At 61.4% G+C, this 115,343-nt stretch carries 97 protein-coding genes and 4 pseudogenes (2 of these 101 cut by a window edge); 46 read left to right on the forward strand and 55 right to left on the reverse strand.

The features are described from left to right. Positions 1-608 carry the 3' portion of a class 1 fructose-bisphosphatase gene (locus tag ACZ9BE_RS26230; protein WP_016772098.1) on the forward strand. It extends 403 nt beyond the left edge of the window, so 608 of the gene's 1,011 nt are visible here — the last part of the coding sequence; its start codon lies beyond the left edge, outside the window; its stop codon occupies positions 606-608. Positions 609-611: 3 nt separating this feature from the next. Then, positions 612-1,214: a DUF924 family protein gene (locus tag ACZ9BE_RS26235; RefSeq protein WP_476250101.1), complete on the forward strand. Its 603-nt coding sequence runs from the start codon at positions 612-614 to the stop codon at positions 1,212-1,214. A gap of 107 nt (positions 1,215-1,321) precedes the next feature. Here the strand turns inward: ACZ9BE_RS26235 and ACZ9BE_RS26240 are convergent, their stop codons facing one another. Next, on the reverse strand, positions 1,322-3,214 hold the full coding sequence (locus ACZ9BE_RS26240) for a methyl-accepting chemotaxis protein (protein ID WP_206663048.1): 1,893 nt from the start codon (positions 3,212-3,214) through the stop codon (positions 1,322-1,324). A gap of 283 nt (positions 3,215-3,497) precedes the next feature. Between ACZ9BE_RS26240 and ACZ9BE_RS26245 the strand changes: the two genes are divergently transcribed. Further along, positions 3,498-3,752 (forward strand): hypothetical protein, encoded by a 255-nt coding sequence (locus ACZ9BE_RS26245; RefSeq protein WP_016772095.1) that lies wholly within the window; start codon positions 3,498-3,500, stop codon positions 3,750-3,752. Between the two features lie 29 nt (positions 3,753-3,781). Then, the gene (locus ACZ9BE_RS26250; RefSeq protein ID WP_016772094.1) at positions 3,782-4,351 is read left to right on the forward strand and encodes a lipocalin family protein; all 570 of its coding nucleotides are present in this window, start codon (positions 3,782-3,784) and stop codon (positions 4,349-4,351) included. A 121-nt stretch (positions 4,352-4,472) separates the two neighbouring features. On the opposite strand, the gene ACZ9BE_RS26255 is transcribed toward ACZ9BE_RS26250, so the two are convergent. Beyond that, positions 4,473-5,837 carry a formimidoylglutamate deiminase gene (locus tag ACZ9BE_RS26255; protein ID WP_476250102.1) on the reverse strand — a complete coding sequence of 455 codons (1,365 nt, stop codon included), beginning with the start codon at positions 5,835-5,837 and terminating at the stop codon, positions 4,473-4,475. A 146-nt stretch (positions 5,838-5,983) separates the two neighbouring features. On the opposite strand from ACZ9BE_RS26255, the gene hutC reads away from it, so the two are divergent. The 15 genes from hutC to mdoH all read left to right on the forward strand — a co-directional run bounded on the left by hutC (position 5,984) and on the right by mdoH (position 25,759). Then, complete coding sequence (gene hutC / locus ACZ9BE_RS26260; RefSeq protein WP_162803449.1) at positions 5,984-6,694, forward strand: histidine utilization repressor; 711 nt, start codon at positions 5,984-5,986, stop codon at positions 6,692-6,694. After that, complete coding sequence (locus ACZ9BE_RS26265; protein WP_476250103.1) at positions 6,691-7,260, forward strand: HutD/Ves family protein; 570 nt, start codon at positions 6,691-6,693, stop codon at positions 7,258-7,260. The genes hutC and ACZ9BE_RS26265 overlap by 4 nt, the downstream gene beginning before the upstream one ends. Positions 7,261-7,736: 476 nt before the next feature. After that, the gene (gene hutU, locus ACZ9BE_RS26270; protein WP_016772090.1) at positions 7,737-9,425 is read left to right on the forward strand and encodes a urocanate hydratase; all 1,689 of its coding nucleotides are present in this window, start codon (positions 7,737-7,739) and stop codon (positions 9,423-9,425) included. 149 nt (positions 9,426-9,574) lie between these two features. Continuing rightward, entirely contained in the window at positions 9,575-11,047 is a 1,473-nt protein-coding gene (locus tag ACZ9BE_RS26275) for a purine-cytosine permease family protein (protein ID WP_476250104.1), read from the forward strand. A gap of 71 nt (positions 11,048-11,118) precedes the next feature. Then, positions 11,119-12,087 carry an ABC transporter substrate-binding protein gene (locus ACZ9BE_RS26280; protein WP_071174126.1) on the forward strand — a complete coding sequence of 323 codons (969 nt, stop codon included), beginning with the start codon at positions 11,119-11,121 and terminating at the stop codon, positions 12,085-12,087. A gap of 70 nt (positions 12,088-12,157) precedes the next feature. Then, the gene (locus ACZ9BE_RS26285; RefSeq protein WP_016772087.1) at positions 12,158-13,009 is read left to right on the forward strand and encodes an ABC transporter permease; all 852 of its coding nucleotides are present in this window, start codon (positions 12,158-12,160) and stop codon (positions 13,007-13,009) included. Continuing rightward, positions 13,006-13,836, forward strand: coding sequence for a quaternary amine ABC transporter ATP-binding protein (locus ACZ9BE_RS26290; protein WP_252885168.1), 831 nt, complete (start codon positions 13,006-13,008; stop codon positions 13,834-13,836). Before ACZ9BE_RS26285 ends, ACZ9BE_RS26290 begins: the two co-directional genes overlap by 4 nt. Before the next feature lie 184 nt (positions 13,837-14,020). Then, positions 14,021-15,544, forward strand: a complete 1,524-nt coding sequence (gene hutH, locus ACZ9BE_RS26295) for a histidine ammonia-lyase (RefSeq protein WP_476250105.1) — start codon at positions 14,021-14,023, stop codon at positions 15,542-15,544. 116 nt (positions 15,545-15,660) lie between these two features. Then, positions 15,661-17,193, forward strand: coding sequence for a histidine ammonia-lyase (gene hutH / locus ACZ9BE_RS26300; protein ID WP_056787278.1), 1,533 nt, complete (start codon positions 15,661-15,663; stop codon positions 17,191-17,193). 244 nt (positions 17,194-17,437) lie between these two features. Further along, positions 17,438-18,643, forward strand: a complete 1,206-nt coding sequence (gene hutI / locus ACZ9BE_RS26305; protein ID WP_375123004.1) for an imidazolonepropionase — start codon at positions 17,438-17,440, stop codon at positions 18,641-18,643. Between the two features lie 10 nt (positions 18,644-18,653). Continuing rightward, the gene (hutG, locus tag ACZ9BE_RS26310; RefSeq protein WP_476250106.1) at positions 18,654-19,457 is read left to right on the forward strand and encodes an N-formylglutamate deformylase; all 804 of its coding nucleotides are present in this window, start codon (positions 18,654-18,656) and stop codon (positions 19,455-19,457) included. Positions 19,458-19,702: 245 nt separating this feature from the next. Next, on the forward strand, positions 19,703-20,674 hold the full coding sequence (gene pip / locus ACZ9BE_RS26315) for a prolyl aminopeptidase (RefSeq protein ID WP_056787286.1): 972 nt from the start codon (positions 19,703-19,705) through the stop codon (positions 20,672-20,674). Then, a complete protein-coding gene (gene dtd, locus ACZ9BE_RS26320; RefSeq protein ID WP_236168190.1) occupies positions 20,671-21,108 on the forward strand; it encodes a D-aminoacyl-tRNA deacylase in 438 nt (145 codons plus the stop codon). The genes pip and dtd overlap by 4 nt, the downstream gene beginning before the upstream one ends. Before the next feature lie 306 nt (positions 21,109-21,414). Beyond that, on the forward strand, positions 21,415-23,196 hold the full coding sequence (locus ACZ9BE_RS26325) for a glucan biosynthesis protein G (RefSeq protein WP_256808455.1): 1,782 nt from the start codon (positions 21,415-21,417) through the stop codon (positions 23,194-23,196). Further along, positions 23,189-25,759 carry a glucans biosynthesis glucosyltransferase MdoH gene (mdoH, locus tag ACZ9BE_RS26330; RefSeq protein WP_056787293.1) on the forward strand — a complete coding sequence of 857 codons (2,571 nt, stop codon included), beginning with the start codon at positions 23,189-23,191 and terminating at the stop codon, positions 25,757-25,759. The genes ACZ9BE_RS26325 and mdoH overlap by 8 nt, the downstream gene beginning before the upstream one ends. Positions 25,760-26,012: 253 nt before the next feature. On the opposite strand, the gene ACZ9BE_RS26335 is transcribed toward mdoH, so the two are convergent. The 11 genes and pseudogenes from ACZ9BE_RS26335 to ubiE form a co-directional block, all read right to left on the reverse strand. Next, on the reverse strand, positions 26,013-26,885 hold the full coding sequence (locus tag ACZ9BE_RS26335; RefSeq protein WP_370695128.1) for a methyl-accepting chemotaxis protein: 873 nt from the start codon (positions 26,883-26,885) through the stop codon (positions 26,013-26,015). After that, positions 26,868-27,929 (reverse strand): annotated as a pseudogene (locus ACZ9BE_RS26340) (methyl-accepting chemotaxis protein); the annotation flags it as partial. The gene ACZ9BE_RS26335 and the pseudogene ACZ9BE_RS26340, both read right to left, overlap by 18 nt. A 206-nt stretch (positions 27,930-28,135) precedes the next feature. Then, complete coding sequence (locus ACZ9BE_RS26345) at positions 28,136-28,843, reverse strand: 16S rRNA (uracil(1498)-N(3))-methyltransferase (RefSeq protein ID WP_041477553.1); 708 nt, start codon at positions 28,841-28,843, stop codon at positions 28,136-28,138. Next, positions 28,840-29,631, reverse strand: a complete 792-nt coding sequence (gene tatC / locus ACZ9BE_RS26350; protein WP_016772075.1) for a twin-arginine translocase subunit TatC — start codon at positions 29,629-29,631, stop codon at positions 28,840-28,842. The genes ACZ9BE_RS26345 and tatC overlap by 4 nt, the downstream gene beginning before the upstream one ends. Then, positions 29,628-30,071, reverse strand: coding sequence for a Sec-independent protein translocase protein TatB (gene tatB / locus ACZ9BE_RS26355; RefSeq protein ID WP_095181038.1), 444 nt, complete (start codon positions 30,069-30,071; stop codon positions 29,628-29,630). The genes tatC and tatB overlap by 4 nt, the downstream gene beginning before the upstream one ends. A gap of 10 nt (positions 30,072-30,081) precedes the next feature. Then, positions 30,082-30,363: a twin-arginine translocase TatA/TatE family subunit gene (locus tag ACZ9BE_RS26360; protein WP_016772073.1), complete on the reverse strand. Its 282-nt coding sequence runs from the start codon at positions 30,361-30,363 to the stop codon at positions 30,082-30,084. 25 nt (positions 30,364-30,388) lie between these two features. After that, positions 30,389-30,721, reverse strand: coding sequence for a phosphoribosyl-ATP diphosphatase (locus ACZ9BE_RS26365; protein WP_003220849.1), 333 nt, complete (start codon positions 30,719-30,721; stop codon positions 30,389-30,391). Further along, positions 30,714-31,115, reverse strand: coding sequence for a phosphoribosyl-AMP cyclohydrolase (gene hisI / locus ACZ9BE_RS26370; protein ID WP_007899278.1), 402 nt, complete (start codon positions 31,113-31,115; stop codon positions 30,714-30,716). The genes ACZ9BE_RS26365 and hisI overlap by 8 nt, the downstream gene beginning before the upstream one ends. Before the next feature lie 120 nt (positions 31,116-31,235). Further along, positions 31,236-32,840: a ubiquinone biosynthesis regulatory protein kinase UbiB gene (gene ubiB / locus ACZ9BE_RS26375; protein WP_056787303.1), complete on the reverse strand. Its 1,605-nt coding sequence runs from the start codon at positions 32,838-32,840 to the stop codon at positions 31,236-31,238. Further along, positions 32,837-33,460 carry a ubiquinone biosynthesis accessory factor UbiJ gene (locus ACZ9BE_RS26380; RefSeq protein WP_095181037.1) on the reverse strand — a complete coding sequence of 208 codons (624 nt, stop codon included), beginning with the start codon at positions 33,458-33,460 and terminating at the stop codon, positions 32,837-32,839. The genes ubiB and ACZ9BE_RS26380 overlap by 4 nt, the downstream gene beginning before the upstream one ends. Then, positions 33,460-34,230: a bifunctional demethylmenaquinone methyltransferase/2-methoxy-6-polyprenyl-1,4-benzoquinol methylase UbiE gene (ubiE, locus tag ACZ9BE_RS26385; RefSeq protein WP_016772069.1), complete on the reverse strand. Its 771-nt coding sequence runs from the start codon at positions 34,228-34,230 to the stop codon at positions 33,460-33,462. The genes ACZ9BE_RS26380 and ubiE overlap by 1 nt, the downstream gene beginning before the upstream one ends. Before the next feature lie 154 nt (positions 34,231-34,384). Between ubiE and ACZ9BE_RS26390 the strand changes: the two genes are divergently transcribed. From ACZ9BE_RS26390 to ACZ9BE_RS26400, 3 genes are all read left to right on the forward strand, one after another. Next, on the forward strand, positions 34,385-34,660 hold the full coding sequence (locus ACZ9BE_RS26390) for a polyhydroxyalkanoic acid system family protein (protein WP_076565213.1): 276 nt from the start codon (positions 34,385-34,387) through the stop codon (positions 34,658-34,660). Positions 34,661-34,891: 231 nt separating this feature from the next. Then, positions 34,892-35,314 carry a phasin family protein gene (locus ACZ9BE_RS26395; RefSeq protein ID WP_076565216.1) on the forward strand — a complete coding sequence of 141 codons (423 nt, stop codon included), beginning with the start codon at positions 34,892-34,894 and terminating at the stop codon, positions 35,312-35,314. Between the two features lie 10 nt (positions 35,315-35,324). Continuing rightward, positions 35,325-36,230 carry a phasin family protein gene (locus ACZ9BE_RS26400; RefSeq protein ID WP_476250107.1) on the forward strand — a complete coding sequence of 302 codons (906 nt, stop codon included), beginning with the start codon at positions 35,325-35,327 and terminating at the stop codon, positions 36,228-36,230. Positions 36,231-36,484: 254 nt separating this feature from the next. On the opposite strand, the gene ACZ9BE_RS26405 is transcribed toward ACZ9BE_RS26400, so the two are convergent. The 9 genes from ACZ9BE_RS26405 to argS all read right to left on the reverse strand — a co-directional run bounded on the left by ACZ9BE_RS26405 (position 36,485) and on the right by argS (position 47,159). Further along, complete coding sequence (locus ACZ9BE_RS26405) at positions 36,485-37,105, reverse strand: TetR/AcrR family transcriptional regulator (protein WP_024011259.1); 621 nt, start codon at positions 37,103-37,105, stop codon at positions 36,485-36,487. 30 nt (positions 37,106-37,135) lie between these two features. Next, complete coding sequence (gene phaC, locus ACZ9BE_RS26410; RefSeq protein ID WP_056787316.1) at positions 37,136-38,818, reverse strand: class II poly(R)-hydroxyalkanoic acid synthase; 1,683 nt, start codon at positions 38,816-38,818, stop codon at positions 37,136-37,138. Positions 38,819-38,958: 140 nt separating this feature from the next. After that, a complete protein-coding gene (gene phaZ, locus ACZ9BE_RS26415) occupies positions 38,959-39,813 on the reverse strand; it encodes a poly(3-hydroxyalkanoate) depolymerase (RefSeq protein WP_423663839.1) in 855 nt (284 codons plus the stop codon). 215 nt (positions 39,814-40,028) lie between these two features. Continuing rightward, the gene (phaC, locus tag ACZ9BE_RS26420) at positions 40,029-41,708 is read right to left on the reverse strand and encodes a class II poly(R)-hydroxyalkanoic acid synthase (RefSeq protein ID WP_041477559.1); all 1,680 of its coding nucleotides are present in this window, start codon (positions 41,706-41,708) and stop codon (positions 40,029-40,031) included. 257 nt (positions 41,709-41,965) lie between these two features. Beyond that, entirely contained in the window at positions 41,966-42,343 is a 378-nt protein-coding gene (locus tag ACZ9BE_RS26425; RefSeq protein ID WP_476250108.1) for a gamma-butyrobetaine hydroxylase family protein, read from the reverse strand. A 153-nt stretch (positions 42,344-42,496) separates the two neighbouring features. After that, positions 42,497-43,834 carry an ATP-dependent protease ATPase subunit HslU gene (gene hslU, locus ACZ9BE_RS26430; RefSeq protein WP_041477561.1) on the reverse strand — a complete coding sequence of 446 codons (1,338 nt, stop codon included), beginning with the start codon at positions 43,832-43,834 and terminating at the stop codon, positions 42,497-42,499. Positions 43,835-43,889: 55 nt separating this feature from the next. Then, complete coding sequence (gene hslV / locus ACZ9BE_RS26435; RefSeq protein WP_007968352.1) at positions 43,890-44,420, reverse strand: ATP-dependent protease subunit HslV; 531 nt, start codon at positions 44,418-44,420, stop codon at positions 43,890-43,892. Between the two features lie 290 nt (positions 44,421-44,710). Further along, entirely contained in the window at positions 44,711-45,421 is a 711-nt protein-coding gene (locus tag ACZ9BE_RS26440; RefSeq protein ID WP_076565226.1) for an SPOR domain-containing protein, read from the reverse strand. A gap of 1 nt (position 45,422) precedes the next feature. Beyond that, the gene (gene argS / locus ACZ9BE_RS26445) at positions 45,423-47,159 is read right to left on the reverse strand and encodes an arginine--tRNA ligase (protein WP_041477563.1); all 1,737 of its coding nucleotides are present in this window, start codon (positions 47,157-47,159) and stop codon (positions 45,423-45,425) included. On the opposite strand from argS, the gene ACZ9BE_RS26450 reads away from it, so the two are divergent. After that, a complete protein-coding gene (locus ACZ9BE_RS26450) occupies positions 47,158-47,280 on the forward strand; it encodes a hypothetical protein (protein WP_256579857.1) in 123 nt (40 codons plus the stop codon). The two genes, argS and ACZ9BE_RS26450, sit on opposite strands and share 2 nt — an antisense overlap. Positions 47,281-47,398: 118 nt before the next feature. Here the strand turns inward: ACZ9BE_RS26450 and ACZ9BE_RS26455 are convergent, their stop codons facing one another. Next, on the reverse strand, positions 47,399-49,618 hold the full coding sequence (locus tag ACZ9BE_RS26455; protein WP_056787322.1) for a primosomal protein N': 2,220 nt from the start codon (positions 49,616-49,618) through the stop codon (positions 47,399-47,401). Between the two features lie 284 nt (positions 49,619-49,902). Here ACZ9BE_RS26455 and rpmE point away from each other — a divergent pair, with 284 nt between their 5' ends. From rpmE to ACZ9BE_RS26470, 3 genes are all read left to right on the forward strand, one after another. Continuing rightward, positions 49,903-50,124, forward strand: a complete 222-nt coding sequence (gene rpmE, locus ACZ9BE_RS26460; RefSeq protein WP_041477565.1) for a 50S ribosomal protein L31 — start codon at positions 49,903-49,905, stop codon at positions 50,122-50,124. 41 nt (positions 50,125-50,165) lie between these two features. Next, positions 50,166-50,948, forward strand: coding sequence for a thermonuclease family protein (locus ACZ9BE_RS26465; RefSeq protein WP_476250109.1), 783 nt, complete (start codon positions 50,166-50,168; stop codon positions 50,946-50,948). Positions 50,949-51,132: 184 nt separating this feature from the next. Further along, complete coding sequence (locus ACZ9BE_RS26470) at positions 51,133-52,401, forward strand: malic enzyme-like NAD(P)-binding protein (RefSeq protein WP_016772053.1); 1,269 nt, start codon at positions 51,133-51,135, stop codon at positions 52,399-52,401. Positions 52,402-52,720: 319 nt separating this feature from the next. Here the strand turns inward: ACZ9BE_RS26470 and ACZ9BE_RS26475 are convergent, their stop codons facing one another. Further along, entirely contained in the window at positions 52,721-55,165 is a 2,445-nt protein-coding gene (locus ACZ9BE_RS26475) for a penicillin-binding protein 1A (RefSeq protein ID WP_476250156.1), read from the reverse strand. 219 nt (positions 55,166-55,384) lie between these two features. Here ACZ9BE_RS26475 and ACZ9BE_RS26480 point away from each other — a divergent pair, with 219 nt between their 5' ends. The 11 genes from ACZ9BE_RS26480 (at position 55,385) to hemE (ending at position 71,452) form a co-directional block, all read left to right on the forward strand. Continuing rightward, complete coding sequence (locus ACZ9BE_RS26480) at positions 55,385-56,449, forward strand: pilus assembly protein PilM (RefSeq protein WP_056787331.1); 1,065 nt, start codon at positions 55,385-55,387, stop codon at positions 56,447-56,449. Then, a complete protein-coding gene (locus ACZ9BE_RS26485) occupies positions 56,449-57,015 on the forward strand; it encodes a PilN domain-containing protein (RefSeq protein WP_056787334.1) in 567 nt (188 codons plus the stop codon). The genes ACZ9BE_RS26480 and ACZ9BE_RS26485 overlap by 1 nt, the downstream gene beginning before the upstream one ends. Then, positions 57,012-57,635, forward strand: coding sequence for a type 4a pilus biogenesis protein PilO (pilO, locus tag ACZ9BE_RS26490; RefSeq protein WP_041477570.1), 624 nt, complete (start codon positions 57,012-57,014; stop codon positions 57,633-57,635). Before ACZ9BE_RS26485 ends, pilO begins: the two co-directional genes overlap by 4 nt. Beyond that, a complete protein-coding gene (locus tag ACZ9BE_RS26495; RefSeq protein ID WP_056787340.1) occupies positions 57,632-58,156 on the forward strand; it encodes a pilus assembly protein PilP in 525 nt (174 codons plus the stop codon). The genes pilO and ACZ9BE_RS26495 overlap by 4 nt, the downstream gene beginning before the upstream one ends. 13 nt (positions 58,157-58,169) lie before the next feature. Beyond that, positions 58,170-60,248: a type IV pilus secretin PilQ gene (locus ACZ9BE_RS26500; RefSeq protein WP_476250110.1), complete on the forward strand. Its 2,079-nt coding sequence runs from the start codon at positions 58,170-58,172 to the stop codon at positions 60,246-60,248. Positions 60,249-60,252: 4 nt separating this feature from the next. Beyond that, complete coding sequence (gene aroK / locus ACZ9BE_RS26505; protein WP_024011270.1) at positions 60,253-60,771, forward strand: shikimate kinase AroK; 519 nt, start codon at positions 60,253-60,255, stop codon at positions 60,769-60,771. Positions 60,772-60,923: 152 nt separating this feature from the next. Next, a complete protein-coding gene (gene aroB / locus ACZ9BE_RS26510) occupies positions 60,924-62,024 on the forward strand; it encodes a 3-dehydroquinate synthase (RefSeq protein ID WP_041477573.1) in 1,101 nt (366 codons plus the stop codon). A 10-nt stretch (positions 62,025-62,034) separates the two neighbouring features. Continuing rightward, entirely contained in the window at positions 62,035-63,621 is a 1,587-nt protein-coding gene (locus tag ACZ9BE_RS26515; RefSeq protein WP_041477574.1) for an AAA family ATPase, read from the forward strand. Between the two features lie 614 nt (positions 63,622-64,235). Further along, entirely contained in the window at positions 64,236-68,681 is a 4,446-nt protein-coding gene (gene gltB / locus ACZ9BE_RS26520) for a glutamate synthase large subunit (protein ID WP_056787352.1), read from the forward strand. A gap of 33 nt (positions 68,682-68,714) precedes the next feature. After that, positions 68,715-70,133, forward strand: coding sequence for an FAD-dependent oxidoreductase (locus tag ACZ9BE_RS26525; protein ID WP_095181026.1), 1,419 nt, complete (start codon positions 68,715-68,717; stop codon positions 70,131-70,133). A 251-nt stretch (positions 70,134-70,384) separates the two neighbouring features. Further along, the gene (hemE, locus tag ACZ9BE_RS26530; protein ID WP_056787355.1) at positions 70,385-71,452 is read left to right on the forward strand and encodes a uroporphyrinogen decarboxylase; all 1,068 of its coding nucleotides are present in this window, start codon (positions 70,385-70,387) and stop codon (positions 71,450-71,452) included. A gap of 176 nt (positions 71,453-71,628) precedes the next feature. Here hemE and ACZ9BE_RS26535 read toward each other — a convergent pair whose 3' ends face one another. After that, on the reverse strand, positions 71,629-72,903 hold the full coding sequence (locus ACZ9BE_RS26535; RefSeq protein ID WP_476250111.1) for an MFS transporter: 1,275 nt from the start codon (positions 72,901-72,903) through the stop codon (positions 71,629-71,631). A gap of 118 nt (positions 72,904-73,021) precedes the next feature. On the opposite strand from ACZ9BE_RS26535, the gene ACZ9BE_RS26540 reads away from it, so the two are divergent. After that, a complete protein-coding gene (locus ACZ9BE_RS26540) occupies positions 73,022-73,924 on the forward strand; it encodes a LysR family transcriptional regulator (protein WP_056787362.1) in 903 nt (300 codons plus the stop codon). Between the two features lie 103 nt (positions 73,925-74,027). Here ACZ9BE_RS26540 and ACZ9BE_RS26545 read toward each other — a convergent pair whose 3' ends face one another. The 22 genes and pseudogenes from ACZ9BE_RS26545 to ACZ9BE_RS26650 form a co-directional block, all read right to left on the reverse strand. Then, positions 74,028-74,465 (reverse strand): hypothetical protein, encoded by a 438-nt coding sequence (locus ACZ9BE_RS26545; RefSeq protein ID WP_041477579.1) that lies wholly within the window; start codon positions 74,463-74,465, stop codon positions 74,028-74,030. A 135-nt stretch (positions 74,466-74,600) separates the two neighbouring features. Continuing rightward, positions 74,601-75,045 (reverse strand): annotated as a pseudogene (locus ACZ9BE_RS26550) (excinuclease). A gap of 29 nt (positions 75,046-75,074) precedes the next feature. Next, entirely contained in the window at positions 75,075-76,301 is a 1,227-nt protein-coding gene (locus tag ACZ9BE_RS26555) for a beta-ketoacyl-ACP synthase (RefSeq protein ID WP_476250112.1), read from the reverse strand. After that, complete coding sequence (gene fabG / locus ACZ9BE_RS26560) at positions 76,301-77,029, reverse strand: 3-oxoacyl-ACP reductase FabG (RefSeq protein ID WP_041477582.1); 729 nt, start codon at positions 77,027-77,029, stop codon at positions 76,301-76,303. Before fabG ends, ACZ9BE_RS26555 begins: the two co-directional genes overlap by 1 nt. Continuing rightward, complete coding sequence (locus tag ACZ9BE_RS26565; protein ID WP_056787367.1) at positions 77,022-77,486, reverse strand: hotdog family protein; 465 nt, start codon at positions 77,484-77,486, stop codon at positions 77,022-77,024. Before ACZ9BE_RS26565 ends, fabG begins: the two co-directional genes overlap by 8 nt. Continuing rightward, a complete protein-coding gene (locus tag ACZ9BE_RS26570) occupies positions 77,483-78,679 on the reverse strand; it encodes a beta-ketoacyl-[acyl-carrier-protein] synthase family protein (RefSeq protein ID WP_353188807.1) in 1,197 nt (398 codons plus the stop codon). The genes ACZ9BE_RS26565 and ACZ9BE_RS26570 overlap by 4 nt, the downstream gene beginning before the upstream one ends. After that, positions 78,676-79,287: a hypothetical protein gene (locus ACZ9BE_RS26575; protein WP_460142617.1), complete on the reverse strand. Its 612-nt coding sequence runs from the start codon at positions 79,285-79,287 to the stop codon at positions 78,676-78,678. The genes ACZ9BE_RS26570 and ACZ9BE_RS26575 overlap by 4 nt, the downstream gene beginning before the upstream one ends. Beyond that, the gene (locus ACZ9BE_RS26580) at positions 79,287-80,012 is read right to left on the reverse strand and encodes a class I SAM-dependent methyltransferase (RefSeq protein WP_353188806.1); all 726 of its coding nucleotides are present in this window, start codon (positions 80,010-80,012) and stop codon (positions 79,287-79,289) included. The genes ACZ9BE_RS26575 and ACZ9BE_RS26580 overlap by 1 nt, the downstream gene beginning before the upstream one ends. Beyond that, entirely contained in the window at positions 80,009-81,256 is a 1,248-nt protein-coding gene (locus ACZ9BE_RS26585) for an NAD(P)/FAD-dependent oxidoreductase (RefSeq protein WP_353188805.1), read from the reverse strand. The genes ACZ9BE_RS26580 and ACZ9BE_RS26585 overlap by 4 nt, the downstream gene beginning before the upstream one ends. Further along, positions 81,243-82,406 (reverse strand): cation:proton antiporter, encoded by a 1,164-nt coding sequence (locus ACZ9BE_RS26590; RefSeq protein WP_252877291.1) that lies wholly within the window; start codon positions 82,404-82,406, stop codon positions 81,243-81,245. The genes ACZ9BE_RS26585 and ACZ9BE_RS26590 overlap by 14 nt, the downstream gene beginning before the upstream one ends. Then, complete coding sequence (locus ACZ9BE_RS26595) at positions 82,403-84,733, reverse strand: MMPL family transporter (RefSeq protein ID WP_460142620.1); 2,331 nt, start codon at positions 84,731-84,733, stop codon at positions 82,403-82,405. Before ACZ9BE_RS26595 ends, ACZ9BE_RS26590 begins: the two co-directional genes overlap by 4 nt. Then, positions 84,717-85,319: an outer membrane lipoprotein carrier protein LolA gene (locus ACZ9BE_RS26600; protein WP_150741710.1), complete on the reverse strand. Its 603-nt coding sequence runs from the start codon at positions 85,317-85,319 to the stop codon at positions 84,717-84,719. The genes ACZ9BE_RS26595 and ACZ9BE_RS26600 overlap by 17 nt, the downstream gene beginning before the upstream one ends. Then, positions 85,316-85,741 (reverse strand): acyl-CoA thioesterase, encoded by a 426-nt coding sequence (locus tag ACZ9BE_RS26605; RefSeq protein ID WP_056787385.1) that lies wholly within the window; start codon positions 85,739-85,741, stop codon positions 85,316-85,318. The genes ACZ9BE_RS26600 and ACZ9BE_RS26605 overlap by 4 nt, the downstream gene beginning before the upstream one ends. Next, on the reverse strand, positions 85,734-87,278 hold the full coding sequence (locus tag ACZ9BE_RS26610) for an HAL/PAL/TAL family ammonia-lyase (RefSeq protein ID WP_095181015.1): 1,545 nt from the start codon (positions 87,276-87,278) through the stop codon (positions 85,734-85,736). Before ACZ9BE_RS26610 ends, ACZ9BE_RS26605 begins: the two co-directional genes overlap by 8 nt. After that, a complete protein-coding gene (locus ACZ9BE_RS26615) occupies positions 87,259-88,206 on the reverse strand; it encodes an LpxL/LpxP family acyltransferase (protein WP_252887199.1) in 948 nt (315 codons plus the stop codon). The genes ACZ9BE_RS26610 and ACZ9BE_RS26615 overlap by 20 nt, the downstream gene beginning before the upstream one ends. Continuing rightward, positions 88,203-88,937, reverse strand: coding sequence for a glycosyltransferase family 2 protein (locus tag ACZ9BE_RS26620; RefSeq protein WP_056787395.1), 735 nt, complete (start codon positions 88,935-88,937; stop codon positions 88,203-88,205). Before ACZ9BE_RS26620 ends, ACZ9BE_RS26615 begins: the two co-directional genes overlap by 4 nt. Next, positions 88,930-90,609 (reverse strand): ApeI family dehydratase, encoded by a 1,680-nt coding sequence (locus ACZ9BE_RS26625; RefSeq protein WP_476250113.1) that lies wholly within the window; start codon positions 90,607-90,609, stop codon positions 88,930-88,932. The genes ACZ9BE_RS26620 and ACZ9BE_RS26625 overlap by 8 nt, the downstream gene beginning before the upstream one ends. Then, positions 90,606-91,151 carry a COG4648 family protein gene (locus ACZ9BE_RS26630; protein ID WP_252883047.1) on the reverse strand — a complete coding sequence of 182 codons (546 nt, stop codon included), beginning with the start codon at positions 91,149-91,151 and terminating at the stop codon, positions 90,606-90,608. The genes ACZ9BE_RS26625 and ACZ9BE_RS26630 overlap by 4 nt, the downstream gene beginning before the upstream one ends. After that, positions 91,148-91,402: an acyl carrier protein gene (locus tag ACZ9BE_RS26635; protein ID WP_056787400.1), complete on the reverse strand. Its 255-nt coding sequence runs from the start codon at positions 91,400-91,402 to the stop codon at positions 91,148-91,150. The genes ACZ9BE_RS26630 and ACZ9BE_RS26635 overlap by 4 nt, the downstream gene beginning before the upstream one ends. A gap of 9 nt (positions 91,403-91,411) precedes the next feature. Beyond that, positions 91,412-91,687 carry a phosphopantetheine-binding protein gene (locus ACZ9BE_RS26640; protein WP_095181011.1) on the reverse strand — a complete coding sequence of 92 codons (276 nt, stop codon included), beginning with the start codon at positions 91,685-91,687 and terminating at the stop codon, positions 91,412-91,414. Next, on the reverse strand, positions 91,665-92,477 hold the full coding sequence (locus ACZ9BE_RS26645) for a lysophospholipid acyltransferase family protein (RefSeq protein ID WP_041477597.1): 813 nt from the start codon (positions 92,475-92,477) through the stop codon (positions 91,665-91,667). Before ACZ9BE_RS26645 ends, ACZ9BE_RS26640 begins: the two co-directional genes overlap by 23 nt. Then, positions 92,453-93,178 carry a beta-ketoacyl synthase chain length factor gene (locus ACZ9BE_RS26650; protein WP_041477598.1) on the reverse strand — a complete coding sequence of 242 codons (726 nt, stop codon included), beginning with the start codon at positions 93,176-93,178 and terminating at the stop codon, positions 92,453-92,455. Before ACZ9BE_RS26650 ends, ACZ9BE_RS26645 begins: the two co-directional genes overlap by 25 nt. A 356-nt stretch (positions 93,179-93,534) precedes the next feature. On the opposite strand from ACZ9BE_RS26650, the gene ACZ9BE_RS26655 reads away from it, so the two are divergent. Next, complete coding sequence (locus ACZ9BE_RS26655) at positions 93,535-94,305, forward strand: ParA family protein (RefSeq protein ID WP_056787407.1); 771 nt, start codon at positions 93,535-93,537, stop codon at positions 94,303-94,305. A gap of 130 nt (positions 94,306-94,435) precedes the next feature. Here ACZ9BE_RS26655 and trxC read toward each other — a convergent pair whose 3' ends face one another. Beyond that, positions 94,436-94,870 carry a thioredoxin TrxC gene (trxC, locus tag ACZ9BE_RS26660; protein ID WP_095181008.1) on the reverse strand — a complete coding sequence of 145 codons (435 nt, stop codon included), beginning with the start codon at positions 94,868-94,870 and terminating at the stop codon, positions 94,436-94,438. 236 nt (positions 94,871-95,106) lie between these two features. On the opposite strand from trxC, the gene mazE reads away from it, so the two are divergent. Beyond that, entirely contained in the window at positions 95,107-95,376 is a 270-nt protein-coding gene (mazE, locus tag ACZ9BE_RS26665; RefSeq protein WP_008077592.1) for a type II toxin-antitoxin system antitoxin MazE, read from the forward strand. After that, a complete protein-coding gene (gene mazF / locus ACZ9BE_RS26670; protein ID WP_056787412.1) occupies positions 95,376-95,738 on the forward strand; it encodes a type II toxin-antitoxin system toxin MazF in 363 nt (120 codons plus the stop codon). The genes mazE and mazF overlap by 1 nt, the downstream gene beginning before the upstream one ends. Positions 95,739-95,743: 5 nt before the next feature. Here mazF and selO read toward each other — a convergent pair whose 3' ends face one another. The 5 genes and pseudogenes from selO to ACZ9BE_RS26695 all read right to left on the reverse strand — a co-directional run. Next, complete coding sequence (selO, locus tag ACZ9BE_RS26675; protein ID WP_252868669.1) at positions 95,744-97,207, reverse strand: protein adenylyltransferase SelO; 1,464 nt, start codon at positions 97,205-97,207, stop codon at positions 95,744-95,746. A gap of 48 nt (positions 97,208-97,255) precedes the next feature. Continuing rightward, positions 97,256-100,609, reverse strand: a complete 3,354-nt coding sequence (gene mscK, locus ACZ9BE_RS26680; RefSeq protein ID WP_095181005.1) for a mechanosensitive channel MscK — start codon at positions 100,607-100,609, stop codon at positions 97,256-97,258. Between the two features lie 34 nt (positions 100,610-100,643). Then, the gene (locus tag ACZ9BE_RS26685) at positions 100,644-102,386 is read right to left on the reverse strand and encodes a potassium/proton antiporter (RefSeq protein WP_353188553.1); all 1,743 of its coding nucleotides are present in this window, start codon (positions 102,384-102,386) and stop codon (positions 100,644-100,646) included. A 315-nt stretch (positions 102,387-102,701) separates the two neighbouring features. Continuing rightward, complete coding sequence (locus ACZ9BE_RS26690; protein WP_370695130.1) at positions 102,702-103,574, reverse strand: methyl-accepting chemotaxis protein; 873 nt, start codon at positions 103,572-103,574, stop codon at positions 102,702-102,704. A 30-nt stretch (positions 103,575-103,604) separates the two neighbouring features. Next, positions 103,605-104,327: pseudogene (locus ACZ9BE_RS26695) on the reverse strand (MCP four helix bundle domain-containing protein); the annotation flags it as partial. A gap of 277 nt (positions 104,328-104,604) precedes the next feature. Between ACZ9BE_RS26695 and ACZ9BE_RS26700 the strand changes: the two are divergent. The 4 genes and pseudogenes from ACZ9BE_RS26700 (at position 104,605) to ACZ9BE_RS26715 (ending at position 107,171) form a co-directional block, all read left to right on the forward strand. Next, positions 104,605-104,835, forward strand: a complete 231-nt coding sequence (locus ACZ9BE_RS26700) for a hypothetical protein (RefSeq protein WP_016772015.1) — start codon at positions 104,605-104,607, stop codon at positions 104,833-104,835. Beyond that, a complete protein-coding gene (locus ACZ9BE_RS26705) occupies positions 104,832-105,134 on the forward strand; it encodes a cell division protein ZapA (protein ID WP_460142625.1) in 303 nt (100 codons plus the stop codon). The genes ACZ9BE_RS26700 and ACZ9BE_RS26705 overlap by 4 nt, the downstream gene beginning before the upstream one ends. A 144-nt stretch (positions 105,135-105,278) precedes the next feature. Next, positions 105,279-106,304: pseudogene (locus ACZ9BE_RS26710) on the forward strand (cache domain-containing protein); the annotation flags it as partial. Positions 106,305-106,439: 135 nt separating this feature from the next. Then, the gene (locus ACZ9BE_RS26715) at positions 106,440-107,171 is read left to right on the forward strand and encodes a methyl-accepting chemotaxis protein (RefSeq protein ID WP_375123750.1); all 732 of its coding nucleotides are present in this window, start codon (positions 106,440-106,442) and stop codon (positions 107,169-107,171) included. 201 nt (positions 107,172-107,372) lie between these two features. On the opposite strand, the gene ACZ9BE_RS26720 is transcribed toward ACZ9BE_RS26715, so the two are convergent. Next, positions 107,373-109,175, reverse strand: a complete 1,803-nt coding sequence (locus ACZ9BE_RS26720; protein WP_476250114.1) for an acyl-CoA dehydrogenase — start codon at positions 109,173-109,175, stop codon at positions 107,373-107,375. Positions 109,176-109,487: 312 nt separating this feature from the next. Then, on the reverse strand, positions 109,488-113,441 hold the full coding sequence (gene putA, locus ACZ9BE_RS26725; protein WP_056787440.1) for a trifunctional transcriptional regulator/proline dehydrogenase/L-glutamate gamma-semialdehyde dehydrogenase: 3,954 nt from the start codon (positions 113,439-113,441) through the stop codon (positions 109,488-109,490). Between the two features lie 458 nt (positions 113,442-113,899). Between putA and putP the strand changes: the two genes are divergently transcribed. After that, positions 113,900-115,343, forward strand: partial view of a sodium/proline symporter PutP gene (gene putP / locus ACZ9BE_RS26730; protein ID WP_150638076.1) — the 5' portion only. Its footprint extends 41 nt past the window's final position; the window shows 1,444 of its 1,485 coding nt (coding positions 1-1,444); its start codon is at positions 113,900-113,902; its stop codon lies off the right edge, out of view.

A 115,343-nucleotide genomic window follows, 5' to 3' on the forward strand; every position in this document is an offset into this window, starting at 1 on the left:
GCCCGAACGAATACCTGAGCCAGAACGAGCCGCTGAACGAAAAAGCCTTCCTGCAGCCAGGCACCCAGCAAGTGGCCGCCGGTTACGCCATCTACGGCCCGCAGACCATGCTGGTGCTGACCCTGGGCGACGGCGTCAAAGGCTTCACCCTGGACCGCGAAATGGGCAGCTTCGTACTGACTCACGAAGACATCACCATCCCGGAAACCACCCAGGAATTCGCCATCAACATGTCCAACCAGCGCCACTGGGAAGCCCCGGTACAGCGCTATGTCGGCGAGCTGCTGGCCGGTGAAGAAGGTCCGTTGAAGAAGAATTACAACATGCGCTGGGTCGCGGCAATGGTCGCTGACGTCCACCGCATCCTGACCCGCGGCGGTCTGTTCATGTACCCGCGCGACAGCCGCGAGCCGTCGAAACCGGGCAAGCTGCGCCTGATGTATGAAGCCAACCCGATGTCGTTCCTTGTCGAACAAGCCGGCGGCGCGTCCACCGACGGTCACCAGCGCATTCTCGACATCCAGCCGGAAGGCCTGCACCAGCGCGTTGCAGTGTTCCTCGGTTCGAAAGAAGAAGTCGCCCGCGCCACGGCCTACCACAAGGAATAAACCATGCACGCGCCCTGGCAGCCGTTGCTCGACTGGTGGTTCGGACACGCCGAATCAGCCAGCGAAGTAGCGGCCGAAAAGGGCAAGTTGTGGTTCGGCAAGCGAAACAGCCAGGACCTCGAAGCGCAGACGCGTTTCGGGGTCTTTGTCGATCAGGTCCTGGCCGGCGAATTGACTGAGTGGACGCAATGTCCCGAAGGCTGGCTGGCGGTGGTGCTGTTGCTTGATCAACTGCCACGCATGATCTATCGCGACACCCCCAAAGCATTTTCCGGTGATCTGCGCGCACAGAAGCTTGTCGCCCAAGGCATTGCAGCGGATTTTGATCGGCAGTTGAAACCGATTCAGCGTGTGTTCATTTATCTGGTGTTCGAACACTGCGAAAACCTCGCGGTGCAGAATGAAGCCGTTTCCAGATTTATTGAATTGGTGGCTGAACAGCCAGAGTCGGAGCGGGCGGTGTTTGCCGATAACCTGGACTATGCCGAGCGGCATCAGAAGGTGATTGCCCGGTTTGGCCGGTTTCCGCATCGCAATGCGGTGTTGGGGCGGGAGTCTACGGCTGAGGAATTGGAGTTTCTGTCCAGGCCCGGCTCAAGATTCTGAATCTTCAGTGCGGCTTATGCCGCTTTCGCGAGCAGGCTCGCTCCCACAATTGAAATGCATTCCACTGTGGGAGCGAGCCTGCTCGCGAAGAGGCCTGAGGCTGCAGCTTAGATCCTGAAGCTGCCGACCAGATGCTTCAACCGCGCCGCCTGCTGCTCAAGGTCCGAACACGCGCGCAACGTCGCCTGCAAGTTTTCCACGCCTTCCTGATTCAGCGTGTTGATCTCGTTGATATCAACGTTGATCGACTCGACCACAGCAGTCTGCTCTTCAGTCGCGGTGGCCACCGACTGGTTCATGCCGTCGATTTCGCCGATGCGCTGGGTCACGCTGCCCAGACGCTCGCCGGCCTGGTTGGCGATGCCGACGCTGCTTTCGCTCTCGCGCTGGCTCTCGGTCATGATGGTTACCGCCTGGCGTGCGCCGACCTGCAGCTCTTCGATCATCTTCTGCACTTGCTGCGCCGAATCCTGGGTGCGGTGCGCGAGGTTGCGCACCTCGTCGGCGACCACGGCGAAACCGCGTCCGGCCTCACCGGCACGCGCGGCTTCAATGGCGGCGTTGAGTGCGAGCAGGTTGGTCTGCTGGGAAATGCTGGTGATCACTTCGAGAATCTGGCCGATGTTCACCGTGTTGCTGTTCAGCGTTTCGATATTGCCGCAGGAATCGCTGATCTTCGCCGACAGTTGTTGCATGGCGTGGATGGTTTTATCCACCACCTGCTGGCCGTCGACCGCGAGGCTGCGCGCATCGCTGGAATGCTGCGAGGCGAGGGCGGCGTTCTGGGCGATTTCCTGAGCGGCGGCGCCGAGCTGATTGATCGCGGCGGCGACGCTGTTGGTGCGGCTGGCCTGCTGGTCGGAGTTGTACATCGACGAGTTCGAGGCAGCGACCACACGCAGGGCGACTTCGTTGACCTGGCCGGTGGCCGAGGACACTTCGCGGATCGACGTATGAATGCGTTCGACGAAGCGGTTGAACGACGTACCCAATGCGCCGAATTCATCGTTGCCGTGAATCACCAGACGCTTGGTCAGATCGCCTTCGCCTTCAGCGATGTCATGCATCGCACGGCCCATGGTCAGCAGCGGTTGCATCAGCACGCGAATCAGCATGCCGAGCAGGCCGATGATGATCAGCACGGCGATGACCATGGCGATCAGTGCCGAGGTGCGGAATTCGCTGAGCATCGAGAACGCGGTGTCTTTGTCGAGCACCAGCGCCACGTACCAGTCAGCCGACGGCACGCCGTTGACGTGGGTGAAGGAAATCAACTGGGTCTTGCCGTCGAACTCGACTTCTTTCAGGCCCGGGCTGACTTTGGGCGCACCGTTCGGATAAGCCTCGGCCAGTGTTTTGAGCACCAGCTTGCTGTCCGGGTGAATCAGGATTTTCCCTTCGGCGCTGACAATGAATGCATGACCGTGGCCGCCGAAGTTCAGCGAGTTGATGATCGCGCTGACGCTGGTCAGATCGATGTCGGCACCGGCCACGCCGAGCATTTGGCCCTGACGCTGCACCGGGGTGGCGACGGTGATCACCAGTTTGCCCGACGAAGCGGCTATGTACGGTTCGGTGACGATGGTCTGCTGCGCGCTGTTGGCCGCTTTGTACCAGCCGCGCGCGCGTGGATCGTAGTCCGGCGCACGGTTGCCGGCCGGCACCGAGAACATCACGCCGTCGGCACCGCCAAAATAGCTGAGCTGGAAATTGCCGGTGTAGGCGGGCAGGTCGATGATGCGCTTGAGGCTGGCGGGCGCGTTGCCGTCGACGGCGACTTGCTGCGACAGCGATTGCAGCAGTTGAATGCGACTTTCCAGCCAGGTCTGGATGTTGCTGGTGGTCAGGCTACCCAGTTCCTGCATGGTCGCTTCGGTGCTGCTGCTCAAGGCCTGACGTTGGCGATAGTCGTTGAAGAAGATGAAACAGGCGAACGCAACGGCCACCACAAGGGCAGCAGCCAGCAAAATCTTGTGGCTGAATTTCATGTTTCTGGTCATCGAATGAACTACCGCGAAGGGGCTGGTCAGGAAAGGGCGGCAATTTGCCATATTCGGCAGCGTTGCGCTGCTCTTATTTTCGACCGCGCCGCGCCAAAGATTAGGCGCTTGTGGGGAAAGTCGACGAAATGCTCGACGGCTTCACAAAGTTTTTGATTTACCGACAAAAGCCGGACGGGCGGGCTGATAAATAGGCGTTCGGTCACGGAACCAGATGACACTTTTCTCTTCTAAGCTTCTGGTTGGCACCATGCCATCCCCCCCTCGTTCCAGGAGTTTCACCATGTCGCTGCGATCTATCGCCCTGCTGTCGTTTTGCGTGCTGTTGGCCGCATGCAGCAAGGTCAATCAGGAAAACTACTCCAAGCTCTCGGCCGGCATGGCCAAGTCCGAAGTGGAAACCCTCCTCGGCAAGCCCACCGATTGCTCGGGCGCGCTCGGTATGTCCAGCTGCACCTGGGGCGACAAGAACAGCTTTATCAGCGTGCAATACGCCGGTGACAAAGTGCTGATGTTTTCCGGCCAAGGCCTGAAGTAAACCGGGGCTTCGCGCCCACGGAGAAAAAAATGAAGCGGTTATTGCTGATCCTTTTTGCTGGCCTGGTACTGGCTGGCTGCGCCACTTCCGGCGTCGACCCGTTGGCGCCCAAGACCGTCAACAGCGTCAATCTCAAGCGTTATCAGGGCACCTGGTATGAACTGGCACGCTTGCCGATGTACTTCCAGCGCCACTGCGCGCAATCCGAAGCCCATTACACCCTCAAGCCTGACGGTAATGTCGGCGTGCTCAACCGTTGCCTGACCCCGGAGTGGCAGTGGGAAGAAGCCAAGGGCACGGCTTATCCACAAGTGCCGGGCAAGACCGACAAGCTCTGGGTCGAATTCGATAACTGGTTCTCGCGTCTGGTGCCGGGTGTGGCGAAGGGCGAGTACTGGGTGTTGTATGTCAGCGACGATTACAAGACCGCCATCGTCGGCGATCCGAGTCGCAAGTACTTGTGGCTGCTGTCACGCACACCGACCGTCAACGGTGTAGTGCGTGAAGAATTGCTGAGCAAGGCGCGTCAACAGGGTTACGACACCACACGCCTGATCTGGCGCGCGTCGGATCGGCAGATGGCCAAGACGTCTAATTAAGCCGCTATACAAATCAAATGTGGGAGCGAGCCTGCTCGCGGAGAGGGTGTATCAGTCGACATGAATATTGACTGATACACCGCGTTCGCGAGCAGGCTCGCTCCCACAGTTTGGTTTTGGGTCAGCCCAAGAGATCGCGCAGGACCTGGGTGAAGGCTCGGGCGCTTTCCTCTTCGCCAGCATGCCGGCCATCACGCACCACCCATTGACCATTGACCAGCACATCGCGCACTTGGCGATCGCCGCCGGCGAACAACCAGCGATTGAGAATGCCGTCGCCATTGGCAGTCGCCAGATACGGATCGTTGCCATCGAGCACAATCCAGTCCGCGCGCTTGCCCACTTCCAGCGCGCCGATCGGCTGCCCCAGTGCCTGTGCACCGCCGTCCAGCGCCGCGTCATACAGGGTGCGACCGACCATCGGCTGCTGCGCGCCATACAAACGATTGCGCCGCTGATCGCGCAGACGCTGACCATATTCCAGCCAGCGCAACTCTTCCACCACGCTTAGCGATACATGGCTGTCGGAGCCAATGCCCATGCGCCCGCCCTGGGCAAGAAAGTCCACCGCCGGGAAAATCCCGTCACCCAGATTGGCTTCAGTGGTCAGACACAGCCCGGCGATCGCGCGACTGTTGGCCATCAGCGTGACTTCTTCCGGGTTGGCGTGGGTGGCGTGGACCAGACACCAGCGCTGATCGACTTCAGTATTTTCATACAGCCATTGCAACGGACGGCGACCGCTCCAGCTCAGGCAATCGTCGACTTCTTTCTGCTGCTCGGCGATGTGGATGTGCACCGGGCATTGTTTGTCACTGGCCGCCAACACTTCGCTGATCTGCTGCGGCGTCACCGCACGCAACGAGTGGAAACACAGGCCCAGCGATTGCGCCTTTTGCTGCGCCAGTAACGGCTGCAACCGCGCTTGCAGATTCAGATAGTTTTCAGTGCTGTTGATAAAGCGACGCTGGCCATCGTTGGGCGTCTGGCCACCGAAACCGGAATGACTGTAGAGCACTGGCAGCAGGGTCAGACCGATTCCGCTTTCGCTGGCGGCCTGACTGATGCGCAAGGCCAGCTCGGCCGGATCGGCGTACGGTTGGCCGTTGCTGTCGTGGTGCACGTAGTGAAATTCGGCGACCGAGGTGTAACCGGCCTTGAGCATTTCGATGTACAGCTGACGGGCGATGATGCCGAGCTGATCGGGGCTGATTTTTCCGACGAGGCGGTACATCAGATCGCGCCAGGTCCAGAAACTATCGTTGGGGTTGCCGGCCACTTCGGCCAATCCAGCCATGGCGCGCTGGAAGGCGTGGGAGTGCAGATTTGGCATCCCCGGCAGTAACGGCCCGCGCAGCCGCTCGGCTTCGTCTGCGCTGGAATCGGCCTGGATTCGGGTCAACAGGCCATCGGCGCTGACCTCGAGACGTACATTGTTGGCCCATCCGTTAGGCAGCAGTGCGCGTTCGGCAAAGAAGGCGGACATCGTTCGGCACCCCATCGTGTGTTATTTGTATATACATATACAGACGTTTGCCTGCCCGGTAAACTCCGGCAAGCTAGTCACTTTCATCCAATGAACAGGGATCAACCGTGCCGACTCCGCCTCCAGTTTCTCCGTTGGCCGCGAACATGGGCGACAGTCCGGCGCCCTTGTACGCCCGCGTCAAACAGATGATCACCCAGCAGATCGACAGCGGTAATTGGCCGCCGCACTACCGCGTGCCGTCCGAAAGCGAGCTGGTCAGCCAGCTCGGCTTCAGCCGCATGACCATCAACCGCGCCCTGCGCGAGATGACCGCCGACGGCCTGCTGGTGCGCATGCAAGGCGTGGGCACGTTTGTCGCCGAACCGAAGAGCCAGTCCGCGCTGTTCGAAGTGCACAACATTGCCGACGAAATCGCCTCGCGCGGGCATCGCCACACCTGTCAGGTCATCACCCTCGAAGAAGAGGCCGCCGGTTCCGAACGCGCGCTGGCGCTGGACATGCGCGAAGGCCAGAAAGTCTTCCACTCACTGATCGTGCATTACGAAAATGACATCCCGGTGCAAATCGAAGACCGTTTCGTCAACGCCCTGGTCGCGCCGGAATACCTCAAGCAGGATTTCACCCTGCAAACGCCCTATGCCTATCTCAATCAGGTCGCGCCGCTGACCGAGGGCGAGCACGTGGTCGAAGCGATTCTTGCCGAGCCGTCGGAGTGCAAGTTGCTGCAGATCGAAAAGGGCGAGCCGTGTCTGCTGATCCGTCGGCGGACTTGGTCGGGGCGTCAACCGGTGACGGCGGCACGTTTGATTCACCCGGGTTCCCGCCATCGTCTGGAAGGGCGCTTCCACAAATGAATGAAATAAAGGTTCTACGCGCTGAAGGCTACCCGCGCATGCCGTGGAAAAACGGCGGCGGCAGCACCGAGGAAATCACTCGTGATGCCGGCGCTGGCCTGGACGGTTTCGGCTGGCGTCTGTCGATTGCCGACATCTCCGAATCGGGCGGTTTCTCGACATTCGCCGGTTACCAGCGAGTCATCACCGTGTTGCAGGGCGACGGCATGACCCTGTGCGTCGACGGTGACGCTACCCGTCCACTGTTACCGCTGGACCCGTTTGCTTTCAGCGGCGAAAGTCAGGTGTCCTGCACCTTGCTCGGCGGTGCGATTCGCGACTTCAATCTGATCTACGCGCCGCAACGTTACAGCGCGCGATTGCAGTGGCTGGACGGTGAGCAGCGGTTTTTCAGCTCGGCATCGACGCTGCTGGTGTTCAGTGTCAGTGAGCTGATGGACGTGCGTGTTGGCGACGGCGTTTCACAGCTCGGTCGGCATGATTGCCTGCAGCTGGACGGCAACAGCGGGCTGGTCGAAGTCTCCACCAACGCCGCATGCTGCGTGATCGAACTCCTCCAGAACTGAACACACCCCTGTGGCGAGGGGATTTATCCCCGCTGGGTCGCGAAGCGGCCCCATTCCTGATTTAAAAAAGCGGTCTGCTGCGCAGCCCAGCGGGGATAAATCCCCTCGCCACAAAAACCATCCCACTCTTGTTTCCCTTCCGCGCACCAACTTGTTACCGAACGCCCCAGCGTGGCGCAAAACCACGCTGTCGTAGCCAATCCCAACCTCCCCAAAATAACTGCGAAGAAAATTTCATTCACGCCAGAACCCTTGATTCAGGCGCTCTCCAGCCCTACCCCTGATTTTTCCTGAACACTCCTCCAGCAAGTTGGCCGCTTGATTGCATATGCTTGTATGTACAAGTAAAGACGTATGCGTATGAGTCGGTCGAGACTCTCCGCAGCGTCCACTGATTCGCTTGTCGCGCAGCACAGCGCGCAGGCTGCTGCCCACTGCCAGGGTTGGTTTGAATTGATCGCTGAGGAGTCTTTTTCGTGACTGACAATACCCAGAACAGCAACAAGTTTCGTGACGTGCAGATCCGCGCCGCACGCGGTAACACGCTGACCGCCAAGAGCTGGCTGACGGAAGCGCCGCTGCGCATGTTGATGAACAATCTCGACCCGGAAGTCGCCGAGAACCCGAAAGAATTGGTGGTCTACGGCGGTATCGGTCGCGCCGCACGCAATTGGGAGTGCTACGACAAGATCGTCGAGAGCCTGACCAACCTGAATGACGACGAAACCCTGCTGGTGCAATCGGGCAAGCCGGTCGGCGTATTCAAGACTCATAGCAACGCGCCGCGCGTGCTGATCGCCAACTCCAACCTGGTGCCGCACTGGGCGAGCTGGGAACACTTCAACGAACTCGACGCCAAAGGCCTGGCCATGTACGGCCAGATGACCGCCGGCAGCTGGATCTACATCGGCAGCCAGGGCATCGTTCAGGGCACCTATGAAACCTTCGTCGAAGCCGGGCGCCAGCATTACAACGCTGACCTCAAGGGCCGCTGGGTGCTCACCGCCGGCCTCGGTGGCATGGGCGGCGCGCAACCGCTGGCCGCCACCCTGGCCGGCGCCTGCTCGCTGAACATCGAATGCCAGCAGGTCAGCATCGATTTCCGCCTGAAGAGCCGTTACGTCGATGAGCAAGCCAAAGACCTCGACGACGCTTTAGCGCGTATCGACAAATACACCAAAGAAGGCAAAGCGATTTCCATCGCTCTGCTCGGTAACGCTGCCGAAATTCTCCCGGAACTGGTCAAGCGTGGCGTGCGCCCGGACATGGTCACCGACCAGACCAGCGCCCACGATCCGCTCAACGGTTACCTGCCGGCCGGCTGGAGCTGGGACGAATACCGCGCCCGCGCCAAGACCGAACCGGCCGCTGTGATCAAAGCCGCCAAGCAGTCGATGGCGGTGCACGTCAAAGCCATGCTGGAGTTCCAGAAGCAAGGCATTCCGACCTTCGACTATGGCAACAACATCCGCCAGATGGCCCAAGAAGAAGGCGTCGAAAACGCTTTCGATTTCCCGGGCTTCGTGCCGGCCTACATCCGTCCGCTGTTCTGCCGTGGCATCGGCCCGTTCCGTTGGGCGGCGCTGTCGGGTGATCCACAGGACATCTACAAAACCGACGCCAAGGTCAAAGAGCTGATCCCGGACGACGCGCATTTGCACAACTGGCTGGACATGGCCCGCGAGCGCATCAGCTTCCAGGGTCTGCCGGCACGTATCTGCTGGGTCGGTCTGGGCCAGCGCGCCAAGCTCGGTCTGGCCTTCAACGAAATGGTCCGTAGCGGTGAGCTGTCGGCACCGGTGGTGATCGGTCGCGACCACCTCGACTCCGGCTCGGTGGCCAGCCCCAACCGCGAAACCGAATCGATGCAGGACGGTTCCGACGCCGTCTCCGATTGGCCGTTGCTCAACGCACTGCTGAACACCGCCAGCGGCGCGACCTGGGTCTCCTTGCACCACGGCGGCGGTGTCGGCATGGGCTTCTCGCAGCATTCGGGGATGGTGATCGTCTGCGACGGTACCGATGAGGCTGCCGAGCGCATTGCTCGTGTGCTGCATAACGACCCGGCGACTGGCGTCATGCGCCATGCGGATGCCGGTTACCAGATCGCCATCGACTGCGCGAAAGAGCAGGGGCTGAATCTGCCGATGATCACTGGCGGGTAACACGCTCTGGTTTTATGTGGGAGCGAGCCTGCTCGCGAAGGCGTCGTGTCAGTCGCTACTGCTGTGCCTGATACACCCGATTCGCGAGCAGGCTCGCTCCCACAGAGGAATTTCAGTGAACCCGAATAGCAATCCACAGAGGTTGAATCATGGCGGTTAACAACGAACGTGCAGGCAGTACCCCGTTGATCGAAAGGCGTTCGATCGACTACATCCCGGAAGCGGAAAGACACGGTCGTCTGTTCAGTCAGTTCACCCTGTGGATGGGCGCCAACCTGCAGATCACTGCGATCGTCACCGGGGCCTTGGCCGTGGTGCTCGGCGGTGATGTGTTCTGGTCGCTGATCGGTCTGTTGATCGGTCAGTTGCTCGGCGGTGGTGTGATGGCGCTGCATGCCGCGCAAGGACCGAAACTGGGCCTGCCGCAGATGATCTCCAGTCGTGTGCAATTCGGCGTTTACGGCGCTGCGATTCCGATCGTGCTGGTGTGCCTGATGTACCTCGGCTTCACCGCCACCGGAACGGTGCTGTCCGGGCAAGCGCTGGGCCAGTTGTTCGGTGTCAGCGACAGTGTAGGCATCCTGATTTTCGCCAGCGTCATCGTGCTGGTCACGGTGCTTGGCTACCGGGTAATCCACTGGATCGGCCGCGTCGCCAGTGTGATTGGCGTGATCGCTTTCGTGTTCCTGTTCTGGCGGCTGATGAGCCAGACCGACGTTGGTGCGCTCCTGCAGATTCGTCATTTCAGCTGGAGCAGCTTTCTGCTGGCGGTGTCGCTGGCTGCGTCCTGGCAGATCGCTTTCGGCCCGTATGTGGCGGACTACTCGCGTTACCTGCCGAGCGCCACTTCATCGGTGAAAACCTTTTTCGCCGCTGGCGCAGGTTCGGTGATCGGCGCGCAGGTGGCGATGATCCTCGGCGTGTTTGCCGCCGCGTCGGCCAACGGTCAATTCGCTGGCCATGAAGTCGCCTACATCGTCGGACTCGGCGGTACCGGCGCCACTGCCGCACTGCTGTATTTCAGCATCGCGTTCGGCAAGGTGACCATCTCCACTTTGAACTCCTACGGCAGCTTCATGTGCATCGCCACCATCATCAGTGGCTTCAAAGGGCACCTGACGGTTACCCGCATGCAACGGCTGGTGTTCGTGCTGTTCATCGTCGGTGCGGCAACCCTGATTGCCTTGCTCGGACAGCACTCGTTCCTCGGTGCGTTCAAGTCGTTCATCCTGTTTCTGCTCGCCTTCTTCACCCCGTGGAGCGCGATCAATCTGGTCGACTACTACTGCATCACCCGCGAGCGCTATGACGTGCCGGCGCTGGCCGATCCGAACGGTCGCTACGGCCGCTGGAACCTGCTCGGTATCAGCGTCTATGTGTTCGGCGTGCTGGTGCAGTTGCCATTCATCTCGACCAAGTTCTACACCGGCCCACTGGTGGCCGCCCTCGGTGATGTCGACATTTCCTGGATCATCGGTCTGGTTCTCCCGGCCGCCGTCTATTACTTCTGCGCAAAGAAATGGCACAGCACCGTGCCCGATCACCTGATTCTGCCGGTCGAGCAGAACAGCACCCAACAAGCAAAAACGAGCGGGGCCGGTCGCGCTGCGGCGCAGGCCTGATCTGGACGTGGACCAGGCTGGATGCCTCTTGAACTGCCGTAAGCCCATTCATGATTAGGAGCGTCACGACAATGAAATCGAACAAGACCCTGCTGACCACATTGCTGTCCATGGGCCTGCTGGCCAGTGCCGGTGCGACGCAAGCCGCCGGCTGGTGCGAATCGGGCAAACCGGTGAAATTCGCCGGGCTGAACTGGGAAAGCGGCATGCTTCTGACCGACGTGCTGCAAGTGGTGCTGGAGAAAGGTTACGGCTGCAAGACCGACAGCCTGCCGGGCAATTCCATCACCATGGAAAACGCCCTGAGCAGCAACGATATTCAAGTGTTTGCCGAAGAGTGGGTCGGCCGCAGCGAGGTCTGGAACAAGGCCGAGAAGGCCGGCAAGGTCGTCGGCGTCGGTGCACCGGTGGTGGGCGCGGTCGAAGGCTGGTACGTGCCGCGTTACGTGATCGAAGGCGACGCCAAGCGCAAGCTCGAGGCGAAAGCCCCGGACCTGAAAAACATCGCTGATCTGGGCAAGTATTCCGCCGTGTTCAAGGACGCTGAAGAGCCGTCCAAGGGCCGCTTCTATAACTGCCCGGCCGGCTGGACCTGCGAGCTCGACAACAGCGAAATGCTCAAGAGCTACGGCCTGGAAAACAGCTACACCAACTTCCGTCCGGGCACCGGACCTGCGCTGGATGCAGCGGTGCTGTCGAGCTACAAGCGTGGCGAGCCGATCCTCTTCTACTACTGGTCGCCAACGCCGCTGATGGGCCAGATCGATGCAGTCAAACTGGAAGAGAAACCCGGCGTCGACAAGACCGTCAGCATCAAGGTCGGCCTGTCGAAAACCTTCCACGACGAAGCCCCGGAACTGGTCGCCGTGCTGGAAAAGGTCAACCTGCCGATCGACCTGCTCAATCAGAACCTCGGCCGCATGGCCAAGGAACGCATCGAGTCGGCAAAACTGGCGAAAATCTTCCTCAAGGAACATCCTGAAGTCTGGCACGCATGGGTGAGCGACGACGCAGCCAAGAAAATCGACGCGGCCTTGTAGGTCAGGTTTCCCCGGCTGCCAGCCACGGCAGCCGGACGCTTGATCGCAACCCCTTGATTGAGAGTCCCTTATGTTTCCCGAAAGCTTTACCTTTTCCATCGCCGACTGGGTCAACGGTTGGGTCGATTCGCTGGTGACCAACTACGGCGACGTGTTCCGGCATATCTCCGACACGCTGTTGTGGGCCATCGTCAGTCTCGAAGGTTTGCTGCGTGCGGCGCCGTGGTGGTTGATGCTGGCAATCGTCGGTGTCATCGCCTGGCACGCCACGCGCAAGGTCGTGACCACCGCCGTGATTGTCGGCTTGCTGTTTCTGGTGGGCGCGGTCGGCCTCTGGGACAAACTCATGCAGACCCTGGCGCTGATGATGGTCGCGACGATCATTTCGGTGCTGATCGGCATCCCGCTGGGGATTCTCTCGGCGCGTAGCAATCGCCTGCGTTCGGTGCTGATGCCGCTGCTCGACATCATGCAGACCATGCCGAGTTTCGTTTACCTGATTCCGGTGCTGATGCTGTTCGGCCTGGGCAAGGTGCCGGCGATTTTCGCCACGGTGATCTACGCCGCGCCCCCGCTGATTCGCCTGACCGACCTTGGTATTCGCCAGGTCGACGGCGAAGTCATGGAAGCGATCAATGCCTTCGGCGCCAACCGCTGGCAGCAACTGTTCGGCGTGCAACTGCCGCTGGCCCTGCCGAGCATCATGGCCGGGATCAACCAGACCACGATGATGGCCCTGTCGATGGTGGTGATCGCCTCGATGATCGGCGCCCGCGGCCTCGGTGAAGACGTGCTGGTGGGGATTCAGACCCTCAACGTCGGCCGTGGTCTCGAAGCCGGGCTGGCGATCGTGATTCTCGCGGTGGTCATCGACCGCATTACTCAAGCGTACGGTCGGCCACGCCACGAGGTGAGCAAATGAGCAACGCAAGCGTGAGCAAGATCGAAGTGCGCAACGTCTTCAAGATTTTCGGCAACCGCGCCAAGGATGCGCTGGCCATGGTCGGCCAGGGCAAGAGCAAGGATCAGGTGCTCAACGAAACCGGTTGCGTGGTCGGCGTGAACGACTTGTCGCTGAGCATCGGCACTGGCGAAATCTTTGTGATCATGGGCCTGTCCGGCTCGGGCAAATCCACCCTGGTGCGCCACTTCAATCGCCTGATCGACCCTACCAGCGGGGCGATTCTGGTCGATGGCGAGGACATCCTGCAGTACGACATGGACGCCCTGCGCGAATTTCGCCGGCACAAGATCAGCATGGTGTTCCAGAGCTTCGGCCTGCTGCCGCACAAAACCGTGCTCGATAACGTCGCCTACGGCCTGAAAGTACGTGGCGAAAGCAAGCAGGTCTGCGCCGAACGCGCGCTGCACTGGATCAACACCGTCGGTCTAAAAGGCTACGAAAAAAAATACCCGCACCAGCTCTCCGGCGGCATGCGTCAGCGCGTCGGCCTCGCCCGTGCATTGGCGGCGGACACCGACATCATCCTCATGGACGAAGCGTTCAGTGCGCTGGATCCGTTGATCCGCGCCGAGATGCAGGACCAGTTGCTGGAACTGCAAAAGACCCTGCACAAAACCATCGTCTTCATCACCCACGACCTCGACGAAGCCGTGCGCATCGGCAATCGCATCGCGATTCTCAAGGATGGCCGGTTGATCCAGGTGGGTACGCCAAGAGAGATCCTGCATTCGCCGGCGGATGAGTATGTCGACCGGTTCGTGCAGCGGCGGGCGGCGGTGGTCTGAGACTGAGTGGCCGTTGTGGCGAGGGGATTTATCCCCGTTCGGCTGCGAAGCAGTCGTAAAACCGGCCACTGCGGTCTGTCTGACGGATTTGCGGGCATGGTTTGGGGCGGCTTCGCCACCCAACGGGGATAAATCCCCTCGCCACAGGGTTACCGGCATCAACAGAATTGGTATGAGGTTTTAGATGTCCCAGGCTGAAAAAATCGTTATCACAGGCAGCCCTCTGCGTTGGCAGGACGTGGTCGCCGTTGCCCGGCACGGTGCGCCACTGGAACTGTCCAGCGAAACCTGGGCGCGCATCGATAACGCTCAGGCCATCGTCCAGCGCATCGTCGCCAGCGGCGAGCGCGCCTATGGCGTCAACACCGGTCTGGGCGGTCTGTCCAACGTCTCGCTGCAGGACGAACAGCTCAGCCAACTCTCGCGCAACACCTTGCTCAGCCATGCCTGCGGTGTCGGCCCGGTGCTCAGCGACGAGCAGACCCGCGCGATCATCTGCGCTGCTGTTCACAACTACAGCCACGGCAAGTCCGGCCTGCATCGGCGTGTGGTCGAAGGGCTGCTGGCGCTGCTCAATCGCGGCATCACCCCGCAGGTGCCGTCGCAGGGTTCGGTGGGTTACCTGACGCACATGGCGCACATCGGCATCGCGCTGCTCGGCGTTGGCAATGTCAGTTATCGCGGGCAGATCATTTCGGCGCAACAGGCGCTGGCCGAAGAGGGCCTGCAACCTGTGCAGCTCGGCGCGAAGGATGGCTTGTGTCTGGTCAACGGCACGCCCTGCATGACCGGCCTCAGTTGCCTGGCGATTGCCGATGCTACGCGGCTGTTGCAATGGGCCGATGTCATTGGTGCGATGAGTTTCGAAGCCCAGCGCGGCCAGATCGATGCCTTCGATGCCGAGATCATTGCGCTCAAGCCGCATCCGGGCATGCAGCAGGTCGGCCAAAATCTGCGTGCATTACTCGATGGCAGCCAAGTGATCGCCGCAAGCAAAGGCATTCGCACTCAGGACGCGCTGAGCATCCGTTCGATCCCGCAGGTCCACGGCGCCGCGCGTGATCAACTCGCGCATGCGATCAAACAGGTCGAAGCCGAACTCAACGGCTGCACCGACAACCCTTTACTGCTGGGCACACCGGACAATTTTCGGGTGATGTCGCAGGCCAACCCGCACGGTCAATCCGTGGCGATGGCTGCGGATCTGCTGGCGATTGCCATGGCCGAAATCGGCTCGATTGCCGAGCGCCGTCTGGACCGTTTGGTCAATCCGCACGTCAGCGGTCTGCCGGCGTTTCTGGTGGCCAATCCCGGGGTCAACTCGGGGATGATGATCGTGCAATACGTCGCCGCCTCGCTGTGTGCGGAAAACCGTCAATTGGCGCAACCGGCGGTACTCGACAACTACATCACCTCGGGCCTGCAGGAAGATCACCTGAGCATGGGCACCAACGCCGCGCTGAAGCTGCATCGCGCGCTGGAAAACTGCACGCAGATCCTCGCGATTGAATACCTGCTGGCGGCGCAGGCGTTTGAATTCCTCAAGGAACAGCGCTTTGGCGTGGGCACTGACTGCGCGTGGAAACTGCTGCGCGAAACGGTCCCCGCCTACGATCAGGATCGCTGGCTGGCGCCGGATATCGCTGCCGCTGCGACCGTGCTGAAAGACCCGAATCTGCCGCACAACGTTCTACCGAATTTGCACTGACAACTACCCATACCAGCGTGCCAAGGCGTGGATCGTTCACAAGACGAGAAACGACGGATAACGGAATGCTCCGGAGCGACTGGTAGTTAATAACAATGCCTGACAGGAGCATTTTAATGACTGCGCTGAATCTGATCCCCGGCCAACTGAGCCTGGCCCAACTGCGTGACGTCTATCAGAACCCGGTCACACTGACCCTCGACAACAGCGCCAGCGCGCAGATCGAGGCCAGCGTCGCCTGCGTCGAACAGATCCTCGCCGAGAACCGCACCGCCTACGGCATCAACACCGGTTTCGGCCTGCTGGCCTCGACGCGCATCGCCAGCGAAGACTTGGAAAACCTGCAGCGTTCGCTGGTGCTCTCGCACGCTGCCGGCGTCGGCCAGCCGATCAGCGATGACCTTGTGCGACTGATCATGGTGCTCAAGGTCAACAGTCTCAGCCGTGGTTTTTCCGGCATCCGTCGGCAGGTGATCGATGCGCTGATCGCGCTGATCAATGCCGAGGTCTATCCGCACATTCCGCTGAAAGGTTCGGTCGGTGCGTCGGGGGATCTGGCGCCGTTGGCGCACATGTCGCTGGTGCTGCTGGGCGAGGGCAAGGCGCGCTACAAGGGCGAATGGCTTGAAGCCACCGAAGCACTGAAAGTCGCAGGCCTGGCGCCGCTGACTTTAGCGGCTAAAGAAGGTCTGGCGCTGCTCAACGGTACCCAGGTTTCCACAGCGTTTGCCCTGCGCGGCCTGTTCGAAGGCGAAGATCTGTTTGCCGGTGCAGTGGCGCTGGGCAGTCTCACCGTAGAAGCCGTGCTCGGTTCGCGCTCGCCGTTCGACGCGCGCATTCATGCCGCGCGTGGGCAGAGAGGGCAGATCGATGCTGCTGCCGCGTACCGCGATCTGCTCGGTGAGCGCAGCGAAGTCTCCGCCTCGCACCAGAACTGCGACAAGGTCCAGGACCCGTATTCGCTGCGCTGCCAGCCGCAAGTCATGGGCGCCTGCCTGACCCAGTTCCGCCAGGCCGCTGAAGTGCTGGCGGTCGAAGCCAACGCGGTTTCCGACAACCCCTTGGTCTTCGCCGCTGAAGGCGACGTGATTTCCGGCGGCAACTTCCACGCCGAACCGGTAGCCATGGCCGCTGACAACATGGCCCTGGCCATCGCTGAAATCGGCTCGCTGAGCGAACGCCGCATCTCGCTGATGATGGACAAGCACATGTCGCAACTGCCGCCGTTCCTGGTGGCCAATGGCGGGGTGAACTCCGGTTTCATGATCGCCCAGGTCACCGCTGCGGCGCTGGCCAGCGAAAACAAGGCGTTGTCGCATCCGCATTCGGTGGACAGCCTGCCGACCTCGGCCAACCAGGAAGATCACGTATCGATGGCCCCGGCGGCGGGCAAGCGTCTGTGGGAAATGGCCGAGAACACTCGCGGCATTCTCGCCGTGGAATGGCTGGCGGCGGTGCAGGGCCTGGATCTGCGTAACGGCCTGAAGACTTCGCCGAAGCTGGAACAGGCGCGGGCGATCTTGCGCAAGGAAGTGCCGTTCTATGAGAAGGACCGCTTCTTTGCGCCGGACATCAATGCGGCGACTGAATTGCTGGCGTCGCGGTGTCTGACCGAGCTTGTTGCTGGGCAGTTGTTGCCTAGTTTGTAAGCGCTTTACGGGGAGATTTGTATTGTTAGTGAAATCGCTCCCCCTCACCCCAGCCCTCTCCCCCAAGGGGGAGAGGGGGAAGGGAGCCGATCTTCATTGTTTTCGCAACGTGAGTTCGGCTGAGAAATTTCAGGTCGGCATATCTCGACAGAACAACACGGTCAGTCCCCTCTCCCTCTGGGAGAGGGCTAGGGTGAGGGGCTTTTGAGGCTGCTCACCATACAAACCCAAACGGAGGCCAACAGTGAAAACCCTCTGGCAACACTGCCACGTCGCAACCATGGCCAACGGCGCCTATTCGATCATCGAGGATGCCGCGATCGTGACGTCCGGCACGCTGATCGAGTGGATCGGCCCGCGCACTCAATTGCCGTCCGGCGAATACCCGGCGGTCAATGATTTGCAGGGTGCGTGGGTCACCCCCGGTCTGATCGACTGCCACACCCACACCGTGTTCGGCGGCAACCGCAGCGGTGAGTTCGAGCAGCGTCTGCAAGGCGTCAGCTACGCCGAGATCGCCGCGCAGGGCGGCGGCATCGCCAGCACCGTGCGCGCCACCCGCGAAGCGAGCGAAGACGAGTTGTTCGCCAGCGCCGCCAAACGCCTGAAAAGCCTGATGCGCGACGGCGTGACCACGGTGGAAATGAAATCCGGCTACGGTCTCGATCTGGCCAATGAGCGCAAGCTGCTGCGGGTCATCCGGCGCCTGGCCGAAGAGCTGCCGATCAGCGTCCGCAGCACTTGCCTGGCGGCGCACGCGTTGCCGCCGGAGTACAAGGATCGCGCCGACGAATACATCGATCTGGTCTGCGAGCAGATGCTTCCGGCCCTCGCCGCCGAAGGTTTGGTCGATGCCGTGGATGCGTTCTGCGAATACCTGGCGTTTTCGCCGGAGCAGGTCGAGCGGGTCTTCGTCGCCGCGCAACAACTCGGACTGCCGGTGAAGCTGCACGCCGAGCAATTGTCCTCGCTGCATGGTTCCAGCCTCGCCGCACGCTACAAAGCCTTGTCCGCCGATCACCTGGAGTTCATGGACGAGGACGACGCGATCGCCATGGCCGCTGCCGACACCGTCGCCGTGCTGCTACCGGGCGCGTTCTACTTTTTGCGCGAAACCCAGTTGCCGCCGATGGAAGCGCTGCGCAAGCACAAGGTGAAGATCGCCATCGCCAGCGACCTCAACCCCGGCACCTCGCCGGCGCTGTCGTTGCGTCTGATGCTGAACATGGCCTGCACCTGTTTCCGCATGACCCCGGAAGAAGCTCTGGCCGGGGCGACCATCCATGCCGCGCAGGCGATGGGCATGGCGCAGACCCATGGCTCGCTGGAGGTCGGCAAGGTCGCTGATTTCGTGGCGTGGGACATCGAGCGTCCAGCGGATCTGGCCTATTGGCTCGGTGGCGATCTGGACAAGCGCGTCGTGCGTCACGGCGTCGAATCGAATCTGTAGGAGGGCGGTTGTGGACAAGGTTCTGAGTTTCAAACAAGGCCGCGTGCCGCTGCTGATCAGCATGCCCCATGCGGGTGTGCGTCTGACCCCAACGGTCGAGGCCGGGCTGATCCCCGCTGCGAGAAGCCTGCCGGACACCGACTGGCATATTCCGCTGCTCTACGATTTTGCCGAGGAACTGGGCGCCAGCACCCTGGCTGCCGAGTATTCGCGTTTCGTCATCGACCTCAACCGGCCGTCCGACGACAAGCCGTTGTATGCCGGGGCGACCACCGGGTTGTATCCGGCGACGTTGTTCGACGGCATTCCGTTGTTTCAGGAAGGTCTGGAACCGTCGAAAGAGGAGCGCGCAACATACCTGGAGCAGATCTGGACGCCGTACCACCGCACCTTGCAGGAGGAACTGGCGCGACTGAAAGCCGAATTCGGTTACGCGCTGTTGTTCGATGCGCACTCGATCCGCTCGCTCATCCCGCACCTGTTCGACGGCAAACTGCCGGACTTCAACCTTGGCACGTTCAATGGCGCCAGTTGTGATCCGCAACTGGCTGCTGAACTGGAAGTGATCTGCGCGCGGCACGAGCAGTTTACTCATGTGCTCAACGGTCGCTTCAAAGGCGGGCACATCACCCGCCAGTACGGCGATCCGGCGGAGAACATCCACGCCGTGCAGCTGGAACTGTGCCAGTCCACCTACATGGAAGAGTTCGAACCGTTCCGCTACCGCGCCGATCTGGCCGAACCGACGCGGGTGGTGCTCAGGGAATTGCTGCAGGGCTATCTGGCCTGGGCAAAATCTCACTACAGCGCCTAACCCCTGTGGGAGCGAGCCTGCTCGCGAAGGCGTCCGTTTGATCGTTCCCACGCTCTGCGTGGGAATGCAGCCCGTGACGCTCCGCGTCACTGGACGCGGAGCGTCCCAAGAGGCGTTCCCACGCAGAGCGTGGGAACGATCAGGCCCCGGAGCATGCTCATTGACGCAAATCGGGTTTATGATGCCCAACGGCAGAATAATACGAGTCCCCCCAGGGATGACCTCGACCCCTTACGGAGCGCGCAATGCAGACTTTGTTTCCGCAGATCAAACCCCACGCCCGGCACGATCTGGCTGTCGATGACACCCACACGCTGTACGTCGATGAAAGCGGCTCGCCGGAAGGATTGCCGGTTGTATTCATCCACGGTGGCCCCGGCGCCGGCTGCGACGCCCAGAGCCGACGCTATTTCGATCCGAATCTGTATCGCATCGTCACCTTCGACCAGCGCGGCTGCGGTCGCTCCACCCCGCACGCCAGCCTGGAAAACAACACCACCTGGGATCTGGTCGAAGACCTTGAGCGCATCCGCAAACACCTGGGCATTGAAAAATGGGTGCTGTTCGGCGGCTCCTGGGGTTCGACCCTGGCGCTGGCCTACGCGCAAACCCACCCGGAGCGCGTGCACGGTCTGATTCTGCGCGGGATTTTCCTCTGCCGTCCGCAGGAAATCGAATGGTTCTATCAGGCCGGCGCCAGCCGTCTATTCCCGGATTACTGGCAGGACTACATCGCGCCGATCCCGCTGGACGAGCGCGACGACCTGCTCAGTGCTTTCCACAAACGCCTGACCGGCAACGATCAGATCGCCCAGATGCATGCAGCGAAGGCGTGGTCGACCTGGGAAGGGCGCACCGCGACCCTGCGCCCGAACCCGCTGGTGGTCGATCGTTTCTCCGAGCCGCAGCGCGCACTGTCGATTGCGCGGATCGAATGCCACTACTTCACCAACAACGCCTTCCTTGAGCCGAACCAACTGATCCGCGACATGGGCAAGATCGCTCATCTGCCCGGCGTGATCATTCACGGTCGCTACGACGTGATCTGCCCGCTCGACAATGCCTGGGAATTGCACCAGGCCTGGCCGAACAGCGAATTGCAGGTGATCCGCGACGCCGGCCACGCCGCGTCCGAGCCAGGCATCACCGATGCGCTGGTGCGCGCGGCGAGCAAAATGGCCCAGCGCCTGCTCGACTTGCCACTCGAAGAAGCATGAAGGCGCTGTTACAGCGCGTACGCGGCGCGCGGGTTGAAGTCACTGGGGAGATTGTCGGCGCAATCGATCAGGGTTTGCTCGTGCTGGTCGCGGTAGAACCCGACGATACGCGTACCAGCGCCGACAAACTTCTGCATAAGCTGCTTAACTATCGAGTATTCAGTGACGCCGAGGGCAAGATGAATCTGTCCCTGGCGGATGTGGGTGGCGGGTTGCTGCTGGTCTCTCAGTTCACACTTGCCGCCGACACCAAAAGCGGCCTGCGCCCGAGCTTTTCCACGGCCGCACCGCCGGCACTGGGTGAGGAATTGTTCGACTATTTATTGAGCCAGGCGAAACAGGTGCATGGCACTGTGGCATCAGGTAGATTCGGCGCCGATATGCAGGTGCACCTGGTCAACGATGGCCCGGTTACCTTTTTGTTACAGACCTGACAGTGCCTGAAACACCTTTTTCGGAAATTTCGACTGTTTTTAGGCTGTTTTTCGCGATAAATACTTTGTTACCCCTGATGCGTTGTCATCCGGGCTACTAGATAATCGCGCGCTGCGGGGATCGACATTCGTTGATCCGTTTTGACTTAGGTAGAGACTTGTCTGGATCCGATTGGGGAATCATTTTGCCCCGGCGGAGTCGGAACAATGCTCGCCAACCTGGCATAAAGATAGCTGGCCGTTGGTTTATTGATCTGTTTTCGGCGAGGGTTGCTCGTGATTGTTAGTCCCTGTAATGCAGCAAAAATGTCTGCCAAACGCATGCGAAGTGCTCTGGTAGCGGGTTCGGCGCTCCTGTGCCTGCTCAGCGCCGGTCAGCTTTGGGCGTTCAATCTTGACGACGTATCGGCCAAGGCCAAAGAGCTGGCCGGGCAGAAGTTCGAAGCCCCGCGCAGCAACCTGCCGAACGAATTCCGCGAAATGAAGTTCGCGGACTACCAGAAGATCCGCTTCCTCACCGAAAAGGCTGAGTGGGCCGATCAGAAGACGCCGTTCAAGCTCTCCTTCTATCACCAGGGTATGCACTTCGATACACCGGTGAAAATCAACGAAATCACCACCAATACCGTCTCGGAGATCAAATACGATCCGAGCCGCTTCGATTTCGGCGATCTGAAATTCGATCCGAAAGCCACCGAGCAACTGGGTTATGCCGGTTTCCGTGTGCTGTACCCGATCAACAAGGCCGACAAGCAAGACGAGATCATGACCATGCTCGGCGCGAGCTACTTCCGCGTCGTCGGCAAGGGCCACACCTACGGTCTGTCGGCCCGTGGTCTGGCGATCGATACCGCGCTGCCGTCGGGTGAAGAGTTCCCGCGTTTCCGCGAGTTCTGGATTCAGCAGCCCAAGCCGGGCGACAAGCACCTGGTGATCTTTGCTCTGCTCGACTCGCCGCGTGCCACTGGTGCCTACCGTTTGATCCTGCGTCCGGGCAGCGACACCATCGTCGACGTCAAGGCGCAGATGTTCCTGCGTGACAAGGTCGGCAAACTGGGCATCGCGCCGCTGACCAGCATGTTCCTGTTCGGCGCCAACCAGCCGTCGAAAGTCCTCAACTACCGTCGTGAACTGCACGACTCCAGCGGTCTGTCGATCCATGCCGGCAACGGCGAGTGGATCTGGCGCCCACTGAACAACCCGAAACACCTGGCCGTGAGCAACTTCAGCGTCGAGAACCCGCGTGGTTTCGGTCTGCTGCAGCGTGGCCGCGATTTCAGCCACTACGAAGACCTCGACGACCGCTACGACAAGCGCCCAAGCGCCTGGATCGAGCCGAAGGGCGAGTGGGGCAAAGGCACTGTCGATCTGGTAGAGATTCCGACCGCTGACGAAACCAACGACAACATCGTTGCGTTCTGGAGCCCGGAAAAAATGCCGGAGCCAGGCCAGCCGCTGGACTTCGCCTACCGCATGCACTGGACCATGGACGAAGCAGCGATCCACGCACCCGACAGCGCCTGGGTGGCGCAGACCCTGCGTTCGACCGGTGACGTCAAGCAATCGAACCTGATCCGTCAGCCCGATGGCAGCGTGGCCTATCTGGTCGACTTCGAAGGCCCGTCGCTGGCGGCCCTGACGCCGGATGCCGACGTGCGCAGTCAGGTCAGCGTCGGTGACAACGCCGAACTGGTCGAGAACAGCGTGCGCTACAACCCGGAAACCAAGGGCTGGCGCCTGACCCTGCGGATGAAGATCAAGGATCCGAGCAAAGCGACCGAGATGCGCGCTGCCCTGGTTCAGCCGGTGGTCACCGCAGATCTGGGCAAATCGGTGCCGGCGTCCAATTCGTCGGTCGCCAAGGCCGACAAGGTGGCCGCCAAGCAACAGGAAAAACTCGACAAGGAAGCCAAGGCCGCCGAAGCCAAACAGGCTGAAGCCAAGCCTGCAGCCGACGCCAAGGACAAGGCCAACAAAGACGCCAAGCAGCCAGTCGCTGCCGACGCGGCCCCAGCCACACCGGAATCGGCGCCGACTGAAGAAGTCCTGACCGAGACCTGGAGCTATCAGTTGCCTGCCGATGAGTAATTCACCAGTACAGCCAGAGACTCTGTCCGAGTATTTGGCGCATCTGCCGATGACCGACGAGCAACGCGCGGAACTCGCGGGTTGCCAGTCGTTCAGCGAGCTGCATGAACGCCTGTCGTCCTCGACATTCGACGCCCCTGCCGAAGCCGCCCAGGCTTCGGTGGGCAAGCGTCTGACCCTGAGCACTGCCGAAGAACTGGCTGAAGCGGAGATGCTGGTGCTCGATGCCAGTGGTCGGGTCAGCCTCAAGGCGACCCCGCCAATCCGCCGCACCAAGGTCGTGCCGGAACCATGGCGCACCAATATTCTGGTGCGTGGCTGGCGCCGTCTGACCGGGCGCACCAACCCGCCGCAGCCGCCGAAGGACGCCAACGTCCTGCCGGCCGCGCGCTGGCGCACGGTCGGCTCGATCCGTCGCTACATTCTGTTGCTGCTGATGCTCGGCCAGACCATCGTTGCCGGCTGGTACATGAAAGGCATCATGCCGTACCAGGGCTGGTCGTTCGTCGATCTGGAAGAAGTCCTGCATCAGCCGCTGCTGCAAACCGCCACGCAAGTGCTGCCGTATGCGCTGCAAACCAGCATCCTGATTCTGTTCGGGATTCTGTTCTGCTGGGTATCGGCCGGTTTCTGGACCGCACTGATGGGCTTCCTCGAGTTGCTCACTGGCCACGATAAATACCGTATCTCCGGGAAAAGCGCGGGTAACGAGCCGATTCCGAAAGATGCGCGTACTGCGCTGGTGATGCCGATCTGCAACGAAGACGTGCCGCGTGTATTCGCCGGTCTACGCGCGACGTTCGAATCGGTAGCGGCCACCGGTGATCTGGATCGCTTCGACTTCTTCGTCCTCAGTGACAGTAACGACACCGATATCTGCGTCGCCGAGCAACAGGCCTGGCTGGATGTCTGCCGCGAGGCCAAGGGCTTCGGCAAGATCTTCTATCGCCGTCGTCGCCGTCGTGTGAAGCGCAAGAGCGGCAACCTCGACGACTTCTGCCGTCGTTGGGGCGGTGACTACAAGTACATGGTCGTGCTCGATGCCGACTCGGTGATGAGCGGCGAGTGCCTGACCAGTCTGGTGCGCTTGATGGAAGCCACGCCGGACGCCGGGATCATCCAGACCGCGCCGCGTGCGTCGGGCATGGACACTCTGTATGCGCGCATGCAGCAGTTCGCCACCCGCGTCTATGGCCCGCTGTTTACCGCCGGCCTGCACTTCTGGCAGTTGGGTGAGTCCCACTACTGGGGTCACAACGCGATCATCCGCATGAAGCCGTTCATCGACCACTGCGCCTTGGCGCCGTTGCCGGGTAAAGGTGCATTCTCCGGTGCGATCCTGTCCCACGACTTCGTTGAAGCCGCGCTGATGCGCCGTGCCGGTTGGGGCGTGTGGATTGCCTACGACCTGCCGGGCAGCTACGAAGAACTGCCGCCGAACCTGCTCGACGAACTCAAGCGTGACCGTCGCTGGTGCCACGGCAACCTGATGAACTTCCGTCTGTTTCTGGTCAAAGGCATGCACCCGGTGCACCGTGCGGTGTTCCTCACCGGCGTGATGTCGTACCTGTCGGCGCCGTTGTGGTTCTTCTTCCTGGTGCTGTCGACCGCGCTGCTGGCGGTGAACACGCTGATGGAGCCGCAGTACTTCCTCGAACCGCGCCAGCTCTATCCGCTGTGGCCACAATGGCACCCGGACAAGGCCATCGCGCTGTTCTCGACGACCATCGTGCTGCTGTTCCTGCCGAAGCTGTTGAGCATCATCCTGATCTGGGCCAAGGGCGCGAAAGAGTTCGGCGGCAAGTTCAAGGTGACCCTGTCGATGCTCCTGGAGATGCTGTTCTCCATGCTGCTGGCGCCGGTGCGGATGATTTTCCACACCCGCTTCGTCCTCGCCGCGTTCCTCGGTTGGGCCGCGACCTGGAACTCGCCGCAGCGTGACGACGACTCGACGCCATGGAGCGAAGCGGTCAAGCGCCACGGTCCGCAGACGTTGCTGGGCTTCTTGTGGGCGCTGCTGGTGATCTGGCTGAACCCGAGCTTCCTCTGGTGGCTGGTGCCGATCGTCGGTTCGCTGATGCTGTCGATCCCGGTCTCGGTGATCTCCAGCCGTGTCGGCCTTGGTCTGAAGACCCGTGACGAGAGCCTGTTCCTCATCCCTGAGGAATACAATCCGCCACAGGCCTTGCTGGCAACCGATCAGTACACCCACGAAAACCGCTATCACGCCCTCAACGACGGCTTCGTCCGCGCCGTGGTCGATCCTCAGCAGAACGCCTTGGCGTGCTCGCTGGCGACCTCGCGTCACGGCCAGGCCGAGCCGATCGAGTGGCTGCGTCAGGAACGTGTGCGCCACGCGATCAAGGTCGGCCCGGCCGGGCTGAACAACCATGATCGTCTGCAACTGCTCAGCGACCCTGTTGCACTGGCACGTTTGCACGAGCAGGTCTGGGCCGAAGGGCTTGCCGAGTGGCTGGATGCTTGGCGCGCTTCGGTGAAAGCCGATCCGCATGCGCCGTTGCTGCCGCTGCGACCGGTGAGTTTGCAGGCTCAGCCGGCCTGATAAGAGAACCCCGCTGATTCAGCGGGGTTTTTTTATGTCCGCTGTTGAGCTGCGAACAAACACCGATCAAACCTAAAACCAGTGCATAGCATCCGTCGCCAAATTGGCGCGCCCGTTACCTACGACGCGCAGACCGCGCCGCTGCCTTCGCGAGCAGGCTCGCTCCCACCTTGGAATGCGTGTCCCTGTGGGAGCGAGCCTGCTCGCGAATGGCATCACCTCGGTTACAGGCGAATCGGGGTTGTGCATCAACTCAGACTTTAAAGCGGCCTACCAGCATCTGCAGATGCGTGCCCAACCGCGCCAGTTCAACGCTGGACGCAGCGGTCTCTTCACTCGCCGCCGAGGTCTGATCCGACACATCGCGCACGTTCAGCACGCTGCGGTTGATCTCTTCGGCCACGGCGCTCTGCTGCTCGGCAGCGGCGGCGATCTGCTGGTTCATCGCCTGGATCGCCGAGACGGTGCGGGTGATGCTCTCCAGTGAGCCACCGGCACGCCGGGTCAGTTCGACGCTGCTGTCGGTGAGGCTGCGGCTGTTGTCCATGATCGTCGCCACTTGCTGAGTGCCGTTTTGCAGGCCGACGATCAGCTCTTCGATCTCTTCGGTGGACTTCTGGGTGCGCTGGGCGAGGCTGCGCACTTCGTCGGCAACCACGGCGAAACCACGTCCGGCTTCCCCGGCACGGGCCGCTTCGATGGCAGCGTTGAGGGCCAACAGGTTGGTTTGTTGGGCGACAGACTTGATCACGTCGAGGACGCTGCCGATCTTGTCGCTTTCACGCTTGAGCTCGCCCATGGCTTCAGTGGAGTGACCCACCTCGATTGCCAGACGCTCGATCTGCGCGATGGCTTCGCCGACGACCTTGTCGCCTTCACGGGCCTGTTGGTCAGCGGCGACAGCGGCCTCTGAGGCTTCTTCAGCATTGCGTGCGACTTCCTGCACGGTGGCGGCCATTTCGTTCATGGCGGTGGCGACCTGATCGGTCTCCACCTTCTGATTGTTGACCCCGGCGCTGGTCTGCTCGGTCACCGCCGAAAGTTCTTCAGCGGCGCTGGCGATCTGCGTGACGCCGTCGCTGATGCCACCGATCAACTCGCGCAGGCCTTGGGTCATGCTTTGCATCGAGCGCTGCAATTGCCCGAGCTCATCGCGACGCAGGGAAACCAGGTTGTGGGTCAGGTCACCGGCGGCCACGCGCTCGGCCACTTTCAGAGTCTGGGTCAGCGGAATGATGATTTGTCGGGTGATCGCCCAAGCGGCAATCAGACCGAAGGCCAGCGCCAGCGCAGTGGCGATCAGCAGCATGTTCTTGGCATGGGCGGCATCGGTGTCGCGCACCACGGTTTGCGATTCGGTGAGCTTCTTGCTGGCCGCGATCAGGATGTCGCCCTGAGCCGACATGTTGGCCAGTGCGGCGGCGTTCTTGACCTGCGAATCACGGAACTGAGCGACAGCGGCGCGGTAAGCCTTGAGCGAATCGGTGGCTTGCTGCAGGTTGGCGATGTGCTGCTCTGGCACGCGGGTCGGCAGGCTTTCGAGGTTCTTCAAGGCGTTGTCGATGGCGGTCAGCGCCGGTTGCTCGGCATCGGCCTTGCCGCTGTAGGTGTAACCGCGCACCTGATAGCGCGCCTGCTGCAACAGTTTGCTCAGCTCGATGACAGCGTTGTACTGCGCAACGCTGTCGCCTTGCAGCATCGCACTTTCGACTTCGCCGACCTTGGCCACAGCATTGTCAGCGTTGGCGCCAAGCTTGCTGCGCGCATCTTCACGGTGCACGGTGGCCTGGGTCATTTCGCCGAAAGCGCGTTTGTATTCGGCAACCGCAGCAAGCTGTTGATCGACCATTGCCACATCCGACGGCTGCTCGATCATGCCGCGTGCCGACTGCAAACCGCTTTCGAGTTTGCTGAGCAATTCATTGACCGCGCCCGGACCCTGTTCACCACGACGCATGTCGTAGTCCATGCGCGCCAGGCGCAGGTCTTTGGTCAGCTCATTGAGGCTGGAAATGAAGCCGAGCTTGTCGCCACGGCTGATGATGCCGCTCATGCCGGTCCAGCCGGTGAACGTGATCAACAGCGTCAGCAACAGCACCAGGCCGAAACCGATGCCCAGCTTGCGTTTGACGCTGACGTTTCCAAGACTCTCGGCTAACCAACGGTACATGCGACCACTCCCTTCGGACCACTTAATTGGACTTATAGGGGTTGTATCGGCTGGGTGGTGGCAATCTGTAACGCCACTTGTCTGCGACTGTAGGGGCTTGTAGGAGCTGACGAGTGCAACGAGGCTGCGATCCTTTGATCTTGCTTTTAAAAACAAGATCAAAAGATCGCAGCCTTCGGCAGCTCCTACACAGGATCGGTGTCGCGCTAGAACAGGCGTGCGAGCAGGGCGGTGACGGCGGTTTCGACGCGCAGGATGCGCTCGCCCAATTGCACCGGTTGCAGGCCGGATTTGGCCAGCAGATCGATTTCGTAGGGAATCCAGCCACCCTCGGGGCCAATGGCCAGGGTCACCGGTTCGTTCAGGGCGCGCGGGCAGGGCGGGAAGTGGCCGGGGTGGCCGACCAGGCCGAGGGTGCCCGCGCTGATCGCCGGCAGCCGATCCTCAACGAAAGGCTTGAAGCGCTTTTCGATGACGATCTCCGGCAATACCGTATCGCGAGCCTGTTCGAGCCCGAGGATCAACTGCTCACGAATCGCTTCCGGCTCCAGAAACGGCGTCTGCCAGAAGCTTTTCTCCACGCGATAACTGTTGACCAGAATCACCTTGGCCACACCCATGGTCGCGACGGTCTGGAACACGCGGCGCAGCATTTTCGGCCGGGGCAGGGCCAGCACCAGGGTCAGCGGCAGCTTGGCCGGCGGTGGCTGATCAAGGCTGACACGCAACTCTGCTTCGCCCGCTTCCAGACGCAGCAGCTCAGCCGAACCCATCAGTCCGTTGATGCGCCCGACGCGCAGGCTGTCACCGACTTCGGAGCGATGCACTTCCTGCATGTGGGTCAGGCGCCGGTCGCGCAGGATCACGCGGTCGGCCGCAATGAAGTCGGCCTCTTCGAGCAGCAGCAGGTTCATGCCTGGGTCGCTGGCGGCTGGTCGTTGTGGTCATCGGCCGGGGTTTCGTCCGGGCGTTCGCGCTTGCTGACCAGCGCGCCGAAGAGGATGCCGATCTCGAACAGCATCCACATCGGCACAGCCAGCAGGGTCTGCGAGAAGATGTCCGGCGGGGTGAGGATCATGCCGACCACGAAGCAGCCGATGATCACGTAAGGGCGGATCTTCTTCAGGTATTTGACGTCGACCACGCCGATCCACACCAGCAGGACCACGGCCACCGGGATTTCGAACGCCACGCCGAAGGCGAAGAACAGCGTCATGACGAAATCGAGGTAGCTGGCGATGTCGGTCATCATTTCCACGCCGGCCGGGGTGGCAGCGGCGAAGAATTTGAAGATCAATGGAAAGACGAAGTAATAGGCGAACGCCATGCCGATGTAGAACAGCAGGATGCTGGAGATCAGCAGCGGTACCGCGACGCGTTTTTCATGCTTGTACAGGCCCGGAGCGATAAAGCCCCAGATCTGATGCAGGATCACCGGAATCGCAAGAAACAGCGAAACCATCATCGTCAGTTTCAGCGGCGTCAGGAACGGCGACGACACGTCTGTGGCGATCATCGTCGCGCCGACCGGCAGGTACTGGCGCAGCGGCGTCGAGACGAAGGTGTAGATCTGCTGGGTGAACGCGAACAGCCCGGCAAAGATGATGAAGATCGCCGCCACGCAACGCAGCAGGCGGGTGCGCAACTCGGTGAGGTGCGATACCAGCGGCATGTGCTGGTCGTTTTCCGGAAGATCGCTCATGGGGCTCGCGGCGGCAGTGTAGGGTCTTGAGGCGCTGGTGTAGTCGGCGCGGCGGAGGGCGCTACGTGTTCAACCGATGTGTCTGTGGTAACCGGCGCCGGTCCTGGCGGTGTTACAACAGGTGCAGGAGTCGGAGCGGCAGCGCTGTGAATCGTCTGCTCGCCCACAGGCTCGACCGGCGTCGGCTCCTGCTGGTTCGGATTGAAGATCTTCCGCGCCTCTTGCTCCAGCGACAGAATATGTTCGTTGTGCAGTTGCCGACGGATCTCGTCGGCACCGATTTCACGTTCAACTTCCTGTTTGATCGCGTTGAAGCTGCGCTTCAGGCGGCCGACCCACAGACCGGCGGTGCGCGCCGCGCCCGGCAGACGCTCGGGGCCGAGCACCAGCAGGGCGACGAGGCCGACGAGCAGCAGTTCAGAGAAGCTGATACCAAACATTAGTCAGTGCTCACACGTCTTTGCGGATCGGCTCTTCGACTTTTTGCGCCTGCACGTCGATGGTGTGCGGCGGGTTGGCCTGAGCGGTGGTTTGCGGCTGCACCGGTGGCACTGGCTGGGCCGGCGGGGTCACGCTCGGCTCGGCCGGTTTTTCGTCGTCGTTCATGGCTTTGCGAAAGCCCTTGATCGATTCGCCAACGTCGGTGCCGAGGTTTTTCAGTTTTTTGGTACCGAACACCAGCACCACGACAATCAGAATGACGACCCAGTGTTTCCAGTCAAAAATGCCCATGTGGCGATTCCTCTCTAAAAGTTGTTCAGGCGGACGGACGCGAGGCTTTCTCGACGTGTCCGGACAAGCCGAAGCGACGGTCCAGTTCATCCAGCACGGCCTGCGGATGCTGCCCCAGTTGGGCGAGCATGACCATGCTGTGGAACCACAGGTCGGCGGTCTCGTAGATCACATCACTGCAATCGCCGCTGATCGCGGCATCCTTGGCGGCAATAATGGTTTCGACCGACTCTTCGCCGACTTTCTCCAGAATCTTGTTCAGCCCCTTGTGATACAGGCTGGCGACATACGAACTGTCGGCGGCTGCGCCTTTGCGCTCTTCAAGTACCTGAGCGAGGCGGGTCAGGGTGTCACTCATGTGTGTGTCCTGCGGAATAGATAGCGTGCGGGTCTTTCAGTACCGGGTCGACCGTTTTCCAGTCGCCGTTTTCGAAGACCCGGTAAAAGCAACTTTGACGGCCGGTGTGGCAGGCGATGTCGCCGATCTGTTCAACCATCAGGATGATCACGTCGGCGTCACAGTCCAGACGCATTTCATGCAGGGTCTGCACATGGCCGGACTCTTCGCCCTTGCGCCACAGCTTGCCACGGGAACGTGACCAGTAGATTGCACGATTCTCCGCAGCGGTCAGTTCCAGCGCTTCGCGGTTCATCCAGGCCATCATCAATACGCGCCCGGTCTTGTGATCCTGGGCAATCGCCGGCACCAGGCCGTCAGCATCCCACTTGATCTCGTCCAGCCAGTTTTTCATCGTCAAATCTCGAAAAGCAGCAGCAAGCCATGAGCTTCGAGCTGCAAGTAAACGCACGTTGCGGCGTGCCTGTAGCGTCAAGCTTGAAGCTGGCAGCTTATAACTTGCAGCTCAATCGTGCTATCGGCGAACGACCAGATACAAACCGACCGCGATCATGATTCCGGCGGGCCAGTGCGCCCACTCGGTCAACGGACCACCCGCTGCGAGGATCGCGCCGCCGGCCAGATGCGCGCAGCCGAGCAGGCGCAGGAACCAGTCGTCCTTGCGTTTGTGCCACGGCGGCGGAGGGTCTTTGGCGTGGGGTTGCGACATGCGTTCGAGCAGATCGCGGGCCATGTTCGACAGGTGCGGAATCTGCTCCAGCTGGCTCTGCACGTTGCCCAGCAAGGCTTTCGGGCTGACGCGTTCGCGCATCCAGCGCTCGAGAAACGGCTGCGCGGTGTTCCACAGATCCAGATCCGGATACAACTGACGACCGAGGCCTTCGATGTTCAGCAAGGTCTTCTGCAACAGCACCAGTTGCGGCTGCACTTCCATGTTGAAGCGGCGTGCGGTCTGGAACAGGCGCATCAGCACCTGGCCAAATGAAATATCTTTTAACGGTTTTTCGAAGATCGGTTCGCACACCGTACGGATCGCCGCTTCGAATTCGTTGAGTTTGGTTTCCGCCGGCACCCAGCCCGAGTCGATGTGCAGTTGCGCCACACGACGGTAGTCACGCTTGAAGAAGGCGAACAGGTTGCGCGCCAGATAGTCCTGGTCTTCCGGGGTCAGGCTGCCGACGATGCCGCAGTCGATCGCGATGTATTGCGGGCTCCACGGATTGACGGTGCTGACGAAAATGTTGCCCGGGTGCATGTCGGCGTGGAAGAAGCTGTCGCGGAACACTTGAGTGAAGAAAATCTCCACGCCACGCTCGGCGAGCATTTTCATGTCGGTGCGCTGGTCAGCGAGGGTCGCCAGATCGGTGACCTGAATGCCGTAAATGCGCTCCATGACCAGCACTTTCGGCCGGCACCAGTCCCAATAGACTTGCGGTACATAAAGCAACTGCGAGCCTTCGAAGTTGCGGCGCAACTGGCTGGCGTTGGCCGCCTCGCGCAACAGATCGAGTTCGTCGTAAATGGTTTTTTCGTAGTCCTGCACCACATCGACCGGGTGCAGCAGGCGTGCATCAGCGGAGAACTTTTCCGCCGCGCGGGCGAGGATGAACAGCCACGCCAGGTCCTGCGCGATGATCGGTTTCAGGCCTGGGCGAATGACCTTGACCACGACTTCTTCGCCGCTTTTGAGCTGCGCCGCATGCACCTGCGCCACCGAGGCCGAGGCCAGCGGGGCGACGTCGAAACGGCTGAACACTTCGCTGATTTTCTTGCCCAGCTGTTCTTCGATCAGCTTGATTGACAGCTGCGAGTCGAACGGCGGCACGCGGTCCTGCAGCAGCATCAGCTCATCGGCGATGTCTTCGGGCAACAGGTCGCGGCGGGTCGAAAGAATCTGCCCGAACTTGATGAAGATCGGCCCCAGATCCTGCAACGCCAGACGCAAGCGCGCACCACGGTTGAGTTCCAGCGGCTTGCGCGGCAGCCAGCGCCACGGCAGCAAAAAGCGCACGGCCAGAAGGAACCAGGGCAGCGGCAGATCGAACAGCAGGTCATCGAGGCGGTAGCGGATCACGACGCGCTGGATGCGCAACAGACGGCGGACGGCAAGCAGCTTCATGCGTTATCGCTTGGGTCGAGGGATCGGGAAAGGCGCTCGAAACGCGCCTCGAGTCGTTCCAGATCAAGTTTGATCCGGTCCAGTTCGCTGAACCGCGCTTCGGCTTCACGCTGCCCGACAAGGGTGCGCGATTCTTCGGCGAGATATTCGGCAAGATTCTGGTTGAGGCTGGCAAATCCTTGTTGATACCAGCGTGCGCGGCTGCGCAGATGGCCACCGAGCAATTGCGTTGCGACCGGACCGAGCCAGCGCGAGAGTTCGTACTCCCAGTCCAGCTCGAGGTTTTGCAGCACGCCGGCCAGCTCCAGCAACACACCGCTGTCGCCATCGAGCTCGACTTCCGGAGCGTGCAGCACGGCGGTCTTGTCCTTGCTCAGGGCCAGTTTCAGCAGGCTTGAGGCCGGTGCACGCAACGTGCAATCGACGTCCGCTGCCCACTGCGCAGCGAGCATCAGGCCTTCGTCGCTGGGCAGGATGAACAGTTGCAGCGCCGGGCTGCGGCAGTCGACGGCAATCACTTTGCCGGTCAGATGCGCCAGGCGCGGCAGCGCCGTGCTGTCGAGACGCAGCACCCGATTGAGGCCGAGTTCGACGCTGGCGAGCAGCCCGGTGAGCAACATCAGGGTTTGATGCCGCGGTGCAGGGCGACGATGCCTGCGGTCATGTTGTGATAGGTCACGCGGTCGAAACCGGCCTCGACCATCATCGACTTCAGCGTTTCCTGATTCGGGTGCATGCGGATCGATTCGGCCAGGTAACGATAGCTTTCCGAATCGTTGGTGATCAGCTTGCCCATCAGCGGCATGAAGGCGAACGAGTAGGCGTCGTAGGCTTTGGACATCAGCGCGTTGGTCGGCTTGGAGAATTCCAGCACCAGCAGGCGGCCGCCAGGCTTGAGCACGCGCAGCATCGAACGCAACGCGTCCTCTTTGTGCGTCACGTTGCGCAGGCCGAAGGCGATGGTCACGCAGTCGAAATGGTTGTCCGGGAATGGCAGTTTTTCCGCGTCGGCCTGGACGAATTCGACGTTGCCGGCAACGCCCAGATCGAGCAGACGATCACGGCCGACCTTGAGCATCGACTCGTTGATGTCGGCCAGCACGACCTGGCCGGTCGGGCCGACGAGGTTCGAGAACTTGCGGGTCAGGTCGCCGGTGCCACCAGCGATGTCGAGTACGCGGTTGCCGCTGCGCACGCCGGAAAGCTCGATCGCGAAACGCTTCCACAGACGGTGCATGCCGCCCGACAGAAGGTCGTTCATCAGGTCGTATTTAGCGGCTACGGAATGGAAAACCTCAGCGACTTTTTCCGCTTTCTGGCTTTCCGGAACGTTTTTGAAGCCGAAGTGAGTGGTGGGTTCGGCATCGCTGCCTTTGCGCTGATCAGTCATATCGCTGTCACCAAAAGAGAATGCGCGACATTCTAATCCCCAAGCCATGCTTTGTCTTGGAATGGCTAAAGGTAAGATGGGCAACCTTCGGGACGATTTGCCGCAGATGCGGTCAAGATTCAACGTCAGCCATTCAATCATCAGGAGTCATTCCATGGCCAAAATCAGTGTTGAGCGCGCCCATACCCTGGGCAAGGACGCCGCCCGCGAAAAGGCCGACAAACTGGCCGCAAAGCTCAATGAACAATACGGCCTGGAGCCGCAATGGTCAGGCGACACCCTGAACCTCAAGCGCTCGGGCGTGAAAGGCGAGGTGCATGTGGCGGACGATTCGATCAGGGTCGACGTCGAACTGGGCCTGATGATGTCGGCCATGAGCGGCATGATCAAAGCCGAGATCGAGAAAGCCCTCGACAAAGCCCTGGCCTGATTTCCAGATTGAAATCCAGTCCCCTGTGGGAGCGAGCCTGCTCGCGAAAGCGGTGTATCAGTTGACTGAAATGTTGGCTGATATGACGCATTCGCGAGCAGGCTCGCTCCCACATTTGTTTTGTGATGCTCCCGCTGGTTAGGGTGCCCTTTCTAATTTTTCTCCCTACTTTGTGCCTGAGCCCGACACTCGTCCGGCAGTTCCTCAAACCTTCTGCGCGTGAGGTGCACCATGGCCAAAGTCATTTTGAAGAAAAAAATCGACGCTCCGACTTCTACCCTGAGCGACGTCAAATCCTATGCCCGCAAGATCTGGCTGGCAGGCCTGGGCGCCTACACCAAGGTCGGCCAAGAGGGCAGCGAGTACTTTCAAGAGCTCGTAGCCGCCGGTCAAACTGTTGAAAAGAAAGGCAAAAAAGCCGTCAGCGAAAAACTCCATGCGGCCAACGCCGAGATCGATGACGCGGCCACTCAGGTCAGCTCGTTCAAGGGTCGCGTTGAAGTTCAGCTCGACAAGGTCGAGAAGGCCTTCGACAACCGTGTGGCCAGCGCCTTGAATCGGATCGGCATTCCGTCTAAACATGACGTTGAGGCACTCTCTGCTAAGCTCGATGAGCTGACGGCATTGCTCGAACGCGTCGCGCGAAAATCTTAAGGAGAACGGGATGGCTGGCAAAAAGAACACCGATAAAGAAAGCAGCTCGTGGGTCGGGAAGGTCGAGTCCTACTCCCGCAAAATCTGGCTGGCTGGTTTAGGCGTGTACTCGAAGATCGACACTGACGGCAGCAAACTCTTCGATGCATTGGTCAAAGACGGCGAGAAAGCCGAGAAGCTCACCAAGACTGCCGTCGGCAAGAAAGTCGAGGACTCGACCTCCTCGGCCAAGTCGCGTATCAGCGGCGTGAAAGATCGCGCACTGGGCAAGTGGGACGAGCTGGAAGGGGCTTTCGACAAGCGCCTGAACAGCGCGATTTCGCGCCTGGGTGTGCCGAGCCGCAATGAGGTCAAGGCGCTCAACGCCAAGGTCGATACGCTGACAAAGCAGATCGAAAAACTCACCGGTCTGAAAGCGCAGCCTGTGGCGGCAAAAACCGCTGCGGCGAAACCTGCCAGTAAAACTGCAGCTGCCAAACCTGCGGCGAAAACCGCAGCCAAGCCACTGACCAAAGCGGCAGCAAAACCGGCTGCGAAAGCTGCGACCAAAACTGCGGCCGCCAAGCCCGCGGCCAAAGCGGCAGCCAAACCGGTTGCCGCCAAGGCCGCTGCCAAACCGGCAACCAAAGCGGCAGCAAAACCTGCGGCTAAAGCTGCAGCGAAACCAGCGGCCAAGCCAGCAGCGAAAACTGCTGCCGCCAAACCCGCTGCGAAGCCTGCGGCCAAGCCGGCTGCGGCGAAAAAGCCAGCAGTGAAAAAACCGGCCGCGCCGAAAGCCGCTGCGCCGAAACCGGCCGCCGCACCATCGACTGCTCCAACAGCTCCGGCCAACGCGGCAAACTCCGCTGCGGCACCTACGGCAGCCGCTACTCCGACTGCAGCATCGACACCGTCGACGCCATCCAGTCAGTCCTGATTTCAGGGCAAATCAAAAACGCCCGGCCTGTGAAGGTCGGGCGTTTTTGTTTGTGCATTCCAAGCGGCCCCTCACCCCAGCCCTCTCCCCAAGGAGAGGGAGCCGACCGAGGTGTCCTGCGTCATACGTCGACCTGAACAAATCGAGTCGATTATCGATTCAAAGAAGCTCGCTCAGGTCGGCGTAGCTCGCGAACATCCCCCAATCAGTCCCCTCTCCCTCCGGGAGAGGGTTAGGGTGAGGGGCTTTTCGGGTCAGTCGTGATCCTCAAGGTATTGCAGCGCCATCCGCTCTGTCGCCACCTTCACTGGCGGCAGCAAATGCGGCGCCACCAGCATCATGATCTGATAAACCACCAACCTGACCTCGCCCTCACGATCCAGAATCCGCTGGTAATCCAGCGAGAACAGCAGCGTCATGGTCACCTGCTCGACCAGTTGCCCCAGCGCCTGGGTGTCGCTGACCAGTTGCCCCGAAGCCTTCAATCGCGCCAGCAACGACGCCAGCGTGCGCTTCAGCGCATTGAGCAGATTGCGAATCCCCTTGGCCAGTTTCGGCAAGCGCCCGGCGAGGTTCGACAGGTCCTGGAACAGGAACCGGTACTGCGCCAGTCGCTCGACGATCAAATGCAGGAACAACCAGTAATCCTCCGGCGCGAGCTCCACGTCCGGCGGTGGGTCGAGCAGGGGCGCGAGCTCGTGCTGGAAGCGTTCGAACAGACCGAGAATCAGCGGTTCCTTGCCGTGGAAGTGGTAGTAGAGATTGCCCGGGCTGATCCCCATTTCGTTGGCCACCTCCATGGTGGAAACGTTCGGCTCACCCTTTTCGTTGAACAGTTGCAGCGCACATTCGAGAATCCGGTCGCGGGTTTTCATCCAGTCTTCTTAGAAAATTTCGGTTGAGCGTCAGCGCACATGCACATAGGTGCCGGGTGCCGCTTCCATCGGTGGATAGTTCGGGTTACCCAGTGTTGTGCGGGTCTCGTTAAGGGCGCCGGAGCGCTGCGCGACCCACTCCAGCCACTGCGGCCACCAGCTGCCGTCGACGTGTTTGGCATCGTAGTACCAGGCACGCGGGTCGCTGCTCAGCTTGGCGTTTTCGACGTAGGCAGCTTTCGGGTTGCTCGGCGGGTTGAGGATGCTCTGCACGTGGCCGCTGTTGGACAGCACGAAACGTCGCTCGCCACCGAGCAGCAGGGTCGAGCGATACACCGCGTCCCACGGCGTGATGTGGTCGTTCATGCCGGCGACGCTGAAGCTGTCGACATTGACCTTCTGCAGATCGATCGGCGTACCGCACACCTCGAGACCGCCCGCGTGGATCAGCGGGTTGTGCTTGAAGAAGTCCAGCAGATCGCCGTGCAGCGCCGCCGGCAGGCGGGTGTTGTCATTGTTCCAGTAGAGGATGTCGAAGGCTGGCGGCTCCTTGCCCAGCAGGTAGTTGTTGACGAAATAGCTCCAGATCAAATCGTTGGGGCGCATCCAGGCGAAGACCTTGGCCATGTCGCGACCGTCGAGCACGCCTCGCTGGTACGAGCGACGCTTGGCCGCTTCCAGTGTTTGTTCATCGGCGAACAGCGTGGCCGGGGTTTCGATCTGGCTGTCGAGCAGACTGACCAGATAGGTCGCGCTGGCGACCCGGCGTAGTTGCCGTTTGGCCTGCAAATGCCCTTGCAGGGCGGCGATGGTCAGGCCGCCGGCGCAGGCGCCCATCAGGTTCACTTCGCGGGCGCCGGTAATCGCCCGGCAGATGTTCATCGCTTCTTCGACCGCTTCGACGTAACTCGACAGGCCCCACTCGCGATGGCGCACATCAGGGTTGCGCCAGCTGATCATGAAGGTCTGCAGGCTGTTTTTCAGGGCGTACTGGACGAAGCTGTTCTGCGGGCTCAGATCGAAGATGTAGTACTTGTTGATTTGCGGCGGCACCACCAGCAAGGGCTTGGCGTACTGCTTTTCGCTCATCGATTTGTACTGGATCAACTCGAACATTTCATTGCGAAACACCACAGCCCCAGTGGTGGTCGCTACGGTTTTGCCGACCTCGAACGCCTGCTTGGTCACTTGCCGTGGCAGGCCGTCGTTGTGCAACAGATCATCGAACAGATGGCTCAGGCCACGCACCAGACTCTGCCCGCCGGAATTGAACAGCTCCTTGACCGCCAGCGGATTGAGCAGGGTGTTGGAGGGCGCCACGGCGTCATTGAGCAGAGTGAAAGCGAAGTGCGCACGGGCACGATCTTCAGGGCTCATGTCGCCTTCATCGATCCAGCTCTTGACCTGTTTCTGCCAGGCCAGATACGCCTGCAGGCTGCGCCGGTAGAACGGGTTTAGGCTCCAGGCCGGATCGGCGAAGCGGCTGTCTTGCGGATTGGTCGGGTGCAGGGTTTCGCCGAGCAGTACGCGGCCCAGCTGTCCGCCAAGCTTCAGCGCATGCTTTGCGCTGTGCAACGGATTGCGCAAGCCGTGGGCGGCGACGCTGCGCAGTGTCGACAGCAGATCCCTGCCACGCAGACCGGCGATCGCACTTTGGGCGTTGATAAACACGGCGGGGCTGGGCACCACGCCCGTCGCTGGTTTTTCGCGCATGACTCAACACTCCTTCGTCTTCAGGGCAAAAACACACTCACCGAACCAGAACACCATAGACGCTGTTACCGGTTGCTGCCTGCGCGGCGTCCTGCCGCGCGCTTGATTTGAAAAGTGCTGCATAAAGCAGGCCGCCGCGATCAGCCGCCGAGCGGGGTCGGATGCGGGTGCATGACTGCGCGCAGACGCTCCTCTTCGAGAAACATCATGATGATCGGCGCCACCGCTTCGGCGCGGGTAATCAGGAACAGATGGCCGTCATCGATGATGTGCAACTGGGCGTTGGGAATGCGCCAGGCGAGCATGCGCATGTTGATCAGCGGAATCAGCGGATCGTCATCGCCGGCCAGCACCAGCGTCGGCTGATGGATCTTGTGCAGCCAGTGGATGCTGGTCCAGCCGAGGCCGGCGAACAGTTGCCAGTAGTAACCGAGCTTGCCCGCCGAGCGCACTTTCGCCGCGTGGCTGGCAGCCAGCGTCGGATCGCGACGGAACGAGCCGCCGTAGATCATCGGTGCGATGCGGATCACATGGGATGGCTGAATGTAGCGGCGCGGGCTGGCCATCATCCACAGCACTTTCGGTTTGCCAGGGACCATCACCGCACCGGCCGCGGTCGCCGCCAGTACCAGTTTCTTGCAGCGCTCGGGATAGTCGTAGGCAAACTGCTGCGCCAGGGCGCCGCCCCACGACACGCCGATCACATTGACCTGACCGTAGTCGAGATAGTCGAGCATCCGCGCCGTCAGTTTGGCCAGGCCGGGAAAGCGATACGGCCGGTTGGGCGTCGAGGAGCCGCCGACCCCGGGCACGTCGAAGGCGATCACTTCCAGATCCGGGTCGAGCGCCGCGACAAACGGGAACACCAGCTCCAGGTTGGCGCCGATGCCGTTGAAAATCAGCAGAGGCGTCAAATGAGGCTTGCCGGGACGCACCGCCGTGCGGAGGGTCTGTCCATCCAGATCGACGGTGCGGAATATGAACGGTTGCGGCATGCTTCAGGCCCTGTAGATTTCAAGTCCACCCGTATTCCTGTAGGAGCGGACCTTGTGGTGAGGGGATTTATCCCCGTTCGGCTGCGAAGCAGTCGTGAATCGAGTAGCCGCGGTGCGTCTGACAAATCACGGTTTCAGGATTCGGGGTCGCTTCGCAACCCAACGGGGATAAATCCCCTCGCCACAAGGCCCTCTCCCACAATGGGTGCTGTCAGTTACCGTTCGTGAACATAAGTGCCCGGCGAAGCCTCGCCTGCCGGGTACGCTTTGTTGCCCAATTTCGTCGGGGCCTTTTTCAGGTTGCCCGAGCGCTCGGCCAGCCATGCCTGCCAGTACAGCCACCAGGAATCGGTGTGCTTGGTCGAGTTTTCCTGCCAGTCATCGGCAGTCGCCGCCATCTCTTCGCTGGTCATGTAACGCGATTTCGGATTGCCCGGCGGGTTGAGGATGCTTTGGATATGGCCGCTGCTCGACAGCACGAATTCTACTTTTCCGCCGAACAGCTGCGCCGACTTGTAGCAGGACTTCCATGGCGTGATGTGATCGTTGGTGCCGGCCAGCGAGAAGATGTCGGCGGTGACCTGCTTGAGGTCGATCGGCGTGCCGCACACTTCCAGTGCATTGGGACGGATCAGTGGATTGTTTTTGAACATCTCGATCAGGTCGCCGTGGAACGCAGCGGGCAGGCGGGTGGTGTCGTTGTTCCAGAACAGGATGTCGAACACCGGCGGCTCGTTGCCGAGCAGGTAGTTGTTGACCCAGTAGTTCCAGATCAGATCGTTGGGGCGCATCCAGGCGAAGACCTTGGCCATGTCTTTGCCTTCGAGCACGCCGGCCTGGTAGGAGTGGCGCTTGGCGGTCTCCAGGGTCTGCTCATCGACGAACAGGGCGACGTCGCTGTCCAGGGTGGTGTCGAGCACGCTGACCAGCAGGGTGAGGGCGTTGACCTTGTTCTCGCCGAGCGCGGCGTAGTGGCCAAGCAGGGCGGTGCAGGTGATGCCGCCGGAGCAGGCGCCGAGCATGTTGACGTCTTTGCTGCCGGTGATCGCGGTGACCACATCGACGGCTTCTTTCAGCGCTTCGATGTAGGTAGACAGGCCCCATTCGCGCTGGGCCTTGGTCGGGTTGCGCCAGCTGATGATGAAGGTCGGCACATTGTTGCGCAGGCAGAAGCGCGCCAGACTCTTGTCCGGGCTCAAGTCGAAGACGTAGAACTTGTTGATCTGCGGCGGCACTACCAGCAGTGGGCGTTCGTGGACCTGCTCGGTGATCGGCCGGTACTGGATCAGCTCCAGCACATCATTGCGGAACACCACCGCGCCTTCGGTGACGCCGAGGCTCTTGCCGACTTCGAACGCGCCCATGTTGACCTGGCTCGGCATGCCGCCGTTGTGCACCAGATCCTTGGCCAGATGCGAGAGACCATCGAGCAGGCTTTTGCCGCCGGTTTCGAAGAAGCGTTTTACCGCCGCCGGGTTGGCCGCCGTGTTGGTCGGCGCCATGGCTTCGGTCATCAGGTTGATGACGAAATGCCCGCGAGCGATGTCCTTGGGGGACAGGCTGCTGTCATCGATCCAGGCATGCAGTTCCTTGCGCCAGGCCAGGTAGGTTTGCAGATAACGTTTGTACAGCGGGTTCTGGCTCCACGCCGGGTCGGCGAAACGGCGGTCATCACCGGCCGGTTGCAGCGCGGACTTACCCAGCAGCACGTTTTTCAGCTCGAGGCCGAAATGGGTCACGTGCCTGACGCTGTGAATCGGTTGTCGGATGGCCTGTTTCAGCACCATCCGAGCAGAGGCCAGCAGATCCTTTCCGCGCAGCCCGACGACGGGGTTAAGCCCCAGAGTGTTTTCCGAGGCTTGGTACTTCAGGTCATCGTTATTCTTGTCACTCATCTACGACGCTCCATTGTCCTGAGACGAGTACCCGGTTTCACGCTGTCGCTTCCACAGCCAATGCCGGGTACTACTGCTCGGGTGACCGTTGATTCTGCATAGCTGCTTTACAGTCGTAGAGCACTGCAGGGAACTTGCCAGCTCCATTGGTTACCCGAGTTTAATTTTTTTCGCAAGCGGCCGATCCGGGGCCATATGCGCGGAGCATTCAAACAGATGAAGTTAGAAAATGCCCTCTAAAGAGCGAGAGCCACGGCCTAGAGCAGCAGCTTGACGAACGACTCGTTCGGATCGCGGGATTTTCCGGCCGCGCGCAGCTCGGCAAGATAATCGTCCCAGAGTTCGTTCTGGCGCTTGCCGAGTTCATAGAGGTATTCCCAGGTGAACAGGCCGCTGTCATGACCGTCGTCGAAGGTCAGTTTCAGTGCGTAGTTGCCAGCCGGTTCCAGCTTGCTCAGACCCACGTTGAGCTTGCCGAATTGCAGGATCGGTTTGCCGTGGCCCTGGACCTCGGCAGAAGGGGAGTGCACGCGCAGGAACTCGGCGGGCAGGGTGAATTCCTCGCCGGACGCGTAAGTGAGCGTCAGGGTTTTCGAGGCTTTGTGCAGTTTGATGTCGGAGGGGATTCGATTCATGGGCTGGCGTCCGATGTGTGGGCGACCCTGATTCAAATGTGGGAGCGAGCCTGCTCGCGAAAGCGGCGGTTCAGACGGCATTGATACCGACTGACACGACCTCTTCGCGAGCAGGCTCGCTCCCACAGGGTCCGCTACCGCTGTAAGTATGGCTTACAGGATATAACGGGACAGATCTTCGTTCTGCGCCAATTCGCCGAGGTGGCTGTTGACGTAGTCGGCGTCGATCAGAATCGCCTTGTCATCGTGGGCGCTGGCCAGGTCGCCGGCGCTGAACGACACCTCTTCGAGCAGACGCTCAAGCAGGGTGTGCAGGCGACGGGCACCGATGTTCTCGGTCTTCTCGTTGACCTGCCAGGCGATCTCCGCCAGACGCTTGATGCCCTCGGGCTGGAACTGGATGTTCAGGCCTTCGGTTTTCAGCAGCGCGCAGTATTGCTCGGTGAGCGAGGCGTGCGGTTCGCTGAGGATGCGTTCGAAGTCTTCCGGGCTCAGGGCCTTGAGCTCGACGCGGATCGGCAGACGACCTTGCAGCTCCGGCACCAGATCGCTTGGCTTGCTCAAGTGGAACGCGCCGGAGGCGATGAAAAGGATGTGGTCAGTCTTGACCATGCCCAGCTTGGTGTTGACGGTGCAGCCTTCGATCAGCGGCAGCAGGTCGCGCTGTACGCCTTCGCGGGAGACATCGGCGCCGCCGACATTGCCGCGCTTGGCGACCTTGTCGATCTCGTCGATGAAGACGATACCGTGCTGCTCGACCGCTTCCAGCGCCTTGGCCTTCAGTTCTTCTTCGTTGACCAGACGCCCGGCTTCTTCATCGCGCACCAGTTTCAGCGCTTCCTTGACCTTGAGCTTGCGCGACTTCTTCTTGCCCTTGCCCATGTTGGCAAACAGCGATTGCAGCTGGTTGGTCATCTCTTCCATGCCTGGCGGCGTGGCGATCTCGATGCCGGAGACTTCGGCGACTTCGATCTCGATTTCCTTGTCGTCCAACTGGCCTTCGCGCAGACGCTTGCGGAACAGCTGACGCGTGTTGGAATCGGAACTCTGCGCCTCTTCATTGCTGAAGCCCATGCGTGCCGGCGGCAGCAACGCGTCGAGGATGCGGTCCTCGGCAGCGTCTTCGGCGCGGTGGCGTACGCGGGTCATTTCCTGTTCGCGGAGCATCTTGATCGCGGCATCGGCCAGATCACGGATGATCGACTCGACGTCACGGCCGACATAACCGACTTCGGTGAATTTGGTCGCTTCGACCTTGATGAACGGCGCATTGGCCAGTTTCGCCAGGCGACGGGCGATCTCGGTTTTACCGACACCGGTCGGGCCGATCATCAGGATGTTCTTCGGGGTCACCTCAACGCGCAGCTCTTCAGGCAGCTGCATGCGGCGCCAGCGGTTGCGCAGGGCAATCGCGACGGCGCGCTTGGCATCGTCCTGGCCGATGATATGGCGGTTGAGTTCGTGGACGATTTCGCGGGGAGTCATGGACATAGTAATTGACGGTCCTCAAGCAGAAACAAGCCGTGGCACACGGGCCGCAACAGGCTTATTCAGCGAGATCCTGCTCCTCAATGGTCTGGGTGTGGTTGGTGAATACACAGATGTCGCCGGCGATGCCGAGAGCGGTTTCGACGATCTCGCGCGCCGACAGGTCGGTCTTTTTCAGCAGGGCGCTGGCGGCGGCTTGCGCGTAGGCGCCGCCGGAACCCATGGCGATCAGGCCATCTTCGGGTTCGACCACGTCACCGTTGCCGGTGATGATCAGCGAGGCGTCCTTGTTGGCGACCGCGAGCATCGCTTCGAGGCGGCTCAGGGAGCGGTCGGTGCGCCATTCTTTGGCGAGTTCGACGGCGGCGCGGATCAGGTGACCCTGATGTTTTTCGAGCTGGCCTTCGAAACGTTCGAACAGGGTGAAGGCGTCGGCGGTGGCACCGGCGAAACCGGCGATGACCTGGCCGTGGTACAGGCGACGGACTTTTTTGGCGTTGCCTTTCATCACGGTGTTGCCGAGAGAAACCTGGCCGTCGCCGCCCATGACGACTTTGCCGTGGCGGCGGACTGAAACGATGGTGGTCAAGGGAAGAGTCTCCACGCAGCGGGGCGAAAATGCCTTATGCCCATTCATATGGGGGTGCTGGAGGGGATTTCAACCGGCAGGGACGATGGGAGACGAATGGTGTGTGTGATGACTGTGGCGAGGGGATTTATCCCCGTTCGGCTGCGGAGCAGTCGCGAAACCATCATTTGCGGTATGCCTGCTGCACCGCAATGGCTGGTTTCAGGGCTGCTCCGCAGCCAAACGGGGATAAATCCCCTCGCCACAAAGTTTGAAGGTCACCTGCAAGTTGCAGCTGACCTCTGAGAGCCTTAGCGGCTCTGGCGTTGTTGTAACAACAGGTTGCTGAAGCCGGCACCAGCCAGTTGTTTCTGCGCCGTGGTCAGTTGTTCACGGTTGCTGAACGGGCCGACCAGCACGCGATACCAGGTTTCATCCTTGACCGTGCCGGACTCCACCGACACGGCTTGGCCGAGCAGAATGATCTGCGCGCGAACCTTGTCGGCATCGGTTTCCTTGCGGAACGAACCGGCCTGGAGGAAAAACTTGGTCACTGGCGCGGCCTTGCTCACCGGTGGCGCTGGCGGCGGCGTGATCCCGGCCAGAGCCGCTTGAGCCCGTGCGGTGTCGATCTTCGCCGCTTCGGCCGGGGTTACCGGCGTGGTCGGGACGGCCGGCACTTGCGGCGTCGGCAGGGTCTTCTCCGGCACCGCGTCCGGCGGCACGATCACTTCCGATTCCGGCAGCAGGGTGTAGAAGTCGTACTTCGGCTTCACCGGTTGCGTCGGGCTCGGCGGGGTCTTGTTGGCCTCGGCGATCTTTGACGCTTTCTGCTGCTGTTCGACCTTCTCGCGCTTGACCGTGTCGCTGCCCTTGCCCGGTTCCAGTTTCATCAGAAACACGATGAACGCGCCGACGGTCAGGCCGATGGCCATCCACAGCCAGCCCGGAATCGGTTGTTTCGCCGGGGCCTGATAGCGGCTGGCGCCGCGTTTGGGTGCAGGTTTTTTCTTGGCAGCCAACTTACATACGCTCCAGAGTTTCCAGACCCAACAGCTCCAGGCCTTGCTTGAGGGTGCGACCGGTCAGTGCGGCCAGGCGCAGACGGCTCTGCATCTGTGCCGGGGTGTCGGCGGCGAGGATCGGGCAGTTCTCGTAAAAGCTGGAGAACAGGCCGGCGACGTCGTACAGGTAGGTGCAGAGAATGTGCGGCGTGCCTTTTTCAGCCACGTTGTTCAACACTTCGCCGAACTGCGCCAGCTTCGCCGCCAGCTCTTGCTCGTGCGCCGCTTCGAGGACGATCTGGCCGTCGACTTCGCTGAAGTCCTTGCCCAGTTTGCGGAACACACCGGCCACGCGGGTGTAGGCGTACAGCAGATACGGCGCGGTGTTGCCTTCGAAGTTGAGCATCAGGTCGAAGTTGAAGCTGTAGTCGCTGGTGCGATGCTTGGACAGGTCGGCGTATTTCACCGCGCCGATGCCGACGACCTTGGCGATGTTGCGCAATTCGTCTTCGGCCAGGGTCGGGTTCTTCTCTTTCACCAGGTTGTAGGCGCGTTCCTGGGCTTCGGTGAGCAGGTCGATCAGCTTCACAGTGCCGCCATCACGGGTCTTGAACGGACGGCCATCGGCGCCGTTCATGGTGCCGAAACCCATGTGTTCCATTTCCATCGGATGGGTGACGAAACCGGCCTTGCGCGCCACAGCGAAAACCTGCTGGAAGTGCAGGGCCTGACGCTGGTCGACGAAATACAGCGCGCGATCAGCCTTGAGCTTGCCGCTGCGGTAACGCACGGCCGCCAGGTCAGTGGTGGCGTACAGGTAACCGCCATCGGCCTTGACGATGATCACCGGCAGCGGGTCGCCATCGGCGTTCTTGAACTCGTCGAGGAACACGCACTGGGCGCCGTTGCTCTCGACCAGCATGCCCGCTGCTTTCAGGTCGTTGACCACGTTGATCAGGTCGTCGTTGTAGGCGCTTTCGCCCATCACGTCGGCCATGGTCAGTTTGACGTTGAGCAGTTCGTAGATCTTCTGGCAGTGCGACAGCGAGATGTCCTTGAACTTGGTCCACAGTGCCAGGCATTCGGCATCGCCAGCCTGCAACTTGACCACCAGGCCACGGGCGCGATCGGCAAATTCTTCGGACTCGTCGAAACGCTGCTTGGCCGCACGGTAGAAGTTTTCCAGATCGGACAATTCGTCGCTGGTGATCGGGTTTTCCTGCAGGTACGCCATCAACATGCCGAACTGGGTGCCCCAGTCGCCGACGTGGTTCTGGCGGATCACTTCGTCGCCGAGGAACTCAAGCACGCGGGCCACGCCGTCGCCGATGATGGTCGAGCGCAAGTGGCCGACGTGCATCTCTTTGGCCAGGTTCGGCGCCGACAGATCGACCACGGTGCGCTGCGCCGGGCCGGCCTTGCGCACGCCGACATGGGCGTCGGCCAGTGCGGCGTCGAGGCGCGAGGCCAGTGCCTGGGTGTTCTGGAAAAAATTGATGAAGCCCGGGCCGGCGATTTCGGCCTTGGTGACGTTCTCGTCAGCGGGCAGTGCGGCGATGATTTTCTCCGCCAGATCCCGTGGCTTCATGCCGGCCGGCTTGGCCAGCATCATGGCGATGTTGCTGGCGAAGTCGCCGTGGGTCTTGTCGCGGGCGTTCTCCACCTGGATCGCCGGCGTCAGGCCTTCAGGCAACACACCTTCGTTGACGAGTTGGGTGAGGGCTTGCTGGATCAGCTGGCGAATGGTGTCTTTCATGGTCTTCTCTTTCGACCGCAAGCGCGGCGGGCGCATCGATGCGCGGGTGGAAAAACTGGGCATTATCCGTTGCGAAGACGGGCTTGCCAACCTTAGCAGGCAGCTTATGGATATGTGGTGAGAAAAAGTCCGCTTTCGCGAGCAGGCTCGCTCCCACAAGGTTTTGCGCAGGACACACAAGGTATGTACGGCGCTGATCCACTGTGGGAGCGAGCCTGCTCGCGAAAGCGATCTTCAGCTCAATACAGATCCACCGGATCAACATCCAGCGACCAGCGCACCGCCCGCCCACTCGGCATCTGCTCCAGCACCAGCATCCAGCTCGCCAGCAACCGGTGCAGCGGTGCCCGCGCGGTCGCCTGTAACAACAGCTGGGCGCGATAACGCCCGGCTCGGCGCTCCATCGGCGCCGGCACCGGCCCGAGCAACTCGATGCCGCTCAGATTCAATTCGGCCAGCAAGCGTTCGGCCGCGCTGCACGCTTCATCGAGAAAGCCTTCCGCCTGCCCCGGCTTGTGCGCTTCGGCACGCAACAGCGCCAAATGGGCAAACGGCGGCAACCCCGCGGCGCGGCGCTCGCTCAAGGCTTGTTCGGCAAAGGCGAAATATCCTTGCTCGGTCAGTTGCACCAATAAAGGGTGGTCGGCCAAATGCGTCTGGATGATCACCCTGCCCGGCTCCTCAGCCCGGCCGGCGCGCCCGGCGACCTGGACGATCAACTGCGCCATGCGCTCGCTGGCGCGGAAGTCGCCGGAAAACAGGCCACCGTCGGCATCCAGAATCGATACCAGCGTCACCCTTGGGAAATGGTGCCCTTTGGCCAACATCTGCGTGCCCACCAGAATGCACGGCTGACCCTTTTGAATCGTCGCAAACAGCTGATTCATCGCGTCCTTGCGCGAGGTGCTGTCGCGATCGACGCGCAGTACCGGGTAATCCGGGAACAGAATCGCCAGGCGTTCTTCGGCGCGTTCGGTGCCGGCGCCGACGGGGCGCAGATCGACCTTGCTGCACTTCGGGCACTGGCGCGGCGTGCGCTCGACGTTGCCGCAGTGGTGGCAGCGCAACTCGCCGTAACGTTGATGCACGGTCATGCGCGCATCGCAGCGCGAGCACTCGGACATCCAGCCGCAATCGTGGCAGAGCAGGGTCGGGGCAAAGCCGCGACGGTTGAGGAACACCAGCACCTGCTGGCCGTTGGCGAGGGTCTGGCCGATGGCTTGCTGCATCGGCCCGGAAATACCGCTGTCGAGCGGACGGCTTTTCACGTCCAGCCGCAGGAAGCGCGGTTGCTTGGCGCCGCCGGCGCGCTCGTTCAGACGCAACAGGCCGTAGCGGCCGGTGTAAGCGTTGTGCAGACTTTCCAGCGACGGCGTGGCGGAGCCGAGCACGATCGGGATGTTTTCCTGCCGCGCGCGCACCAGCGCCAGATCGCGAGCGTGGTAGCGCAGACCTTCCTGCTGTTTATAGGAACCGTCGTGCTCTTCATCGATGATGATCAGCCCGGGATTTTTCATCGGCGTGAACAGCGCCGAACGGGTGCCGATAATAATGTCGGCCTCGCCATCACGGGCGGCGAGCCACGCGTCGAGGCGTTCGCGATCATTCACTGCCGAATGCAGCAGGGCGATACGCGCATTGAAGCGCTGTTCGAAACGCGCCAGGGTTTGCGGGCCGAGGTTGATCTCCGGAATCAGCACCAAGGCTTGCTTGCCGGCTTCGAGGGTTTCGCGGATCAGTTGCAGATAGACTTCGGTCTTGCCGCTGCCGGTGACGCCGGCCAGGAGAAACGCGTGATAACTGTCGAAACCGGCGCGAATCGCTTCATACGCCGCGCGTTGTTCGCTGTTGAGCGGCAGCTCCGGTTGCGCCAGCCAATGTTCATGGCGAGCGCCGGGGGCGTGGCGGCGGATTTCGACCTGCACCAGCCCCTTGGCCAGCAGCAGATCGAGGCTGTCCTTGCTCAGCATCAGTTTGCTCAACAACTGATGGGCGACGCCGTGGGGGTGCTGGGCCAGCGTGGTCAGCGCCTCGCGCTGGCGTGGCGCACGGGCGACTCGCGGGTCATCGACGCTGGCGCCGGGGGCCACCGACCAGAAGCGTTCCTGGCGGGCTTCGGCCAGCTCGCCCTGACGCAGCAGCACTGGCAAGGCCCAGTTCAAGGTGTCGCCGAGGCTGTGCTGATAATACTGCGCCGTCCACAGGCACAGCTTGAACAGCGCCGGCGGCAGCGGTGAAGTCGAGTCGAGGAGGGCCAGTGCCGGTTTGAGTTTTTCTGCCGGCACCTCGCTGGTGTCGGTGACCTCGACCAGAATCCCGATCATCTCGCGCCGACCGAACGGCACCCGCAAGCGCATGCCCGGCTGCAATTGCTCACGCCGCACCCCGGCCGGCGCCCGGTAATCGAACAGGCGGCGCAGAGGCGAAGGCAGGGCAAGGCGCAAAATGGCGTCGGGCACGCGGGGGGATCTCGATACGCAAAATGATCGGATATGCATGACCTGTGGGAGCGAGCCTGCTCGCGAAGGCGGTGGGTCAGGCAACACATGTGTCGACTGCCATGGCGCCTTCGCGAGCAGGCTCGCTCCCACAGGGAAGTGCGTTCAAGGCCGGGAGCCTAGCAGACGGTCGGTCTCGGTGACAGCTTGCGCGATTGAAAAGGTCTGGTAGAATCCGCGGCCTAATTACGTGCGGTATTCAACAATAGTGTTGGGTGGCGGCACGCTAGCCTGAGGAAGACACCATGAAAGCCGATATCCATCCGAACTACCCGGAAATTGCTGTTACCTGCAGCTGCGGTAACAAGTTCGAAACTCGTTCGACCTACGGCAAAGCCCTGGCGATCGACGTTTGCAACGAATGCCACCCGTTCTACACCGGTAAGCAGAAGACTCTGGACACCGGCGGCCGTGTGCAGAAGTTCGCAGACCGTTTCGCTACTTTCGGCGTCGGCAAAAAAGCCTGAGGCTGATCATTTTGGATGGTCGTTTCGACTTCTCCAGACTGATGAAAAAGGCGTCCCTTGCGGGCGCCTTTTTTGTGTCTGCGATTTGGCTGTCCGCCGCCCAGGCGTTCTGCCCGACACCCGCAGGGCTGACCAGCGTCAGCGTGCAGCGGGTGGTCGATGGCGACACCCTGCGCCTGAGCGACGGGCGCAATGTGCGCATGATCGGCCTCAATACGCCGGAACTGGGCAAGCAGGGCCGCAGCGACGAACCCTTCGCCGTGGCGGCGCGTAAACGCCTGCAAGCGCTGGTGGATGAGAGCGGCGGCCGGGTCGGCTTGCGGCCCGGCAAGCAGGCGAAAGACCATTACGGCCGTACGCTCGCGCATGTTTACAGCGCCAGCGGAGTGAATCTCGAAGCGCAAATGCTTGCCGATGGCCTGGGTTTTCACGTTGCAGTCGCGCCGAATGTCGACCTGGTCGCCTGCCAGCACGCCGCCGAACGCAGCGCTCGACAGGCCGGGCTTGGTCTCTGGCGGCAATCGCCGGTGCAGAAAGCGCAGGAGATCCAGCGTTCAGGCTTTGCCGTAGTCAGCGGTCGGGTGAGCAAGGTGCAGCGCAATCGCGGCGGAATCTGGATCGAGTTGCAGGACAGGGTTGTATTGCGGGTTGCACCCAATCTGCTCGGACGATTTGACAGTACTGGTCTGGAAGCACTGAAAGGCAGGCAGATCGAGGCGCGTGGCTGGGTGGTTGACCGAACCCGGCGCGGTGGATTGCAAAAAGGTCAGGCGCGCTGGTTGTTGCCGTTGACCGATCCTTCGATGCTGCACGTACCGCGTTGAAGAAAAATTGTAGACATTTTTACAGCTGATTGTGAACAGTCCAGCCCTTGTGCGCCGTGGCTCTTGGCCCAAAGTCGTAGGGCAGGGCGCTTGACAGCGGTGACTGCCCAGTCTTGTGGGGACTTTGCGAGGCGCGTATCCTCGCTGACCAGTCTGTCCAACAGTAAAAAAGCGGAATGCCAAAATGTCTGATCTGAAAACTGCCGCTCTCGAATACCACGCCAATCCTCGTCCGGGGAAGCTGAGTGTCGAGCTCACCAAGGCCACTGCTACCGCCCGCGACCTGTCGCTGGCCTACAGCCCCGGCGTAGCTGAACCAGTACGCGAGATCGCTCGCGATCCTGAACTGGCCTACAAATACACCGGCAAGGGCAACCTGGTGGCAGTCATTTCCGATGGCACCGCGATTCTGGGCCTGGGCAACCTCGGCCCATTGGCTTCCAAGCCTGTGATGGAAGGCAAGGGCGTGCTGTTCAAGCGCTTCGCCGGCATCGACGTATTCGACATCGAAGTCGACTCGGAAAGCCCGCAAGCCTTCATCGACACCGTCAAGCGCATCTCCATCACCTTCGGTGGCATCAACCTGGAAGACATCAAGGCGCCAGAGTGCTTTGAGATCGAACGCGCTCTGATCGAGCAGTGCGACATTCCGGTGTTCCACGATGACCAGCACGGCACCGCGATCGTGACCGCTGCCGGCATGATCAACGCCCTGGAAATCGCTGGCAAAACCCTGCCGGAAGCAAAAATCGTCTGCCTGGGCGCCGGCGCTGCCGCCATCTCCTGCATGAAACTGCTGGTGAGCATGGGCGCTCGCATCGAAAACATCTTCATGGTTGACCGTACCGGCGTGATCCACTCCGGCCGTGACGACCTGAACCAGTACAAAGCCGTGTTCGCCCACGCTACCGAGAAGCGCACCCTGGCAGACGCACTGGCAGGCGCTGACGTATTCGTCGGTCTGTCCGGTCCGAACCTGCTGAGCGCCGAAGGCCTGCTGTCGATGGCGGCCAACCCGATCGTGTTCGCCTGCTCCAACCCGGATCCGGAAATCTCCCCGGAACTGGCGCACGCCACCCGTAGCGATGTGATCATGGCAACCGGCCGTTCGGACTACCCGAATCAGGTCAACAACGTCCTGGGCTTCCCGTTCATCTTCCGTGGTGCCCTGGACGTTCGCGCCAAGCGCATCAACGAAGAAATGAAAGTCGCCGCCGCCAACGCCCTGCGCGAACTGGCCAAACTGCCTGTTCCACAGGACGTGTGCGATGCCTACGGCGGTGCTCCGCTGGAGTTCGGCCGTGAGTACATCATTCCGAAGCCAATGGACAAGCGCCTGATCACCCTGATCTCCGACGCCGTGGCCAAGGCCGCGATCGAGACCGGCGTTGCTACTCTGCCGTATCCGAAGAACTACCCGCTGAAAAGCGTGGATGACGTGTTCAACGGCTAAGTCGTTGTAGCGTTTCAAACAAAAGCCCCGGCTCGTGAGAGTCGGGGTTTTTTTTGCCTGAAGATCAAGAGCCCCTCACCCTAACCCTCTCCCAGAGGGAGAGGGGACTGATTGGGGGACGCTTGGGAGCTACGCCGACCTGAATGTATGGTTTTGAATCCATAATCGACACCACACTTTCAGGTCGGTGTTTGACCCCAGACAACTCGGTAAGTCCCCTCTCCCTCTGGGAGAGGGTTAGGGTGAGGGGCTTTTGATCTTCGGGTAATAAAAAGCCCCGCACTTCTCACGAAGACGGGGCCTTTTTGCGGCATCAGGATCAGAACAAATCGATCGGCGCCTGTTCATCCGCCGGCAGCGGGCTGCCTGGCACGGCGCCGTTGCCCAGCTCGTTCACCGATGGCGGCGTGTCTTCGGCCTTGAACAGTTCGAAGTATGCGCCCGGTGTGCTCGGTGTTGCTGCACGGCCGCTGACCGGGTCTACCCGCAGGCTGAGCAAGCCTTCTGGCTCAGGCTGCACATGCGGCGGCTTGTCTTTCAGCGCGGCCGACATGTAATTCATCCAGATTGGCAGCGCCACAGTACCGCCGAACTCACGGCGTCCGAGGCTTTCCGGCTGGTCGAAACCGGTCCACACGGTGGTTACGTAATCAGCGTTGTAGCCAGAGAACCAGGCATCTTTCGATTCGTTGGTGGTACCGGTCTTGCCGGCGATGTCACTGCGGCCCATGGCCAGCGCACGGCGGCCGGTGCCGAGTTTAATTACGTCTTGCAGCATGCTGTTGAGGATGTAGGTGGTACGTCCATCGACAATCCGTTCGGCCACGGCCGGCGCTTGCGGCACTACCGGATTGCCCGACGCTTCACCGGCAACCGGAGCGGCATTGACCGTGAACGACTCGGTAGCCGGCGCAGCGATACCGTCGGTCGCCGCGCCACCCTGTGGCACGGTCGGCGGGTTGGCGACGAACAAAGTGTCACCGTTACGGCTTTCGATCTTGTCGATGATGTACGGGGTGATCTTGTAGCCACCGTTGGCAAAGGTGCTCCAGCCAGTGGCGATTTCCATCGGCGTCAGCGTTGCGGTGCCGAGTGCCAGCGACAGGTTCGGCGGCAGGTCCTGCTTGTTGAAGCCGAAGCGGGTGATGTAGTCGATGGTCTTGCCCACGCCCATGGCCTGCAACAGGCGGATCGACACCAGGTTGCGCGACTTGTACAGCGCTTCACGCAGGCGGATCGGGCCGAGGAAGGTGTTGGTGTCGTTCTTCGGGCGCCAGACCTTGTCCAGGTACTCGTCGACGAACACGATCGGCGCATCGTTGACCAGGCTGGCAGCGGTGTAGCCGTTATCCAGCGCGGCGCTGTAAACGAATGGCTTGAAGCTCGAACCCGGCTGACGCTTGGCCTGCATGGCGCGGTTGTAGTTGCTCTGCTCGAAAGCGAAGCCACCCACCAGCGAACGGATCGCACCGTTTTGCGGATCCAGCGACACCAGTGCGCCCTGAGCCTGTGGTATCTGGCTGAATTTCAGCGAATTGTCCGTCTGGCGCTGCACGCGGATCAAATCACCGACCTGCGCCACATCCGACGGCTGGCGCGGGTTGGCGCCCATGCTGTTGGTGTTGAGGAACGGTCGCGCCCATTTCATCGTGTCCCAGGCTACGTGCTCTTCACCGGTGCGGGTCAACACCTGCAGGCCGGTTTTATCGACCTGGGTGACGATCGCAGGTTCGAGGCTGCTGATGGTGCGCTGCTTGGTCAGCTCGCTGGCCCAGGCTTCGCGGGTCTTGCCCGGCAGGCGCGACTCGGGGCCACGGTAGCCGTGGCGCTGGTCGTAGGTCATCAAGCCTTCGTGCAGCGCGGTGTTGGCCATTTCCTGCAGATTGCTCGGCACTGTGGTGGTGACGCGGAAACCTTCGGTGTAGGCGTCGCTGCCATAACGGCCGACCATTTCGGCACGGGCCATTTCGGCGATGTACGGTGCGTTCACTTCCGGGGTCGGTACGTGATAGCTGGCGTTCAATGGCTCGTTGATCGCGGCGGTGTAGTCGGCTTCGCTGATCTTGCCCAGCTTGTACATGCGCCCGAGGATCCAGTCGCGGCGTTCTTTACTGCGCGCCGGGTTGGCCAGCGGGTTGAAACGCGACGGTGCTTTTGGCAGACCGGCGATCATCGCCATCTGCGCCAGGCTGATGTCACGGATCGATTTGCCGTAATACACCTGCGCCGCCGCCTCGATGCCGTAGGCGCGGTTGCCCAGGTAGATCTTGTTGACGTACAGCTCAAGAATCTCGTCCTTGGTCAGCTGTCGCTCGATCTGCAAGGCGAGGAGAATTTCTGTGGTTTTACGCGAGAAGCTGCGCTCGCTGGTGAGGAAGAAGTTCTTCGCCACCTGCATGGTGATGGTGCTGCCGCCGGACTGAATATGTCCGCTCTTGACCAGTTGCGTCGCCGCGCGCATCAGGCTGCTCGGGTCGACGCCATAGTGGTTGGCAAAATTGTCGTCTTCAGCACTTAGTAACGCATTGATGAAGTTGGGCGGAATGTCGGCGAAACGAATCGGTGTACGGCGCATTTCGCCAAATTCTGCGATCAACTTGTTGTCGCTGCTGTAGACGCGCAGAGGAATCTGCAACTGAATGCTTCTCAGCGCCTCCACAGACGGCAAACCCGGACTAAGGTAAAGAAAGGCGCCGCTGAGACCTAAGAGCAGTCCGCAGAAAACGGCGACGATGGACCAACCGAAAAATTTCAGCAGACGAATCAAGGCTTTTGGACATCCAGGGCAAAGAATGAATTTGGCACGGGGCTGCGGTTACACACAGAGCCATCCGCGCTGGCAGTAAAAAGCGGAAAAAATCGCTGGGCATTATAAGCACTTTTCCGTCGGGGGCGTCATTGGCGCTTCTGTCAAGACGGGGGTGAAGGAACGCAATGCGTATTACAGAGTCCGTAACTCACGGAAAGTCATAGGGAATTGGTAGTGCTGGGACTCTTCAATAAAAAGACCAATGCGTTACTGGGGATCGACATCAGCTCCACGTCGGTGAAGCTGCTGGAACTGAGCCGTCAGGGCGAGCGCTACCGGGTCGAGGCCTATGCGGTGGAGCCGTTGCCGGCGAACGCCGTGGTCGAAAAGAACATCGCCGACCTCGAAGGCGTCGGCCAGGCGCTGAGCCGGTTGCTGGTGAAAGCGCGAACCGGGGTCAAGAGCGTGGCGGTGGCGGTGGCCGGTTCTGCGGTGATCACCAAGGTCATCGAGATGGACGCCGGGCTGTCCGACGACGAACTGGAAAACCAGCTCAAGATCGAGGCCGACCAATACATTCCCTATCCGCTGGACGAAGTCGCCATCGATTTTGAAGTCCAGGGCGTCTCGCCGCGCAACCCGGATCGGGTCAACGTGCTGCTTGCCGCCTGTCGCAAGGAAAACGTCGAGGTGCGTGAAGCGGCGCTGGCGCTCGCCGGCCTGACCGCGCGGGTGGTGGACGTCGAGGCCTACGCCCTCGAGCGCTCGTTCGGTCTGCTGGCGACGCATCTGGCGGCCTCCCAGGAGCGCCTGACCGTGGCGGTGGTCGACATCGGTGCGACGATGACCACCCTCAGCGTGCTGCACAACGGCAAGATCATCTACACCCGTGAGCAATTATTCGGCGGACGCCAGCTTACCGAGGAGATCCAGCGCCGCTACGGCCTCACGGTCGAACAGGCGGGCCTGGCGAAAAAACAGGGCGGGCTGCCTGACGATTACGTCAGCGAGGTCTTGCAGCCATTTCGCGAGGCGCTGGTGCAGCAAGTCTCGCGTTCGCTGCAGTTCTTCTTCGCCTCCGGGCAGTACAACGCGGTCGACCATATCCTGTTGGCCGGCGGCACCGCCTCGGTGCCCGGGCTGGACCGTCTGATCGAACAGCGTCTGGACACGCCGACGCAGGTCGCCAACCCATTCGCCGACATGGCCTTGGGCAGCAAGGTCAACGCAGGAGCGCTGGCCAGCGACGCGCCAGCCTTGATGATTGCCTGCGGGCTCGCGCTCAGGAGTTTCGACTGATGGCGCGGATCAACCTTCTCCCCTGGCGCGAGGAACGCCGCGAAGAACGGCGCAAACGCTTTCTGCTGGTACTTATCGGCGTGCTGGCCGGCTCGATCGGCGCGGTGCTGATTGCCGACCAGATCATCACCGCAGCCATCGAGCGGCAAATGGCGCGCAACGATTACATCGGCAAACAGATTGCCGTGGTCGACGAACGCATCAAGCAAATCAGCGAGCTCAAAGCGCGCCGCCAGCAATTGGTCGAGCGCATGCGCATCATCCAGGACCTGCAGGGCAATCGGCAGATCAGCGGGCGGGTCTTCGACCAACTGGCGCGTACCCTGCCGGACGGCGTGTATTTCACCGATGTGAAAATGGCCGGCAAGACCCTGTCCATCAGTGGCGCGGCGGAGTCGAACAACCGGGTCTCCGAGCTGATGCGCAATCTCGACGCGTCCGACTGGTTCGACGCGCCAAGCCTGAATGAGGTCAAGGCCACCAGCGCCGATCAGGTCGAACAGGCTAATGTCTTCCAGCTTACCGTCCGTCAGACTCAGCCCAAGGTTGTGGAGGACGAGCAATGAACGCCTCCGAATGGCTGCAAAGCCTGCGCAATATCGATTTCAACGACCTCGACACCAGCAACATCGGCTCCTGGCCCCCGGCGGTAAAAACCCTGTGCGGTGCGCTGGTGATGGTGTTGATCCTCGCGCTTGGCTATTACTTCTTTATCAGCGATATGGAAAATCAGCTCGACCTCAAGCGCGAAGAGGAAACCACCCTCAAGGAACAATTCGCCAGCAAGGCGCGGCTGTCGGCGAACCTTGAGCTGTATACCCAGCAAATGAAGGAAATGGAAAACACCTTCGGCGTGCTGCTGCGGCAATTGCCCAGCGACACCGAAGTGCCGGGCCTGCTCGAAGACATCACTCGCACCGGTCTGGGCAGCGGCCTGGAATTCGAAGAGATCAAGCTGCTGCCGGAAGTGACCCAGCCGTTCTACATCGAGCTGCCGATCCAGATCACCGTGACAGGCGCCTATCACGACCTCGCGACCTTCGTCAGCGGCGTCGCCGGGCTGCCACGAATTGTCACTCTGCACGATTTCGAACTGGCGCCAGCCAATCCCGAGGGCGGGACGAAGCTGCGCATGAGCATTCTTGCCAAGACGTACCGCTATAACGACAAGGGGCTGGAGAAATGACCCCGATTCGTTATCTCGTCCTGCCCATGATGCTGGCGCTGAGCGGCTGCGGTGGCGGTGATGACTTCAGCGACCTCGACGCGTACCTCAACGAAGTGCGTCTGCGTCCGGCGGGCAGGATTGAACCAACGCCGACATTCCGGTCTTACCCCACATTCACTTACAGCGCCGCCAACCTGCGCAGCCCGTTTTCGCGGCAGGCGCGGGTCGATCTGGCCGGGCAGAAGCACGGCTCGCGCAACGTCAAACCCGACCCCAGCCGGGTCAAGCAATACCTTGAAGGGTTCAATATCGAGCAGTTCGAAATGGTCGGCACGATTGCCAATGCCTCGGGCTCGTTTGCGCTGTTGCGCGGCGCAGGCGGGGTGCATCGTCTCAAGGTCGGCGACTACCTGGGCCGCAACGACGGCCGCATTGTCGCCATCAGCCCTACCCAGGTCGATGTCGTGGAGATCGTGCCCGACGGCGCCGGCGCCTGGCTGGAGCGGCCGCGCACCATTCCTTTGAAAGAGCACTCATAGTGGAAGTCGAACAATGAACAGGATTTTCTCCACCCTCGGTTTTTCGCTATGGATAGCGCTGGTGTCACCGATGGTAATGGCGGCCAATTTGAAAGCGCTGGATGTTGCCGCGCTGCCGGGTGACCGCGTCGAACTGAAGCTGTCATTCGACGGCCCGCCACCACAGCCCAAGGGCTACACAACCGAGTCACCGGCACGCATTGCACTGGATCTGCCGGGCGTGACCAGCCAGTTGGCCAACAAGAATCTTGATCTGGGCAGCGGCAACGCGCGTACCGCAACGGTGGCCGAAGCCAAGGATCGTACGCGGCTGATTGTCAGCCTGACGCAATTGGCGCCGTACAGCACGCGGGTCGAGGGCAATAATCTGTTTGTGGTGGTCGGTCAGGGCGCCTCCACGACAGCGCCGCGCCCGGCTGCCGTTGCACCGCGTGCCGCCATGGCCGCTGCGGCACCGGCCAGACCAGCCGCGCAACGCAGCAGGGCGATTCGCGGTGTCGATTTCCAGCGCGGCACCGAGGGCGAGGGCAACGTAGTCATCGACCTCTCTGATCCGACCATCGCCCCGGATATCCAGGAGCACGATGGCAAGATCATCCTCAGCTTCGCCCGCACGCAATTGCCGGAAAAGCTGCGCGTGCGCCTCGACGTCAAGGATTTCGCCACGCCGGTGCAGTTCGTCAATGCCGCGGTAACCGGTGATCGCGCAGTGATCAGCGTCGAGCCCAGCGGCACCTTCGACTATTCCACATTCCAGACCGACAACAAGCTCACCGTGAGCGTTCGGCCGATGAGCATCGACGACCTGCAAAAGCGCAACGCCGACCGTCAGGCCTATGTCGGCGACAAGCTCTCGCTGAATTTTCAGGACATCGACGTGCGCTCGGTGCTGCAACTGATCGCGGACTTCACCAATCTCAATCTGGTGGCGAGCGATACGGTGCAGGGCGGTATCACTTTGCGCCTGCAGAACGTGCCGTGGGATCAGGCACTGGATCTGGTGCTGAAAACCAAGGGGCTGGACAAGCGCAAGATCGGCAACGTGCTGCTGGTCGCGCCGGCCGATGAAATTGCCGCTCGCGAGCGTCAGGAACTGGAATCGCAGAAGCAGATCGCCGAGTTGGCGCCCCTGCGTCGTGAGCTGCTGCAAGTCAATTACGCCAAGGCAGCGGACATCGCCAAGCTGTTCCAGTCGGTGACCAGCGCCGAGGCCAAGGTCGACGAGCGCGGTTCGATTACCGTCGATGAGCGAACCAACAACATCATTGCCTACCAGACCCAGGATCGCCTCGACGAACTCCGGCGGATCGTCGCCCAGCTGGATATTCCGGTGCGCCAGGTGATGATCGAGGCGCGCATCGTTGAGGCCAACGTCGATTACGACAAGAGCCTGGGCGTGCGCTGGGGCGGTTCGGTGCAGAACAAGGGCAACTGGAACGCCTCCGGGGTCAACGGTTCGTCGAGCACTATCGGTACGCCGGGCAGCACCGGCACCAACTCGCCGTTCGTCGACATGGGCACGGTCAATAACACTTCGGGGATCGGCATTGCTTTCATCACCGACAACGTACTGCTGGATCTCGAACTGACGGCGATGGAAAAAACCGGCAATGGCGAAATCGTCTCGCAGCCGAAGGTGGTCACCTCGGACAAGGAAACCGCGAAGATCCTCAAAGGCACCGAGATTCCCTATCAGGAGGCCAGCTCCAGCGGCGCTACCTCGGTGTCGTTCAAGGAGGCTTCGCTGTCACTGGAAGTCACCCCGCAGATCACCCCGGACAACCGCATCATCATGGAAGTCAAGGTCACCAAGGATGAGCCCGATTACCTGAACAAAGTGCAGGATGTGCCGCCGATCAAGAAAAACGAGGTCAACGCCAAAGTGCTGGTAAATGACGGCGAGACCATCGTAATCGGCGGTGTTTTTTCAAATACTCAGAGCAAGGTCGTAGATAAGGTGCCATTTCTTGGCGATGTGCCGTATCTTGGCCGCCTTTTCCGGCGTGATGTGGTTTCGGAGAAAAAATCCGAGCTGCTGGTATTTCTCACTCCGCGTATCATGAATAACCAGGCGATTGCTGTGAGTCGTTGATTCTGTGCGAAATTTGATACTTGTAGGACCGATGGGTGCTGGCAAAAGCACCATCGGCCGATTGCTGGCCAAAGAGCTGCGCCTGCCGTTCAAGGATTCCGACAAGGAAATTGAGCTGCGCACGGGTGCCAATATCCCATGGATCTTCGACAAGGAAGGCGAGCCCGGCTTTCGTGACCGTGAGCAGGCGATGATCGCCGAGCTGTGCGCGTTCGATGGTGTGGTGCTGGCGACCGGCGGCGGCGCGGTGATGCGTGATGCCAATCGCAAGGCCCTGCATGAAGGCGGGCGCGTGGTGTATCTGCACGCCTCCGTCGAGCAGCAGGTCGGCCGCACCTCCCGCGACCGCAATCGGCCGCTGCTGCGTACCGCCGATCCGGCGAAAACCCTGCGCGACCTGCTCGAGATCCGTGATCCGCTTTATCGGGAAATTGCCGATCTGGTGGTGGAAACCGACGAGCGGCCGCCACGCATGGTGGTGCTCGACATTCTCGACCGTCTCGCGCAGTTGCCACCCCGTTAAAGCATCGCCCGAAATGCGCTATCCTCGGCGTCCTGTCAGCGCCCGCCGAGGGTGTGGCGGATGCCGGGCGAGCGGCGTCATACCGCTACAGGCCGCAGAACACCAATAATTTCAGGGCAGGACGCCTGCTTCCATCTTCACTGTGGGGACACATGCAGACACTCAAGGTCGATCTAGGCGAGCGCAGCTACCCGATTCATATTGGCGAAGGTCTGTTGGATCAGCCGGAACTGCTGGCGCCGCATATCCACGGGCGGCAGGTGGCAATCATCTCCAACGAAACCGTCGCGCCGCTCTATCTCGAACGTCTGACCCGCAGCCTTGCGCAGTTTTCGGTTATCTCGGTGGTGTTGCCTGACGGCGAAGCCTTCAAGAACTGGGAAACCCTGCAACTGATTTTCGACGGTCTGCTGACCGCCCGTCATGACCGCCGCACCACCGTGATCGCCCTGGGCGGCGGGGTGATCGGCGACATGGCCGGTTTCGCCGCCGCCTGTTATCAGCGCGGTGTCGATTTCATCCAGATTCCTACCACGCTGCTGTCGCAGGTCGATTCGTCGGTCGGCGGCAAGACCGGCATCAACCATCCGCTGGGCAAGAACATGGTCGGCGCGTTCTATCAGCCGAACGTGGTGCTGATCGATACCGCATCGCTGAAAACCCTGCCGCAGCGCGAGCTGTCGGCGGGCCTGGCGGAAGTCATCAAGTACGGCCTGATCTGCGACGAACCATTCCTGACCTGGCTCGAAGAAAACGTCGACGCCCTGCGCGCGCTGGATCAAACCGCGCTGACCTATGCGATCGAGCGTTCCTGCGCGGCCAAGGCTGCGGTGGTCGGCGCCGATGAAAAGGAAACCGGCGTCCGCGCTACGCTCAACCTCGGCCACACCTTCGGCCACGCCATCGAAACCCACATGGGCTATGGTGTCTGGCTGCATGGCGAGGCGGTCGCGGCGGGCACGGTGATGGCGCTGGAAATGTCCGCGCGCCTGGGCTGGATCAGCGAGCAGGAGCGTGATCGCGGCATTCGTCTGTTCCAGCGGGCCGGCCTGCCGGTCATTCCGCCTGAAGAGATGAGCGAAGCCGATTTTCTCCAACACATGGCAATTGATAAAAAAGTGATCGACGGTCGTCTGCGCCTGGTGCTGCTGCGCCGGATGGGCGAAGCGGTAGTGACCGACGATTATCCGAAAGAGGTTCTACAGGCCACGCTGGGAGCGGATTACCGCGCCCTGGCTCAGCTTAAAGGTTAAAACGATTCCGATGACTAGTTTGCATGCCGACGAGGCGTTTCTCGGCCATTTCCAGTTAAGTCACGACCCGTTCGCGCCACGGGTGCCGGGCTTCAAATTCTTCCCGGCTCAGCGCAAACCGGTGCTGGGTCAACTGCATCACCTGGCGCGTTATAGCCAGTTGCTGCTGGTGGTCACCGGCCCGCAAGGCAGCGGCAAGACCCTGCTGCGGCAGGCGCTGGTGGCCAGCACCAATAAGCAATCGGTGCAGAGCGTGGTGGTTTCCGCCCGTGGCGCCGGTGATGCGGCCGGCGTGCTGCGCCAGGTGGCGCAGGCGCTGGATGTCGCGCAGGCCGAAGTCGGCGCGATTCTCGAGCAGGTGGTGCAACTGGGTCTGACCGGGCAGGAAGTCTATCTGCTCGTGGACGATGCCGAGCAGCTCGACGAGTCCGCGCTGGAAGCGTTGATGGCGCTCGGCGCCGGCACGCCGGAAGGTCGTCCGCATGTGTTCCTGTTCGGCGAGTCGTCGCTGATCGCTCAGCTTGAGGCGTTGCAGCTCGAAGAAGAGCGTTTCCACGTCATCGAATTGCAGCCGTACACCGAAGAAGAGACCCGCGAATATCTCGACCAGCGGCTGGAAGGCGCGGGCCGGGGTGTCGAACTTTTCACCGCAGATCAGATCTCTGATATTCACGAAAGCTCCGAGGGCTGGCCGGGCAACATCAACCAGGTCGCTCGCGATGCACTGATCGAAGTCATGATTGCCAGCCGCTCCGCGGTCAAGCGTCCAAGTATGGGGTTCAACATGCCGAAGAAACACGTATTGGCGATTTCCGCCGTCGTTGTGGTCGCGGTTGCCGCCGCCTGGCTGATGCCGGGTCGCAGCAAGGCACCGACCACCGGTGCTCCGGCCAACGAACAGGCGCAACTGCCATTGGGTCAGGGCGCAGCGAACGGCGCCAACCCGTCCGTCGAATTCGCCGGCAACACCCAGCCGATGCCGCTGCCATTGGTCGGCAACTCGCAGCCGGTCATGCGTGGCCCGCTGGCCGAGGCCGCCGGTGGCATTACCGAAGGCGACGACGGCGTGCCACTGGAAGGCTCCAGCGATACGCCGCCGACCGTAACCACCTCTGCACCGCCTGCGGGCGTTCCGGCCGGTCCTGCGCCGACACCGGCTCCGACCCCTGCCGCCAAACCGGCACCAACACCGGCACCGACGCAGATCGCCACGGCCAAGCCTGCTCCGGCCACGCCAGCGCCAGCCGCGAAACCGGCCCCCGCTCCGTCCAAGCCTGCCGACAAGCCGGTGACCGTGGCCAAGGCTGCCGGTGGCAGCTGGTACGCCGGTCAGCCGACCAGCAACTATGTCGTACAGATCCTCGGTACCAGCTCGGAAACCGCTGCGCAGAACTTCGTCAAGGAGCAGGGCGGCGAGTACCGTTATTTCAAGAAAGTCCTCAACGGCAAGCCGCTTTACGTGATCACCTATGGCAACTTTGCCAATCGTGATGCGGCCGTTTCTGCCATCAAGGCCTTGCCAGCGAAGGTTCAGGCTGGTAAACCTTGGCCTCGCACTGTCGCCAGCGTCCAACAGGAACTGGCAACAACTCGCTGAAGATTCGGCGGCCTTACCCAGGCCGCCTCTCCAAGCACCTCAAAATTTCTACGAGTGCGCGCCGCCTCTAGGGACGGTTGGCGCTTGCTGACGACCGCGACGCCGCCCCATTTTTTGCTGGGCAAGGCGCGAGGAACGCAGTTTGGTTTTTCCAAATAAGTTCCGAGCAACGCTGCCCAGCGAAAAATGGGGCGCGTCCCTTCGGGTTGCGCGCCAACGTGTGCGAGGCTGCGTTGCGGGATTTGCCAAGGGAACAACCATTGGCAGCATCCCGCGCCTTGCCTCGCACACGTTGGCGTGCAACGCGGTTCGCCAGCAAGCGCCAACCGTCCCTGCGGTCGCGTGCCTTGTGGTGTCTGCGTCACAGTAGTCTTTGAGTCGTTGCGGTCAAAATTAAAAAAGTTTTGACTAGCACAGCAGATCGCTTTAAACCTTTCACAAATGCGACATGAATTTGCGACAGTTCGTCGTCAAATTTGTGAGCCTCTGTGTCGCTGTGTACAATGACCACCCTTTTGCCCCCGCTAAGCCGGCGTACGTTCGGCGCGGAACGCAAGTGGTTGAATTGAAAAGAAATTTGCCTCGAATAGAGGCAGCCTGGTGAGAAAGTGTCTATGAAAGCAGGTCTGTACCAACCAGATGAATTCAAGGATAACTGCGGTTTCGGCCTGATAGCTCATATGCAGGGCGAGCCCAGTCATACCCTTTTGCAAACGGCCATCGAGGCCCTGACCTGCATGACCCACCGCGGTGGGATTAATGCCGACGGCAAGACCGGTGACGGTTGCGGTCTGCTGATTCAAAAACCCGACGCCTTCCTGCGAGCCATTGCCCAGGAAAGCTTCGGCGTCGAAATGCCCAAGCAATATGCCGTGGGCATGGTGTTCTTCAATCAGGATCCGGCCAAGGCCGAAGCCGCTCGCGAAAACATGAACCGCGAGATCCTCGCCGAAGGCCTGCAACTGATCGGCTGGCGCCAAGTGCCGATCGACACCAGCGTCCTCGGCCGCCTGGCCCTTGAGCGCCTGCCGCAGATCGAGCAGGTCTACATCGGCGGCGAAGGCCTGAGCGATCAGGACATGGCGGTGAAGCTGTTCAGCGCCCGTCGCCGTTCGTCGGTGGCCAACGCCGCTGACACCGACCACTACATCTGCAGCTTTTCGCACAAGACCATCATCTATAAAGGCCTGATGATGCCGGCCGACCTGGCCGCGTTCTATCCGGACCTGAGTGACGAGCGCCTGCAAACCGCGATCTGCGTGTTCCACCAGCGCTTCTCCACCAACACCCTGCCGAAATGGCCGCTGGCGCAGCCGTTCCGCTTCCTCGCCCACAACGGCGAAATCAACACCATCACCGGTAACCGCAACTGGGCGCAGGCCCGTAGGACCAAGTTCACCAATGATCTGATGGATCTGGAAGAGCTCGGCCCGCTGGTCAACCGTGTCGGTTCCGACTCCTCGAGCATGGACAACATGCTCGAACTGATGGTCACCGGTGGCATCGACCTGTTCCGTGGCGTGCGGATGATCATTCCGCCAGCGTGGCAGAACGTCGAAACCATGGACCCGGATCTGCGTGCGTTCTACGAGTACAACTCGATGCACATGGAACCGTGGGACGGCCCGGCCGGCGTGGTGATGACCGATGGTCGCTACGCGGTGTGCCTGCTCGACCGTAACGGTCTGCGTCCGGCGCGCTGGGTGACCACCAAGAATGGTTTCATCACCCTCGCCTCGGAAATCGGCGTGTGGAACTACCAGCCTGAAGACGTGCTCGCCAAGGGTCGCGTCGGCCCGGGCCAGATCTTCGCCGTGGATACCGAAACCGGGCAGATCCTCGATACCGATGCGATCGACAACCGTTTGAAATCCCGTCATCCGTACAAGCAATGGCTGCGCAAGAATGCCCTGCGCATTCAGGCGACCATGGAAGACAACGACCACGGTTCGGCTTTCTACGACGTCGACCAGCTCAAGCAGTACATGAAGATGTATCAGGTCACGTTCGAAGAGCGTGATCAGGTGCTGCGTCCGCTTGGCGAGCAAGGTTACGAAGCCGTGGGCTCGATGGGCGACGACACGCCGATGGCCGTGCTGTCCCAGCGTGTGCGCACGCCGTACGACTATTTCCGCCAGCAGTTCGCGCAGGTCACCAACCCGCCGATCGACCCGCTGCGTGAAGCGATCGTGATGTCGCTGGAAATCTGCCTCGGTGCCGAGCGCAACATTTTCCAGGAGTCGCCGGAACACGCCTCGCGCGTGATCCTCAGCTCGCCAGTGATCTCTCCGGCCAAGTGGCGCTCGCTGATGAACCTCGACCGTCCGGGTTTCGAACGGGCGATCATCGACCTCAACTACGACGAAAGCCTTGGCCTCGAAGCGGCGATCCGCAACGTTGCCGATCAGGCTGAAGAAGCCGTGCGCGCCGGGCGTACTCAGATCGTCCTCAGCGACCGCCATATCGCCCCGGGCAAGCTGCCGATCCACGCTTCGCTGGCGACCGGTGCGGTGCACCACCGTCTGACCGAGAAGGGCCTGCGTTGCGATTCCAACATCCTCGTTGAAACCGCGACCGCCCGTGACCCGCATCACTTCGCGGTGCTGATCGGTTTCGGTGCCTCGGCGGTCTATCCGTTCCTGGCCTACGAAGTGCTGGGTGACCTGATCCGTACCGGTGAAGTACTGGGCGACCTCTATGAGGTGTTCAAGAACTACCGCAAGGGCATCACCAAAGGCCTGCTCAAGATCCTGTCGAAGATGGGTATCTCGACCATCGCTTCGTACCGTGGTGCGCAGCTGTTCGAGGCCATTGGTCTGTCCGAAGAAGTCTGCGAACTGAGCTTCCGTGGTGTGCCAAGCCGGATCAAGGGTGCGCGTTTCGTCGACATCGAAGCCGAGCAGAAAGCCCTCGCCGTCGAAGCCTGGAGCCCGCGCAAGCCGATCCAGCAGGGCGGTCTGCTGAAGTTCGTCCACGGTGGCGAATATCACGCGTACAACCCGGACGTGGTCAACACCCTGCAAGCCGCTGTGCAGCAGGGCGACTACGCCAAGTTCAAGGAATACACCTCACTGGTGGACAACCGTCCGGTGTCGATGATTCGCGACCTGTTCAAGGTCAAGACCCTCGACACGCCGCTGGACATCAGTGAAGTCGAGCCGCTGGAATCGGTGCTCAAGCGCTTCGACTCCGCCGGTATCTCGCTCGGCGCGCTGTCGCCGGAAGCTCACGAAGCCCTGGCCGAAGCCATGAACCGCCTCGGCGCGCGTTCCAACTCCGGCGAAGGTGGTGAAGATCCGGCGCGTTACGGCACGATCAAGAGCTCGAAAATCAAGCAGGTCGCGACTGGCCGTTTCGGTGTAACCCCGGAATACCTGGTCAACGCCGAAGTGCTGCAGATCAAGGTCGCCCAAGGCGCCAAGCCGGGCGAGGGCGGGCAACTGCCGGGCGGCAAGGTCAACGGGCTGATCGCCAAGCTGCGTTACGCAGTGCCGGGCGTGACCCTGATTTCGCCACCGCCGCACCACGACATCTATTCGATCGAAGATTTGTCGCAGCTGATCTTTGACCTCAAGCAGGTCAACCCGCAGGCGCTGGTTTCGGTGAAACTCGTAGCTGAAGCGGGCGTCGGCACCATCGCCGCCGGTGTGGCCAAGGCCTATGCCGACCTGATCACCATTTCCGGTTACGACGGCGGTACCGGTGCTTCGCCGCTGACTTCGATCAAATACGCGGGCGCACCTTGGGAACTCGGCCTGGCTGAAACTCACCAGACCCTGCGCGGCAACGACCTGCGCGGCAAAGTCCGGGTGCAGACCGACGGCGGCCTGAAAACCGGCCTCGACGTGATCAAAGCGGCAATCCTCGGCGCCGAGAGCTTCGGCTTCGGCACCGCGCCGATGATCGCACTGGGCTGCAAATACCTGCGCATCTGCCACCTGAACAACTGCGCCACTGGCGTCGCGACGCAGAACGAGAAGCTGCGCAAGGATCACTACATCGGCACCGTCGACATGGTGGTGAATTTCTTCACCTACGTCGCCGAAGAAACCCGTGAGTGGCTGGCCAAGCTTGGTGTGCGCTCCCTCGAAGAGCTGATCGGTCGCACTGATCTGCTGGAAATCCTCGAAGGCCAGACCGCCAAGCAACATCACCTGGACCTGACCCCGCTGCTGGGCAGCGATCACATCCCGGCGGACAAACCGCAGTTCTGCGGCGTCGAGCGCAACCCGCCGTTCGACAAAGGTCTGCTCGCGGAGAAGATGGTCGAGCTGGCCGCGTCGGCGATCAACGACCTCAGCGGCGCCGAGTTCGAGCTGGATATCTGCAACTGCGACCGTTCGATCGGCGCGCGGATCTCCGGCGAAATCGCGCGCAAGCACGGCAACCAGGGCATGGCCAAGGCGCCGATCACCTTCCGTTTCAAAGGCACGGCGGGGCAGAGCTTCGGTGTGTGGAACGCCGGCGGTCTGAACATGTACCTTGAAGGCGACGCCAACGACTACGTCGGCAAAGGCATGACCGGCGGCAAGCTGGTCATCGTGCCGCCGAAGGGCAGCGTCTATAAAACTCAGGAAAGCGCCATCATCGGCAACACCTGCCTGTACGGTGCCACTGGCGGCAAGTTGTTCGCCGCCGGCACCGCAGGCGAGCGTTTCGCCGTGCGTAACTCCGGTGCCCACACCGTCGTGGAAGGCACTGGCGATCACTGCTGCGAGTACATGACCGGTGGTTTCGTCTGCGTGCTGGGCAAGACCGGTTACAACTTCGGCTCTGGCATGACCGGTGGTTTCGCCTACGTGCTTGATCAGGACAACACCTTCGTTGACCGGGTCAATCACGAGCTGGTGGAAATCCAGCGGATCAGCGGCGAGGCGATGGAAGCCTATCGCAGCCACCTGCAGAACGTGCTGAACGAGTACGTCGCCGAAACCGACAGCGAGTGGGGTCGTGAACTCGCCGAGAACCTCGACGATTACTTGCGGCGTTTCTGGTTGGTCAAGCCCAAGGCTGCCAGCTTGAAAACCCTGCTTTCCAGCACTCGTGCCAACCCGCAGTGATATGCGCCTGAAGAGTTTGATGAGGTTTTAACAATGGCTGAACGTCTGAATAACGACTTCCAGTTCATCGATGTCGGGCGCAAGGATCCGAAGAAGAAACTGTTGCGTCAACGCAAGAAAGAGTTCGTTGAAATCTACGAACCGTTCAAACCCCAGCAGTCGGCCGATCAGGCCCACCGCTGCCTGGGTTGCGGCAACCCGTATTGCGAATGGAAGTGCCCGGTGCACAACTTCATTCCCAACTGGCTCAAATTGGTCGCCGAGGGCAACATCCTCCAGGCCGCCGAGTTGTCGCACCAGACCAATACCCTGCCGGAAGTCTGCGGCCGGGTGTGCCCGCAGGATCGTCTGTGCGAGGGTGCCTGCACCCTCAACGACGGCTTCGGCGCGGTGACCATCGGTTCGGTCGAGAAGTACATCACCGACACCGCGTTCGCCATGGGCTGGCGCCCGGACATGTCCAAGGTCAAGCCGACCGGCAAACGTGTCGCGATCATCGGCGCAGGCCCGGCGGGTCTGGGTTGCGCCGACGTGCTGGTGCGTGGCGGTGTAACCCCGGTGGTGTTCGACAAGAACCCGGAAATCGGTGGCCTGCTGACCTTCGGCATCCCCGAGTTCAAGCTGGAAAAGACCGTGCTGAGCAATCGTCGCGAAGTCTTCACCGGCATGGGCATCGAGTTCCGTCTCAACACCGAAGTCGGTAAAGACGTGACCATGGAACAACTGCTCGCCGAATACGACGCAGTGTTCATGGGCATGGGCACCTACACCTACATGAAGGGCGGTTTTGCCGGGGAGGATCTGCCGGGCGTTTATGACGCGCTGGATTTCCTCATCGCCAACGTCAACCGCAACCTGGGCTTTGAAAAGTCGCCGGAAGATTTCGTCGACATGAAAGGCAAGAAGGTCGTGGTACTCGGCGGCGGCGACACGGCGATGGACTGCAACCGCACCTCGATCCGTCAGGGCGCCAAGTCGGTGACCTGTGCCTATCGTCGTGACGAAGCGAACATGCCCGGCTCGCGCAAAGAGGTGAAGAACGCCAAGGAAGAAGGCGTGAAATTCCTCTACAACCGCCAGCCGATCGCCATCATCGGTGAAGACAAGGTCGAAGGCGTGAAGGTGGTCGAGACCCGTCTCGGCGAACCGGATGCCCGTGGCCGTCGCAGCCCCGAGCCGATCCCGGGTTCCGAAGAGATCATCCCGGCCGATGCCGTGGTCATCGCCTTCGGCTTCCGCCCGAGCCCGGCGCCGTGGTTCGAACAGTTCGAGATCCAGACCGACAGCCAGGGCCGCGTTGTTGCGCCCGAGCAAGGTCAGTACAAGCACCAGACCAGCAACCCGAAAATCTTCGCCGGTGGCGACATGGTGCGCGGTTCCGACCTGGTGGTGACGGCGATCTTCGAGGGGCGCAATGCGGCTGAAGGGATCCTCGATTACCTGGGTGTCTGATCACTTTCCAAAATTGGAATGGGATTAATTGTGGGAGCGAGCCTGCTCGCGAAAGCGGTGGATCAGTCAACAGAGATGTTGAATGTGAAGCCCTCTTCGCGAGCAGGCTCGCTCCCACAGTTGTTTCTCGGTGTTGCTGATAGCGTGTTCCAGCGCGACAAATTGACCCGATAGACAAAAGGCTGACCTGCATCCGTGCCTTTTGCCTCGCGCTCTGAGAAAATGCCCGCACTTTTTTTCCGGATGCCGACATGACTGCCCTGAAGAACGACCGTTTCCTCCGCGCCCTGCTCAAGCAACCCGTTGACGTCACCCCTGTGTGGATGATGCGCCAGGCCGGTCGCTACCTGCCGGAGTACCGCGCCAGCCGCGCGCATGCCGGCGACTTCATGAGCCTGTGCATGAATCCGCAATTCGCCTGCGAAGTCACCCTGCAACCGCTCGACCGCTACCCGCAACTGGACGCGGCGATCCTGTTTTCCGACATCCTCACCATTCCCGATGCCATGGGCCAGGGCCTGTACTTCGAGACCGGTGAAGGTCCGCGCTTCAAAAAAGTCGTCAGCACGATGGCCGACATCGAAGCGTTGCCGATCCCGGATCCGCACAAAGACCTCGGCTACGTGATGGATGCGGTCAGCACCATCCGTCGCGAACTCAACGGTCGCGTGCCGTTGATCGGTTTCTCCGGCAGTCCGTGGACCCTCGCGACTTACATGGTTGAAGGCGGCTCCTCGAAAGACTTCCGCAAGACCAAGGCGATGCTCTACGACAACCCGCAAGCCATGCACCTGCTGCTCGACAAACTGGCGCAGTCGGTGACTTCGTACCTCAACGGCCAGATCATGGCCGGTGCACAAGCGGTGCAGATCTTCGATACCTGGGGCGGCAACCTGTCGGCGGCGGCGTATCAGGAATTCTCCCTGGCTTACATGAAGAAAATCGTCAGCGGCCTGATCCGCGAGAACGACGGACGCAAAGTGCCGGTGATTCTGTTCACCAAAAACGGCGGCCTGTGGCTGGAAAGCATCGCCGAAGCCGGCGCCGACGCCCTCGGCCTGGACTGGACCTGCGACATCGGCAACGCCCGTGCCCGTGTCGGCGACAAGGTCGCATTGCAAGGCAACATGGACCCGACGGTGCTCTACGCCAAACCGGAAGCGATCCGCACTGAAGTCGGGCGCATTCTGGCCAGTTATGGCAAGGGCAGCGGCCACGTGTTCAACCTTGGTCATGGCATCACCCCGGAAGTTGATCCGGAACATGCCGGCGCGTTCCTGCGTGCGGTGCATGAGCTGTCAGCGCAGTATCACGAGTGATCAGCGCCCAATAAAAAACGCCCGGCCAATGCCGGGCGTTTTCTTTTGCACGATCTAATGTCGTACCCAAATCAACTGTGGGAGCGAGCCTGCTCGCGAAAGCGGTGTGTCATTCAACACTGATGTTGCCTGACACAGTGCATTCGCGAGCAGGCTCGCTCCCACAGGGTTTTATGTCAGGCTTTGACACCCTGCAACGGCGGCAACTTCGCCAGCTTCAACGCCACCAGAAGGGCAATCAGCAACAAAGCGCCAATAAACAGGCCGATGCCGTTCCACCCGCCCAGATGCCAGAACACCCCGCCCGCCGTCCCGGCAATGCTCGACCCGGCGTAATAACTGAACAGATACAGCGACGACGCCTGACCCTTGGCCGTCAACGCGCGCCGGCCGATCCAGCTGCTCGCCACCGAATGCGCGGCGAAGAAGCCGAAGGTGAACACCAGCATGCCGACGATCACCAGCAACAACGAGGTGAACATGGTCAGTGCCAGTCCGGCGAACATCAGCGCAATCGTCGCCCAGAGCACTTTGCGTCGCCCCAGTTTGTCCGCCAGCGAACCGATCTTCGCCGAGCTGTAGATCCCCGACAGGTAGACCACCGAGAGCAATCCGACAAATACCTGATCGAGGTTGTACGGCGCAGCCAGCAAGCGGTAGCCGATGTAGTTGAACAGCGTGACAAACGCGCCCATCAGCACAAACGCTTCAAGAAACAGCAGCGGCAGACCGGCGTCGCGAAAGTGCATGGTGAAGCCGTCGAGCAGGCTGCGCGGGTGCAGCGAGCGGGCGCGGAAGTTGCGCGACTCCGGGAGGATCTTCCAGAACACCGCCGCCGCGACCAGCGCCAGACCGCCTATCACCAGCATCGCCGTGTGCCAGCTGACGAAGTCGATCAGCACGCCAGTTATCAAGCGTCCGCTCATTCCGCCGATCGCGTTGCCGCCGATGTATAAACCCATCGCCAGGCCGATGTGTTGAGGATGGATTTCTTCGCTCAGATAGGTCATCGCCACCGCTGCCAGACCGCTCAATGACAGGCCGATCAATGCGCGCATGATCAGCACTCCGTGCCAGCTCGGCATCATCGAACTGGCGATGGTGCATAGCGCGGCAGCGAACAATGCCGCGACCATCACCGGTTTACGGCCGATGCGGTCGGAGATCGGCCCGGTGATCAGCAGGCCGAAGGCCAACATGCCGGTTGCCACCGAGAGGATCAGACTGCTCTGCGCCGCGTTGATCCCGTATTCGTGGGACAGCAGCGGCATCATCGGTTGCACGCAATAGAGCAGCGCGAACGTCGCAAAGCCGCCACAGAAAAGCGCCAGCACCGTGCGCATGAACGCCGGCGTGCCTTTTTCGATGTAGATCTCCTGCAGCTCGGCGAGGGCATCGTCGCCGGCAGCGGGCGGGACTTCGTGGGCAAGGGGCGCGACAGCAGTTTTCACTTCAGACCTCGGAAAGCACAGCCGGGCAGGCAATGAAAAAATCATATAGCTGGCTAATGTTTCTATCCAATATATTGTTCGACCTGTTTGATAGCTTTTGCGACCTAATGGAAATTCTATGGAATTGCGTCATCTGCGTTACTTCATCGCCGTCGCCGAAGAACTGCATTTTGGCCGCGCCGCACAGGTGCTGGGCATCTCCCAGCCACCGCTGAGCCAGCAGATTCAGGCGCTGGAGCAACAGCTCGGCGCGCGCTTGTTCGAGCGCACCAATCGTCGGGTCGAATTGAGCGAGGCGGGCAGGCTGTTTCTGCAGGAGGCGCGGCTGGTGCTGGCGCAGGTCGACAAGGCCGCGGATGTCGCCCGGCGTGCGCAACTTGGTGAGCTGGGTGAGTTGAAGATTGGTTTCACCTCGTCGGCGCCGTTCAACTCGACCATTCCGCAGGCGATTTTTTCTTTTCGTCAGCGCTTTCCGGCGGTGCATCTGAATTTGCGCGAAATGAGCAGCACCATGGTCGCCGATGCTCTGGTGGACGAGTCGATCGAAGTCGGCATCATGCGCCCGCTCGGATTGCCGGATTCACTGAGTGTTGTGGAGTTGATGCGCGAGCCATTGGTGGCGGTGCTCAGTTCCAAGCATCCACTGGCCCAAAGTAGCGATGAAGGCCTGTTTCTCTCGGCGCTGGCGCTGGAACCGTTCGTATTTTTCCCGCGCAGCTATGGCAGCGGGCTCTATGCGCAACTGCTAAACCTGGCCCGTGACGCCGGCTTCAGCCCGCACTTCGCTCAAGAGGCTGGTGAGGCGATGACCATTATTGGTCTGGTGGCGGCGGGCTTGGGTGTATCGGTGCTGCCAGCGTCCTACCAACGCATGCGCATCGACGGCGTGGTCTACCGACCGCTGCTCGATCCCGAAGCGATCTCAGCGGTGTGGCTGGTGCAGCGCAAAGACCAGAAATCGCCGATGGCCAAGGCGTTTGTCGAACTGCTTACGCGCAAGGTTGAACCGCTGACGGTGTGAAGGCGGCTGGCGCTTTCGCGAGCAGGCTCGCTCCCACAGGGAAACGCATTCCAAGGTGGGAGCGAGCCTGCTCGCGAAGGCGTCGGCCCAAACATCACAGATTTCAGGGCAACCGCACCAAATCCCCCTTCAAAGCCACCCGGGTAACAAAAACTCCTGCCCGGCACTCGTAGGTATTCAAATCCTTGCGTACACGCTGGTCGTAGTAACTGACAATATTGACCACCGCATTCGCCCCGACCCGCTTGGCATCAGCCTGCAATTTGATCAGATTCGACTGCAACACCCATTCACACGAAGCCTGATCGCTCTTGTTGAAGCCGTTGGTTTTCAAATCACTGACCACCCCTTGGCGCAGCAACTGCTGAGTGCCCTGCGGCCCGTTGCCGATCAGGTAGAACTTCACACTGCCGTCCAGTCGCCCGGCGCGAATCGCGTCCGACAGCACGGTTTCGAAAGGCATGTACATGAGGTTGGTGGCATGGCTGGCACTTGGCAGCAGGGCGATAAGCGCAGCGGCCATCAGGGCTTTCACTTGCATGGTCATCTCCTTTGACGGTGAAAGAGACTGCGAGGGCAGGTTACGGTGCTGCGACCTGCATCAGCGAGTGTAGATGCTGCTGAATCACTGCAAATAAAAAGGGCGCCAAACGGCGCCCTTTGTCATTTCTGGCGTTTACTGAACCTTCGCCAGATCACCCTTCAGCGCAACGCCCGCCATGATCGCGCCGGCGGTGGCATTCGTAGGTTTGCGCGTCCTTGCGCTCGTTGCGCTTGTAGAAGCTGACGATGTTGGTCACGGCGTTGGCGCCGGCGTTTTTCGCGGCCTGGTGCAGGCTGATGATTGCCGATTGGGCAACCCATTCGCAGGCGATTTCGTCGGACTTGTTGAAGGCGTTGGTTTTCTTGTTGGTCACGGCGTCGGCGCTGACCACGGTGACTTTACCGGCCGGGGTGTTGCCGGCCAGATAGAATTTCACGCTGCCATCGATCTTGCCGGAGCGGGTGGCTTCGGCGACGGCTTTGTCGAATGGCAGGTAGACCGCCGTGTCGCGGGCCTGGCTGACCGCTGGCAGGGCGCAGAGCAGCAGGGTAACGGCGGCGAATTTCTTGAAGTGCATGTAGGTCTCCTTGACCTGGATTGATTCGGTTATGCCCAGCGGCGGAAGATCAACGAAGTGTTGACGCCACCGAAAGCGAAGTTGTTGTTCATCACGTAATCGTGGTGCATCTGACGAAACTCGCCGCGCAGGTAATCGAGCTTGCCGCAGTGCGGGTCGACCTCGTCGAGGTTGAAGGTGTGCACGTAACGGTCGCTGTTGAGCATCTCGATGCTGAACCATGACTCCAGCGCACCGCAGGCACCGAGGGTGTGGCCGAGGAAGCTCTTCTGCGAGCTGATCGGCATGTGTTCGCCGAACAAGCTGCTGGTGGCCAGCGTTTCGGCGATGTCGCCCTGTTCGGTCGCGGTGCCGTGGCCGTTCACATAGCCAATGGCGTCCGGACTGAGGCCGGCATCTTCCAAGGCCAGCTCCATGGCGCGGCGCATGGTGACCTGTTCCGGGCGGGTCGTGTGCTGGCCGTCGGCGTTGCTGCCGAAACCGACGATTTCCGCGTGAATGTGCGCGCCACGGGCGAGGGCGTGTCCCAGCTCTTCAAGCACCAGCATGCCGCCGCCTTCGCCGATCACCAGACCGTCGCGGCCCTTGTCGTACGGGCGTGGGCTGGTCTGTGGTGCATCATTTTTCAGGCTGGTGGCGTAGAGCGCGTCGAACACCATGGCTTCAGTCGGGCACAGCTCTTCGGCGCCGCCGGCGAGCATCAATGGCAGGCGGCCGAACTTGATTGCCTCGTAGGCGTAGCCGATGCCCTGGCTGCCGCTGGTGCAGGCGCTGGAGGTGGGGATCAGGCGGCCGGTGAGGCCGAAGAAAATGCTGATATTGGCGGCGGTGGTGTGCGGCATCATCCGCACATAGGAGTTGGCGTTGAGCCCCTCGGCCACCGAGTTGAGCAGCATGTTGCCGAAGGCTTTGATCTCGTCAGTGCTACCGGTAGATGAACCACAAGCGACGCCCATGCGCCCGTCCTTGATCGATTCGTCACCGAGCAGGCCAGCATCGGCCAGAGCCTTTTCTGCTGCGCCGACCGCCAGTCGCGAAACCCGGCCCATGCTGCGCAACTGCTTGCGGGTCCAGTGCGACGGTACGAGGAAATCATCGATAGGTCCGGCCAGACGCGTGTTGAGCTCAGTGAAGCGATCCCACTCGTCCATGCGGCGAATGCCGCTGCGATTGGCCGCGAAATTGCCGGCGATGGTCGGCCAGTCGCTGCCCAGCGAGGTGATGCCGGCCATGCCGGTGACGACGACGCGCTTCATCAGCACAGGCCTCCGTTGACCGCCAGGACCTGACGGGTGATGTACGAGGCTTCCGCCGACATCAGGAAATTTACCGCAGAGGCCACTTCTTCCGGGGTGCCCATGCGTTGCGCGGGGATCATTTTCATCAGTTCCTCCACCGGCACGTTTTCGTCGAGCATGGCCGTGTCGATCAGGCCAGGGGCGACGCAGTTAACCGTAATTTTGCGCTTGCCCAGCTCGATCGCCAACGCCTTTGCCGCACCGATCACCCCGGCCTTCGAGGCGCTGTAATTGACTTGGCCACGGTTGCCGATCAGGCCCGATACCGAAGTGATGCAGACGATGCGCCCGGCGGCGCGACGACGGATCATCGGCATCATCACCGGGTGCAGGACGTTGTAGAAACCGTCGAGGTTGGTGCGCAGGACCACGTCCCAATCGTCATCGCTCAGCGCCGGAAACGCGCCGTCGCGAGTCAGCCCGGCGTTGAGTACCACGCCGTAATAGGCGCCATGGTTTTCGACGTCGGCCTCGAGAATGCTTTTGCAGGTTTCACGGTCGGCGACGTCGAATTGCAGAATGCGTGCGCGGCGACCCAATGCTTCGATTTCGGCCTGCACCGCTTGGGCTTCGGTCATGCCGCTGCGGCAATGCAGGACGATGTCGTGCCCGGCTTGCGCCAGACGCAAGGCAATGGCGCGGCCGATGCCACGGCTGGAGCCGGTGACCAGTACGGATTCAGTCATCGTGCGACTCCTTTGTCTGTTGCAGATATTGGTTGGCATGCGGCGGACGGAACACGTTCAGCCGGGCGCTGGCATGAATGCCGTCACCGTGGATGTGACATTCGAATACGCCCATGCCGTTGTCGTCTTCCAGTGAGCGCAGGCCGTGGATGGTCAGCACGCTGCCAGGCGCAAAGGCTTCGACGTTGCACTCGAATTTGCGCGTGCCGAGGAGAAAGCCCAGCTCCGGCGGATTGCCTTTCTGCCGGGCGTGGCAACCGGCGAAAGCGGCGACGCTCTGCGCCATCAGCTCGACGCCGACCCACGCCGGCAGGCTGCCGTCGGGCAGGTTGAACAGGCCGTCGGGCTTGACCGTGAGGCGGGTGAAAATCTGCTCATCGTCGAAGCGCTCGATCGCGTCGATCAGAATCATGTCGCCGGCATGCGGCAGCAGTTCGGCGAGCGGCCAGTGGCTCATGGGGCGTCTCCGATAATCAGGCTGACGTTGTTGCCGCCGAAGGCAAACGAGTTGCTCATCAGGTAGCGCGGTGCAATGGACGTCAGGCGTTCGCTCGCGGTCACCCACTTGAGCGGCGGCAGCGCGGGATCGGCCTGGCCGTCCCAGATATGCGGCGGTAAAGCCTGCTCAGGGTTGTCGGCACTCAGGCTCAGCCAGCAGAACGCCGCTTCCAGCGCGCCAGCCGCGCCGAGGGTGTGGCCGGTCAGCGGCTTGGTTGACGAGCAGGCGACGCCTTGGGGAAACAGCGCCGCGACCGCCAGACTTTCCATCGCGTCGTTGTGCTGGGTGGCGGTGCCGTGCAGGTTCAGGTAGTTGATTTGCGCGGCTTGCAGATGAGCGCGACCAAGGGCTTTTTGCATGGCTTGCAGGGCGCCGCGACCGCTCGGCTCCGGCGCGGAGATATGGTGCGCATCCGAGCTGGCGCCCGCACCCAGCAGGGCGATGCCCGGGCCTTCGCCGCGCTGTTTGCTCATCACGAACAGCACCGCTGCTTCGCCGATATTGATGCCGTTGCGGTTGGCGGAAAACGGATTGCAGCGCTCATCTGAAACGGCTTCCAGCGATGAGAAACCGTTCAGCGTGAGCTTGCACAGACTGTCGACGCCGCCGCACAGTACCGCGTCGCACAGGCCCAGATCGAGCAGGCGCTGAGCGCTCATCAGCGCGCGGGCGCTGGAGGTACAGGCGGTGGAAATCACGTAGGCCGGGCCGCTCAGTTGCAGCCATTCGGCGAGAAAATTCGCCGGGGCGCCGAGTTCCTGTTGGCGATAGTCGTACTCGTGGGGAAATTGCTGTTCGCGGATGTAATGCGCCAGACCCCGGCTGGCCTCGTCGATGCCTGAGGTGCTGGTGCCGAGCACCACGCCTATGCGCTCGCGGCCGAAGGTCTGGATCGCACGATCGATGTCGTCCCGGATCTGCAGCGCGGCTTCCAGCAACAGCTGATTGTTGCGACTGCTGTGCTCGACCAGGTCCGCAGGGATCGCCGCCAATTCACCGTGTACGCCAGCCACAGGCAGTTCACGTTCGGCGACCCAGCCGGACTCGCGGCGCATCCCCGAACAGTCGCCGGCAAACAGATTGCGCGCGACTTCAGACTTGTCGCGGCCCAGGGCGCAGATCACGCCGAGGGCATTCAGGTAAGCGGTCATGGCGTCGATTCACCTAACTGGGAAACGCGATAGTGCGGGCCTTGGGGCAGATTCAATTGGAAGCTCAACGGTTGTGAATAGCGGATGTTCCAGCGCGCCGGCAGTGAACGCTGATCGGCCTGTTGCCGGGCGTCGGGATAGTTGCGCAGCAGCTCGGCAGGAGGCGTCAAGGCGAACAGCAATGCGGCGAACAACTCCCGCGCTTCCGGGTTCGGCGGCAGCAGACCGTCGGCCTGCCAATGCCCATCGATCAGTTGCTGACGGGCTTGGGGAATACCCAGCGGATCCATCATCGACCAACGCGTGCCGGCGCCTTCGCGCTGGATCACCAGCAGCCAGTCCTGACGTTGCCCGGCTTGCTCGCGCTCGATGTGCAGTTGCAGCGGCAGAGGCAGTGTCGGGTTGGCCGCTGGTAGCGGTGGCTGGCTGGCGCAGGCACTGAGCAGCAGGGCTGACAAAACGATCACCAGCCATGCAGCAAACCCTGTGGGAGCGAGCCTGCTCGCGAATGCAATCTGACATTCGCCACTTTGGCTGACTGATACACCGCTTTCGCGAGCAGGCTCGCTCCCACAGGGTTTCAGGTGTTCAGATCGATAGCCGTACATCAGACAGATTCCTGCAATGGCTTGCGCGCGACGACATTCACCAGCGTCTCTTCGCGCTCACCGAATGGCTTGGGTTTGCTCAACCCCAGCCGCTCCAGCAAACCAAAATCCTTCGACCGGCTCCACCACAGATACGGGTAGGAAACATTGCGCTCGGCAAACTCGAAGCCCTGCTCGCGGATCATCTGCAGGTAGCCGGCGGCGCTCTTCTGCACATGCATCGGATGGCGGAACAGCCAGCGAATCACCCAGGTATCGATGTAAGCCTCGGTGGATTCGGCGAACAGCAGATAGCCGCCCGGCTTGAGCACGCGATAGAACTCGGCCAAAGCCTTTTCCTGCTCGACCAGATGATGGAAGGTCTGGTGGCAGAACAGCAGGTCGACGCTGGCATCGGCGACGTTGAGCGTGGCGCAATCGCTGCCGATCAACTCGACTGGCATGCCCAGGCGCGTGGCCTCTTGGGCGCTGAGTTGCAGGCTGTGCGGGTCGGCGTCGACGCCGATCAGGCGTTGCGGGGAGAAGGTCTGGCGCAGGTGGCCGAAGGACTTGCCCTGGCCGCAACCGGCGTCCAGCAGCACCGGGTGTTCCGGCAGCGGCTCACTGAATAATCCACGCAAATCGTTGATCGCCACGCGCAGCACATGGTGCTGCCAGGTGTGGCTGCGCAAGAACCAGAGACCGAAGCGGGTTTCCTCGACGTAACTGTCGCTCAAGTAATTCATGAGGCGTCCTGCGCGCAGAGTTGGGAAATCATCTTCAGCCGGCGCCGCGCTTCGCTGACAAACGGGTTGCGCTCGTCCCAGGCATAACCGGCGAGGATCGAGCAGATCATCCGGCGAATCTCCGCCTGGCTGTCCTCATAGAAAATCACGTCCTGGAAGGTGCCGGCGTACCAGCCTTCGACGTAGCAACGGAAGGTATCGACGCCGCGTTTCAACGGTTCGGCAAATTCGCTTTGCCAGTCGACCGCTTCACCCTGCAACTGACGGTGCAGCACGCCGGCAGCCATGCTCGCCGAACGCATGGCGATGGTCACGCCGGAGGAGAACACCGGGTCGAGGAATTCTGCGGCGTTGCCCAGCAGCGCAAAGCCCGGGCCGTGCAGGGTTTTCACGTTGGCCGCATAGCCGCCGAGGGTGCGCGCCGGGGTGTCCCAGACCGCGTTGTTCAGAACCCCGGCGAGGCTTGGCGTCTCGGCGATAAAACTGCGCAGGCAGGCATCGAGGTCGCTGTCGCGGCCCTGGAAATGTTCCTCAGCCGCGACCACGCCCACCGAGCAGCGGCCGTTGCTGAACGGGATGGTCCAGAACCACACATCGCGATGCTCGGGATGGGTGGTGACGAGGATCTTTTCGCGGTCGAACGCCGGATTGTCGATGTGATCTTCGACATGGGTGAACACGGCCTGACGCACCGGGAAATTCGAAGGTGCTTCGAGGTCGAGCAAGCGCGATAGCACGCGGCCGTAGCCGCTGGCGTCCAGGACGAAATTGGCTTCGACGCGATACTCGCTGCCATCTTCGCGGCGCACATCGAGTTGTGGTTTCGCCTGATCGAAATCGACGCTGACAATCGCATCGCCATAACGGATTTCCGCACCTTGCAATGCCGCTTGATCGGCCAGCAACTTGTCGAAATCGGCGCGCTGCACCTGGAACGTGGTCGGCTTGCCGGCGGTGAAGGTGTCGCCAAAATCGAAGGCGCTATAGCGCTCGCCCCAGGCAAACGCCGCGCCGGTCTTGCGCTGGAACCCGGCGGCGTTGACGGCGTCGAGCATGCCGGCTTCTTCAACGAAGTCCAGGCAGTGGCTGAGCAGGCTTTCGCCGATGGAGAAGCGTGGGAAGTGCTGGCGCTCGAGCACCAGCACATCGTGGCCCTTGCGCTTGAGCAGGGCAGCGGCGATAGCACCGGACGGGCCGGCACCGATGATCACGACCTGACGGGATTCCATTTCAACGATTGGCACGTGAGCTCCGGGGCAGAGGACTGTTCAGATTCAGGGGCGCGCGATGCAGGCCGATCAGGGCCGGCAGCAGCGTCGCGATCAGGCCCATCAGCATCAGCGCGAAATACAGCGCCGGGGTGATGAGCTGTTGTTGCAATAGCAGATTGAGAAAGACGATTTCGCTCAGGCCGCGAATGTTCAGCAGCACGCTTTCGCGCCAGCGGCTGGCACCCGCGAACGAGGCGCCCGCCCAACCGAGGCCGAGCCAGTTGCCCAGCAGTTTACTGGCAATCGGCAACAGCAGCAGCGCCGCCCATTGCCCGGCGTCGAGGCTGGCGAGGGCGCTGTGCACGTCGATCTGGACGATGCCGAACGTGAGGATCAGCGGGATTGCGATCCACGTCTGCAAACGGCTCATCCAGCGTGCCGGCAACGGCAGCACCAACGGCACTTTCAGCAGCGCCATGCACAGCAGATAGCCGATGCCGAAAATCAGCGCGTTGAGTTTGTAATGCTCGGCCATGACCAGCAACGCGAAGAAGCCGAGGCTGTAAGTCAGCGGGCGACGCACGCGCAGCAGGTGCAAAAGCAGCGGCACGCCGGCCATGGCCACGGGCAGCAACAGGCTGCTCAGGTACAGGCTGCCCTGGGCGAGGCCGAACAGCGTCCAGCAGGTCAGATCGATAAGGATCGCTGTTTGCACCAGACGCCGCGTGGCAGCGGGCGGGTAATCGATGTGACGCAGATACAGGTACAACACCGGGATCGCGGTAATCGCGAAGACCAGTCCGATGGCCAATGCGTTGAGCCACGGCTGCGACGGCAGCAACCAGTACGCAACCGCCAGCCCGCAAGCGAACGGCACAGCGAAACTCGGTATAGCGATTTTCACGCTCTGGCGATCCAGACGCAGATCGATGACATCGCTGAGGATATGCCCGAGCAGCAAGGCGAAGCTCAGGCTGTAGAGGTTTTTCAGCCAGTCCGGGGCGATCAGTTGTGCGCCGCTGAGCTGCCAGCCCGGCTCGATCCAGAAATACATCAGCAACGGCAAACCGAAGCTCGCCAGCAGCAACTGACTGACGATCGGAATCAGGCCGAAGTGACGGCCGACACGAGTCGCCAGCGCAAACAGCGCCAAGGCCAGCAACCAGAAGCCGAAGACCATCATGCCGCTGGCTCCGCAACCGGTTCATGGCGCCCGGCCCACGGCGCGAGCATGAAGCTGAACGCCAGGCCGAGGCTCACCGACAGGCCGAAATTACTCACCGCCGGGGTGCTGGACACCGCTAGCAGGCCGAACGACAGCCACGTCGTCACTGCTGCAAGCAAGGTGCCGAGCAGGCTCACCGCCGCGCCGCCCACCTGTTCGCGCATGAGGATTGCATAGTCGACACTGATCGCCGTCACCAACAGCAGGCCGAACAGGCTGAACAGGGTCAGCGGCTGACCGAGCCAGCCAAGGCTGGCCAGACTGCACAGCGCCGCCAGCAGCGGCAGGGCGACGATACGCAGGGCGCCGGTCAGGCCGAACGGCAGGATCAGCACCAGCACGATCAACACGCAGGAGGCCAGTTTCAGTTCGGCGGCGCTGATCTGCGTGGCGGCGAACACCTTGTTCAGATCACCGAGGCGATCGACCAGCACCACCCCCGGCAGATCGAGCGCCTGCACGCGCAACAACGACGGATTGTTCAAGCCCTGCAAACTGGTCATCGCTGCGACGCCGTCTTCAGTCGGTCCAAGCCACAGTGTCCGATACGGCTCGCCGAGCGGGCCAGCCAGCGCGGCGTCGATGTCTTCGGCGGGCAGGGTCTGCAACTGCTGCAATTCATTTTGCAACGCAGCCACCGGCACGCCGAGATCGAGCAGCGGTTGCCAGAACGACGGCAGCTTGTTCAGTGATTCGCGCACTTGCTGTTGCTGGCTCGGCGCGCTGACCAGTTGATCGAGGGCCAGATAGCCTTGCAGCTTGTCGAGGTTGACCAGTTGCTGCAGGCGCTCGCTCAGCGCTGCCTGGCGCTCGAGCAATTGCTCCTGATTGGCCGCGCGGACGAGGAAGAACTGGCTGGTCGGTTGAAAACCGGTGATGCGTGCGATGGTCTGCGCTTCGTCGGTCAGATGCTGCGGCGCGCCAACCCATTGGCGAATGTCGTTTTTGCTCTGCAACTGCATCAAGCCGCCGATGCAGAAGGCAATCAGCAGGGCCAGCAGCGCGGGCGTGCGCATGCAACCGAGCAACGCCTCACGCAGATGAATCAGGCGCTCGGCCAGGCGCAGCGGCCATTGCGCCGGGCGCAGTTGGACATTTTTCAGCAGCGCCGGCAGCAGGCAGACCGCCGACAGATAGGCGCCAAGCAAACCGGCGGCGGAGAACACCGCGATCTGCGTCAGCGCCGGGAACGGTGTCCAGGCCAGCGCCAGGTAGCCGATAACGCTGGTGATCAGGCTCAGGGTCAGCCCCGGCAAGGTCAGGCGCAGGGCCGGCCAGCTGCGCCACGGCTTGAGGCTCCAGCTCTTGGACAGATAGTGCAGCGGGTAATCGACGGCGACGCCGATCAGACTCGAACCGAGCACCAGCGTCATCACATGCATGTGGCCGAACAGCGCCACGCAGGCCACCGCGCCGAACAGCATGCCGACCAGCACCGGAACAAATGCCAGCAGCACGCCCCAGCGGCGAAACGCCAACATCAGCAACAGCAGAATGCCAACCGTCGCACCACCGCCGACCCAGGTCATTTCGCGGGTGGCTTGTTGCTGGCCGTTGGCGGCGTAGAGCAGGCCACTGGCGGCGAGCAACTGCACGTCGCCTTTCGCCGCCTGTTCGCGGCTGTGCTGGAGCAGCTCTGCCACTTGCAGCGGCAGGTTCATGTCGAAGGCATTGCCGGTGGTGCGCGCACGCAGCATCACCCAGCTCTTGCCGTCGGCATCGGCGACCAGTGCGCCGCTGCCAATGTCCAGTTGCACTGCGCCATGTTTCGGCTGGCTGTTCTGGATGCGCCCGGTCAGGCCCAGCCAGTCGTCCTGGCTTGGCACCAGGGTGAAGCCGTTGAACGGATCGAACAGCGCCTGTACTCGCTGCTGGATGAACGCGTCGGGGTGCTTGCTGAGTAGCTGCCGATCATCCGCCGAGAGCATCGCAAGGCGTCCTTGCAGCAATTGCTTGCGCAGCGCCGGCAAGTCGGCTTGCAGGTTCCATTGCACGGTTTCGAACAGACCGCTGGCCTGCCATTGTTCGCCCAGTTGTTGGGCCATGGTCAGCGCTTGCTGACGATCGGCGTGGCCGACCAGCACCAGCATTTCGCGGTTGAGCGGCTCCTGCATGCGCTGTTCGGCGCGCAATTCCAGCGCGTCGGGATCGGTCCCGGGCACCAGCTCCATGAGATTGGCCGACAGCGGCGCACCGTCGCGCCACTGCCAGGCAGCCAGCGCGACGACGGCCAGCAGCAGGCTCAGAAACAGCCAGGGCAGCTTGCGTTCACTCGGCAAAGTCATGTTGCTCCGCTTCGCTCAAGGGTTGCTCGGCCGTGCTGTCCTGCATGCGCAGCAGGGTGCTGTCGCCCTGGGTTTCCAGCAGCTCGATGGTTTGCACAAGGGCGCCGCCATCGATATTGATCTGCTGGAACACTTGCTTGAGCAGCATCGAACGCGGCGTCAGGGTCAGTTGCCACTGCTGCGCCGTGCCGCTCAGGGCCAGTTCGAAATCGCGCTGCAAACCGCTGCTGTCACCTTGCAGCACGGCGAGAAACAAACGGTTCTGCTCGGCACCGGCGCTCTTGTTCGGCAGCAGTTGCCAGCCATTGGTGTCACGGCGGGCGATGCCGTTGGCGGTGATGCGGTAATCCTGTTGCAGCGGGGTTTTCAACAGCCACAGCAGGCCATGATTTTTCGCGAGGACGAAGCTGCCCTTGCTGATCAGCGGCTGCGGCAGGGCGCGCAGGTGTTTTTCCTGGATGAACTGGCCGTGGATAACATCCGGTTTCGCCAGTTGTTCACTGAGTTGTTGCAGGTCGAAGGCATTGGCCCATGACGACACGGCCAGCAGCGTCAACGCGCCGAGGCTTCTGAAAAACACATTCATCGCAGCATCCTTTCCACGGCATCGGTGAAGACTTTGGGTGAAGCCAGTTGCATCTCGCGGCTGCTGACCTCGACAGCGACCTGCACGGAGCTTGCGCGGGTCAGGCGTTCGCCGGTCTGCAGGTCGCTGATCAGGTAATTGATCTTCAGACGGTTTTCCCACTCGATCAGACTGGCGCGCACGTTCAGCCGTTGGCCGAACACCGCGCTGCGCACGTAGCGCAATTGCAGGTCGATGATCGGCCAGGCGTAACCCGACTCGACCATGTGCGTGTAGTTGTGGCCGATCTTGTCCAGCAACGCGCAGCGCGCGACTTCGAGGTATTTGACGTAATGGCCGTGCCAGACCACGTGCATGGTGTCGACGTCGAAAAACGGCACGAGAATCTCGGTATCGGCGTGAAGCACTCCGGCACTACGCATGCAGCCTCCAGTGTTGCGCGGCGATGCGTTGCAGGCACAGGCGCAGTTCGCCTTCCAGCGCGCGGTCTTCGATGACCGGCGGGAAGTCTTTGCCTAGTTCTTCGTGCATCGCTGCCAGTGCCGGCGGCAGCGGACGCGCATCGGCGGCTTGAGCGCGCAGCCAAACGCCCTGATTGGCGGCGAGCAGCGTGGCGGCGGCGACCTGTTCGGTCAGCTCCAGCACGCGAATCGCATCACGGGCGGCGATGGTGCCCATGCTCACCTTGTCCTGGTTGTGGCACTCGGTGGAGCGCGAGAACACGCTGGCCGGCATGGTGTTTTTCAGCGCTTCGGCGGTCCAGGCGCTGGTGCCGATCTGCACCGCTTTGAAGCCGTGATTGATCATGGCCCGATCGGCTGGCGCGCCGGAGAGGTTGCTCGGCAAGCCGTGGTTGTAGCGCTCGTCGACCAGCAACGCCAATTGCCGATCGAGCAGATCGGCGACGTTGGCCACGAGGTTTTTCAGGCTGTCCATAGCGAACGCAATGTGCCCGCCGTAGAAGTGCCCGCCATGCAGAACGCGCTCGGCTTCGGCATCGATGATCGGGTTGTCGTTGGCGCTGTTCAGCTCGGTTTCGATGAAGCCGCGCAGCCAGTTCAGGCTGTCGGCCAGCACGCCGAGAACATGCGGCGCGCAACGCAGCGAGTAACGATCCTGCAGACGATGCAGTGGCGCGGTCGGCGCGTCGATCGCCAGATCCTTGCGCAGCCACGCGGCGACCTGCATCTGCCCCGGGTGCGGTTTGGCGGCGAACAGGCGTTCGTCGAAGTGCTCCGGATTGCCTTGCAGCGCGACGACGTTGAGCGCAGTGATGCGCGTGGCCAGTTGCAGCAGGTAATCGGCGCGGGCGAAAGCGAGACAGGCGAGGCCGGTCATCACCGCCGTGCCGTTCATCAGCGCCAGCGCCTCTTTCGGGCGCAGCACCAGCGGCGTCCAGCCTAGCTCGCGATGCACGTCGGCAGCCTGACGACGTTCGCCACGGAACAGCACTTCGCGCTCGCCGGACAGGGTTGCGGCGACATAGGACAACGGCGTCAGATCGCCGCTGGCACCCACCGAACCCTCTTCGGGAATCAGCGGCAGGATGTCGTATTCGAGAAACGCGTGCAGACGCTCGAGCAGTTCGACGCGCACCCCGGAAACGCCGTGACACAACGACTGCAAGCGCGCCGCCAGCACCGCGCGGGTCGCCTGCGCGTCGAGCAGTTTGCCCAGGCCGCAACCATGAAAGGTGTAGAGATGACGCGGCAGCGCCTCGACGTGATGCAGCGGCACCGCGACCACGCAGGAATCGCCGTAACCGGTGGTGACGCCGTAGATCACACCTTCCTTGTCCAGCAGCGAATCGAGAAACCGCGCGCCCTTGGCGATGCGCTCGCGATAGTCGGCGTCAGCCTGCAATTGCACGGGCGCCTGACGGTTGGCCAGGGCCAGCACGTCTTCGATGCGCAAAGGGCGTTCGCCGAAGGTTACCGGCTCATGGGTTGGCGTCGTCATCGGTCTTCCAGAAAGGGTAAAAGTTGAACCATTGCTGCGGGGCTTCGAGGCAATAGTGACTCAGGCGCTGCGCGTAGCGGGTGGCCCACTGATGAATGACCTGCTCGCGTTCGCGGCGTGTCCACACCACCGCGTCGGCGAACGGTTCGAGAGTCAGGCGATAGTGGCCGTCGGGTTGCTTGAGGCACATCAGCAGATTGACCGGGCACTTGAGCAGGCCGGCCAGTAACCACGGGCCTTGCGGAAATGGCGCCGGGTGGCCGAGAAAATCCACCGTCACGCTGCGCCCGCCGTGCAGTGGCACGCGGTCACCGGCAATCGCCAGCCACTCGCCGCGTTCCAGTCGTTCATGCAGTTGCAGCATGATCACCGGGTCGAGTTCGCTGACCTGAATCAGGCGCAGATTGGTCGCCCCGGCTTCGCCAAGCAAGCGATTGAATTGCTCGGCGTGCTTGGTGTGCACCAGCACGTTCATGGTGACCTTTTCGCCGATCTCCGCCAGCGCCCGGCAGACTTCGAGATTGCCCAGATGCGCGCCGACCAGCAGTTGCCCGCGACTGCCGCGCAACTGCTTGCGCAGCAGCGCCGGGTCGATGATTTCGATCTGCTCGATGCTCAGCTTGCCGTTCCACACGTCGAGCTTGTCGAGCAGCGAATCGGCAAAGGTCATGAACTGGCCGAACACCCGCCAGTGGCTCGGGCGCAGGTCGTCGCGCCGGCTCCACTCGGCCAGCCGCTGCTGGTACTGCCAGGCACTGCGCCGGGCGACGCGGCCGAAGAGGAAAAAATACAGGACGATGGCGTACAGCAACGGGCTGAGCAGGCGCCGTCCGAGGACTTTGGCGGCGAATGCAGTGAATTTCATCAGCAGGAAACTGCCGCGCTCTTCGCGGTCGGCCCAGTGCTTCTTGTCGACTTCTTCGCTCATGGTTTCCACCGCCGCCAGAGGATCACCGGCCAACGCAGCAACATGCCGAAGAACAGCCGCGTGTGCATGCTGGAAATCAGCGCGTTGTCGTGGAACAGGCGAAAGTGCGACACGCCGTCCAGCGGGTAATGCACGCTTGTCTGCAGCCAGCGCATCGGCTGATTGCGCCAGGCCAGCCGCACAAGAATGTCCGAGTCGAAATCCATGCGCTTGCCGACCTTCGCCGAGTCGATCACGGCCAGAGTTGGCGCCAGCGGGTAGACGCGGAAGCCGCACATCGAATCGCGAATCTGCAACGACAGGGTGTTGATCCAGACCATCACGTGCGTCAGGTAGCGCGCGTACAAACGCCCTTTCGGCACGCTCTCGTCGAACAGCGGATAGCCGCAGATCATCGCCTCGGGATGGCCGCGGGATTCGCCGACGAAGCGCGCGACGTCGTGCAAATCGTGCTGGCCGTCGGCATCGACCTGCAAGGCATGGCTGTAACCCAGACGCGAGGCTTCACGCAGACCGGTCATCACCGCGCCGCCCTTGCCCTGATTGGCCGTCAGGCGCACCAGAAAAACCCTGTCGCGCTCGGCCAGGGTGTCGAGCACCCGCGCGCAGGATGGCTCGCTGGCATCGTCCACCAGAATGCACGGCAGACCTTGTGCGAGCAGGGCATCGACCACGGTGGTGATCGCGGTTTCGTGGTTGTATACCGGGATTACGGCGCAGGGGTTATGCATGGGCAGGCCCCAGGAGAATGCGTCCGCTGGAACAGGTCGCCGTGTCGTTGCGATAAGCGAAATACAACTTGCCGCGCTCGGCATCGAAACGCAGATGCAGCTGGATTTCATCACCCGGGCGCACCAGTTGCTGAAACTTCAGCACCTCCATTCCCGCGAACCCGCCATTCAGCTTCAGCAACTGCCGACCCAGATTCAGCGCCCATTCCACCTGCACCACACCGGGCAACACCGGTGCCTTGGGAAAATGCCCGCTGAAGTAGGCCAGATCCGGCGGCACGCTGAGTTGCAGGCTCCACTCGCCGTCGCTTTCGCTTTGCTCCAGCACTTCGGGGGCTTTGGGTCGCGCGGCCAGCAGCAATGCTTCGACGTCGGCTTGCGCCAGTTTGCCCTGGCTGTTCAATGGCATCTGCCGCAGCAGGCGCCAGCGTCGGGGCAGGGCGAGGGCTTCGCAATGTTGGCTCAGATGTTTGCGCAGGGTTTCGGTCAGGTCGCGGCGACCGTGCTCGCGCAGGGCGAACAGGCCCGATTCGCTGAGCACCAGCAGCGCACCGAGCGAGGCGCGGTTTTCCTGGACCACACCGAGCCGCGCCTCGGCGACCCAGTCATGGGCTACCAATGCCTGCTCGAGCATCGGCAGCGAGATGCGTTTTTCTTCCAGTTTGACGATGCGGTCCAGTCGCCCCAGCAGTTCGAAGCGACCATCGGTGGCAATGCGTGCGGCGTCGGCGCTGTGTTCGACGTGACCGGCAGGCAGGTAAGGCGAGGCGATCAACAGGGCACCGTCGCTGTCCTGGCTCAGTTCGACGCCAGCAAACGGCCGCCACAACGAATCGCCCTGACGCCAGGCGATGCCGCCAGTTTCTGAGCTGCCGAGGATTTCCGTCGGCCATTGCTGCAAGCGCTGTTGCAGACTTTGCGCCGCTTCCGACGGCAACGCGCCCCCGGAGGAAAACACCCGGCGCACCGCGCTCAGGGCCGGCCAGTCGAGGTTGTCGCCCATGCGCTTGAGCAGCGCCGGGCTGGCGACCCAGGCGAAGGCCGGGTATTCGCGGCTGGCGCGCTGCAAGTCTTCGGAGAACGCCAGTTGCCGGCGCACGAACGGGCGCCCGGCGCACAATGGCCACAACACGCGAAACAGCAGGCCATAGATGTGTTGCGTGGCGACACTGCCGATGATGCAGGCTTCACCGAGGTCTGCGCCCCACAACTGTTCCAGCGCTTCGACCTCGTTGGCCAATTGGCGCAGGGTCTTGTCGATGCGCTTGGGCTCGCCGCTGGAGCCGGAAGTGCACAGGCTCAGGCGGCATTGATCGAGATCCAGTTGTGCTCCGGGCAGGCCGGGCTGAGTGAAGTCGTCCAGCTGTGCATCGCCTGATTGATCGGTCAGCCATAGATCGACTTCCTGCGACCAGCGCTGACGCGTCTGCGCTTGCAGATCCGCCGGCAGCAACACGCTGACGCCGGCACGCCACGCGCCGAGCAGGGCGATGGCGAGGTCGGCGGCATCTTCCAGATGCACGGCCAGCCTTTTCACGCCTTGGCTTTGCAGACCCGCGGCGACGTTCAGGGCCTGCGCTCGCAGTTGCGTGTGATCGAGTGCCGGCGCCTGGCAGATCGCCCGTGCCGGCAGTGCCTTGAGCAACAGCTGCTCAAGTTTTATCCAATTCATGTACGGCCTCTTACCCGTTGTCGTATCAGCCATTCAATGGCAAACATCAGGCCGATCAATCCGTAGGAGATCAGGCCGGTGTACAACATCCACCAATCCAGCGGCGCCCACAGGGTGAGGAGGGCGGCGCACAAACCGTTGCAGAAGAAAAACACGCTCCAGGCCAGCGTCACCTTGCGTGTGTAGCGAACGGCAACCTCCGGCAGCTCCGGCTCACGCAAGCGCGCCAGACGCTCGACCATCGGCGGGCCGAATTTCAGGCTTGCGCCGAACAGCACCAGCATGAATGCGCTGATCAGCACCGGGTACCAGCGCAGCAGCTGCGGGCTGTCGAACACCGCCAGCAGCAGGCAGAACACCATCGCCACGCACGCCATCGACAGGCTGCCAGGCTTGCGTTCGCCGGTCAGGGCTCGCGCCAGCCACAGGCTGCCCAACAGCAGCGCAAATTGCCACGGGGCGAAATGCTCCATGCCGAAATACACCGCAAAGGGGTACAGCAGACCGGCCAGCAGCAGGCCCAGGCCGATCAGTCGGCTCATGCGGCCGGTTGAACCAGACGGAACACCGCCTCGACCACGTCACCGACGGTGCGCACCGATTTGAACTCTTCGGCGGCGATTTTCTTGCCGGTCTGGCGTTTGATGTGATCGATCAGGTCGACCGCATCGATGCTGTCGATTTCCAGATCCTGATACAGATTGGACTCTAGGTTCACACGGGCCGGATCCAGCTCGAACAGCTCGACCAGGGCATCGCGCAGGGTGTTGAAAATATCGTCACGAGTTTGCATGGTCCGGTCTCAAGCTGCCTTTTTTGCCGTGACGAACGCCGCAAGGCTGGCCACGTTGGTGAAATGGTTGCGGGTGTCCTTGGCATCGGCGTCGATCTTGATGCCGTATTTTTTCTGGATCGCCAGGCCCAGTTCCAGCGCGTCCACGGAGTCCAGGCCGAGGCCTTCGCCGAACAATGTCTGCTCGTCGCCGATGTCCTCGGGGCTGATGTCTTCCAGGCCCAAGGCATCGATGATCAGCAGTTTGATGTCACGCACCAGGCTAGCGGTGTTCAGTTCGCTCATCTGCGGCGAGCTCCTTAATGAAATAGTCATGCAAATAATCGTTGAGCTTGCGCGAGGCCTGCGGTGCGGGGCCTTGCGCGGCGAAGGTCTGTGGGTCTATATCGGCCCCCACGCGAAAACTGAAGTGCACGCGGCGATGGGGGATGCGATACCACGGCTCGGCTTTGGTCAGGGTGGTCGGGCTGACCTTGATGATCACCGGGGTAACGATTTTCGCACCGCGCAGGGCAATTGCCGCCGCCCCCCGATGAAAGGCCGGCGCCTGCCCCGGCTGGGTGCGGGTGCCTTCGGGGAAAATGATCAGGGTCTGGCCGTCCTGCAATGACTGCGCGGCGGCGTCGAGCATGTCCATGCTGCCGTCGTTGCTGATGTACTCGGTGCGGCGCAGCGGGCCACGGGTGAACGGGTTTTCCCAGAGGGTTTTTTTCACCACGCAATTGGCGTGGCGCACCAGACCGATGAGAAACACCACATCGATCAGCGACGGGTGGTTGGCGATGATCATCTGCCCCGGGCGACCGAGGCGCTCGGCACCCTCAATGTCGTAAGTGAGCACGCCGGTGCGGGCCATGAAACGCACGAAAAACCAGAACAAGCGACTGACCGTACGCCGCGCGCGCAGGCGATGGACCAGCGCGTCACCGGGCAGGCAGCCGAGCAGCGGAAATACCAGCAGGCGCAGACACAGCCCGCCGAGCCCGAACAAGGCGAAGCTCGCAGCAGTGGCCAGCAGGCGCCAGTAGTAGGCGTCGCGGTGTTTGGCGGTCACGGGTTGCGATGCCAGGTCCATACACGATTTTTCCACGCATGTTGGCAGTCAGGTTGCTGGCCGAGCAGGGTTCGCAGCAGGTTGAGCGCGTGCGGCCAGTGCGCCTTTGACCGGGTTTCGGTGCTGCTGTTCAGGGTCAGCCGCCAGTCGGTACCGGGCGTGAGCAACAAGCCCAGCGCATAAGGGAACGGCACATCATCGACCCACTGCGAATACGCCTCGGGCGGCTGCTCTTCGGTGATCACCAGCAGCACCGCCGGGGCGCCTTCATCAAGCAATGCCGCCGCTTCGAGCATGCCGTGTTCGAGGCCGTCGCCAGCAGCGGCGAGGGCGGTCATTTCGCTGGTTTCACCGCGCATGATCGACCACAAACCGATGATCGCGTTATGCACCGACAGGCTGAATTGGGTCGGCGACAAGGGCTGCTCGGTGGCCAGATCGCGGAGGATTTCAAACGTGCGGGGGGTTTCGCCGTGCCGCGAGACGAACACCAGCGGCAGATTGTCCCGCCCGTCGGCCAGCGGCCAGCCAACGCTGAAGGCCATCCGCGCCAGGCGGCTGAGGCGGCGGCGCTGCATGGCCGGCAGAAACGACACATCGGGCGCGGCATCACTGCTCTGCAGCACGACCGGTTGTCGGCTCCAGGCCTGCCAGGCGTCCACGCTGTCGAGCCCCGGGGCCCACGCGCGCCATTGGGCGATGTTGAAGTTGATCACGGACATTCATCCCGCCCCTGCGGGCTTTCGTTGACGCGTTGAGTCGCCAGCGCCGCAGCAGGCTTGGCTTGGCGCAGGGCGCCGGGTGGCGCGCATTATCCCGGTGCGACGGGTGTGTAGCAAATGTTGGTTACATTTTGCCCAACAAAATGTACCGAGCGGTTCGCTGTATGGCTATCACTTGGCCATTATCCAGATTTGACGCGGCGTGTCTGTCAGGTGTCTCCGTAATGGCTGGCGGTTTTTTCCATGCCTGGGCGTCGATTTTTACACCTGACGACGTAGTCCATGTCCGTGAAGGTAGCGAAGCGCGGTCACCGCCAACTACACTCGGTCATTCTTTGATACACGGAGGTTTGGTCATGCGGCGCGTGGTGTTCAATCAGAAAGGTGGCGTGGGCAAATCCAGCATCGCCTGCAATCTGGCGGCGGTCAGCGCCAGCGAGGGTTATCGCACGTTGTTGGTCGACCTCGATGCCCAGGCCAATTCCACTCAGTATCTGACCGGGCTCACCGGCGACGATATCCCGATGGGTATCGCTGACTTCTTCAAACAGACCCTGTCCTCCGGGCCGTTCTCGAAAAAGAATCAGGCGGACATCTACGAGACGCCGTTCGACAACCTGCACATCATTACCGCCACCGCCGAGCTGGCCGACCTGCAGCCCAAGCTCGAGGCGAAACACAAGATCAACAAGCTGCGCAAGTTGCTGGACGAATTGTCCGAGGATTACGACCGGATCTATCTCGACACCCCGCCTGCACTGAATTTCTACGCGGTATCGGCGCTGATTGCCGCGGATCGAGTGTTGATCCCCTTTGACTGCGACAGCTTTTCACGTCAGGCCCTGTATGGACTGATCGCCGAGATCGAAGAGTTGAAGGATGACCACAACGAAGGATTGGAAGTCGAAGGCATCGTGGTCAATCAGTTTCAGGCGCGGGCCAGCCTGCCACAGCAGATGCTCGATGAGTTGATCGCCGAAGGCTTGCCGGTACTGCCGGTGTACCTGAGCAGTTCGGTGCGCATGCGCGAGTCGCACCAGGCCAGCATGCCGCTGATCCACCTCGATCCACGGCACAAGCTCACGCAGCAGTTCGTTGAACTGCACAATCTGCTGGAAGGCCACTGATTCCCCGACTCACACGCAAATCCTGTGGGAGCGAGCCTGCTCGCGAAGAGGCCGGCACATTCAACATCGGCGCTGAATGATCGACCGCCTTCGCGAGCAGGCTCGCTCCCACAGGGGGATCTGTGCTGGATCAGATGCCTTGGCTACGCAGCCACGCCATCAACTGCGGCAATGGCAACGCACCGCTCTGTCGCGCCACTTCCCTGCCGTTTTTAAACAGAATCAGACTCGGAATCGAGCGAATCCCCAACTGCGCCGACAATTGCTGGTTCGCTTCGCTGTCGAGCTTGGCCAGCCGGCACTTGCCTGCCAGCTGCGCCGCAGCCTGTTCGAACACCGGCGCAAACGATTTGCACGGCCCGCACCAGTCCGCCCAGACATCCACCAGTAACGGCAGATCGCCCTTGATCTGACTGGCGTAATCGCCTTGCTTGAGTTCGAAAGGCTTGCTCAGCAGTACCGCAGATTTGCAGCGTCCGCACTTGGGTTGATCGGCGAGACGCTCGGCTGGAATGCGGTTGACGCCATTGCAGGAGGGGCAGGGGATGAGGAGTGGGGTGGTCATGATTGGTTCTCTGATAGGCAGTCTATAGAACTGATTTGGAGTCGATCTGCCAACTTATCAATGTCGCAACTGCTCACATTTTTCTCAAAACAGTTCCGGGATCGATGGCTAGTCTGAAGACCAATTCGGCGTTTTACGCTTGTCGTGAGGAGATCGCTTTGTCTTTATCCGCGTGCTACTTTTGTTGCACTAATCCAGGAATCGATGATTCCTATGCATCAAATCGGAGCGACATAATGTCCGTAACTTCCAAGATACGCCGCCAAGGCGGCGCTGCCGTCATTACGATTCCGCCCACGCTTTTAAAGTTGTTGCATCTGGAGGTTGGCGCACAGCTAGAGCTGAATGTGGTCGATGGCGAACTGATTGCTCGTCCAGCCGTAGCCGCTACGCGTAAGCGTTATAGTTTGTCAGAGCTACTCGAAGGCGCAGAAGAATTGCAGAAACTTAACGCCCAGACTAGCGAGACCCTTGAAGGTGATTCTGTCGGCCGGGAGCTGGGTTGATGGTGCGCCGACAGCCCCCTCAGCGGGGTGACGTTTACTGGATTGATCCAAACCCAGTGGCGGGGCGGGAGATGATGAACAGACATCGCTTTGTGGTGATCACGCCCAGAGAGATCAACGCATTGGGCGTGAGCATGACGGTGCCTGTTACTAGCGGTGGGAATTTCAGCCGGTATATGGGTTTGGCGGTCGCCATTACTGGCCACGAAACCAATGGTGTAGCGGTGTGTAATCAGGTTCGCAGTTTTGACATAGAACAACGGGTACGAGACGGCACGGCCAAATTCATCGAGCGACTGGATGACGTGACAATGTCTGACATCGTCGACCGTGTAATCAGTGCAATCGACCCGCTAAGCTGAAGCGCCTACGAAGAACAACTGATCTCCAAATGCTTTCCCCACTCCGGTGGCCGCTCGGCGTAACCCTCCATCCCCGGCTGCTCCTCAAACGGTTTGCTCAGCACCGCATGCAGTCGGCGTACCTCGGCATAATCCCCTTGTTCCGCCGCATCAATAGCCTTTTGCGCCAGATAATTGCGCAGGATGTACAGCGGATTGACTGCATGCATCCGTGCGCGGCGTTGTGCCTGATCGGCATTGCCGTCGCGGCCGACCCGGGCGACGTAGCGTTTGCCCCAGGCATCGAAACCTTTGATATCGACAAAATCGTCGCGCAGGCGGGCGATGGCCTGTTCGGCTGACTCTTCACCGAGGCGGCGGAAAAACAGCGTGTAGTCGACGCCGCTGTTCTGCATCAGTTGCAGCAGGTTTTCCAGCAGTTGCTGATCGTCGTCCTCGGCGGTGGTGAAGCCGAAGCGGCGGCGCATCAGGTCGAGGTAGTGCGCCTGGAACAGCGGCAGGTACAAGCCGAGGGTTTCGCGCAGGGCCTCGACGCTGATGAACGGCGTCAGTGCCTGGGCGAGCGCGCTGAGGTTCCACTGGCCCACCGGCACCTGATTGCTGAACGAGTAGCGACCCTGATCATCGGAGTGATTGCAGATGAAATGCGCGTCGAAGTCATCGAGGAAGGCGAACGGGCCGAAGTCGAAGGTGATGCCGAGGATCGACATGTTGTCGGTGTTCATCACGCCGTGACAGAAGCCGTAGGCCTGCCACTTGGCGATCAGCTCGGCGTTGCGCTCGACGATCTCGCGAAACATCGCCAGATACGGTTCCGGTTGTTCCAGACACTCGGGAAAGTGCATCGCCAGCACATGCTCGCCAAGCTGTTTCTGCTGCTCGGGGCGCTTGGTGTAGTAGAAATATTCGAAGTGGCCGAAGCGGATATGGCTCGGCGCCAGACGCAGCACCATCGCCGCGCGTTCCTGCTTTTCCCGCCAGACCGGCGTGTCGGAGCCGATCACGCAGGCTGCCCGCGAAGATGGAATGTTCAGCGCAAACAGCGCCTCGGAGGCGAGAAACTCGCGAATCGATGAGCGCAGCACCGCGCGGCCATCGCCCATGCGTGAAAACGGCGTCTGCCCGGCGCCTTTGAGGTGCAAGTCCCAATGCTCGCCAGCGTTGTTGTACACCTCACCCAGCAGCAGGCCGCGCCCGTCACCCAGTTGCGGGGTATAACCGCCGAACTGATGCCCGGAATACACCATCGCCCGTGGCTCGGCATCGGCCCACAGCTTGTGGCCGCCAAACAGTTGCGCGAATTCTTCGGTGTCGGCGCTGGCCGCATCGAGATCAAGCAAGGCCAGAGCGGCCGGGCTGGCGACCACCAGACGCGGATTGTCGATCGGTTCGGGCAGCACGTGCGCGGAGAACGCGTCGCCCAGCCGGGCAAAGCGGTTGTCGAAAGTCAGTTCGTCGAGGGCTTTCACGGGCCGGCTCCAGCAGAATGTCCGAGCATTCTGCTGGGACCATGTCGGTTAGTCGAGTTTGCTCGGTGGCGGTTCCGGCAACGGTTTCTGTCCGTCGACGATCGGCACGATGGTTTTGTTCTCGGGCTCCACAGGCACCATCTTGTATTCCTGACCGTGGAGGTTCTTCAGATAAACCTCCATCTGCCGGAACGAGATGTTGATGTGCTGCTTCTTGAACTCGCGATTGATGAAGCGGTTGACCTCATCCAGCACCGGGTTGCGGTCACCGAGATCGCGCACATGCATGCGCAGTTCGTGGTCGAGGGTGCTTTCGCCGAAGTTGAGGAAGTACACGTGTGGCTCAGGTTCTTTGAGCACGCGCGGGTTCTCCCGAGCCGCTTTGAGCAGCAACTCCTTGACCAGATCCAGATCCGAGCCGTAGTCGACGCCGAGTTTCAGCGTTACGCGGGTGATGGTGTCGGTCAGCGACCAGTTGATCAGTTGCCCGGTGATGAACGTTTTGTTCGGGACAATGATGTCCTTGCGGTCGAAGTCGGTGATGGTTGTGGCGCGGATGCGGATCTTGCTCACCGTGCCCGACAGGTTGCCGATGGTGATGGTGTCGCCGATCCGCACCGGGCGTTCGAAGAGGATCATGATGCCGGAGATGAAGTTGGCGAAGATCTCCTGCATACCGAAACCGAGGCCCACCGACAGCGCCGCCACCAGCCACTGCAACTTGTCCCAACTGACGCCGAGGGTCGACAGGGTGGTGACGAAACCGACGCCGGCAATTACGTAGGACAGCAGCGTGGTTGTCGCATAAGCGCTGCCCTGGGCCAGATTGAGTTTGGACAGCACGAACACTTCGAGCAGGCCGGGCAAGTTGCGCGCCAGAGCGAAGGTGATACCGATGATGATCAGCGCGCCGAGCATGTCGCCGATGCTGATCGGCACCATGCTCATGTTGGCGCCGGTGCCGCTGGTGTATTCGTAAAGGGTGATGTTGTCCAGATACGAGAACACCGAAATCAGGTCCGACCAGACCCAGTACAGCGCCGCGATGAAACCGCCGAGCAGGGCCAGACGGATCAGGCGCAGGGACTGTTCGTTGACCTTTTCGATATCCAGCGTCGGCTCTTCGATCACCGCTTCGCCGTCGCCGGCCTCTTTCGCCGCCTGCCGCTTGGCCAGCGCGCGCTGGTAAGCCAGACGCCGCGCGGCAACGCTCAGGCCCCGTACGAAAGTGGCCTCGATCACTAGCCAGAACATCAGCAGGTACAGGGTGTTGATCAAACGGTCGCTGAGTTTCAGCGCGGTGTAGTAGTAGCCGAAACACACCGCAACAAACAGGGCGATCGGCAGCAGGGTGAACATCACTCCGACGGCTTTGCGGAACAGCGAAGCGTTCTGGTGCGTCGGGCTGCTGATCAGCAGGCGACTGAGCAGCCATGCCATCAAGGCGTAGCAGGTCAGCACCACCGGCATGCCGAGCACGTCATCGGCCAGCGCCGCCGGTTGCAACTCGGCGACGGCCACCACGGCCACCAGCGCCATGACCACAAGGCCCAATCGACGTACCCAGCCCTGAAGGAACTCGACCTGCGGTTTTTCCCAGCGGAAGTGCAATTCCGCCACGCCACCCGGCGCGAGAATCCGGTACGCGGTGTAGAACACCAGCCAGGCCTGGCCCATCTGCAAAAGCGCCGCGCCCATGTTGGCGTTCTGCCCGCGCGCGTCGATCTGCAGGGCCAGACCGCACAGCGCCAGACCCAGCGCCACCGGCATCGCCAACAGGATGTTGATCAGAATCGCCTGCGGCGTGTGCCACTGGCTGTCGCGCTTGAAGTGGCCGATGTCCTGGTGAACCTTGTTGAGTCTTCCGTACAGCGCTTTGCGGCGCCACAACAGGGCGCCGATCAGCAGCGCCAATGGCAGAAACAACAATGGCCGCTGGGTCAGGCCGTCAGTCAGTTCGCTCAGGCTCGACGCCCAGGGCAGGGTGTTGACCTGTCGCTCGAGACGCTCGGGCACACCGCGCATCCATTCCACGTCCAGCGGCTTGTTGCTGGGGATCCAGAACATCTGTTCGTCGAGGGTCGCGCGCAGGCTTTGCGCGGTGCTCAGCAGTTGTTTCTGGTTGAGCTGCAGGGTGATCGATTCGTTGAGCATCGCGCTCAACTCGCGGTTCAGCCGCTCGAGCAGATCAGCACGGGTGTTGGCCAGATCGAGCAGGCTTTTGCGCAGTTGCGGGGTGACCTGCTCCGGCGGCTGGGTGGCCAGCAGATTGTCGACATAGGTCGCCGGGTTGCTCAGCAGCTCCCGCTGCTGGCTGACATCGAACTGATACAGGCGAATATCGGCAATCTGGTCGGCGAGGTCGCGGTCGACCTTCAAGTGCGGCAGCGCCTGCTTCTGTTTATAGAGAATTTTCGACAGCAACAGGCTGCCCTTGAGCACGCTGATCTGTTCGTCCAGCGCCGAATCGCTCTGGGTCAGGGTGTCGAGTTGCTGTTTGGTCTGCAGGTTCTGCTGCGTGACTTCGTTGAGACGGTCGGTGCTCTTGAGCAAATAGTCGGAAAGCTTGAGATTGGTCGCGCTCTCGCTCGCCAGCAGGCTGCTGCCGCCGGCCTTCTGCGCTTCGATCGATTGCTGGGTGACGGTTTCCTGCGACTGCGCCAGACGCTTCTGGTTGATCAGGGTTTGCAGTTCCTGGATCTCGCGGTCCAGGCGATCGGATTTCTCCGAGAGCAAGTCATGCTGAGCGTTGCCCAGATCCTGCAACTGGGTGTTGCCAGCCAGTTCCTGGCGGCGCAGCGGAATCAGCGCATTGAGTGCGGCCAGTTCGGCGTTCAACTGGTCGCGCTGTTCGGCGGTGACCGTTTTGCCCGTGTCCTTGCCGGATTTGAGGATGGTGTTGATCTGCTGGATGCGCGTCTGGCTGGCGGAAATCTCCGCCTGCGCACGCTCGGGGCGAGTCTGCGCGGTGATGATCAGACTGTTGGCTTCGGCCAGGGCTTTTTGCAGATCGCTTTGCTGGGTCGAGCGATCGGTGAGGATCTGCTCCAGTTGCTGGATCGACTCTTTCGGAAAACGTTGCGCTACCGGCACCGGTGCGGTGGCCTTGAGGCGGCTCAGTTCGCGGGTATTTTCAATCGTCTGCTTCGGCGCGTTGGCCAGCTGACGCTTGAGATCGATCAGCTTCTGCTCGTAATCACGCTGGTTGTTCAGTTGATTGAGGGTGTTCTGCAGGACGGTCTGCAGGGTCTTCTTGTCGGCGTCCGGCAGTTTGCTGTCAGCCAGCTTGTCGAGGCTGGCCTGCACGGCATCGCTGGACGGTGGTTCGGCAGCATGCAGCGGGCCGACGACAAGACTGAGGCCCAGCAGGGCCGCGGCGAAAAAGGAGCGCAGGGTAGGCATAGAGACCGGTCAAGCAAGTGAGAGTGGAAGCAGTTTAGAGGAAGAGTCCGGGGCCCGGGCGACTTCCTTCGGGGAATCTGACGCCCACTTTGCCGATCTTGTTCCCGTCCATGACCGCAACCGTCCAGTGGGTGTTGTTCCACTCCACCTGGTCGCCGACGATGGGGGCACCCCCGACTTTTTGCGCGATGAACGCGCCCAGGGTCATGTCCGGATCGATGCCTTCGGCCGGCAAGCCATACAGCGCTGCAACCGCTTTAAGCTGGGCGTCTCCTTCGAGTACGAAGTCGCCGAAGAAGCGCAAATCAAGGCCACGTTGCGGCGCCTGGCTGAACAGTTTGCCGAGGGCCGACAAGTTGTGTTCATGGCCAATAACACACAGCAAATCATCGACTTCCAGCACCGTACTACCCGACGGATGGAGCAGTTGCTGGCCACGAAACAGCGCCGCGATGCGTGTGCCTTCGGGCATTTTCAGCTCGCGCAGCGGCGAGCCGATGCACCATTTCTCCGCGCCGAGCTTGTAAACGAACAGTTCCCACTCGCTGGTGACGTGCACTTCCAGTGCCGCCCGGGATATCGGCGCGGGTTCTGGCGGAACGGTCACCTTGAGCAATTTGGCCACCCACGGCAGGCTCGTGCCCTGCACCAGCAGCGACACCAACACGATGAAGAACGCGAGATTAAAGTAGAGCTGCGCTTGCGGCAGGCCGGCCATCAGCGGGAACACCGCGAGAATGATCGGCACCGCGCCGCGCAGGCCGACCCAGGAAATAAAGGCTTTTTCGCGACCGTGGAAGGCCTTGAACGGCAGCAGGCCGACCATCACCGACAGCGGCCGCGCGAACAGGATCATCCACAGCGCCAGACCGAGGGCGGGCAGGGCGATCGGCAGCAGATCGTGGGGCGTGACCAGCAGGCCCAGCACGAGGAACATGCCGATCTGCGCCAGCCAGGCCATGCCGTCGAGCATGTGCAGAATGCCGTGGCGGCTACGCACCGGGCGGTTGCCGATCACCAGACCGCACAGGTACACGGCGAGAAAACCACTGCCGTGCAAGGCGTTGGTCAGCGCGAACACCACCAGACCGCCAGCGATGATCAGAATCGGATAGAGCCCGGCCGCGAGATTGATGCGGTTGACCAGTTGCAGCATCATCCAGCCGCCGCCCAGACCGATCACACCACCGATGCCGAACTCGCGGATCAGGTGGGTCAGCAGACTCCAGTGCAGGCCGGTTTCGCCGCTGGCGAGCATGTCGATCAGGGTGACGGTGAGAAACACCGCCATCGGGTCGTTGCTGCCGGATTCGATTTCCAGACTGGCGCTGACCCGTTCGTTGAGGCCTTTACCGCCGAGCAGCGAGAACACCGCAGCGGCGTCGGTCGAACCGACGATGGCGCCGATCAGCAGGCCCTGAATCAGATTGAGGTCGAACAGCCACGCAGCGGCCATGCCGGTCAGCCCGGTGGTGATCAACACCCCGACCGTGGCCAGCGACAGCGCCGGCCATAACGCCACGCGGAAACTCGACACCCGCGTACGCAAGCCGCCGTCGAGCAGGATCACTGCCAGGGCGAGGTTGCCGACCAGATAGGCCGTCGGGTAGTTATCGAAAATGATCCCGCCACCATCGACCCCGGCAGCCATGCCGACCGCGAGAATGATGACCAGAATCGGAATGCCGAGACGTGAAGAAAGAGAGCTGACAAGAATGCTTGCGCCTACCAGCAACGCGCCGATCAAGAACAGGCTGTTGATGGTCGTCGCATTCAAAGGCAGTACTCCAGAAGCGTAAAGACGGGGGCACAAACTGACCATGCAGTCTGCGTGCCAGCGATTCTAACCTGTTGAAATGTGATGCTGTCAAAAAGGTTTTCAGGGTGCATCAGGTTTTGCGGCAGGCGGAGGATTGCGGCCCTCACCCTAGCCCTCTCCCGGAGGGAGAGGGGACTGACCGAGGTGTTTGTAAAGGTTACACCGACTTGCAATATCGAGCCGAACTCAAAATCTGAAAGGCCCTCAATCTGCTCCCTTTCCCCCTCGCCCCCTTGGGGGAGAGGGCTGGGGTGAGGGGGGTAGCCTTTGATCTTAGAGGCTGAACCGCCCAACCATGTTGTTCAGATCCAGCGCCAGGCGCGACAGCTCATTGCTCGCCGCGCTGGTCTGATTGGCGCCGGTCGCCGACTGCACCGACAGATCGCGGATATTGACCAGGTTGCGATCGACTTCCCGCGCCACCTGCGCCTGCTCTTCGGCAGCGCTGGCGATGACCAGGTTGCGCTCGTTGATTTCGACGATGGCGCTGTTGATCGTGTCCAGCGACATCCCGGCGCCACGGGCGATGTTGAGCGTCGACTCGGCGCGCTCGGTGCTGTTGCGCATCGAATCCACGGCATGCTCGGTGCCGCTCTGGATGCTGCCGATCATGCGCTCGATTTCGCTGGTCGACTGCTGGGTGCGATGGGCCAGGGCGCGCACTTCGTCCGCCACCACGGCAAAACCACGACCGGCCTCACCGGCACGGGCCGCTTCGATCGCTGCGTTCAATGCCAGCAGGTTGGTCTGGTCGGCGAGGCCACGGATCACGTCGAGCACCTTGCCGATGTCGCGGGATTCATTGGCCAGGTCGCCGATCAGCGACGCGGTGCTCTGCACATCGGCGCTCATGCGTTCGATGGCGCTGACGGTTTCCTGCACCAGATCACGACCGTCGCCCGCCGAAGTGGTGGCGTTTTTCGAGGCTTCCGAAGTGCTGACCGCGTTGCGCGCGACTTCTTCGACGGCGCTGGTCATCTCGTTCACGGCAGTGGCCGCCTGCTCGATTTCGTTGTTCTGCTGGGTCAGGCCGCGAGCACTTTCATCGGTGACGCTGTTCAGCTCTTCTGCGGCAGACGCAAGCTGTGTGGCCGAACCGGAGATGCGCTGCAGGGTATCGCGCAGCTTCGATTGCATCTTCGCCATCGCCGCCAGCAAGCGCCCGGCTTCATCTTCGCCATCGACATGGATCGGCTGGGTCAGGTTGCCTTCGGCGATGGTTTCCGCCGCCTCCAGTGCCTTGGAAATCGGCTTGGTAATGCTCACGGTCAGCAACCAGGCGAACAGCAGGGTCAGGCCACTGGCGATCACCAGCAAGGTCACCACCAGATTGAACGACATCGAATACTGATCCTTCGCGCCCTGGTCGGTTTCGGCGATCTGCTGGGTGTTGATCTCCAGCAAGCGCGCCAGCGCGGTATTCACCGCTTCCGAATTGCTCAGCAAATCGCTGTTGAGCATCTGCCGCAACTCGTCGATCTGATTGTTGCGCGACAGGGTTTTCATCCGCTCTTCGAGCTGACGGTACTGCGCCAGCAATTGCACGTACTGATCGTACGCCGCACGTTCCTGCGGGCCTTCGATCAGTGGCTCGTATGCGCGTTGCGCATCGGCGATCTGGCGATTGCGCAGGTCGAACAGTTCGATGGTTTTCTGCTGCACGTCGGGTTCGCGGTTGATCAGCAAACGATAGGAGAGCACGCGCAGGCGCAGGGTCAGTTGGGTGAATTCGTCCAGAGCCTTGATCGACGGCACGCTGGCGGTGGCGATGTCTTCGCCGGCCGCGCGGATCTTGCTCATCTGGTTCAGCGCAAACACGCCGAGGATCAACATCAGGCCGCCGATCAGGGCGAAGCCGGTGAACGCCCGTGGGGCGATGTTCATATTGCGAAGGGACATGGGCGGATACCGAAAAGGGCCGCATCCATGCGGGCTGAGACTGCTGTATGGGTGACTTATCGGTCATACGACTAAAGTCTTGAGGTGGTGTGCGTATTTGTCGCAGACAGGCTTGAGCGACGAAGTGCAGGAACCAGATCGACCAATCACAGTCTTTTAAACTCGCGAGAAGCTTCGCCACCCAGGAAAATCAAGGCCTTGCGCCGGTTTAACCCTGGCATCCGTGGTGACTTTTCTTTATCGTACGCGCCCTTTGAAAAACGCTTGGAAGATCAAAATGTTGGAAGCATCCCTCAGCCAATTGGAACAGCTCGTCAGCGACCTGGTGCAACAGAACCAGACCCTGCTGCAGACCAACCAGACCCTGTCCACGGAACTGGCCCAGGCCAAGGATGAAAACGAAAACCTGCAACTGAACCTGATGGAGCAGGAAGAAAAACACGGCGCCACCGCCGCGCGCATCCAGGCGCTGGTTGATCGCGTCAATGCCGGTCCTGTCAGCGCATGAACCACGGCACAGCAGGGGTAAAAGTCATCTCCATTCTTGGCGAGGACTATTCGATCAAGGCACCGGCCGGGGAAGAACAGACCCTGTTGGACGCGGCGATGATGCTCAAGGCCGCGCTGGAAGACACCAAGCGCAAATACCCGACGCTGATCGGTGACCGTTTGCTGGTGCTGGCGGCGATGAATCTGTGCTCGCAGCAGATCGAAATGAAGAAACAGCACCAGGAAGAACTCGACCGTTATCAAGAGCAAGTCAGCGCCACGGTCGAGACGATTGCCAAGACCATCAGTCAGGGCTGATGGGGTTGCGCACAACCAGGGAATAGATTGTCGGTTGGTTTGTATACAATCGGCACGGCCGTTGCAGTGTTTCGGCCACTTATTCCTTGGGGGTGCTCCATGCAGTGGTGGCGACGCAGTATTCAGTGGCAGTTGATTCTCGGCATGGGCGCGGCCCTGCTGATCAGCATCGTGATTGTGGTTGGCATTTATACCCTGGTGGTCAACCGCCTCGCCCAGAGCTATCTGGTCGAACAAGCGCTGCCGTCGAGCATTGAAGCGACGCGCAACGATATCGAACGCATCCTCGTGCAACCGCTCACCGCCGCCAAGGACATCGCCAGCAACACCATGGTGCGTGACTGGCTGGCGACAGGCGAGGACAGCAGCAAAACCGCGCTCTTTGCGCAGTATCTGGAAGGCATCCGCGCCGAACACAAGGCCTTCACTGCGCTGATCATCGGCATCGAATCCAATCACTACATCACCGAAAAAGGCCTCGATCGCACCCTCAGTCGCGCGAAACCGGCCGACGCCTGGTTCTATTCCTTTCTCGACAGCAATCAGCCGCGCACCCTCAATATCGACAACGACGGCGCCACTGGCGAGCTGGCCCTGTTCATCGATCTGAAGGTCAAGCAGGCCGGCAAAGTTGTCGGTGTCGCCGGGCTCGGGCTGAGCATGAAAGAGCTGTCGGAGCTGATTCACAACTTCAGTTTCGGCGAGCGCGGCAAGGTCTATCTCGTGCGCTCCGACGGTTTGATTCAGGTCCATCCTGAGGCGCAGTTCAGCGGCAAGCGCACCTTGACCGAGCAGATCGGTGCCAACGCGGCGCAAGCGCTGATGGGGCACAAATCCGCAGTGAACAGCAGCTTCCAGCGCGAGGGTGAAGACTTCCTCGCTTTCAGCCTGCCCCTGCGCGATCTCGGCTGGACGCTGGTGGCCGAAGTGCCGCAGTCGCAGATCTACGCCGAAGCACGGAAAGCGATGTGGATGAGCGGCGGCATCGGTCTGGTGGTGGCGCTGGTCTGCCTGGCGTTGGTGGTGTGGCTGGCGCAGGGGCTGGTGCGACCGATTCGACAAGTAACACGGGCGCTGGTGGCCATCGGTAGCGGTGGTGGAGATTTGACCCACCGGTTAGATTCCAGCCGTGCCGATGAGTTGGGTGACCTCGCGCGCGGCTTCAACCGTTTCCTCGACAGCCAGCGCGCAATGATCGGTGAAGTGCTGACCACCAGCGAGCGCCTGCGCACAGCCGTAGGGCAAGTGGCTACGGTGGTGGACAACACCGCCGAGCGTTCCGGCCGGCAGCAGGAAATGACCGACATGGTAGCCACCGCCGTCCACGAAATGGGCCTGACCGTGCAGGAAATCGCGCAGAACGCTGGCAACGCCGCGCTTGCCTCGCAAACCGCGCGCGATGAGGCGTTGCAGGCACGGGAAGTGGTCGGTGGCTCGATCCGTCATATCGAAAGCATGTCCGATGAGATCGGCTTAGCGGCGGGCGCAGTGGGTGAGCTGGCGCAGCAAGTGGCGTCGATCGATTCGGTGCTGGCGGTGATTCGTGGCGTTTCCGAACAGACCAATCTGCTCGCACTCAACGCCGCCATCGAAGCTGCCCGCGCCGGCGATATGGGCCGTGGCTTCGCGGTGGTCGCCGATGAAGTGCGCACCCTCGCGCGCAGGACCCAGGCCTCGACCGACGAAATTCAATTGATGATCGGCAGCCTCAAGCAAGGCGCGGAAAACGCCGTGTCATCGATGCGCACCGGCCAGGCCGCTACCGGCACCGGGGTTGAATCGAGCCAGCGCACCGGCGCGTCGCTGACGGCGATCACCGGCCAGGTCGAGCGCATCAGCGATATGAACCATCAGGTGGCGACGGCAACCGAAGAGCAGTCCGCGGTGACTGAAGAGATCAACCGCAACGTGCAGGGGATTTCCGATCTGGCACGGGCGACGGCGGGGGAGGTTCGTGCGTGTCGTGAGGATTGTCAGATGTTGCAGCGGCTGGCGGATGATCTGGCGCGGCAGATGGGTGGGTTCAAACTGAGTTGAGTATCAGACCTGAAAAGCCCCTCACCCTAGCCCTCTCCCGGAGGGAGAGGGGACTGACCGAGGCGTCTATCGCTATACGTCGACCTGAAAACACCAGTCGATTATGGATCCGGCAAGGCCCTTTCAGGTCGGCGTACTTCTTGAATATTCCCCATTCGGCCCCCTCTCCCTCCGGGAGAGGGCTGGGGTGAGGGTAGCGTTTCAGAACCACGCATCCCGCATCCCCAGACACGTATCATCCCGCGCCTCCAGCAAGTCCAGCTCATGCTGGCAACCCGGCACTTCCCATGTCAGGAAATACCGCGCCGCCTGCAACTTGCCCTTATAGAAGTCGACATCCGCCGCATTTCCTTTGGCCAGGCCTTCCTCGGCGCGGATCGCCTGCTCCAGCCAGCGCCAGCCGATCACTGCGTGGCCGAACACTTTCAGGTACAGCGCCGAGTTCGCCAGGCTGCTGTTGACCTTGCCTTGGGCCAGATCGGTGAGCAGGCCGATGGTCACGGTTTGCAGGCGGGCAACGAGTTTTTCCAGCGGTTCGCGCAGGGTGGTCAACGAATCGTATTCAGTGGCACGTTCGGCCGTGTTGGCGATCAATCGAATCAGCTGCTTGAGACCGGCGCCACCGTTCTGCGCCAGTTTGCGCCCGAGCAAATCCAGCGACTGGATGCCGTGGGTGCCTTCGTGGATCGGATTCAAGCGGTTGTCGCGATAGTACTGCTCCACCGGGTACTCACGGGTGTAGCCGTGGCCGCCAAGAATCTGGATCGCCAGTTCGTTGGCCTTCAGGCAAAACTCCGAAGGCCAGGATTTGACGATCGGTGTCAGCAAGTCCAACAGTTCATGAGCCTGTTTGCGTTCGGCTTCGGTTTCCAGCGTGGTGGTGTCATCGAACAACCGCGCGGCGTACAGGCCGAGGTCAAACGCACCTTCGACGTAGGATTTCTGCGTCAGCAGCATGCGTCTGACGTCCGCGTGCTGAATGATCGCCACCGGCGCAGTGGTCGGATCCTTGCTGTCCGGCACCCGGCCCTGCGGCCGCTCACGCGCATATTCCAGTGAATACAGGTAACCGGCATAGCCGAGCATCACCGCGCCCATGCCGACGCCGATTCGCGCTTCGTTCATCATCTGGAACATGTAGCTCAAACCATGGTGCGGTTTGCCCACCAGATAGCCGACGCACTCACCGTTATCGCCGAAGTTCAGCGCCGTCGATGTGGTGCCGCGCCAGCCCATCTTGTGGAACAAGCCGGCGAGCAGCACGTCGTTGCGCTGGCCGAGGTTGCCGTCGTCGTTGACCAGAAACTTCGGCACGATAAACAGCGAAATACCTTTCACCCCCGGCGGTGCGTCCGGCAGTTTGGCCAGGACCATGTGCACGATGTTTTCCGACAGCGGATGATCGCCGCCGGAAATGAAGATCTTGTTGCCCTTCAGGCGATAGGTGCCGTCGGACGCAGGCTCGGCGCGGGTACGAATGTCCGACAGCGATGAACCGGCATGGGGCTCGGTCAGGGCCATGGTGCCGAAGAAACGTCCGTCGATCATCGGTTGCAGGAAGCGCTGTTTCTGCTCTTCGCTGCCAAAGCTCTCGATCAGGTTGGCCGCGCCCATGGTCAGGAACGGGTAGGACGTCGAAGCTGCGTTGGCGGACTGGAAATGCGCGAAGCAGGCTTGCGACAGCAGGGTCGGCAATTGCATACCGCCGGCGTCGAAACTTCGCGCTGCGTTAAGGAATCCGGCCTCAAGGAAGGCATCCACCGCCGGTTTCACTTCAGGAATCAGGATCGCCTTACCATCCTCGTAGCGCGGCTCGTTCTCGTCGCCCTTGCGGTTGTGCGGCGCAAAGTACTTCTCGGCGATGTTGCGCGCGGTGCCGATGGCGGCGTCGAAGGTTTCGCGGTTGTGCTCGGCAAAGCGCTCACGCCGGGTCAGGCCCTCGGCATCAAGGACTTCATACAGCTCGAAAGCCAGATTGCGGGAACTGAGCAGCGTCTCGGACATGGCGGCCTACCTGGAAATTGGGGGTGGACCGAGTCTAAGGCGGTGGAATAGAGGCTGGATAGGATGATTGATGAGAGTGATGCAGAAGCAAAAGATCGCAGCCTTCGGCAGCTCCTACATTTGGAATGCGTTTCCCTGTAGGAGCTGCCGAAGGCTGCGATCTTTTGATCTTCTGTGGAAGCGAGCCTGCTCGCGAAAGCGGTGGGTCAGGCAACATTGATGTCGACTGAAACGCCGTCTTCGCGAGCAGGCTCGCTCCCACAGAGTATTGCGTACCAGGCGACCATTGCGGTCGCCTGGATTTACAGCGGTTTAACCGATCGTCATCAAGCTGGCGTTACCCCCCGCCGCAGCGGTGTTCACGCTCAATGCCCGCTCGATCACCAGACGCTCCAGGGCAATGTTGGTCTCGCCCTGGGACAGTCCCTGAACGCCAACGATCGCGCCGCCACGCTGGGCGATCTGCTGGCAGACGCCGCGCAACTGGTCGGAGTGGCCGTGATGCAGCACGGCATCGAACACCACTTCGTCCTTGTTCCAGTCGGCAACGCGTTTGATCCGCGCCTGGACTTCCTTCGGCAGACGGGCGAGCAACGCCTTGGTCAGCTCGGTTTCCGGCCACACCGCCGAACCGCCAACCGCCAGCACCGCCGCCAGTTGCGTCAGCAGATCACCTTCAACTTCCGCCAGGCACAGCACGTGTTCGCGCGGCAGAATGGCGTAGCTGTTTTTCTCGCCGGTCGGGCCAGCCAGCACGCGGGTAATGCCGCTCTGCGATTGCGCTGCGTATTGCACGCACAGGGTGCTCAGATCGGCGAACTTGTTGTTGTCGGCCCAGGCTTTCAGAGCGTTCAACGATTGGCTCATGGCATCGCGCAAGCGCACGTCCGGGGCGACGATGGCGTCACCGCGAGCGAAGGATTGCTCGATGGCGTCGCTAGGACGCGTCGACAGCAAACGGTACAGATACAGCGGGCCGCCGGCTTTCGGGCCAGTACCCGACAGGCCTTCGCCGCCGAATGGCTGCACGCCGACCACGGCACCGACGATGTTGCGGTTGACGTAGACGTTACCGGCGTTGACGTTGTCGATCACCTTGGCGATGGTCTCGTCGATGCGCGTGTGCACGCCCAGCGTCAGGCCATAACCGGAGGCGTTGATCTGGCCGATCAGTTGATCCAGCTCTTTGCGCTTGTAGCGCACCACGTGCAGTACCGGGCCGAAGATTTCGCGTTGCAGTTCGTCGAAGCTTTCCAGCTCGATCAGGGTCGGCATGACGAAGGTGCCGCGCTTGATCTCTTCGCTGTCGGCAATCGCAACCTGGTAAACATTGCGACCCTTATCGCGCATGCCCTGGATATGCTTGTCGATACCGGCCTTGGCTTCGGCGTCGATCACCGGGCCGATGTCCACGGACAGACGCTCGGGGTTGCCGAGACGGCTTTCGGCCATGGCACCTTTGAGCATTTCGATGACGCGATCGGCGGAATCTTCCTGCAGGCACAGCACGCGCAACGCCGAGCAGCGCTGACCGGCGCTGTCGAAGGCCGACGACACTACGTCGATCACGACTTGTTCAGTCAAAGCCGAGGAATCGACGATCATCGCGTTCTGGCCACCGGTTTCGGCGATCAGCGGAATCGGACGGCCCTGGCTGTCGAGACGGCCAGCGATGTTGCGTTGCAGCAAGCGCGCGACTTCGGTGGAACCGGTGAACATCACGCCTTTGACGCGCTCGTCACCGACCAGACCGGCGCCGACGGTTTCACCGCGCCCCGGCAGCAGTTGCAGCACGCCTTCCGGGATGCCGGCTTCGAGCATCAGGCGCACAGCCTGAGCCGCTACCAGCGGAGTCTGCTCGGCCGGTTTGGCCAGTACCGGATTACCGGCAGCCAATGCCGCAGCGACCTGGCCGCTGAAGATTGCCAGCGGGAAGTTCCACGGGCTGATGCACACCACCGGGCCCAGTGGGCGGTGGGCGTCGTTGCTGAAATCGTTGCGCGCCTGCACTGCGTAATAACGCAGGAAGTCGACTGCTTCGCGGACTTCGGCGATGGCGTTGGCGTAGGTCTTGCCGGCTTCGCGAGCCAACAGGCCCATCAGCGGCTGGATCTCGCCTTCCATCAAGTCAGCGGCACGTTCCAGGATCGCAGCACGTTCGGCCGGCGGGGTGGCCTGCCAGATCGGCGCGGCGTTCAGCGCGCATTGAATGGCGCTGTCGACATCTTCAACGGTAGCTTCTTGAACATGACCGACCACATCGCGGTGATCGGACGGGTTCAGCACGGCGACCGGCGTTTCGTTGCTGGACGCGCAACCGAGCATCGGCGCGGCTTTCCAGTCGTTGTGCGCGGTGGCAAGCAGGGCGCAGGACAGCGAGGCCAGACGATGTTCGTTGGCCATGTCGATGCCGCTCGAGTTGGCGCGCTCGGCACCGTACAGGTCACGCGGCAGCGGAATGCGCGGGTGCGGCAGGCCGAAACCACCTTCCACGGTGGCCATCTGCTCGATCTGCGCCACCGGATCGGCCACCAGTTCCTGAATCGAAATCGACTGGTCGGCGATACGGTTGACGAACGAAGTGTTGGCACCGTTTTCCAGCAGACGACGCACGAGGTACGCCAGCAGGGTTTCGTGGGTGCCGACCGGTGCGTACACGCGGCACGGACGGTTCAGCTTGCCTTCGGCAACCTTGCCGACAACCTGCTCGTAGAGCGGTTCGCCCATGCCGTGCAGGCACTGGAATTCGTACTGGCCCGGGTAATAGTTCTGACCGGCGATGTGGTAAATGGCCGACAGGGTGTGGGCGTTGTGCGTGGCGAACTGCGGGTAGATGACTTCCGGCACCGACAGCAGTTTGCGTGCGCAAGCAATGTAGGAAACGTCGGTGTACACCTTGCGGGTGTAGACCGGATAGCCTTCCAGACCCTCGACCTGAGCACGTTTGATTTCGCTGTCCCAGTACGCGCCTTTTACCAGGCGGATCATCAGGCGATGACGGCTGCGGCGGGCCAGATCGATCACGTAGTCGATCACGTACGGGCAACGTTTCTGGTAAGCCTGGATAACGAAACCGATGCCGTTCCAGCCAGTCAGTTGCGGCTCGAAGCACAGACGTTCGAGCAGATCCAGCGACAGCTCGAGGCGGTCGGCTTCTTCGGCGTCGATGTTCAGGCCGATGTCGTATTGCTTGGCCAGCAGGGTCAGCGACAGCAGGCGCGGGTACAGCTCGTCCATCACGCGCTCGTACTGCGCACGGCTGTAGCGCGGGTGCAGCGCCGAGAGCTTGATGGAGATGCCCGGGCCTTCATAAATTCCACGACCGTGGGACGCTTTGCCGATCGAGTGGATCGCTTGTTCGTACGAGGCCAGGTATTTTTGCGCGTCGACTTCAGTGAGTGCCGCTTCACCGAGCATGTCGTAGGAGTAACGGAAGCCCTTGGCTTCGAACTTGCTCGCATTGGCCAGTGCTTCGGCGATGGTTTCGCCAGTGACGAACTGCTCGCCCATCAGGCGCATGGCCATGTCGACGCCCTTGCGGATCATCGGCTCGCCGCTCTTACCGATGATGCGGCTCAGCGACGAGGTCAGGCCGGCTTCGTTGTGGGTGGAAACCAGTTTGCCAGTCAGCAGCAGGCCCCAGGTCGCAGCGTTGACGAACAGCGAAGGGCTGTTGCCCAGGTGCGGATGCCAGTTGCCGGTGCTGATCTTGTCGCGGATCAGCGCATCGCGGGTGCCTTTGTCCGGGATGCGCAGCAGCGCTTCGGCCAGGCACATCAGCGCCACGCCTTCCTGGGACGACAGGGAAAATTCCTGCAGCAGGCCCTGAACAATACCGGCACGACCGCCGGCACTTTTCTGGTTACGCAGTTTTTCGGCGATGGTCGCCGCGAGCTTGTTGGTGGCTTCGGCCATCGGGGCCGGCAGGCGCGCCTGCTCGATCAGCATTGGCACCACTTCCGGCTCAGGACGGCGGTAAGCAGCGGTGATCGAAGCGCGCAGTACCGATTGCGGGAGGATGCTTTCAGCGAATTCGAGGAAGCATTGGTGAGCGTGATCGGTCTGCACTTCGCCTGCGTCATCGGCGTCTTTGGCGGTCAAACCGTTCAACTCGGTCAGGGTTGCACCACCCTCGAGTTTTTCCAGGTAATTGAAAATTGCCTGCTTGATCAGCCAGTGCGGCGTGCGATCAATCGAGGTTGCGGCAGCCTTCAGGCGCTCGCGGGTCGGGTCATCGAGTTTGACCCCAAGGGTGGTGGTAGCCATATTTTTATCCTCATGGTTGCCACAGTTGCGTGGCATCAGCTGGCCGCAAGATTAGCCTTGCGCTGAATGAGGTGCAACCGGGTGCAACCCTTTTTTTGCCGGAATAATACGCAGCTCGTCAGGAAATAATTTCTGGTACGAAAGTGCTGCTCCTGCTTGGTGCTTTTACTTCTAGTAAAGAGGCGTGACTGCCACAAAAGGGAGCAAAAACGGGGTGATCGTCGATTAATTCGACTGGGTGCAACTAATTCTCGCGAAACTGGTTGCACCTTATTTGCTTTGTTGCATAGCATTCGCCGCCAAGGTGCAACCGGGAATAACCCGGTGTACCGGCTGATGGCTTTCCTGGGGAAACATCAGTCTTAAATGCGCGGGATCCCGGATCGTCTGCCAAACGTCGTCGTTTGCGAGCGGTTCACCACCGCCGCTACATAAAAACAAAGCCAGGGCGTAACTCAATGAGCGTAAGCAATCCAACCCTGATCACGTTCGTGATCTACATCGCAGCAATGGTGCTGATCGGTTTCATGGCCTATCGCTCCACCAATAACCTTTCCGACTATATTCTCGGCGGTCGCAGCCTCGGCAGCGTCGTCACCGCGCTGTCTGCCGGTGCCTCCGACATGAGCGGCTGGTTGCTGATGGGCCTGCCGGGCGCCATCTACATGTCCGGTCTGTCCGAAAGCTGGATCGCCATCGGCCTGATCGTCGGTGCCTACCTGAACTGGCTGTTCGTCGCCGGCCGTCTGCGGGTGCAGACCGAGCACAACGGCGATGCACTGACTCTGCCGGACTACTTCTCCAGCCGTTTCGAAGATAAAAGCGGCTTGCTGCGGATTATCTCGGCGGTGGTGATTCTGGTGTTCTTCACCATCTACTGCGCTTCCGGCATCGTCGCCGGTGCGCGTCTGTTCGAAAGCACCTTTGGCATGTCCTACGAGACGGCGCTGTGGGCCGGTGCTGCGGCGACCATTGCTTACACCTTCGTCGGCGGTTTTCTCGCGGTGAGCTGGACCGACACCGTACAAGCGACCCTGATGATCTTCGCGCTGATCCTTACGCCGATCATCGTCCTGCTGGCCACCGGCGGCGTCGACACCACGTTCCTGGCCATCGAAGCGCAGGATCCGAGCAACTTCGACATGCTCAAAGGCACCACCTTCATTGGCATCATCTCGCTGATGGGTTGGGGTCTGGGCTACTTCGGCCAGCCGCACATCCTCGCGCGTTTCATGGCGGCGGATTCGGTGAAGTCGATCGCCAAGGCGCGTCGCATTTCCATGGCCTGGATGATCCTGTGCCTGGGCGGCACCGTGGCGGTGGGCTTCTTCGGTATCGCTTACTTCTCGGCGCACCCGGAAGTGGCCGGTCCGGTCACCGAGAACCCGGAGCGCGTGTTCATCGAACTGGCGAAAATCCTCTTCAACCCATGGGTTGCCGGTGTGCTGCTGTCGGCCATTCTGGCTGCGGTAATGAGCACCCTGAGCTGCCAGTTGCTGGTGTGCTCAAGCGCCCTGACCGAAGACTTCTACAAGACCTTTCTGCGCAAGTCCGCCTCCCAGCTTGAGCTGGTCTGGGTCGGTCGTGCCATGGTGCTGCTGGTAGCCTTGATTGCCATCGCGATGGCTGCCAACCCGGAAAACCGTGTACTGGGTCTGGTGTCCTACGCCTGGGCCGGTTTCGGTGCTGCGTTCGGACCGGTCGTGCTGATCTCGGTCGTCTGGAAAGACATGACCCGCAACGGCGCACTGGCCGGCATTCTGGTCGGCGCGATCACCGTGGTGGTCTGGAAGCACTTCGAACTGCTGGGTCTGTACGAAATCATTCCTGGCTTCATCTTCGCCAGCCTGGCCATCTACTTTGTCAGCAAGGCGGGTGAACCGACTCGCGGCATGGTTGAGC

The organism is Pseudomonas sp. TE9122, assembly GCF_056278925.1.

Excerpts from the sequence above, each read along its gene's own strand:
- ACZ9BE_RS26235 (WP_476250101.1), top strand. The coding sequence starts at position 612 with ATGCACGCGCCCTGGCAGCCGTTGCTCGACTGGTGGTTCGGACACGCC.
- ACZ9BE_RS26240 (WP_206663048.1), bottom strand. The coding sequence starts at position 3,214 with ATGACCAGAAACATGAAATTCAGCCACAAGATTTTGCTGGCTGCTGCC.
- ACZ9BE_RS26245 (WP_016772095.1), top strand. The coding sequence starts at position 3,498 with ATGTCGCTGCGATCTATCGCCCTGCTGTCGTTTTGCGTGCTGTTGGCC.
- ACZ9BE_RS26250 (WP_016772094.1), top strand. The coding sequence starts at position 3,782 with ATGAAGCGGTTATTGCTGATCCTTTTTGCTGGCCTGGTACTGGCTGGC.
- ACZ9BE_RS26255 (WP_476250102.1), bottom strand. The coding sequence starts at position 5,837 with ATGTCCGCCTTCTTTGCCGAACGCGCACTGCTGCCTAACGGATGGGCC.
- hutC (WP_162803449.1), top strand. The coding sequence starts at position 5,984 with ATGGGCGACAGTCCGGCGCCCTTGTACGCCCGCGTCAAACAGATGATC.
- ACZ9BE_RS26265 (WP_476250103.1), top strand. The coding sequence starts at position 6,691 with ATGAATGAAATAAAGGTTCTACGCGCTGAAGGCTACCCGCGCATGCCG.
- ACZ9BE_RS26275 (WP_476250104.1), top strand. The coding sequence starts at position 9,575 with ATGGCGGTTAACAACGAACGTGCAGGCAGTACCCCGTTGATCGAAAGG.
- ACZ9BE_RS26280 (WP_071174126.1), top strand. The coding sequence starts at position 11,119 with ATGAAATCGAACAAGACCCTGCTGACCACATTGCTGTCCATGGGCCTG.
- ACZ9BE_RS26285 (WP_016772087.1), top strand. The coding sequence starts at position 12,158 with ATGTTTCCCGAAAGCTTTACCTTTTCCATCGCCGACTGGGTCAACGGT.
- ACZ9BE_RS26290 (WP_252885168.1), top strand. The coding sequence starts at position 13,006 with ATGAGCAACGCAAGCGTGAGCAAGATCGAAGTGCGCAACGTCTTCAAG.
- hutH (WP_476250105.1), top strand. The coding sequence starts at position 14,021 with ATGTCCCAGGCTGAAAAAATCGTTATCACAGGCAGCCCTCTGCGTTGG.
- hutH (WP_056787278.1), top strand. The coding sequence starts at position 15,661 with ATGACTGCGCTGAATCTGATCCCCGGCCAACTGAGCCTGGCCCAACTG.
- pip (WP_056787286.1), top strand. The coding sequence starts at position 19,703 with ATGCAGACTTTGTTTCCGCAGATCAAACCCCACGCCCGGCACGATCTG.
- dtd (WP_236168190.1), top strand. The coding sequence starts at position 20,671 with ATGAAGGCGCTGTTACAGCGCGTACGCGGCGCGCGGGTTGAAGTCACT.
- ACZ9BE_RS26325 (WP_256808455.1), top strand. The coding sequence starts at position 21,415 with ATGTCTGCCAAACGCATGCGAAGTGCTCTGGTAGCGGGTTCGGCGCTC.
- mdoH (WP_056787293.1), top strand. The coding sequence starts at position 23,189 with ATGAGTAATTCACCAGTACAGCCAGAGACTCTGTCCGAGTATTTGGCG.
- ACZ9BE_RS26335 (WP_370695128.1), bottom strand. The coding sequence starts at position 26,885 with ATGCAAAGCATGACCCAAGGCCTGCGCGAGTTGATCGGTGGCATCAGC.
- ACZ9BE_RS26345 (WP_041477553.1), bottom strand. The coding sequence starts at position 28,843 with ATGAACCTGCTGCTGCTCGAAGAGGCCGACTTCATTGCGGCCGACCGC.
- tatC (WP_016772075.1), bottom strand. The coding sequence starts at position 29,631 with ATGAGCGATCTTCCGGAAAACGACCAGCACATGCCGCTGGTATCGCAC.
- tatB (WP_095181038.1), bottom strand. The coding sequence starts at position 30,071 with ATGTTTGGTATCAGCTTCTCTGAACTGCTGCTCGTCGGCCTCGTCGCC.
- ACZ9BE_RS26360 (WP_016772073.1), bottom strand. The coding sequence starts at position 30,363 with ATGGGCATTTTTGACTGGAAACACTGGGTCGTCATTCTGATTGTCGTG.
- ACZ9BE_RS26365 (WP_003220849.1), bottom strand. The coding sequence starts at position 30,721 with ATGAGTGACACCCTGACCCGCCTCGCTCAGGTACTTGAAGAGCGCAAA.
- hisI (WP_007899278.1), bottom strand. The coding sequence starts at position 31,115 with ATGAAAAACTGGCTGGACGAGATCAAGTGGGATGCTGACGGCCTGGTG.
- ubiB (WP_056787303.1), bottom strand. The coding sequence starts at position 32,840 with ATGAAGCTGCTTGCCGTCCGCCGTCTGTTGCGCATCCAGCGCGTCGTG.
- ACZ9BE_RS26380 (WP_095181037.1), bottom strand. The coding sequence starts at position 33,460 with ATGTTGCTCACCGGGCTGCTCGCCAGCGTCGAACTCGGCCTCAATCGG.
- ubiE (WP_016772069.1), bottom strand. The coding sequence starts at position 34,230 with ATGACTGATCAGCGCAAAGGCAGCGATGCCGAACCCACCACTCACTTC.
- ACZ9BE_RS26390 (WP_076565213.1), top strand. The coding sequence starts at position 34,385 with ATGGCCAAAATCAGTGTTGAGCGCGCCCATACCCTGGGCAAGGACGCC.
- ACZ9BE_RS26395 (WP_076565216.1), top strand. The coding sequence starts at position 34,892 with ATGGCCAAAGTCATTTTGAAGAAAAAAATCGACGCTCCGACTTCTACC.
- ACZ9BE_RS26400 (WP_476250107.1), top strand. The coding sequence starts at position 35,325 with ATGGCTGGCAAAAAGAACACCGATAAAGAAAGCAGCTCGTGGGTCGGG.
- ACZ9BE_RS26405 (WP_024011259.1), bottom strand. The coding sequence starts at position 37,105 with ATGAAAACCCGCGACCGGATTCTCGAATGTGCGCTGCAACTGTTCAAC.
- phaC (WP_056787316.1), bottom strand. The coding sequence starts at position 38,818 with ATGCGCGAAAAACCAGCGACGGGCGTGGTGCCCAGCCCCGCCGTGTTT.
- phaZ (WP_423663839.1), bottom strand. The coding sequence starts at position 39,813 with ATGCCGCAACCGTTCATATTCCGCACCGTCGATCTGGATGGACAGACC.
- phaC (WP_041477559.1), bottom strand. The coding sequence starts at position 41,708 with ATGAGTGACAAGAATAACGATGACCTGAAGTACCAAGCCTCGGAAAAC.
- ACZ9BE_RS26425 (WP_476250108.1), bottom strand. The coding sequence starts at position 42,343 with ATGAATCGAATCCCCTCCGACATCAAACTGCACAAAGCCTCGAAAACC.
- hslU (WP_041477561.1), bottom strand. The coding sequence starts at position 43,834 with ATGTCCATGACTCCCCGCGAAATCGTCCACGAACTCAACCGCCATATC.
- ACZ9BE_RS26450 (WP_256579857.1), top strand. The coding sequence starts at position 47,158 with ATGGTCTTCTCTTTCGACCGCAAGCGCGGCGGGCGCATCGATGCGCGG.
- argS (WP_041477563.1), bottom strand. The coding sequence starts at position 47,159 with ATGAAAGACACCATTCGCCAGCTGATCCAGCAAGCCCTCACCCAACTC.
- rpmE (WP_041477565.1), top strand. The coding sequence starts at position 49,903 with ATGAAAGCCGATATCCATCCGAACTACCCGGAAATTGCTGTTACCTGC.
- ACZ9BE_RS26465 (WP_476250109.1), top strand. The coding sequence starts at position 50,166 with ATGAAAAAGGCGTCCCTTGCGGGCGCCTTTTTTGTGTCTGCGATTTGG.
- ACZ9BE_RS26470 (WP_016772053.1), top strand. The coding sequence starts at position 51,133 with ATGTCTGATCTGAAAACTGCCGCTCTCGAATACCACGCCAATCCTCGT.
- ACZ9BE_RS26485 (WP_056787334.1), top strand. The coding sequence starts at position 56,449 with ATGGCGCGGATCAACCTTCTCCCCTGGCGCGAGGAACGCCGCGAAGAA.
- pilO (WP_041477570.1), top strand. The coding sequence starts at position 57,012 with ATGAACGCCTCCGAATGGCTGCAAAGCCTGCGCAATATCGATTTCAAC.
- ACZ9BE_RS26495 (WP_056787340.1), top strand. The coding sequence starts at position 57,632 with ATGACCCCGATTCGTTATCTCGTCCTGCCCATGATGCTGGCGCTGAGC.
- ACZ9BE_RS26500 (WP_476250110.1), top strand. The coding sequence starts at position 58,170 with ATGAACAGGATTTTCTCCACCCTCGGTTTTTCGCTATGGATAGCGCTG.
- aroB (WP_041477573.1), top strand. The coding sequence starts at position 60,924 with ATGCAGACACTCAAGGTCGATCTAGGCGAGCGCAGCTACCCGATTCAT.
- ACZ9BE_RS26515 (WP_041477574.1), top strand. The coding sequence starts at position 62,035 with ATGACTAGTTTGCATGCCGACGAGGCGTTTCTCGGCCATTTCCAGTTA.
- gltB (WP_056787352.1), top strand. The coding sequence starts at position 64,236 with ATGAAAGCAGGTCTGTACCAACCAGATGAATTCAAGGATAACTGCGGT.
- ACZ9BE_RS26525 (WP_095181026.1), top strand. The coding sequence starts at position 68,715 with ATGGCTGAACGTCTGAATAACGACTTCCAGTTCATCGATGTCGGGCGC.
- hemE (WP_056787355.1), top strand. The coding sequence starts at position 70,385 with ATGACTGCCCTGAAGAACGACCGTTTCCTCCGCGCCCTGCTCAAGCAA.
- ACZ9BE_RS26540 (WP_056787362.1), top strand. The coding sequence starts at position 73,022 with ATGGAATTGCGTCATCTGCGTTACTTCATCGCCGTCGCCGAAGAACTG.
- ACZ9BE_RS26545 (WP_041477579.1), bottom strand. The coding sequence starts at position 74,465 with ATGCAAGTGAAAGCCCTGATGGCCGCTGCGCTTATCGCCCTGCTGCCA.
- ACZ9BE_RS26555 (WP_476250112.1), bottom strand. The coding sequence starts at position 76,301 with ATGAAGCGCGTCGTCGTCACCGGCATGGCCGGCATCACCTCGCTGGGC.
- fabG (WP_041477582.1), bottom strand. The coding sequence starts at position 77,029 with ATGACTGAATCCGTACTGGTCACCGGCTCCAGCCGTGGCATCGGCCGC.
- ACZ9BE_RS26565 (WP_056787367.1), bottom strand. The coding sequence starts at position 77,486 with ATGAGCCACTGGCCGCTCGCCGAACTGCTGCCGCATGCCGGCGACATG.
- ACZ9BE_RS26570 (WP_353188807.1), bottom strand. The coding sequence starts at position 78,679 with ATGACCGCTTACCTGAATGCCCTCGGCGTGATCTGCGCCCTGGGCCGC.
- ACZ9BE_RS26575 (WP_460142617.1), bottom strand. The coding sequence starts at position 79,287 with ATGTACGGCTATCGATCTGAACACCTGAAACCCTGTGGGAGCGAGCCT.
- ACZ9BE_RS26580 (WP_353188806.1), bottom strand. The coding sequence starts at position 80,012 with ATGAATTACTTGAGCGACAGTTACGTCGAGGAAACCCGCTTCGGTCTC.
- ACZ9BE_RS26590 (WP_252877291.1), bottom strand. The coding sequence starts at position 82,406 with ATGATGGTCTTCGGCTTCTGGTTGCTGGCCTTGGCGCTGTTTGCGCTG.
- ACZ9BE_RS26595 (WP_460142620.1), bottom strand. The coding sequence starts at position 84,733 with ATGACTTTGCCGAGTGAACGCAAGCTGCCCTGGCTGTTTCTGAGCCTG.
- ACZ9BE_RS26600 (WP_150741710.1), bottom strand. The coding sequence starts at position 85,319 with ATGAATGTGTTTTTCAGAAGCCTCGGCGCGTTGACGCTGCTGGCCGTG.
- ACZ9BE_RS26605 (WP_056787385.1), bottom strand. The coding sequence starts at position 85,741 with ATGCGTAGTGCCGGAGTGCTTCACGCCGATACCGAGATTCTCGTGCCG.
- ACZ9BE_RS26610 (WP_095181015.1), bottom strand. The coding sequence starts at position 87,278 with ATGACGACGCCAACCCATGAGCCGGTAACCTTCGGCGAACGCCCTTTG.
- ACZ9BE_RS26615 (WP_252887199.1), bottom strand. The coding sequence starts at position 88,206 with ATGAGCGAAGAAGTCGACAAGAAGCACTGGGCCGACCGCGAAGAGCGC.
- ACZ9BE_RS26620 (WP_056787395.1), bottom strand. The coding sequence starts at position 88,937 with ATGCATAACCCCTGCGCCGTAATCCCGGTATACAACCACGAAACCGCG.
- ACZ9BE_RS26625 (WP_476250113.1), bottom strand. The coding sequence starts at position 90,609 with ATGAATTGGATAAAACTTGAGCAGCTGTTGCTCAAGGCACTGCCGGCA.
- ACZ9BE_RS26630 (WP_252883047.1), bottom strand. The coding sequence starts at position 91,151 with ATGAGCCGACTGATCGGCCTGGGCCTGCTGCTGGCCGGTCTGCTGTAC.
- ACZ9BE_RS26635 (WP_056787400.1), bottom strand. The coding sequence starts at position 91,402 with ATGCAAACTCGTGACGATATTTTCAACACCCTGCGCGATGCCCTGGTC.
- ACZ9BE_RS26640 (WP_095181011.1), bottom strand. The coding sequence starts at position 91,687 with ATGAGCGAACTGAACACCGCTAGCCTGGTGCGTGACATCAAACTGCTG.
- ACZ9BE_RS26645 (WP_041477597.1), bottom strand. The coding sequence starts at position 92,477 with ATGGACCTGGCATCGCAACCCGTGACCGCCAAACACCGCGACGCCTAC.
- ACZ9BE_RS26650 (WP_041477598.1), bottom strand. The coding sequence starts at position 93,178 with ATGTCCGTGATCAACTTCAACATCGCCCAATGGCGCGCGTGGGCCCCG.
- ACZ9BE_RS26655 (WP_056787407.1), top strand. The coding sequence starts at position 93,535 with ATGCGGCGCGTGGTGTTCAATCAGAAAGGTGGCGTGGGCAAATCCAGC.
- trxC (WP_095181008.1), bottom strand. The coding sequence starts at position 94,870 with ATGACCACCCCACTCCTCATCCCCTGCCCCTCCTGCAATGGCGTCAAC.
- mazE (WP_008077592.1), top strand. The coding sequence starts at position 95,107 with ATGTCCGTAACTTCCAAGATACGCCGCCAAGGCGGCGCTGCCGTCATT.
- mazF (WP_056787412.1), top strand. The coding sequence starts at position 95,376 with ATGGTGCGCCGACAGCCCCCTCAGCGGGGTGACGTTTACTGGATTGAT.
- mscK (WP_095181005.1), bottom strand. The coding sequence starts at position 100,609 with ATGCCTACCCTGCGCTCCTTTTTCGCCGCGGCCCTGCTGGGCCTCAGT.
- ACZ9BE_RS26690 (WP_370695130.1), bottom strand. The coding sequence starts at position 103,574 with ATGGCGAAGATGCAATCGAAGCTGCGCGATACCCTGCAGCGCATCTCC.
- ACZ9BE_RS26700 (WP_016772015.1), top strand. The coding sequence starts at position 104,605 with ATGTTGGAAGCATCCCTCAGCCAATTGGAACAGCTCGTCAGCGACCTG.
- ACZ9BE_RS26705 (WP_460142625.1), top strand. The coding sequence starts at position 104,832 with ATGAACCACGGCACAGCAGGGGTAAAAGTCATCTCCATTCTTGGCGAG.
- ACZ9BE_RS26715 (WP_375123750.1), top strand. The coding sequence starts at position 106,440 with ATGGTAGCCACCGCCGTCCACGAAATGGGCCTGACCGTGCAGGAAATC.
- ACZ9BE_RS26720 (WP_476250114.1), bottom strand. The coding sequence starts at position 109,175 with ATGTCCGAGACGCTGCTCAGTTCCCGCAATCTGGCTTTCGAGCTGTAT.
- putA (WP_056787440.1), bottom strand. The coding sequence starts at position 113,441 with ATGGCTACCACCACCCTTGGGGTCAAACTCGATGACCCGACCCGCGAG.